The sequence below is a fragment of the Corynebacterium antarcticum genome (assembly GCF_016595285.2).
In the GTDB taxonomy this organism is placed as follows: Bacteria; Actinomycetota; Actinomycetes; order Mycobacteriales; family Mycobacteriaceae; genus Corynebacterium; species Corynebacterium antarcticum.
In genome coordinates this window covers 692,059-807,401 of record NZ_JAENIP020000001.1, presented here as the reverse complement: position 1 = coordinate 807,401, position 115,343 = coordinate 692,059, and the positions used below count along the sequence as shown (strand labels likewise).

Sequence of the window (115,343 nt, the reverse complement as noted above, 5' to 3'; positions counted from 1 at the left end):
CGGAGTTCCACCTCGCGCAGGTTGGTCACGCCGAACCCGGATTTCTCCAGGTACCAGGTGGACATGTCCGACCGGTCCGGCAGACGTACGGCGAGAGCCGTGGTGAACATCGCCCGCTGACGTTCCTCCTGGGAACCGTCGATGAGACTGCGTTCGGGTCGGATCTGCGCGGACACCTTGTGCATGGGGACCACGGGGATCTCCTGCTCGACCGCCGCGAAATGATCGTCGCCACAGGCCGGGCAGCTGTCGAAATCCTGTTCTGGGGTGAGGACCTCGACGTGGGAGCACGACGGGCACAGGCGCCATCGCTGGATCCGGTCACCGTTCGCGCCGAGATCCACGGCATCGATCAGGATCTTCATCCCCTCCGCGTAGAACGTGCTGCCCGGGGCGAGCTCCGTCAGAGCACTGGACAGGCCCCGGGAGTACGAGTGCTCCTGGCGTTCGATCTCCGCGGCGGAATCGGTGTGCCGCAGGAAACCGGAGACGCGCAGCTCGACCGAATCATCGAGAAGCGTGTAGTTCGGCAGCAGGCCGAAGCGCTCCAGTGCGGCGACCCAGGTGTCGCCGGTCAGTTGCGTCTGCTGCGCGCGCAGCAGTTTCTCCGCGGACACCGCCAGCGCATAGTCCGACCTGTCCTGGTCGGTCGCCCCCGCCGCCTCCGCGGCCAGACCCAGTTCGTGCAGCGATCCCTGCACGTCCCGCAGCTGCCGCCCGATCTCCTCGAGCTCCTTTTCCCACCGTTGGGATGCGGCGGCCACCGCGCCGGGAAGATCCCAGTCGATGAGTTCCCGGGTGACGTGTTCGTCGATGTTGCCCGAGCCCAGGGATTCGATGAACCGGTCCCGCACCTCGGTGATGAACGGGACCCCGGCGTCCAGTAGCTTCGCGTACAGCCCGTCATCCTGCCGGAACACGTCACGCGACCGCGACATGCCCACCAGCGCGGACCCGCCGGCGAGTGCGTCGAGCACCGCGGCGAGCAACTGCCGGCGCAGGATCTCCACGGCGGAGAGATACACCGCTGGAGGAACCACGTCACCGTCGATCACCGAGAGCGGCTCGTGGATCTTCGGCAGATGCTGGCCCCGGCCACGGACCACCGCGACCGCCAGCGAGTTACCCGTCAGTCGGCCCGCACGGCCGACCCGCTGCAGGTAGCTGGCCACGCTCACCGGCATCGAGGAGAGCATGACCGTCGACAGGTCACCGATGTCGATGCCCATCTCCAGGGTCGGGGTCGCCACGAGAACGTTCACCGCGTCCGGGCGGGGATCGCCACCGGATCCGCGGAACTCCGCCTCGATCGCCTGCCGCTTCTCCGATGGGATCAGGGAGGTGTGCTCGCGGGCGATGATGCTGCGCCGTTCCCCCGAGGTGTACAGGCGCCGGTAGTAGTTGGGCGCAATCTCCTCCACCTCCAGCACACCGGAGCAGTCCGGGGTCAGGCACCGGGCACCGGCAAGCTGGCGCTCCGTCGCCGGACCGACCGGAACCAGCGTGTGGCAGACCGTGCACCGCAGCGCCCGGCCATCGGCGCTGCGCCGGATCATGATGCGCTCGGTGGGCAGCGCGTAGGTACGGGCGTCACTACGCGTCGGCGTGGACGTCAGCGTGCCGTCGGTGACCAGGCTGTCCAGGAGCGCGACGCACAACCGTGCCGCCTGCTCCCGCGCCATGCCCAGCTGGCGCGCCGTCCACCTTGCGTACCAGCCGTGGGCACCGGCCACCGGATCAGTGCCGCCGTTCCACTTCTTCTGCTGGATCGGACCCCCCACCCTCGGGAACACCGGGCCCGTGCCGGGCGCGAAGGGCGGGAGTGCGGAAGTCACGCCCCGGCCCCGCGTGAGGTAGAACTCGGCACCGTCGTTGTAGCGGTAGTCGAGGAGCCACGGGTGCTCGATGCCGCCACGGCTCCGGATCCGCTCGACGATGCCGCGCGCCCACGCGAGCAGAGCATCGTCGGTGAGGCCACCGTCGTGCCCATCCAGATCCAGCATCTGCACCGAGTCGAGGGCGCGCCTGGCGGATCTGAGGAGATCGGGTGCCTCCACCTCGGCGGTCGCGACACCCGTGACCATGAGCGTCCGTCCCAGTTCGCTCCGCCGGCCGAACTCGAGCGCCACGTCGAAGCCGATACGCAGCGGCACGATCGGGCGGAGCCGGTCACTCAGGCGGGTCTTCGGGTCCCAGAACCCCTGCAGGTCACTGTCCCGTGCGAGATCCGGTGGAAGAAGCTGGAACCGGTCCGCCGCGGTATCCGCCCGCGCGAGGATCCGGTTCTGCAAGGCCGCGAGCGACACGGGCTCCGCGCCGAGTGCGGAGGCGATACCCGTGCGCAGTGAGAAGGCGTGGGACCTTGCCTCGACGAACCCGGCCCGGTGCGCGGCGTCCTGCACGGAGTCGGTGAAGATCAGCGTCTTCTTCTCCGCGTCATCCAGCCCCGGGAGCCCGAACAGGTTGGACACCGACACCGACAGCAGTGTCGCCACAGCGGAACCGATGTAGCGGATCGAATCCCTGGTGTCGCACGCCGGACAGACCTGATCCAGGGCGCGTTCATCGGCGTCCGCGTCAAGGTACGTCAGCACCGGGAACATCGACCCCTCATCGATGTCGCCGCGGTAGACGTCCTGGGTGGGATCGACGTCCCCGAAGCGGAGGAACTGGGCGTGCCGGGTGTCGAGCCAGAACAGCTGGCCGGCGGCGTCGGGTCCGCGTTGGACACCGTGGCGCGAATCGGCCGCGTCCGCCTCCTCCCCGGCGTAGATCAAAGGCCGGGTGCGGGCCCGCTTCTCGTCGCTGACGCTCGCCCCGCGGATGGAACCGGCGCTGAAGGTCGGCATCGTGGAACCGGGCTCGAGCTCCGTCATCCACCCCGAGCGGTAGCAGGCGCGACAGAAGATCGCAGGCAGCCAGTGCCGTTCGTCGGCCAGACCATGATCCGCATCCGAGTCATCCGACCAGCGGAACTCCGGAGCCGACATCGCGAGACGGTCGATCCGGGACAGCTCCCGGACCCACAGGTGGACATCGACTCCGGGGATCCTCGTTCCCAGCCGCCGGTCGGCGGCCAGGGTGGCACGGATCAGGGAGAGTTCAGCGACGAGGTGCACGATGAACGCGCGTGCGGCCGGATCGGGATCTTCGACGAGATTGAAGAACTCCGAGGTCAGTTGGTTGATGGTGCAGGGGGTCGACGTCAGCTCGAGGAGACGCAGCAGGAATCTGTTGCGCGGAACCCAGGCCAGTGCCTCCGAGTTGATGTCCCCGGGCACGGGGTTTTCCGGATCGAGGGAACTGAAGAACCGGGCGAACGCGGGGTGCAGCGCATCCTGGATGGTGCCCGAGGCATCGTGTCGGTCGAGGGTGTCCACGAGCTCCCGGATCTCCCTCTCGTGGCGCCACCACGACACCGGTGTGGTGTAGTCCTCCGCCGGTACCGAGGCGAAGTCACCGAGCGGTACCCGTGACTCCCGGACGATGGAATCAGGGGTGAACGGCACGCCGAACACCCGCTCCGCGAAGTCGAGCACCGGACCGGGATCGTCCTTCGATCCCATGGTCGCCGAGGTGGCGACGGGGCACACCGGTCCCAGCGGGCGCGGATCATCGATTCCGGCGAGTTCCTTCAGCTTCATTCCGAGTCGACGCAGCAGGATCGCCACATCGGTGCCCTGCGCACCGTCGTAGGTGTGGAACTCATCGAGCACCACGTAGCGCAGTGACGTGCACGAGGCGGCCCACATCGGATGGTCCCCGGGCCGGAGAAGGAGCTGGTCCAGCATCTTGTAGTTCGTCAGCAGGATGTCCGGCGGATTGCGCTGCATCTCGCTGCGCTCGCTGATCAACCCGTCCTCGGTGACCTCGCCGTGATTGCTGCGGTGCTCACCGGTGTAGATACCGGCGGTGAGTTCCGCGAGCCGCGGATCCCCGGTCAGCAGCTTAGCCAGACGGTTCGCCTGGTCACCCGCGAGCGCATTCATCGGGTAGAGGATCAACGCCTTGATTCCCGTGACCCCACGCCGGCGTTCCCGGATCGCGTGGTCGATCACCGGGTAGAGGAAGGCCTCGGTTTTACCGGAGCCCGTGCCCGTGACGACGAGCGTGGGGGAGGGGTCGGTGTCCCCGCCCGTGGCGGGATCGAGGGTGCGGAGCTTCTCGAACGCGGCGCGCTGGTGCGCGTAGGGCGTGAAGTGCGGCGGCAACCAGTCGAGACTGCGCGAATCGGTGTCCGTGGAGGCCCGGAACGGCATGCGGGTGCGCACGTACGGCCCGCGGAACATGGTGGATCCCGAGTCGGCGAGGAACTCGTCGAACGCCGCCTTCGCCCGTGGTTCCGAGAGCCCGAGGGTGGTGGTGAGGTATTCGCTCAGGCCCTCGATGATTCCGGTGACCGCGTGGGTGGGTAGGAGAGTGCTCATGGTCGGTCACTTTCCGCGGCGAAGCGTTCGTAGGCCGCGCGCATGTCTGCCTCCCCGTCGAGGATCCGGAACGGGTATTCGAAGGTGTAGGTCACCTTCGATTGGGGATGGGTCCACGTGCGTTGTTCCTCGGAGAGTTGCTGTCCCTCCTTGAGTTTGCGTTCCAGTTTCGCGACGTCACCGGCGACCTTCCGGCCGTTGCGGTCGAAGAGATCCTCCTGGTCATACTTCCGCATCACCGGGAACTGCGTGCGGTAGATCATGCACAATTCATCGGCGGTGATACCGAGGTCCAGGGCCACCAGAGCATCGATCTCCACCTGCAGCTGCCGACGTTCCTCGGCGATCCGCGCCGGTGATTCCAGAGTCCACGGCGTTCCCATGACCTCCTCCCACAGCTCCGCATAGGCCGATGTCAGGCAGTTGAGGCGAGCGGCTCGGGGGATGAGTCCTGGATAGGTGGCAAGGGGAAGTCGTTCGACCAGGGACGCAGAAATAAGGGTATTGACCACCGACCTGAGAGTAAAGTCGAAAAGGAGAGAAGATGCTGTAGCTGCAAATTGAATCAGTTCCCTGTATCTTTCTGGGCCTGCAGGGCCTGCGGAGTGGACGCCATTAACGTGGGCAGTTCCTGGTGGAATTACGGCAGGATAAAATGTACGAAAACCGGTTTTTGCCGCCATTGACCGCCATGCAACCCTGTAGTGGTCACGGATAAAGCTCCCTTCTGTCTCGGATAGTTTCCATGTTCCGTAAGCAAGATCGTATCGAGATCTACTGCCTGCCGGCTGGTATGCGGTTGCGGGTATAAAATTTGGCCCAATAGCTTCCAGATCAATCTCGGACCAATCTTTGTTGCTCTTCAAAGTTGGATTCGGTTGTTTGATCATCGGAGTCGAAATTCCCAGGTGTGGACCTTGGAGAATTACTTTTTCCCAGCTGTCGGGATGATCCCAGCCATTCTCAAAGTAGCCCTTTTTTCTGTCGATTGATTCGTGCCAGCCTCTGGAGTAGGAGAGTGAAAGGCTCCTTATCCTTGGGACAGTTGATAATTTCGTGAGAATCTCAGTGGCCTGGGAATTGACGGTATAGACCATCCTGGATTCTTCAATTGGGGTGGTGGGGTCTTCTAGGATCGAGTGCCATACCTCAAGCGTGTTTCTGGTGACTTCCTGGATCCGGTCGCTGTGTGGAACAGTGTTCCACTCGTTGTTGTCATTCTTGAAGCCGGGTACGGGGCCGGAGCCGTCATGGTTGAATGAGTTGATTGCGGTGCTGGGGTGGTACAGGCTTGTCAGATTTAAGAACTCTGGTGTGGCTTTTGGACTTCCATAGATGTGGACTCCGTAGGAGACATGATTGTCGATATCGAATAACTTCAATTCATTGTTGAACTGGAAATGTCGGCGGAGGCGAAGATACGCAGCTCGTCGGAAGGGGGCGGCTTTTGCCTCTGTGAAGTGGGACTCGGGGTGGATCAGAGTGATGATGCCCTGTGAACCGTTGTTGGACCAGGTGCGAGACATGAATCCTCGGTAGAGATCCGGCTGCTGGTTCTTCAACTCGGGGAAACAGGAGTGGTCTCCCAGAATGTTGGACGTGACGACGGTCTCTGAAACCGCAGTGGCAAAGGCCGTCAAGATCTCGGGTTTGTCGAGCGCCACTTCGGTGTGCAGCTTCTTCTGTGCCTGCGTCGGCTTGTGTGCGAGTACCCACCAGGGGTCGGAGTCCGCGAGAATGCCTTCGACGTCGACAGACGGGCGCACCCAAGGTGGGTTTCCGATCTGCAGGTCGAAACCACCCTCGGCAAAGACGGGCGCGAAGATGAGCTCCCAGTGGAAGAAAGCCTGCTGCAGGGCAAGGCGATCAACGACGCGAAGCCACGGGTGGGCCTTGAACACCTCGTCAATGGGTTTCGCGCTGTGGATAAGAAGATGGAGTTCTTCGGCCGCGTTGAGCTCATCCCACGTCGGGTTCTCACCCAGACGCGCCTGATTCTCTGTACCCCGTTTCTCCCTGATCGGTTGCCCCAGAATATCTGTGAGTGTCTTGAACCACTCGTCGAGGGTCGGTGGTTCAACGAGTTCCCCGCCCACTTGGGCGACCTCGCCTGCGACCGGCCAGAACTTCAGTGCGCACCAGGCGTCCATGACGAGCTTCAACCGTTGGAATGCGCCGTTCGCGTCAGCGAGACTCTTCTCGATCTCCGCGCGGCGGACGGACTTGTTCGTCGGTTCCTGCTCGAAACCCCACACGTCGATCCGGCGACGCACCTGATCCTCCGCGATACGCAGACGCTCGAGGGCGAACTCCCACAGCTCATCCACTCGCTTCGTCAGATCCTCCGCGGCGTCGATCTGCTTCTTCGTCAGTTTCACCCGCGTTGTCTTGGCCCAGTTCTTCAGAGCCTTGATCTCATCCGGCAGGTGCTTCTTCAAGTCCTTCGCTTCCGCGGCCGCACCCCAGCTCGGTGAAGGTAACAGGAACTGGTACACGTGCGCGCCCGGTTCGTCCACAGCGTCGGAATAAGGCTTCGGCGGGGAACTCAGATACGCCTTCGCCTCGACGAGCCGACGGGAATACACCGAGCGGCGCGCACCGATCAGCGAGTTGCCCTGGCGCAGGTGCAGGCCGAACCACGGGGCCTTCAGCCCGGCGGTCATCGTGTCCAGCCAGAGGGACACCTCGCCCAGCTCCACGGCGGTGTCGTTGAGGTCCACGCCGTAGACGTTGTGGAGGGCGATGTAGGCCTTGACCCGCTGGAGTTCCCGGGTCCGGTTCTCCGGGGGGATCTTCTCACCTAGTTCTTTCTGCCGCATCGCGATGTAGAGCTCCGCCAGCTGGCGGACGGCCTCCACCGCGAACGCGCCCGAGCCCATCGCCGGCTCGCAGACGGACAGCGTCAGCACGTCGGCCGCGCAGGTGATCCGCCCGGTTTCCTTGAGCTCCTCGAGCGCCTGGCCCACGGTGAATGAGGTGATCACGGGTGGGCTGTAGAACGAGGCGGAACGCTCACGGTCCCGGGATGACTGGCGGTACACGAACGAGCCCCGTCGGTGCCTGACGGGGGAGACCTCGCCGGTGTCCGGGTTCACCGCGGTGATGAAGTGTTCGGGTCGGTAGGTCTCCGGATCGGCGTCGGCGATGTGGGTGGGAACCACCCAGGTTCCCTTCTCCGCGTTGCCGTTCTTCGCCACCTCGTAGAGGTCGGTTTCGGCGATGAATCCGTGGAAACTCATCAGGCCCTCGTAGACCTGCCCGAGCTCCGTCACCCCGAGGGTGGCGTAGGAGACGAATCCCCGGTCCCTACCGGACTTCTCCGGGGTGAGCAGGAGATTCTCCAGCACCGCGCACATCGCGGAGTTCGAGAGTTTCACCTCGTCGATGTAGTGCGTCCGGTCAGGGGAGAAGAGATCGGCCTCGATGTTCTCGAAGCGCAGGCCCTCGTCCACCGATCCGAGGTCCGCACTCACCTCGTCCGGTGTGTGGCCGGTGTACACGAGATCGAACAGCACCTGGAGGCAGTCGTAGAGGTAGGTGCCCCGGCGGGCTTTCTCGGTGACCGGGGGATCGAGGATCTGCTGGCGCAGGCGGGTCAGGCCGTAGCCGTCCTCGTAGGCGTCATCGCCGACGGGGAGGATCTCCAGCTCGGGGGAGGCCTCGGCGAACAGCAGGAAGAGAATGCGGTACAGGTACCTGAGGCATTGCCTGGTCAGGACCGCGGGATCGACCAAGGTGAAGCCGGCGTCGATCTGGGAGTCGATACCCTGACGGCGGCGCCGTTCGAGGACATCGTTGGCGATGATCTCGATGGACCGGCGGATGGCCAGGCGCAGTGACTCCGAGACCTGCACCGAGTGTTCGCGGGACTGCTCGATCGTCTCCGCCCACCACGAGGTCCCGTCGGCCCTGTCGCGGATGTTCTCCGCGGCGACGGCGCACAATGCGCGCTGAACCTCACCACCTGTCGTGGTTTCGTTGCGCTCCATGACCAGCAGGATGTCCACCGCGAGGAACCTGCCGAGGTTCCAGGACTCCCGGTCGGCGAGAATCAGCCAGCGTCCCGACTGCACGACCACGAACCGGGGGTGGGGCTCCTCCCACGTGAAGATCTCGCCGACCAGCTGGGCGGCGCTCAGCGGCAGCGGCTTCGCGTCGCGGGTGAGCGGTGTGAGGGGGCCGACGGTGCGGATGTCCTCGACCGTGTCGATGGGCTGCGCCTGGAACAGGACCATGTTGTCGTCGACCAGGAACTCGCCGACGAGTTCACCGGTGGTGGTTTCCACCGGTGTCGGGACGGGATCGCCGTATCCCAGTGCCGCGCGGACATGCGCATAGGTCCGCAGCGCTTCCTCACGGTCCTGGAAGGTCTGTGTCTCTGGGTCGAAGTCGAGCGTCGCCAGTTCCGTCTGGAGGGTCCGGAAGGACGAGGTGAAGCGCTGCAGCGGATTGCCGTCCCCGTCGTCCTTCCATTCCCTGATCCGGTCGGTGACCCGCTTGCGGTAGGTCTGCTTCGTCTCATCGCTGGTGAGGTAGAACTCCGCGATGAACTCGTCGACGTTGACGATGGATGCGTAGTCGGCCATGGGGTATTCAGTTCTCCTCGGGAACGATGACGAGCAGGGGGCGGACGAAGGACTGGTCCGGACGCAGCTGGAGCGCCAGCGACTCCTCCTTGTCGATGCGGGCCTTCTGGCGGCGCCGCTCGGCGCTGGTGACGCTCTGTTCCGCCTCCTCCGACCAGCGGCGTGCGCGACGTTTCCAGCGCTCGATGATCCGTGCGGAGGTCTGTTCCGCCGAGAGACGGGCCTGCTGCAGGTTGCCGTCGGCACGCTGCACCGCGGCACTCACCGTGGCGGTCAGCTGATCCGCGTCGAACTCGACCGGTCCGGGATTCACGGCGTTCGGGCCCAATCCCAGCTGCGTCAACCGGGCTGCCAGGTCGGTCAGAACCTCGTCGAGCAGAGGGCCGACCTCGATGAAGGAACGGGTGATCACCTGACCGCGGTTGTTGGTGACGGTGCCCATGCACAGCACCGTCGGTCCGGTGACGTCACCGCGCACGACGGGAATCTCCTGGCGGTCCATCGAGGCGAGGGCTCTGTCGGCGGCCCACTCGGACACCGGGTGCAGTGGGGACAGGTAGTGGGCCTGCGGCCACGTGGTGTCGGAGAGCCCGTTGCGTGCCTGCTCGAGCTGCTGCTCGCCGAGCAGCTTCTTCGTCACGAGCTGGATCTGCTCGAGCACCCCGCGGGCTTTCACGTAGTCCTGCGGCAGGTACTCGAGCCGGCGGCGCAGATCGTCGGGTGGCGTCAGTTCGATGACACCGTTGCCGTGCACACGCCAACCGACACCGCCGCGGGCCAGGCTGTTGCCCGGTGAATTGTCGAAGGCCTCGAGAAGGGAATCCTCGAGGAAGTCGAGCTCCGACGCATAGAGCGTCGCGGCACGTTCGCTCCCCGCGCCGCTGACGTCCGCCGTCGTGTCTGCCTCGGTCGTCGTGGGGCAGAGGAACTCCTGGAACCAGTCATCGCAACCGGTGAGCACCTCGTCCGGTGTCTGGACGGCGTCGTCGAACTCGCGCCTGCGGGCGAGGACGTCCCGGATGACGTTCTCCTCCCGCTTCTCGGAGTGCTCACCCATCAGGGAGGCCACATCGCCCAGCGCCTCGTTTGCGTTGTACTCGCGGTCCATCAGCTTCGTCAGGACGTGGAGGTCGCCGGGGGACGCGTTTTCGGGCGTGTCCAGCAGCAGGGTGGTGATGACCGGGCTGATCCGCTGGTTGTAGCGGTCGATACGGCCGTTGCGCTGTTGGATCCGGATCAGGGACCACGGGATGTCGTAGTGGATGAGCTGATGGCACTGCAGGTGCAGGTTCACGCCCTCACTCGCCACATCACCGGTCACGAGGATCCGGAGCGGCGAGGACTCCTTCTTGAATTCCTCCACGAGCTGCTGCTGGCGTTCATCGTCGAGGGAGCCGTCCATCTGGGCGATCTGACCGGGCTTGAGTTTGAGTGCCCTGGTGAGTTCCTTCTCGAGCCAGGTGAGGGTGGCGACCCGCTCGGAGAAGATCACGACCCGCATGGATGACCTGTTGTTGACCCCGATCTTCTCCAGATAGTCGAGCAGCGCCCGGAACTTGTTTGACGTGCCGGCGTCGAGCTCGTCCGAGAGGGACCTGAGGCGGTCGAGTGCCTGTTTCTCCGCCCCGGTGGGGTTCTTCGTCAGCCGCTGCCCGATGGATTGCGCGAGGGCGGCCGGGGACGAGAGGAACGCCTTGATGAGGGTCCACGGGAAGAGATGATCGGTGCCGCACGGTGGGTTCGCACCCGTCCAGGTCTCCTTCAGCTCCCGAGCGACGGCGAGTTCCTGGGGCGAGGGATCGATGAGGATGTTGTTCGGTGCGGAGCGCTTCGCCCATTTGTCGCCGACGACGGCTGCGACCTCCGGGGAGTTGCGGTGGCGGCGGATGACCAGCCGGTCCACCGCGTCCGGTGAGATCTCGCCCGTGGGCCCCACGGAGGTGGGGTCCAGGAGACGGAGCAGCTCGGCGAAGGACTTGGGCTTTCCGTTGTGCGGGGTCGCCGAAGCGAGGATCAGCGCCTCCGTGTTCGGCGCGAGCAGTCGCGCGAGGTCGTTGTTCTTCGTCGCCGCGTTGGTGACGTTGTGTGCCTCGTCGAGGACCACCGCGTCCCAGCCGACCTTCTCCAGTTGTGCCCGGTATTTGGGCATCTTCAGGGTGTCGATGGAGATGATCGCCCGGTTGTAGTAAGTGAACGGGTTCCGGGTTGCCGGGAGTTTCTGCCGGACCCGCTGGATACCGACCGAGTCGAGGCGGACGAAGGGGAGCGCGAAGCGGGTCCACATCTCCTGCTGCATCTGTTCGAGTACGTGCCGTGGCGTGACGATCAGGATGCGGTCGCCGCGTCCCCGACGGACCAGCTCGGAGAGGATCATGCCGATCTCGATGGTCTTGCCGAGTCCGACGGCGTCGGCGATGAGGAGGCGGGGGCGCAGCGAATCGGTCTGCAGGGCCTTCTTCACCGCGGACAACTGGTAGTCCAGCGGGTCGGTGAGCATCTCGTTCGACACCGCCAGGGTGGTCTCGTAGAGCGGGACCGGGGTCTTGCGCAGAATCGATTCCAGCCACAGGCGGGAGTGCCGGTAGTTCGGTGAGCCGTCGGCCTTCAACGTGACTGAATCGGCGTCTAGGGGGTTGATCCGGTCCAGTTCCGTGTAGAAGGTCGCGGGGGTGTCGCGGACGAAGTCGCTGACTCCTCGTGCCCGGATCTTCATTCCGTTGACGGTGGGGAACACGGAGGTGATCAGCCATTCCTCGTCGCGGACCTCCACGATCCTGCCCGGGGCGAGTGCCCGGTGCAGTTCATCGGTGATGGTGGTGAGTCCGGATGAGCCGTCCGTCGTGGCCTGTGGCACGGATGAAACCTTCCCTGGGCGTTGTGTGACTCATTCAGCGTACTTAACGTGTGCAGGCAAAACACTGAATGGGGGAGGATGTTCCGACCTTAGTGGACATGAAGCGGCACCCCCTCGGGGGTGTCGCTGCCCTGATTCACCGCCGACGGTCAGCGTCGGAGCTCTGGTCGCTCTCCCGGTGGAGGTCGATGAGGAAGCCCGTCGCTCCGAGGGATACCTGCAGAATTCTTCGCTCCGGCGACCAGAGGCCGACCACGTGCCCGCTGAGGAGAGCGAGATCCGCGACCGCCCGCAGCCGCGCGGCATCATGCGTCCAACGGCATTCGGTGGTGTCGCGGAAGGCGAACGTCACCAGGTGCCCGGAGACCTCGAGGATCCGCGCGGGCTCCCAGTCGTCCGGGGCTGTGATCGTCACCGTGATCGTCCCGTCGGTGTTGCGGGGACGGTGATCGTCCGGTCCGAAGTCCGGTGCGGTGAAGGAGTTGATCTCCTTCTGGGCGGTGCGGTCGTTCATCGTGACTCCTCTGCTGATCGGTGCCAGGTGGACAGACGTGTCCTGTGGCAGGTGATCGGGAGGAGAGTGGTGTCTGACCGGCGACCATCGGGAAGGGCGACAGGGATGGTCACCTGTCACGCTTCTGGATGTATCTCAGCACTGCCGATGCGTGGTTGGAAGGGCCTGCTGGCGGCTTCTCAGGGGCGCGGCCCCTGAGTTCTCGGGGATCCGGGAGCCGCGCCGGTGCGCCTTTACTAGCCCTTCCTGCCGAGTGTCTCGGTGAAGCTGCGCATCATCTGCGGGTAGTCGTCGCGGTCGGTGTGCACCTCGATCATCACGAGCTTGTCGCGGTTTTGGGCGGCCTGAGCCAGGGCATCCTCGAGGGTCGCCAGGGTCGGGGCGTCGAGAACCAGGCAGTTGTCCTCGTTGCCGCCGAAGGCGCGGGGGATGTCCTGCCAGTTGTACGGGGTGATGTCGTTGTAGACCTCGTCGGCCCCGTGGATGGCACGTTCGATGGTGTAACCGGAGTTGTTCACCAGGATGATCAGCGGGTTGATGCCCTCGCGGAACATGGTTGCGATCTCCTGCACGGTCAGCTGGGCCGAGCCGTCGCCGACGAGGACGACCATGCGGCGGTCGGGATTCGCCATTCCGGCGCCCAGGGCCGCTGGGATGGAGTAGCCGATGGAGGCCCACAGTGACTGGCCGATGAAGCTGACGCCGAAGGGCAGTGGACTGTCGGCCATGCCGAAGAAACTGGTGCCCTGGTCCGCGATGACGAGGGAATCCTCGGGCAGCCACTCCGAGACCTTCGACCACAGCACATTCTGGGTCAGCGGCTCATCGGGATCCGGCTGGGGTTCCGCGGGGGTGTGGCGTGCCTTCAGCTGGTGGGGCGTGACCTCGACCTCGGCGAGGACACGGGCGAGCGCGTCGATCGCGTCGCCCATCTGGAGTGGTGCGAAGGTGCGGCCGCCGATGACGGACTGTGTCGGGGAGATGTCCAGGACCCGGTCGACTCCGAGGTTCATGGAGAATCCTGCCGTGGTGGAGTCGGTGAACTCCACGCCGATCGTGATCAGCCGCTCGGCGTTCTCAACCGCGTCTCTGGCCCGGGGGGCGGAGGCCGCGCCGAGGTAGATGCCGGCGAACCGGTCACTGCGCTCGTCGACGAGGGTCTTGCCCCAGGTGAGCGTGGCGTATGGGAGGTTGTTGGCGTTGATCATCCGGTCGAAGTTCCCGATGCAGCCGACGCGGTGGACCAGGAGGTCACCGAGCACGGTGGCGGAGTGGCCGTCCAGGAATTCGGTGGCGGCCCGCTCGAAGGCCTTGAGTGCGGCGCTGGAGGAGCGCCTGCGGGCGAGGTCGATCTCCAGGGGCTCGTCGGACGGATACACCTCGGCGGCGGCGACGTCGGGGGAGAGCACGAGGTATGCCGGACGGCGCTGGGCGAGCATCTCGGTGATCACGCGGTCGATCTCACTGGTGGCGTTGGATGGCGTGAGCCAGGACTGGGCGCAGTTCACGTGCCCGGCCATCTCGTAGAAGTGGGTGAACACACCGTCACCGAGGCTGTGGTGGATCTTCTTCCGGGAGGTGAGGATCTCCGTGACCGGTGCCCCGACGATGTGGAGGACCGGGACGTACTCGGCGTAGGAGCCGCCGGTGGCGTTGATGGCGGAGAGTTCACCCACCCCGAAGGTGGTGACCATCGCCGCGGCACCCTTGAGTCGGGCGTAGCCGTCGGCGCAGTATCCGGCGTTCAACTCGTTGCAGTTGCCGACCCACGTCAGGCGGTCGTGTGCGGTGACGGTGTCCAGGAACTTGAGGTTGAAGTCGCCGGGGACACCGAAGACGTGGTTGATCCCGATCTCCGCGATCCGGTCGAACAGGTAGTCCGAGACGGTGTAGTTGCTGCTGCCGGAATGGCTCATTGGTGCTCTCCATCTGAAAGAGGGTGTTTCGGGGTGATTCTCTGGCGGGGCGCCTGTGTTTTCGGATCCACACCGCTTCCGCGTATCCACTTAGGTGGTACGTATCACTTTCCCAGATTACGGGCAGTGCCCACATCCGGATGCCCGACCCGGAAGGGCGGGGGTCCCGGTTGCTCAGCCGCACCCCCGCGGGCCCCCGTTGCCCCGTGGGTGGGCTGGGAATTCGCTCACTCCGATTCCCACTGGGCGGGACCGTGTCTCATTCGCACAACCGTACGTTCCCCCGGGTGCGGACACCGCGGGAGGGCTGCCCCACCACGGGTGGTGGGGCACGCCGATCCCGGATCGCGGGGTCAGCTGGCGTAGCTGCAGGGGGTTCCGGCCCCCTCCTCGAGCCCGAACAGCCAGGCCCTGTCGCCGATGGTCACCTTAAGGATGTTGTACCGGTCCGACCACCGGGTCTCGGCACCGGATTCGAGCAGTACGAGGTCGGTGACGGCGCGGAGCCGCTCCGCGTCGTGGTTCCAGCGGCGGATCGTGGTGTCGCCGTGGGTGAAGGTGATGAAGTGCCCGTCCACGTCGCCGATGTCCGCGGGTACCCACTCGCTGTTGTTGGCGTGGCTCATCCGGATCCAGTGCACCGCGTGTCCGGTGCCGTAGTTCCGGCAACCGGAGGGCAGCGCTGTCGCACCGAGTTCCGGCAGGTAGTCCGGGGTACTGGTGATGTTCCGGTGTTCGGGATTGGTGTGCCCACTCATGTGAACTCCTGGGTTTGTCGCGTTCTTCCGCAGGACGGAATTGTCCTGTGGCGGATCTTCCTCCGGGGGCACCGTGCGCGATACGCGGTTGCCAGTCGACGAGCCGGGGGTCTCTTGCGTCGGACTTCTCGATCACATCCGAGAATACCAGCGGTGTGGTTTCCCGTCATCGGGTTTTTGGGGCCGGTCCGGTTACTCTCCGGCGGATTCGTTCGCTGCCGGCGGGTTGTCGGGGTACGTGCCCGCCGGCGGTCGGCGGACTGGTGCGTGTCCGACGGCGGAGCGGGTCCGGAACACGAGGTATGTAACATGGATCACATTCCTGGAGGTGGTGGTATCCGCAGTCGGGTGCCGCCCGCCGACGAGGAGAACACAGTGAGTCAACAGCATCAGCCCTGGACCGTCGAACTCGGGGAGCACGACGAGAAGATGGGCATCGAGGTTCTGGAACAGTCCGCGGGCAAGGTCGTCGCCCGGATCCCGATCGCCGGCAACCGGCAGTTCCGGGGCGTGCTCCACGGCGGAGCGATCATCGCTCTGGCGGAGGCCGTGGCCGATTGCGGTGCACTGATCCACGCCTCGTCCTTCGGCACGGGCGCCGTGGGGGTGGACATCAACGCCACCCACCATCGCACCGGGCTGAGCGGCTTCGCTACCGCCACCGCGACCGCCATCAAACTCGGACGGATGCTCGCGGGCTACGAGGTGGTGGTCAATGATGACGGGGAGCGGCTCTCCACGATCCGCGTGACCAACGCGATCATCGGGATGAGCACCTGACGGACACCGCGGAGGAGACCCCTTCCGGCTTCCCGGCAGCGGCCTCCCGTACGTGACGACGGTACTCAACCACCGCGCTGGAGGAGGGACGCCCGCCGGGCGCGGTGGTCGCCCCCTCCGGTCCACCGGCGTGCCCCGGGGCACGGTCGCCATTCACGCCGCCACCGTCCCGCCTCAGGTTCCGGACGTTCCCGCGGGGGAAAGTCGGCGCTCGGACGGCCGCCCGTACCGGTACGCGGGGTGCGGACACCGCCGTCGATCAGCGCCCGGACGAAGCCGATCCGGCGGTCCTACCCGCGTGTCACCGCGACCGCGGAACCGTGTAGGTGGTCACGACCTTCGCGAGGACCGAGTCATCGACCGAGGAATGCACGGTGGTGTCGGTGACGATCACGGTGCGACCCGCACGGACGATCCGGGCGGTCGCCACGGCGTCGCCCTCCCGCGTGTTCGACACCACGTTCACCGAGGACGAGACCGCCAGGGGGAACACGCCCGGCTCGACCTGCTGCATCGCCAACCAGGTTCCGGTGATGTCGGCGAGTCCGAAGAGCGCCGGAGCGGAGAACATGCCGGCGGGTTGGGTGATCGCCTTGTGCAGCGGCATACCCACGGTGACGTGTTCCCTGTCGCCGGACACCGGGTACAGCCTGAGTGTGACGGCTACGTCGTCGACCTCGGCGTAGAAGCGCTCCCATTGTTCGGTGAAGTTCATTTCAGCTCCAGTTCAGAGATGTCGGTGGACTGTCGGGTGAGCCAGTCGGGCTCGGCGACCATGAGGGATACGTCGGCGCCCTCCCGGGTCTCGACGTCGACGACGTAGCGGAGGCCAGCGGCCTCGCACTCGGAGACGGCGTCGAGGTCACCCTCGGGCACGGCGATGACGATGCGCCGGCATTCCGGGTGCGCGGCGAAAACCTCGCTGACACCCGTCCGCATCGACTCGGCCGTCCCGAACGGCAGCTCCATGTCGTCGCTGCCGTAGGGGTAGGTGTGGCGGAGTGGGGACCTGGAGATGTGTACCGCGCTCACTGTTCCCGCTCCCCCGAATCGCGGACGACCTGCCGGATGGCGATCTTGTCGACCTTCCCGGCGGAGTTGCGCGCGATCTGGTCGACCATGACCACCCGCTTCGGGAGCTTGTACCGGGCGAGGTGGTGTCCGCAGTGGTCGCGCACCTCCTCGAGCGAGAACTCGCGGTCCGACTCCGACTCGATGACGGCGACCACGATCTCGCCCCACTTCGGGTCGGGTTGCCCGACGACGGCACTTCCGCGGACGCCGTCGATCTCGGCGAGGACCCGTTCGACCTCCGCCGGGTACACGTTCTCGCCGCCGGTGATGATGAGGTCCTTCAGCCGGTCGACGATGTAGTAGTAGCCGTCCTCATCCCGGTGGCCGAGATCGCCCGAGTGGAACCAGCCCGCGGTGTAGGCCTTCTCGGTGATCTCGGGGTTGTTCCAGTACCCGGTGGCGACATTGGGGCCGCGGACCCACAGCTCACCGGTCTCACCGGCCTCCTTCACCTCTTCGCCGGTGTCGGGGTTGACCAGCTTGATCTCCGTGTAGGGCATCGGGATGCCGCAGGAACCGGCCTTCTGTTCGGTCATCCGGGGCGGGAGATAGGTGGCGAACGGGGCGGTCTCGGTCAGTCCCCAGGCCTGCTGCACGTTGACGCCCTTGGCCAGGTACCGGCGGATGAGAACCGGGGGAACCGGGGCGCCCGCGCAGATCGTCGCGCGCAGGGTCTTCAGCTCGGAACCCGCGAAGTCCGGATGGGAGTACATCGCGTCGAGCTGCGCGGGGACGAGGAACGCCGATCCGACCTGGTAGTCGTCGATGTCCCGCAACACCCGGGCGGGATCGAAGTGCCGGTGGATGAGAAGCCTGTTCCCGCGGACGAGCGCCCGGATGGCGAAGGAATTCAGCGCCCCGACGTGGAACAACGGCGCGGTGGCGAGCGTGGTGTCGCCCGGGCGTGAGTCGACCATCGTGTCGACGTTGATGGCGTTCCACCAGAGGTTGCCGAAGGTGAGCTGGGCACCCTTCGGGAGTCCCGTCGTGCCGGAGGTGAACAGCAGCAGCGCCAGATCCGCCATCGTCATCGGGCGCGGGCGGGCGACCATCGTCGTGTCGAGGTCGGTCAGCGCGCAGGACGTCCGCTTCCAGTAGATCGGTATGTCGCTGTCGGCCGCCGCATGCGGGTCATCGTCGACGATGAGCACGTGGTGCCGGTCGATGCCGTAGATGTGTTTCGCCATGTCGAGGTGGCTGCCCTCCACGACGATGGTGTGCGGGGTGCCCTGCAGCAGCAGCTGGGTGACCTCCGGCGCGGAGAGCCGGAAGTTGAAGGGCATGAAGGTGGCGCCGAGCCACCAGCTGGCCAGCATCGTCAGAACGAAGGACTCGGAGTTCATTCCCAGGAACGCCACGCGGTCGCCCTGCCTGACGCCGGCCTCATCGAGGTGCGCGGCCCATGTGCGGATCTCCTCGACCAGCTCCGCGTAGGTGGTGGACTCGTCCTCGTAGACAACCGCCACCTCGTCGGGCTGGTAGAGGGCGTGGCGGAGGATCTGGGAACAGGGGTTGACGTCGAGTTTCTCGGAACTGTGGTGGACTCCCGTGATCATCACAGGTCATCGCCTCCTGCTGAGTTTCTGAAGCCTCGGGCGGCGATTCCGCCGTCGGCGTTGATGATGGCGCCCGTGACCGCGCCGGCGTCGGTGGGTGACGCGAGCAGGACGTAGGGGCCGGTGAATCCCGCGGGATCCGTGGAGATGTCGTGGAGCGGGATGTAGGGGTTCGCGGATCCGGAGCGGCGTCCGATGGTGTCGGAGAAGCTCCGTGAGTCGAGGCCGATCGCCTTGGGGCCGCGGAGATCGGTCTGCATGCCGCCGACGGCGACGCCGTTGACCCGGACCTTGGGCGCCAGTTCGTGGGCGAACTGGAGCATGAGGCCCCGGTCGGCGAACTTGCTGGCCGTGTAGACCGGGCCGCCGCCGTCGGCGTAGAAGGACGCGTTGGACAGGGTCATCACGATCGAGCCGCGGGTCTTGACGAGCTCCCGCCAGGTCGCTTCGACGGTGAGGAGATAGCCCTTGACGTTGACGGCGAAGATCTCGTCGAACATGGCCGCGAGTTCCTCGCCGTCCAGGCGGGTGACTGAGCGCTGGTAGTCCCAGATCCCCGCGTTGGGGATGACCGTGTCGAGGCGCCCGAAGGCACCGAGGGTCTCATCGACCGCGGCGTGCAGGTCCGCCGCCGTCCGGACATCGGCGGCGAGCGGGAGTGCGGATCCGCCGTCGGCCTCGATGTCCGCGGCGACGGCGCGGGCCCTGTCCAGGTCGATGTCGAGGACCGCGACGTTGGAGCCCTCCCGGGCGAAGCGTGCGGCCAGTGCCGCCCCCAGCCCGGAGCCGGCGCCGGTGATCAGTGTCGTTCTGCCTGGTGTCATGGTGTCTCCTCTCTAGAAGAACGTGGAGATGTTCTTGCTCGGCAGCACGTTGATGTCGAGGAGGATCCGGCGGTCGAAGATCCGGAAGCCCTCGTCGGTCCGGCGCACCAGGTCCGTGCGCGTGCCGACGAAGATGTCGCGTTCGCGTTCCAGGCGGGTCCGCCACACCAGGAAGTTGGTCCGGACCTCGATGATGTCGGGTTCGTCTTCGCCGCTCGCGTGTCGGGCACTCAGGTTGGTGATGAGGTGCCGGGTCCGTGACGGCGGGTCCTCCGCCCAGGCCATTCCGGAGTCGAAGCGGCGGATGCGCCAGGCCAGGGAATCGTGGGTCTCGTCGTAGAATGCGGCCTCGTCCGGCCCGGCGATCGCGAGTGCCTGTTGGCGGCGGAGCCGGTTCGTCCGGGTGGGGGCCCAGTAGTAGAGGTCGGGGGCGAAGTGCTCGAGCCAGTCGACGTACCGCCCCTCGTCGAGGAGGTCCGCCTCGTCGTTGTAGAAGTTGACGAGTTCGTAGTGGAGGGCGTGGTCCACGCGCTCGCCGACGGTGATGTCTTCGCGTCGCAGGTAGTCGGTCATGGTGTTCTCCTTCTCCGCGTCCGGTCGGTCACCGGGCGAGTTTCTTGATGTTGATTCCCGGATCGGCGAGTTTCTCCGGGGCCGCGACGATGCCGCGGTCGATGATCCGCCGGGCCGCCCGGACGGCCATGCCGTTGTCGTAGGCGGCGCACCCGGCCATGGTCCCGTCCGGGTTCAGTCGGAACACGATGCCGGGGTTGCCGTCGGCGTCGGGTCGGACGACCGTGGTCCCCTCGGCGGCCATGGAGCCGACGCACTCGACGTGGACCCCGTAACGGTCGGTCCAGAACCAGCTCGCACCGTGCTCCGGCAGCGGACGGCCGAGAATCGACGCGGCGGCCGTCTGCGCCTCGAACACCGCGGATTCCCAGTGCTCGTGGCGACGCTCGAGGTGGCCGTCGGGGGTGCGCAGTCGGGCGCAGTCGCCCGCGGCCCAGATGCCGTACGCCGTCGTCCGTTGCGCGGAGTCGACCAGGATGCCGCCGTCGCAGTCGAGTTCGGCGGACTGGGCGAGGCGCTCTTCGGCGACGATGCCCACCGCGAGGAGCACGCAGTCGGCCTCGACGCTGTCGTGTCCGTCGATGTCGATGGTGAAGGCGCCGTCGTTACCGTGCACGGCGGTGGTCATTCCCTGCAGGTAGGTGACATCGTGCGCGGCGTGCAGGTCGTGGAGCCGGTGGGCGATCTCCGGGCCGACCGCGGGAACGAGCGCGATCGGGGCGGGATCGATGAGGGTCACCCGCGCCCCCAGGCTGAGTGCAGAGGACGCGACCTCGGCACCGATCAGGCCTGCGCCGATGATCGCCAGGTGGGTCCCGCGCTTCAGCTTCTGGCGCAGTGCCCGGGCGTCGTCGATGCTGCGCAGCACCAGGAGATCGGGGTTGTCGAAACCGGGGACGGGAAGCTGGCGGGGAAGGCCGCCGGTCGCGATGACGAGATCGTGGAAGGGGCGATCCCCGGAATCCTCCAGCACCAGCTTCCGGCCCTCCGGGTCGATGCGCACGACCGAGTCGCGGACCAGTTCGACGTCATTGTCCCCGTACCAGCTGCGGGCCGCGAGGAGCAGCTGTTCGGCGTTCTTCTCCCCGGTGAGCATCTCCTTGGACAGCGGCGGTCGGTCGTAGGGGTGGCCCTCGGGATCGATGATGGTGACCGGGCCGGTGTAGCCGTGGTTGCGGAGTTCACTGGCGACGGTGAAGCCGCCGACGCCGCCGCCGATCACGGTCACGGATTCGGGGTTCCGTGCCTGGGGGTCACTCATCGTCGTTCTCCTCCGCGGGGACGCCCGGGTAGAGCCAGATTTCGTCGTCCCGGATCTCCACCTTGTGAGTGTTGGTGTCCTCGACGGCGGGCATCGAGAGGACCTTGCCGGACTTCAGGCAGAACTTGCCGGCGTGCATGGGGCACTCGACCTCACGGCCTTCGATCCACCCGTCGGCGAGGGATGCGTCGGCGTGCGTGCAGATGTCGTCGAGTGCGTAGAATTCGTCCTCGTCGGTGTGGAAGACCGCGATACCGACCGGGTGACCGGAGGTCTCCGGCGGGACCACCAGGGCCTCTTCCTGATCGATGTCGTCGACTGTGCCGACTTTGATGGGTTCAGACATGTTCGGACCTTTCGGGAAAATGAGGGGCTGCTCGGGTCAGGCTTCGTGCCAGGCCGGGGTGGACATCAGTTCGCGCCAGCGGCGGTAGAGTCCCCGGCCGGCGGCGTCGGAGTAGAGCTCGGAGGTGGTTCCCGGGTATCCCGGTTCCTCCTTTTCGGTGCCGATGCCCATCTGGTAGTTCAGGGCGGTGTTCCCGACCATGAAGGCGTGGGCGTTGGCCTGGCACTCGGACCAGTTCTCCCCGTCGTCCTGCTCGAAGATCCCGGAGGGACCGAAGGTGCGGAGGTTGTAGAGCCGCTGTGCGCGACGGACGTCCTCGGGCATCGACTTGTCCAGGACCGTCCAGGACCAGACCTCCATCCGGTCGGGCCCCTTGGGGTGCCACACGCGGATCGAGCCGTTGACCGGGAGGTAGGAGAAGTTCGGGAACACGGTGGCGTGCCCGTTGGTCAGCGGTCCGGTGACCTGCTCCGGGGAGAGGCGCTCCCTGAGGAAGTCGTAGTCGTAGTACTCGTGGACCGGCTGGGCGTCGAACCGGTTCCTCGGGTGCACGGGGAAACCGGCGCCGTTCCCGTGGTCGTCGGTGTACTGACGCCCGGACCGCTGGGCGATCTCCTTCTTCGGCCCCTTGCCGGTGGGGGACATGACCATCAGCGCGGAGGCGTGGGACATGTTGACGTGGTACCAGTCGGTGGCGAACTGTTCGGCGGCGAGTTTCCAGTTGCCCTCGAGGACCCACTTCGTCACACCGCCGACGACACACGTGCCTTCCGGATCGCGGTCCATGAACGCGTCGATGTACCACTTCATGTCGCCGAGGGCGTCCTCGAGCGGTTCCGCGTCCGCGTCCCAGTTCGCGAAGATCAGTCCCTTGTAGCTTTCCACGCGGGGGGCGGTGACCAGGCCCCAGTCAGCGGGGTTGAAGGTGTCCGGGTACGAGTCCTGGGCGGGGACGTTGGACAGGTTTCCGTCCAGGTCGTAGGCCCACCCGTGGTAGGTGCAGGTGAAGTTCTTGGTCTTGCCCTGGTCCGCGCGGCAGACGCGGGCGCCGCGGTGGCGGCAGTTGTTGAGCAGGACCCGGTACTCGCGTTTCTTGTTCATGGTCGCGATGACGGGATCCTCGCCCATGTACGTCTGGAAGAAGTCACCGGGTTTCCGGAGCTGGTCCTCGTGGGCGATGAACAGCCAGCTCCGGGCGAAGATCCGGCGCATCTCCTGCTGGTAGACCTGCTGATCGGCGAAGATCCGGCGGTCGATCAGGCCACCGTCCGGGTCGACCATCCCGGAGACGTCGAGGGGTTGATCGAGGCCGGCGGGTCGGGACAGGGTCCCGCGGGGAAGTGGGCTGGTGGATGCAGACACGGTGAAGGTCTCATCTCCTCGTCTGTTCAGTGCGCCGGAACCGGTCGGGACTGGGGGTGAGTCTGGTGACGATCGGCCCCGGCAGGGGTGGGTGTTATATGACTCACATCTGGATGTGGCTACAGCTTGCCGACACAGTTGGCCGTGGGTCAGGTCCCGTTCCGCTGGATGGAACGACCTCGTCACCCGGATCGAACAGTGTTCGCCGGACGTCCGGCCGTTTCCTGTTCACGGGTCGGGGAAGTTCCTCGTCAGGAGGGTTTTGCACCGGTCATCTCCCGCCAGACGGTGTTCTGCTACGGGGGCCCCCGATTCCCAATTGTTTTTCGGTGCCAACGTTGTGTCGCGCAACGATCTCCTGTCGTCCCGCGCTCCCGAGAGCCTCCCCCTGGCGGATCGATCCACGCCGCGTACGCGCTGTGTTCGGGATAACCTTGCTCCACGTCGTCGCCCGATTTCCGTCGAAGGGGTGGGGTTCGGGTGGTACCCCCGCCGCTGTGCCGCATCGTGGAACGGTTCCCGACATGGTTGTGTGACGGCGAGCACAATAAGTGGCAATGGGTCGCCACGACCGCCAGGACGATGTTTCACCAGGAGAAGAACCGATGACGCCCACCAGCCCCCAGTCCGATCCCCGTAGCGCGGTGGACAAGGCATTCAGCCTGCTCCGGAGCTTCAGCGACAACGACTCACTCGGCGTCGGGGTCAGCGAACTGGCTCGCCGGGCCGACCTGCCCAAGTCCACGGCACACCGTCTGCTGAGCACACTGGTCGCGAACGGCGCTGTGGAACGGGCCGGTGAGGTCTACCGCCTCGGACCGCTCTGCTACGAACTGACGAGCGAACGCGGTTCACGGCACACCGAATTCATCAGTGAGGTGCTCACCCCCTTCCTCGCCGGACTCTTCGAGGAGACCCGCCAGACGGTCCATCTCGCGTTCCTCCAGGGGGACGAGGTGGTCTACGTCAACAAGCTCTTCTCCGCGCGGCGCGTCACCTCCCCGTCACGGATCGGAGGCAGGGCCCCGGCCTACTGCACGGGAGTGGGCAAGGCCCTGATGGCCTGGGACGAGATGCGGATCGAGGCCGCCATCAAGGGCGGGCTGCACCGGTGGACCCCCTACACGATCACGGACCCGGACGAGTTCCGCGAGGAGCTCGGGCAGGTCCGGCGCGACGGGGTCGCGTTCGACCGCCAGGAGATCCTCGTGGGACTGAGCTGTGTTGCCGCACCGATCTACGGCCGCTACAACCTGCCGGTGGCCGCCATGTCGGTGTCCGGCCCCGCCAGCCAGTTCGATCCCGGGGTGCACATTCCGGCCCTGAAACGGATCTGTGCCGCGGCCGGGAAGGCCGTTCTCTTCCACCAGATGCAGCAGGAGCAGATGGCGTCCTCCGCCTGATCCGGGTCCCCGGGCCCACCATGCGGGAGCGGGGAGCGGTCGCCCGCCGGGAACCGGTGTGCGCGCGAACCCTACGTTCTCCACCGGGAAACGGGGTGTGCCCCCGCCCTTTCATCGGGCGGGGGCACACCCCTCGGGCCGTGAACGGCGGGTCAGGCGGCGGAGTCGCTCAGATGCACCGCCACGTCGATGATCATGTCCTCCTGGCCACCGACGTAACCCCGGCGACCGACCTCGCGCAGGATCTCCGCGGTCGGGACGCCGTAGCGCTCACTCGCCCGCTCGGCGTGCAGCAGGAAGGAACTGTAGACACCCATCTGGCCCTGCACGATGGAGCTGCGGTCGATGGCGGGGAGCCGCGGGACCATCGGCTTGAGGACGTCCTCGGCGGCCGCCTGGATCTTCTCCACGTCCACGCCCGTCTCGATCCCGAGGACCGCGAAGGACGTGGCGACGACCTCGGTGGGGGAGTTCCCGGCACCGGCACCCAGTCCGGCGAGTGATCCGTCGATCTGGCGTGCCCCTGCGCGAACCGCGAGCACGGAGTTCGCCACCCCGAAGGACATGTTCTGGTGCCCGTGGAAACCGACCTGGGCCTCGTCCCCGATCTCATCGACGAGCGCCTTCACGCGGTCCCCGGCCTGCTCCATGATCAGGGCTCCCGCGGAATCGACGACATAGACGCACTGGCATCCCGCGTCCACCATGATCCTGGCCTGCGCGGCGAGTTCCGCGGGGCTGATCCGGTGGGAGAGCATCAGGAAGCCACCTGTCTCCAGCCCGAGTTCGCGGGCGGCCTGGAAATGCCGGACGGAGATGTCCGCCTCGGTGCAGTGCGTGGCGATGCGGACCATTCCGGCACCGCGTGCGTGGGCCTCCTTCAGGTCGGCCACCGTTCCGAGTCCGGGGAGCAGGAGAACCGCGATCTTCGCGTTCCGGGCCTCGTCCACGGCGACCTCGACGAGATCGAGATCGCTGGTGTGGGAGAACCCGTAGTTGAAGGACGAGCCACCGAGGCCGTCGCCGTGGGTGACCTCGATCATCTCGATGTTCGCGTCGTCCAGCGCACGCACGACCGCGCGCACCTGCTCCGGCGTGTACTGGTGGCGGACGGAGTGCGAACCGTCGCGGAGGGTCGTGTCGTTCAGTCTTATCCTGGTCATGTCGGTCCTCTTCTTCTCTGTCGGGGTCACCGGGCTGCGCTGACCGGTGCGGTGGCGGCGTCGTCCCGGCGGAGGAGGTCGACGTAGGTGTCGGCGGTCGCAACCGCCGCCGCCGTGATGATGTCGAGGTTTCCGGCGTACTCCGGCAGGTAGTCGGCGGCCCCCCGTACCTCGATGAGGACGGTCACCCGGCCCCATCCCCGCCAGTCGGCACGTGCGGTGTCGAACTGGGGTTCAGCCGTGAGGTGGTATCCGGGAACGTACTTCTGGACGTCGGCGACCATCTGCTGCACGGACTCACGGATCCGGTCCCGGAGCGGGCCGGGCTCCGCGGCCTCCGGGGGAAGGGCGCAGTAGACCGTGTTGCGCATGAGCATCGGCGGTTCCACCGGGTTGAGGATGAGGATCGACTTCGCGCGTTTCGCGCCGCCCACCTTCTCCAGGGCGGCCGAGGTCGTCGCCATGAACTCGTCGATGCTGGCGCGGGTTCCCGGTCCGGCGGACCTGGAGGAGATGGAGGCCACGATCTCCGCGTACTCGACGGGCACCACCCTCGAGACGGCGGCGACGATCGGGGTGGTCGCCTGCCCACCGCAGGTGATCATGTTGACGTTGTCCACCGTGCGCAGCGTGTCCATGTTCACGGACGGGCACAGGTGGGGGCCAACGGCGGCCGGGGTCAGGTCGATGGCCCGGATACCCGCCTCCCGGTACCGGTGCGCGTTCGCCCGGTGCGCGCCGGCGGAGGTCGCCTCGAAGACGATGTCCGGGAGCCGGTCACGGGAGAGCAGCCAGTCGACACCACCCGGTGACGCCTCGACGCCGAGTTTCTCTGCGCGGGCGAGACCGTCGGAGGTCGGATCCACGCCGATCATGTACACGGGTTCGATGTTGCGGGAGTTCTTCAGCAGCTTCATCAGCAGATCGGTCCCGATGTTCCCGGGGCCGACGATGGCTGCGGTGTATTTGTCGCTCATGTGGTTTCTTCCCTTTAGGTGAAGGAGGTGGTCAGGGTTCCGAGAGATCCGTAGTCGACCTCCACGACGGTGCCGGGGGCGATGGGGGCGGCGGCGCAGAAGCTGCCGGTGAGGATCAGGTCGCCACGCCGGAGCGTGACCCCCTGCCCGCCCAGGACGCCCGCGAGCCAGACCAGTGGCTCGAGAGGGTGCCCCATGACCGCGGCACCGGTGCCCTCGCCGGTCAGTTCGCCGTCCAGGCGCATCGCCGCGGTGACCGAGGGGAGCTGATCCACCGGGATGTCGACGGGAGAGTCACCGATGACGACCGCACCGCAGGACGCGTTGTCGGCGATGGTGTCCACGAGTCGGATGTCCCAGTCCCGGACCCGGGAATCGATGATCTCCACCGCGAGATACGTCTCATCGACGGCTGCGACGACATCGTCGAAGGTCGCGTCCGCGGACAGATCCGAGCCCAGCCGGAAACCGAGCTCCGGTTCGATCCGGGGGGCGATGAACCGGCCCGCGGCGATCGGCTCGCCGGCACGGTGGACCATCCCGTCGGTGAAGAACCCGAAGTCGGGGCTGTCGACACCGAGCTGCTGCTGCATGGCGATCGAGGTGAGCCCGATCTTCCTGCCCGCGATCCGCTGACCGGCGGCGGTGAACGCGGCCTCCGTCAGCTGCTGGATGCGGTAGGCGCCATCGACGTCGAGACCGTCGATCACGGTGCGGGGCGGGGCGACGGGCCGTCGGGTGCGGTAGGCGGCGGCGAGTTCATCGGCCATCCGCTGGTACTGATCTGTCATGGGGGAACGTGACTCCTGGTCGGGCTGGATTGGAGGGGAGGGTGGTGGTCAGGGGAACCGGGTCACCGGGCGGACATGATGCCGAAGCCGGCGATGAACTCCCGGATGGGGCGGTAGTACTCGTACGTCACCCGGTAGCCGCCGGTGGCCGCGTGGAGCGCGGAGAACGCCGCGACCCAGGAGCGGACCTCGTGGGAGGAGTGACCCGCCTCGGCGTCCATCTCATCGGCGGTGTACCGGTCGAACCGCTCCGGATCGGAGGCCGCGCAGGCGTCCATGAAGCCGCGGTCCCACTCGGGGTTTAGGTCGAGGATGTCGGCCTCGCCCTCGGCGAACTTCTTCGCGGTGTCGATGACCCGTTGCTGGCGCGCATTGCGTGCCTCCTCGGTGGGGTGACGCCCGGCGAGGAGGAGGGCGCGCTGTTCATCCGTGGCGGTGGCCCACTGCGGCACCGGCGGATCGTGGCTGAGTCCGCCGGACGCGATGAGCAGGATCCGCTCGTCGCGACCGGCAAGGAACTCGCCCACCGCCTGGCCCATTCTGCGGACCCGGCGCATCGGAACGAACGGCCTGGCGACACCGTTGACGTAGATCGGGATGGTCGGCTTGGCCGCGATGTCCTTCCAGAGCACCTCCAGCGGTTGGACGGCCCCGTGGTCGATCTCCATGCGGCGCGAGATGGCGATGTCGACGTCGCGGTCGATGACGAACTGCGCCATCTCCTCGCTGATGCCGGTCGGCACGTCGAGGGGACCGGCCTGGGAGTCGTAGTCACCGACCCCGAGGGCCTCGTAGCCGATGCAGTAGGGCGGCATCAGGTCGTAGAAGAACCCGTTGTAGTGGTCCGGGGCGAAGGTGACGACGAGCTCGGGATCGAACTCGTCGACCGCGGCACGGACCGTCGCGAAGGCCTCGTCGAGTTCCGCGGAGACATCGGCGGGTGCGTCGGCGATGCCGAGCAGAGGGCTGTGTGACATCGCCAGCAGCTGGATACTCATGTCGGTTCTCCTTGGTTGTCTGTTCAGGACGTCCGGTCGAGCAGGAAGTCGAGCTGGATCCTGTTGAACGTCTCGGTGTCCTCGTACTGGGGCCAGTGACCGCAGTTCTCCATCACGGCCAGCTGGCCGTTGGGGATGAGTTCCGAGATCCGGCGCCCCTCGTCGACCGGGCCGGAGGGATCCTTGGTGGTCCACAGGACGAGAGCGGGCGCCTGGATCTGGCGGAGATCGTCGTCAGAGAGCATGTTCCGGCGGCGGATCTCGGGGTTCTGGAGCGCCATGTTCATCTCACAGGCCATCTTCCAGTCGTCCTGCTCGAAGATCCGCTGCCGCGTCCGGATCAGGTCATCGGTCACCATCGTCGGGTCGGCCATCAGCCATTCGAGCCGCGCCTTGACCCGCTCCCAGCTGGGATCCTCCGCGGCCTCGGTGGACAGGGTGAGGAGACGTTCCATGACCTTCGGATTGGCCATCGTTCCGCCCATCGTGTTCAGGACGATCCGTTCCACGCGTTCCGGATGCTGCTGCGCCAGGCGGGCTGTGGTCCACCCGCCGAGCGATTCGCCGGAGAAGTGGGCCTTCTCGACGCCGAGCTCGTCCATGATCGCCAGAACCTGGCCGATGTAGTGTCTGATCTCCAGTGGGTGTTCCGGCTTGGTGCTGTACCCGTGGCCGATGAAGTCGATGGCGTAGACGTTGAAGTGCTCCGCGTGGGCCGCGAGGTTCCGGGCGTAGGCCTCGGCGTGGCCGGTGATCCCGTGGAGCATGAACAGGGTCGGCTTGTCCGGGGTTCCGGCGTGGAGGTAGCGCGTGCGGTAGCCGCCCGCCTCGATGTATCCCTGGTCGAACTCGACCTCGGCGAGATCGTCCCAGGTGCTGGTGTAACTACGGTGGGTCATCTTTATTCTCCTTGGAGCGTGGGGTGGTGAACGCCGTCGGGGCCCGGGGCCGGGGCTCGGTCGGTGCGTGCCGGGTGAGGGCCGGTATCACCGGTGGTAGAGCTGATCGTATGGTCCCCGGGAACGGCCCTCAGCCGGTGTTCCGCGGAGTGGAACACCGGCCGGGTGGCTGTCTCAGGCCTTGAAGACCGCGGTCTCCTGGAAACGCTCCTCCGGGGTCTCCCGGTGGGCCGTCTCCCTGGAGACGTAGATCGCGATCGAGCTGATGATGAAGAGCACGGTCGCGTAGATCGCGACCGGGGTGAGGTCCGCGTTCGTGCCCATGAGCCTGTTGGCGACGAGCGGGGCGGTGCCGGCGCCGAGAATGGCGGAGACCTGGAACGTGATGCCGGCTCCCGTGTAGCGGTGGGCGGGATCGAACTTCTCGGACAGGAAGGCGCCGATGGGGCCGTACTGGGCGGGCTGGACGACGCAGACCATCAGGATCATGCCGATCCACACGTTGGACGGGTCGCCTGTCTGGATCATCCGGAGGACGATCCAGAGCCCCACCACCGAGACCAGGCCACCGAGCAGCATGACGCGACGACGTCCGAACCGGTCGGAGAGCGCAGCGAGTCCCGGCATGACGAAGATCGCGACCACCGAGCCTATGGTCAGCATCATCAGCGCGTCTCCCCGGGAGATGGGGTCGGCGGAGTCGGCGCTCTGGCGGACGATGTAGGGGACCATGAAGGATGCCTGGAGGCCCTGGATGAACAGTCCCGCCATGCCGGCGAGGGGGCCGAGGACGAGTTCGCGGGGTGAATCCTGGAGCATCTTCACCAGCGGTACGCCGGTGTGCACGCGGCCTTCGCGCCGGGCGGCCTCGAACTCCGGTGACTCGGTCACCCGTGAACGGAGGTAGAGACCGAACATGACGATTCCCGCGGAGAACAGGAAGGGCACGCGCCAGCCCCAGTCGGTGACGAAGTACCGCTCGGGATTGGCGAAGTTGTCCCCGGAGATCTTGGAGAAGACCGCGAGAACGAGGGTGGAGAGCACGGCGCCCGCGGGGCCGCCCGCGATGGCGAGGGAGGCGCCGAAGCCCTTGTTGTTCCGCTTGGAGTGCTCCATCGCCATGAGCGTCGCGCCCGCCCACTCACCGCCGACGGCCAGCCCCTGCACCGTGCGCAGGGCGACGAGGATGATCGGTGCGGCGACCCCGATCTTGTCCGCGGAAGGCATGAGTCCGATGGTCACCGAGACGAGGCCCATGGTCAGCAGGGTGACGACGAGGACGTTCTTTCGTCCGTACTTGTCGCCGAAGTGGCCGAACGCCATCGAGCCGATGGGTCTGGAGATGTAGCCGATCAACAGGATGAGGAAGGAGAGGGTCGTGCCGAGCTCCGGGCTCAGTGAACCGAAGAACAGTTTCGGGAACACGAGGCCGGCTGCAGCGGCGTAGAGGAGGAAGTCGTAGTACTCGACGGTGCTGCCGAGGAAGCTGGAGAGAACGGCGCGCCGCCGCTCGCGGGGATCGGTGCTCTCCGGAACGACCGCGCTGGCCGTCGCGGCGAGAGCCGTCGGGTCGGTGCCCGCCGGGGTGGACTGTGTCATGGGTGCTCCAGATGAAGGTAGGGGACGTTGTGTGATCCAAGAGAAGCATCCGTGTCCAATGTGAGCTACAACTCGTTCCGGTGGGTGGTACGGCGTTTCATCAGGCGGAATGCCGGGTCACGGCCCCGACTCCGCGCTCACCGGTGGTGAATGCCTGAGGCGCCACCCGCGATGCGCGGATGGCGCCTCAGGTCGGAGGGAGCGTCCCGGCGGTCAGCTCGCCGACCACTCCACGGTCCGGGAGTAGTCCCGGACGTCGACCGGCAGCATCCGCCCGTAGTGGAACTCGAACCGCTGGCTCCGGTAGAACTCCCGGACCGGTTCCCCTCTCTCAGGTGGCGTGGGACGTCGACCCGAATCGCCGCGGTACCCGGCCGTCGCCGTGCGCCCGAACCAGTGCGCGTCGTAGATCTGCTGATCCGCCCACGTCTCCAGGAGCATGAGGTGATTCGGCAGCTCGACGTTCTCGTACCACGCATAGGTGAGGCAGCCGGGTTCCCGTCGGGTGTCGGAGATCTCCCTCGCGGTCAGGTCGCGCATCTCGGGCCCGGCCTCGTAGGCGCCCTGGATCACGATGTCCACCGGCCCACGGGCGGGCCACATCACCGCCGGATCGGGGCGTTCGGCAGGACGCCAGACGGCACCGTCCAGCGCATAGGGCACCCGCCGGTAGATCGCGGTCCCGGTGTCGGTGCAGCGGAGCAGATCATGCAGGACCGGATGGTCCGTGATCCCGCGGAGCAGATCGCCGTACCCGCGCTCGTCGGCGAACAGCAGCGCGAGTGCGTGCTCCTCCTCGCCGGCCGCGAGAGTCGAGTAGACCTCCGCCTGCTCCACCCGCCCGCGGAGCGCGCGGACCTCGTCGAGGAGACCGTCGGGAAGTGCGCCGAAGGTGTGGATGACGCGGATCATCGCTGTTCCCCGAAGTCGACGACCCAGTCGGGCCGCATGTGCTCCGGAGCTGGCGGGCGTCGACGCAGCACTCCCTCGATGAGGTATCCGCCGAGTTCATCGAACACGTCGAAGTAGCCGAACTCGGCGGCGTGTCCCCGCAGGGGGGACCCCATGCACAGACCGTGGCCCGCCCCGGTCATCGCCGCGACCGTGTCCCGCCACTCGTCCTCGTCCGTGGTCATCCAGCTGAACATGTGGTGTATTCCGGGGCCGCGGATGTCCGAGAACTCGCGGTTGTAGTGACTCGGTCCGTGCTTGCACTGGATGATCTCGAAACCGAAGTCCCCCGCCGAGCCCTGCGCGGTGAAGTAGCCGTGGTCGACCTTCTCACCGCGGTACCGGGGATCATCCAGCCGGCCGTGGCCCGTCTGCCAGGTTTTGCACTCGAATCTCGTGATCCCGAAGATGTCCCGGTACGCCTCGAGGCTCCCGAGGACATTGTCGACGATGACGCCGAAGTGGTGGATGCCCTGGAGTGGGGGAAGCACCCCGCTGGTGGGTTCCCGGTCGGTGGCGTCCGTCGCCGGTTCGGCTGCCCCGGTGACCATCTCCACGAGAAATCCACCGAGAGCGTCCCGCGTGTCGTAGAAGGTCCGTCTGGAGCCGTCGATGTCGGCACTGTAGACGGCCGGGATGCCGAGCCGGTCGAAGTGCCCGGCGACATCGTCGCCTCCGGTGGCGAGAACCCGGATGAAGCAGATGCCGGGTCCCTTGGTGAGCAGGTACTCGTTGAATGGCGATTCCCCGCCCGTGGGCTCGACGAGCTCGAAGGTCACGGGTCGGGAGGGGCCGCCCCCGGGGCCCGTCGCGGAGGGCGCGGGCCGGGTCGTCCCGATGGCGGCCCGCCAGGTCCCGGGGGTGGTCGAGGTCGTGCGTCCGTAGCTGACCGCGGACGAGGTCTGCCCCGCGTCGATGTGGGACACGTCCCAGTCGGTGATGCCGTGGATACGGCGGTAGCTGTCCATCGCGGCATCGAGGTCGGTGACGACGATGCCGACGCGGAGGAGGTTCGTTGTCTTCATGGTTCTCCTAGTAGAAGAGGCTCAGGTTCTTGATCAGGATGGTCGCCATGTCGAACCGGATCTCCCGTTCGAGGATGAGGAAGCCGCAGCGCGCGGACTCGTCGCGAACGATGATGTCCCGGCGCTCACCCGAGATGTGGTCCTGGTAGCGCTCCCCGCGGGAGCGGTAGATGTAGAAGTTCGACCGGACGTTGAAGTTGCCGTCCTCCCGCCCGTCCACCCGGACGTTCGTCACGAGATGGCGCGTGCGGGACGCGGGCTCCTCCGCCCAGGCTTTCTGCGTCTGCAGACGGAACACGCGTTGGCGGAGGTACTCCCAGTTCTCCTCGAAGTACACGGAGGTGCCCCGTGGGTAGAACTCGTGCTTCCGTTCCCGGAACACCCTGTTCTCCCGCACCGGCGCCCAGTAGTAGACGTCCGGGTGCATGGTCTCCAGCCAGGCGTCCCACTCCATGTTGTCGACGAGTTCGGCCTCGTCGTAGAGGAAACGGGTGATGGCCCGTTCGGTCTCCGCGGTGACGGGGATGCGTTCCGCCAGTGTCGGGTTCGGGCTGGTCACTTCTGCTCCTTCGGATCGGTGGCTGTGGGGCGTGCGGCGGTGCCGGCCATGGTCCGCTGACGGGATGCGGCCGCCGCCTCGGCGCGGACGATGTCGCGCATCGTCGCCGCCGTGGGACCTTCGTGATCGGGGTCGGGGATGCTGCTTCCGTCGACGCCCCGGGCCGTGGCGTCCGCCTTGCCCGCGGCTCCGGTCGGTGTGGCCTCCGCGCGCGTCGCCGCCGGGACCCGTGCGGCCGCGTCGGCGGCGTCGAGAGCCGCGTTCGCCTCGTCGATGCCGAACTCGGCCTCGGTGTTGTGCGCGTCGGCGCCCTCGGCCATGACCGCGGAGTAGTCGGCGTTCCTGATCTCGGGTTCGCCGCCCCGCATGGCCTTGAGCTCCTCCCAGCTGGCTCCGCCCATGAGATCCCGGTAGAACCCGTACATGTTGAGCGCGGCGTTGTCGGAGTAGACGTGGGCGGTGGAACCTCCCGGGTAGCCGTCCTCGTCCGCACTGACGGGAACCCCGCGCATGTTGTAGGTGAACCCGGTCTTCCGGGCCATCGCGCCCTGGAGAATGTGCTGCATCTCCTCCCAGTTCTCGGCGTCGTCCTGTTCGAACATGCCGCCGGGGGAGAAGGTGCGCATGACGTCGACACGGATCGCCTCCTTGACGGATTCCGGGGCATCCTTGGGAACGAACGCCCAGGACCAGATCTCCATCTCGTTCGGTCCGCGCGGATGGGTCACCCGGAACGTGTAGTTGCCCAGGAGCATGAAGTTCGGGAAGACGTTCATGTGTCCGCGGATCTCACGGAACTCGCCCAACCGTTCCTCGATGGCCCCGCGGACCGAGTTCTCCCATTCGATCAACGCGGGCGCGGTGTTCGGGATCTCCCTGCCGCGGCGGCCGAACCAGGCGCCGCCGTGGCCGTAGGGGCTGAAGAACTGGCGTCCGGTGGGGATCTTCTCGCGGCCCTTCTTCCGGTCGAAGGTGTCCGATCCGCTGGCCAGTGCCTCAACGGCCGAGACGTGGCTGATCTCCGAGTGCTGCATGTCGGAGGTCGGCTGCTCGACGTTGAACTTCCAGTTCGCGGGCAGCACCCATTTGTGGACCGCGATCGCCTCCATGCCTCCCTCGTAGCGGTCGAGGTACCCGTCCAGGTAGTACCTGGCGTTCCCGAGGTACTCCTCGAGCGGCGGGATGGTCTCGTCCCAGGAACCGAAGATGAATCCCTTGTAGTTCTCGATGCGGGGCACCTTGATCGCGCTGAGCTTGGACTTGTCGATACCCTGCGGATACGCGGTGTCCTCGTGCGGGATGTCGATGAGATTGCCGGCCAGATCGTAGGCCCAACCATGGAACGAGCACATGAAACCCTTGGACAGACCCCGGTCGGCACGGCAGATGCGCATGCCCCGGTGACGGCACTGGTTGAGGAAGGCGCTGACGCTGCCGTCCTTCTGCCGCACGACGACGACCGGGTCCTCGCCGATGTAGGCCTGCAGGTAGCTGCCCTTCTTCGGCAGCATGGAGTCGTGCGCGAGGAACACCCAGGTGCGTTGCCACACCTGTTCCAGTTCCTGCTGGTAGATGTCGTCGTCTACGAAAATCCTGCCGGAGACGTATCCTCCGACGGGATCGATGAGTGAATCAATGTCAGGCACGGCGTGCTCCTTGGGCTGTGGGGTGGGTCATGCTGTGTGCCCAATGTAGGGGCCGCCACACCGGGGCCGTGGATGTCGTTCCGGCTCGTGGAACGTCGGGCTCGTGGACGGCGTGACGCGTGCACGTGGAGACGTGTGTCCGGTCTCGCGCCAGCGGTTCTGCGCGAACAGCGTGGTGCCGGTTCCCGGTTCCCCGCGTGGTCGGGATCTCAGATTCCCGGTGTCACCGGCCCGGTTCCACCCACCCACGGTGCCGGTTGCTCTCCTGGGTCTGCGTGCTCGTCGGCTCTGTCCGACTCCGGTGACCGGGTCCCGCAGCTCGCGTGTGGGGAGAACCCTGGACCGGCCGTCGTCGACGCGGGGAACGACCCCTTGGTGGGGTCTGTCACCGCACGCTGTGATCGTGTGGTTGCGGGACGGCCCACCGGACGGTACCGGCCCCGGACCTGGCCCGTCGGATCCCGGGCTGCCGGTTCCGCACCGCCGGAGACACGGAAACGTCAGGCCAGCAGCGCGCCCGCGACGCCGGCGGCGATGACGACGAGTGTGATCGCGAGGCCGAAGAGGAAGGGCTTCACCCCGGCGGTTCTGATCGTGGCGACCGTCACACCCGTTCCCTGGGCGAACATCGCCGCGGCGAACATCCAGTGCTGGAAGGAGCCGACCCCGTCGATCAGTCCCTCCGGCAACGGCACGAGGGTGCGGACGGCGACGAGAACGATGAAGGCCGCGACGAACGCCGGAACGAGGGGAGGGAGCACCACCGAGGTGTCCCCGTCGGCGGCGGCCCGTGCCGCGTGCCGACGTTCGAGAGCCGCGATGATCATCATCATCGGGGCCAGCAGGAGGATACGGCCGAGTTTCACGGTGACCGCGATGGGGAGCACCGCCGCGCCCGCGATACCGCCGGCCGCGACCACCTGGCTGACCTCGTGGACGCTGATGCCGATGAAGATCCCCTCCTGCCGCGGATCCCACCCCGCCAGGTGACCGATGACGGGTGCCAGTGCGAGCAGGATCGTGCCGAGCAGCGCGATGACCGCGATCGCGGTGACGAACTCGTGTTCCTTCTTCTTCGTCAGGACCCCGTCGACCGCGCCGATGGCCGCCGCCCCGCAGATGGAGCAGCCGGCACCGATCAGGAGTGCCTGCTGACGACGTAGGCCGAATACAGGGGCGAGGAGCGCCGTCGCGGCGAATCCGAGAGTCACTGTGAGGACCGCGACGACCAGGACCGGCCACCCGAGGGCGAGGACGGTGGCGGCCGGGACACCGAGTCCGAGGAGCGCGACACCGACCTTGAGCACGGTCCGTGACGCGACGGCGACCCCGGGGAGCAGTCGCGGGGAGACGGGACGGACGTTGCCGACGACGCTGCCGAGAATGATCGCGACCAGCAGGAGCACGCTGATGCCCGTGGCCCGCTCGATGACCGCGTCCACCCCGAAGGACACGGCGGCTCCGATGAGACAGAACAACAGTCCGGGTACCGCGGCTCGGGTTTTATTCATGGGACAACCCTAGCGCTTCAGCTGCTGGAGCACAGCAGTTTCCTCACCCGTGGCGGGACGGCTGCGTCGCGGACTCAGGTGGCCCGTTCGAAGAGGCCACGGCCCCACCAGTCGTCATCGTCGACGAGGCCCGGGGGGCAGGCGAAGATCGCGGAGCTCTCGTACCGCACGAACTCGTTCATGTTGTCGTGGTGCGAGAGATTCGACTGGACGGCGATGAAATCGTCCCGTGGGGAGGCGACGAAGGCGATGAAGAACAGACCGGCATCGAGGTGCCCGTACTCGTCGACACCCCCGACGAAGTTGTAGCCGCGGCGCAGCATGCGGGCACCGTCATTCGCCGGGGCGCTGGCGAGACGCGAGTGGGCGTGGGCGGGTATGAGCGGGCCGTCCGTACCGTGCCATTCGTTGAAGGGCATCGGGTCCTCCTCGTGTTCCCGGCCGATGGGCGCTCCCTCGTCCTTCGTCCTGCCGAACACCTCCTCCTGTTCGCGGCGGGTCTGCCGGTCCCAGTTCTCCAGCAGCATGCGGATGCGCCGGGCACAGAGATACGATCCGCCGTCCATCCAGGAGCCGTCGTGGACCCAGACGTGTTCGTTGATGAGGTTGGTGTACTCGTTCTTCAGGTTCGCCGTACCGTCCTTGAATCCGAAGAGGTTGCGCGGGGTGCCCTGGGTGATCGACGTCGACGCCGTGCGTCCGAACCCGAGCTGCGCCCACTTGACCGTCACGAGCCCGCTGCCGGCCTTCGTCAGTACCCGGGCGGCGTGTACCGCGACCTGCGGATCATCCGCGCACGCCTGGATGCACAGATCCCCGCGGGAGATCTCCTCGTTGATCTGGTCGCCGGCGAAGTGGGGGAGGTCCTCCAGTTCCTCCGGCCGGGCCGCGGCGAGCCCGAAGCGGTCGTCGAACAGTGACGGGCCGAAACCGACGGTGACGGTGAGGCGCGCCGGGCGCAGCCCCACCGCCTCGCCCGTGTCGGTGGCGACGGCGTTCCGGTCCACTCCGACCGAACCGTCCGGTTCAGCCTCCAGGCCCTGGGACATCCGTCTGGCCATCACGGTCCATGTCCGCAGGAGATCGCGCAGTTCGTCGCGGCTGTCGGTCGCCACGTCGAGGGCGACGAAGTACATGCGTTCCTGTTGCGCGGTGGTGATACCGGACTGGTGCTCACCGTTGAAGGGTACGGTCTGTGAGTCCCCGTCACCTGCGGGTTCGCCGTCCCGGGGACCGAGGAACCTGTCGGCGCCGACGGCGCCGGCCGCACCGAGTCCCGCACCGATCCCGGCACCGGCGAGGAAACCACGCCGGGACAGCGGGCGTCCCCCGGTGTTCTTCCGGTCCTTGTTGTCTCCGCTCATCGTGCCACCACCTCCTGCACGGAACCGATCCGTGCGGTCAGTTCGTCGAGTGTGTCCGAGAGATCACGCCGCTGCCGGACGCCGACCCTGTCATAGGGGACGAACCCGTCCCCGTCCCGGAAGGTGTCGAGTCGCTCCTGCAGTTCCGAGTAGCCGGCATCGAGCTGGTCCGGCAGTTCCGGGGAGACCGGTTCGATGAGTGGCTCGAGGATCTCGACCGCCGCCCTCGACCCTTCGAGGGAAGCCTGGAAATCGGCGAGCTCCGTGTGGCTGTGCACGTCGATCTCGCCGTGGATCCCGGCGTCGGAGAGACGGTCGATCAGATCCTGTGCGTGGTCGGCGATGTCCACGGCCGTCATGCGGGAATCCGCCCGGACGGCCTCCGCGAGCGTGGCGATGTCATCCCGGAACCCGTCGGCGGTCTCCACTGCGTCGTCGGAGAGTTCCCCCTCCGGTCCCCACAGACCCTCCTCCAGCTCGTGCATGCCACCCCATGCGTCCCCCGGTTCGAGGTCCGTGCTCCGCGCGTCGACGGAGATACCCAGTCGCTCCGCCGTGCCGGACACCGCCGGTGCGATCCGCATGTACGGGGCGCGTGTCGCCAGAAACCGGCTTCGGGCGCGCTCGAGATCCCCGGCCCGGATGGCTTCCCGGAGCTCGCCGGCGGCCTCCGCGGACCTGTCGAGCTGCCCGGCGACGTAGTCGCGGTAGCGGGCGACCGCCTCCGCGGCGACGGGATCGGTGTCCTCCCGCGGCAGGGCGTCGCCGGTCACGGTGATGGTGGTCGATGTCGCGCCGGACCCGGAATCCGGTGCACAGCCCAGGAGATAGTCACCCGGGTCGGTGGCGCTCACGATGAGTTTGCGGGAGCTGTCCGGATCGATCCCGGTGACCTCTCCCACGGGGGTTCCGTCCGGCCCGGTGACGGTGAAGTCCGTTGGCTCGTCACCGTCGTTGCGGACCGTGAAAGTGAGTTCGCCGGTGGTCGCCTGAACCGCGTCCGCATTGATGCGGCAACTGCCGGGGCCCGCCGCGACGGTGAACATTCCCGGCGGTGGAGATGCGGCCTGTTCAGCGGCATCGTCACCCGAGCAGGCCGCGACCGACCACAGGACAGCGATCAGCAGGACCGCCGTCGGTCGGTTGGTTCGTCGATGCATGGGGACGTGGGCTTTCTCGATGGCGTGGGAACGGCAGAAGAAGTTCTACACCTGTCAGGTTACCCACACCTCATGTCCTCGCGTCGTCCGTGGGGTGGCCCTGTCTCGGTTCGGGTGGGTGTGGTGGTCATCGTCCGCTCACTTCGGTGGGTGGAGCCGCCGATACCGGAGCGGGGTGGCCGATACCCGGGGTGGGGTGAGTAGGCGGTGTCGACCGGATGATCCCGCGTAGCTGCGTGCGGAGGTTCTCCGTCCGGTGTACGGACCGGAGTCGGTGTGCACCCGCGCCACCCGTTCTCATCACCGCGGATTCCTGCGTCGCCGTGGTCGCCGGGTCTGTGGACACGTTTGCGGGCCAGCGTCCGTCGACGGATCCCGGTGTCCCGGGGCGCGGAAGCGGTGGACGACCGGAGGCTAGCTCACGCTGCCCGGTGTCGCCGGTTGCGGGTGGGGTGCGTCCGGTGGTCGGCCGGGCACCCGGTGGACCTGACGTGGAACTCCTCGGGGGAGGGGTGCCGGACTCTTCCGGGGTGTACGTGACCGCGGAGCAGAGACCTCGAGCCGATGCGCCGGTGTCCGCTGCATCGGTTCGAGGTCTCCGCGCCAGAGGTTTTCTGGTTGAGCGGGGGCGGGCACCCTGACGGTGGCCGCCCCGGATTCCTCCGTGCCGATCCGGGTCAGGAGGCGAAGGTGACCGGAACCTCGGCCACGTCCTTGAAGCCCTCGGAGTGGTCGCCGAAGACCTTGAGCACGCACTCGTCGGTGGTGCAGTCGATGCCTTCGCCGGTGGGGTTGACCGTGAGGGTGAAGGACGCGGTCCCGTCCTCGGCGATCTTCGCCGTGCCGCGCTCGTTCTGCAGCCAGGCCTGGCTCTCGACGTCGCCCATCTCGCCCGTGCAGACCGGGACGGGCGCGCCACCCGGGGTCTGCGCCGCACAGATGGCGCTGTAGTACCCGGCCTCCGGGTTCAGCCCGGTGACCTCGACGGTGAGGGTGTCACCGGCCTTGATCCCCTCGGCCTTGTCCACGGTGATCTTCACGTCCGGCGCTGCGGTTGCGGTCGAGGAGGTCGTGGGGGACAGCTCCGACTGCATCTCGGCGATCCCCTCGGAGACGGACTCACTCATCTCGGAGATGCTGGCGTCGACCTCGGACGGGTCGGTGGTCGATTCCGTCTCGGAGTTCGAGCAGGCGGCGAGGGGGGTGACGAGGATCAGGGATGCGGCGGCGAACGCGGCGGTTCGGGCGGTGAAGAGTCGGGACATGGGATGCCTTTCGTCGTTGGTGGGGACGGACTCCGGGGGACGGTGTCCGTCGGTGCCCGCGGAGCGGCACGGGTGCCGTCGGCGGGGCTCTGCCCGAATTCTATCGTCTACCGGACCGGCCGGTTTCCCGACGAGCACGGGCGATGCTCCGTCGATGGACCGCCCGGGGACAACAATGAACAGAAAGGTTCACAAATAATAGACCGAGCTGTATGGTTCCGGTATCGGATTCCCCACGGACGGGGACTCCGCGGCAACAGACACACCAGAAGAACCCACAGGAGGTTCCCATGCTCATCACCGGACTCATACTCGGCGCCGTACTCGGCGCGGTCATGCAGCGCGGGCGGTTCTGCGTGACGGGCATGCTCCGCGACATCTTCACCCGCAGCACGTGGCGCCCGTTCACCGCACTGCTCATCGTCATCTCCGTGCACGCCATCGGGCTGACGGCCCTCACTTCGGCCGGGATCATCACGCCCGAATACTCGCCCTTCGCGCCTGCCGCCGTCATCGTCGGCGCCTTCATCTTCGGTGTCAGCATCGTCCTCGCCGGCGGCTGTGCCTCGGGCACGTGGTACCGCGCGGGGGAGGGGTTGGTCGGTTCCTGGCTCGCCCTGGTCGGGTACGCGTTGTCCGCCGCCGCGATGAAGACCGGCCCGCTGAGCGGGGTCAACGCCTGGCTCAGGCAGTTCACGGTCGGCCAGACCACCGTGCCCGCCACCTTCGGGCTCTCCCCCTGGTGGTTCGCCATCGGCCTCGGGGTGCTGACCGCCTACCTCGCGGCGCGCTTCCTCCAGGCGGAGTTCTCCGGCCCGCGGCCGGTCTCCCTCGCCCAGCCGCTGCACCGCAGGCCGCTGCACGTGTACCTCGCCGCGGTGATCATCGGCGTCATCGGCGTCGTTGCCTGGCCGCTGTCCGCCGCCACCGGTCGCAACGACGGTCTCGGGATCACGACGCCGTCGAAGAACGTCGCCAATTACATTGTCACCGGAGACAGCTCCTTCCTCGACTGGGGCGCGCTCCTCGTCCTCGGGATCCTCGTCGGTGCGCTCATCGCGGCGAAGGTCTCCGGTGAGTTCCGCGTCCGTGTGCCCGACGCCCGGACCTCCTCACGTGCCGTGGTCGGCGGTATCGGGATGGGAGTCGGGGCCAGCTGGGCCGGTGGCTGCACCGTCGGCAACGGCATGGTCCAGACCTCTCTGTTCACCTACCAGGGCTGGGTCGCGCTCGCGTTCTTCGCCGTCGGCGTCGGCGTCGCCGCGAAGATCTGGCTGAAGCCCTCCGGGCGGAAGACGGCGGCCGGGACCTACAGCACCGACGAGAGCGTCGACGGGCGTGCCGCCCACCCGGAGACCGCCACCACGTCCATGGCCGCCCCCGCGTACGCCGTTGCTCCGGTCGCGCTGAAGGTCCGGGAGCAGCAGTCCGCCCCTGCGGGGCTCACCGAGGTCGCACCCGGGGAATTCGCCCTGGACACTCTCGGCGCCGTGTGCCCGTTCCCGCTGATCGAGGCGGTCTCGGCGATGGATGAGCTGCGCTCGGGTCAGACGCTGGTCATCGACTTCGACTGCACCCAGGCCACCGACGCGATTCCGCGCTGGGCCGCCGAGGCGGGGCACGAGGTGACCGAGTTCCGGGCCACCGGGGACGCCGGCTGGCGGATCAAGGTGCGGAAGGGTTGATCGCACCGCACCCGCCGCTCCGCCGGGCGGGTGCCCCGTGAATCCCCGAAAGATGAGGCGAGGCTCGCCTATTGTGTATTCTTGCACTCACAATGCAAGAAATCTGCGGTGAATCCAGCTCCGCAGCGCACACAGGAGACCAGCTATGGGCAAAGGCGTATCCGGTTCGATCATGAAGGCGATGGGGGCGAAGGACCACAGGGTCCGACTCATCGACAGAGAGTGGGTCACCGACAACTACCTCCGGCTCCGACTCCGGTCCGACACCCTGCTCAACCCCGAAGGGGAGAAGCCGGGTGCCTGGATCCGGGCCTGGTTCCCGGATCCGGACGGGGGAGCGAAGGAATTCCAGCGCGGCTACACCATCCGGGACGCCGATCCGGCCACCGGCGAGTTCACCCTCGAGTTCGTCCTCCACGAACCCGCCGGCCCCGCCTCCCACTGGGCCAGACACGCGGAAACCGGCGCGGAGATCAGCGCGATGCGGATGTCGGAGGAACCCTTCGTCCAGCTCGACCCGCAGCCACCCGGCTATCTGCTCCTCGGCGATTCCTCCGGCTACCCCGCGATCTGTGACATCGCCGCCGCGATCGACCCCTCGGTGCCCGTGGTCATCCGCCTGGAGAAGAACAGCGACCTAGACGAACAGCTCCCGCTTCCGGAGGGCGACAACATCACCGCGACCTGGGTCGACGCCCTCCCCGACGGACAGGCGCTCGTGCAGGCCATACGGGGCGGAGACTGGTCCGGCTGGTTCACCTGGCTCACCGCGGAATCCACCTCCGTCAGGCACGCCCGGACATATCTCCGACGGGAGTGCGGGGCGACGAAGGCGCTGCTCCACGCGCAGGGCTACTGGATCCGTGGGCGGGCAATGGGCGCCTACCGCGACACCGACGCACCGGAACAGCACGCATCACCCCACGACGCGGCCACGACACCCGCCACACCGACGCGGGGTGTGCTCGCCGGCGCGAAGACCGCCCTGGTTCTCGCCGGGATCGCCCAGGGGTGTCTGTCGGTGCTGCAGATCGTCCCGCTGATCCTGTTCGCCCACATCGCGCGGATGTTCCTGGACGGCGCGCCGGAGCAGGACTTCCTCCGGGCCGCGGTCACCGCCCTCGTGGTGATGGGTCTCAGCGGCCTGGGCACGGTGGGCCTGACCACGGCCCTCCACTTCTATGACGCGCACTTCGCCGCCGCCCTGCGCCTCAGGCTCATGGAGAAGGTGACGCGGTTGCCCCTCGGGTGGTTCAACCGGCGGGAATCGGCGGGCGTGCGGAAACTGATCGGCGGCGACGTCGCCGCCCTGCACCACCTCGTCACCCACGCCGTCCCGGAGGTCGTCGCGGCAGCGGTCACACCCGTTGCGGTTCTCATCTACCTCATGAGCGTGCAGTGGCGTCTCGGCCTCGTGCTGCTCATCCCCGTCGTGCTCTTCGTCGTGGTCATGTCGCGCATGATGACCCGCGACAGGGACCGGTTCCACACCTCCCAACGACTCGTCGCGGAGGCCAACGCCGTGGTGCAGACGCACCTCGAGACCCAACGGGAATCCCGCATCTTCGGCGACGACGCGATCGTCGACGTCGACGGCACCATGCGCGAGATCGACGATTTCGTCAGCACCTGGCAGCACGGCACCGCCCCGGCGAAGGTCACGATGGTCATGCTCAACCGCCCCGCCACCGTCATCGCCCTACTCTGCACCGCGGCATGGCTGTTCCTCCTCGTCGGCTGGATCGACCCGACGGACCTGGTTCCCTTCCTCATTCTCGGGACCTCCTTCGCGGGTCAGCTGCTCGCGGTCTCCCACAGCATCGGCGCCCTCCAGCAGGGCCTCAACGCGGTCGCCGGACTCGAGCTCCTGCTCGCCACGCCCACCCTCGCGGACCCCGCGGACCGCCCGGGGAGCCCCGGCCACGTCGTATTCAACCACGTCCGCTTCGGCTACGGACCCGGCCGGCCCGTCCTCCCGGATTTCTCGCTGACCCTCGAACCCGGAACGGTCACCGCCGTCGTCGGTGATTCGGGCGCCGGAAAATCCACCGTCGCCGCCCTGCTCGCCAGGCTGTGGGACGTCGACGGCGGATCCGTCAGCATCGACGGCCGCGACATCCGCGACCTCAGCCAGAAGGAGCTCTACGGCAGGGTGAGCGTGCTGCTGCAGGACGTGCAGCTGCTGCACACCAGCGTGGCGGAGAACATCGCGCTCGCGGCACCGGGTGCGGACCGGGACAGCATCATCGCCGCCGCCGAGGCGGTCGGCATCGCCGATTTCATCGACACGCTCCCGGACGGCTACGACACCGTCATCGACGGCAACCGCCTGTCCGGCGGGCAACGGCAACGGATCGGAGTGGCGCGGGCACTACTCGCCGACACCGACATCGTGGTGCTCGACGAGGCGACGGCCTCCGCCGACCCGGAGAGCGAATGGGCGATCCGCCGGGGACTCGACCGCCTTCTGGTCGGCAAGACCGTACTCATGATCGCCCACCGGTTGCACACCGTGACCGGCGCCGACCGGATCGTCGTCATGAGGGACGGACGCATCACCGAATCCGGTACCCACGACCAACTACTCGCCACCGACGGAACGTACGCCGATCTCTGGAAGGCAGGGAGCACACGATGATCGTCACCGACATCCGCCGCATCACCGGCGCCGCGGGAACCACCGCGTTCCGCCGCTTCACCGCACTGACCGTGCTGTCCTCCGGCCTGCAGGTCGCCGCCGTCGTCCTGCTCGTACCCCTGCTGCACCACCTCTTCGACCGGGACACCGCAGGCGCGGGTCCCTGGACCGCGGCGCTGATCGCGGTCACCGCCGCCATCTGGATGATCGAATGCAGCGCAGCCGGAACCGGCGTCGAGCTCGGACTGCACGCCATGCGGGCCGTGGGACGGCACGGGGTCCGGGCGATCCGGGACACCCCGCTCGAGGAGCTCACACCGGCACGGAAATCGGAACTGCGCTCCCTCATCGGCGGCGGCGGAATCGAACTGACCAGCATGGTTGTCCTGCTCATCACCCCGATCCTGACCGCGGTCTCCTTCACCTGCTTCCTCGCCGTCGCACTCCTGTTCATCGACTGGCGCCTCGCGCCGGTCACCGTCGCGGGGGCGGTGCTCCTTCTCGGCGCGGTACTGCTGTCCGAGAGGATCGAGCGCAGCGCCGACGACGCCTTCACCGGTGCCACCCTCGAACTCGACGAGCGGCTCGTCGAGTTCGCCGTCGCCCAACCGGCGCTGCGCACCGCGGGACGGGTGGAGCGCGGATCGACCCACGTCGACGACGCCGTCGTGGGCGGGGTCCGTGCGGTGCGCCGGCTCCTGCTGTGGCAGATCCCGGGACAGATGCTCACCAGCACCGCTCTGCAGCTCACTCTTCTGGGCTTCGGCGCCGCGACCTGGCTTGCGTACGACGACGGGCGACTGGACGGCGTCGAGGCGGCCGTGATGGTCATCGTCCTCATGCGCGTCATCGAACAGATCACGGCGGTGTCCATGCTCGCCAGCTCTCTCCACACCGTCGGTATGACGCTGCGCCAGCTCCGCGAACTCGTCGAGCGTCCCACGACCGTGCCCGGGCGACGCCCAGCCCCCGGGACACTCCGTGCCCGCGGAATCGGTGTCACCCGCCCGGACGGCACTGTCGCGCTGGCCGGGGTGGACCTGGATCTCGAACCCGGGACGACGACCGTCATCGTCGGGGCCTCCGGGGGCGGCAAATCCACGCTCCTCGACGTGCTGGCGGGTCTCGTCGAACCGGCGACCGGCACCGTATCGGTGGGGGAGCGGCCGGTCAGCGCCGCCGACCTGAGGGCCATGACCACGGCCGTGTTCCAGGACACCGTGTTGGGAAACACGACGATCCGGGACAACCTCCGGATCACCGGCCCGGAACTCGACGAGGTGATCAGTGCCGCCCAGCTGGATTCGGTGCCCGCCTCATCCGGTGACGGGCCCGACATGAGGGTCGGGGAATCGGGGAACCGGCTCTCCGGCGGTGAGCGTCAGCGGGTCGGCATCGCCCGGGCACTCGCCGCGCCCGGCGACCTGCTCGTCGTCGATGAGGCGACGGCCAACCTCGACGCCCTCAACGAGCGCGCCATCGTCTCGTCGCTCGCCCGGGTGAAGGGGAGGCGCACCACCGTCGTCGTCACCCACCGGCCCGCCGTACTGGAGATCGCCGACCGGGTGGTGGTCATGTCGGAGGGCCGGATCGTCGAGTCGGGGACCCGGGAGGAATTGAGCGCAGCGGGCGGGATCTTCGCCCGGATGGAGCGGCAGTGGCGGAAGGTCAGGGACTGGCGGGTGTGACCCGGGGCGGAAGATCGGTGCGGGTCGCCTTCCCGATGATCCACCGCAGCAGACCCTCGAGCGGGCCCCGCCTGAACCGCCACCGCCACAGGGAGGTCAACAGCAGCGCCGCGAGGGCAGTCACCGCGAAGCCGTCCGGGTCGAACCCGCTCCCGGTCTCCGGCAGGGGGGCGCCGTGGGAGGGGGCCCAGTGCCCGAACAACGCCATGAGGGAGAACCCCGTGAGCATCGTCGCGGTGAGCACGTGCGCGACATAGACCGTGAGCGCCATCGAACCCGTGGCACGCAACGGGTAGAGCAGCACCCCGACCCAGCGGACGCGGCACGCCAGCAGACAGAGCCCGACGGTCGCGACGGAGGCACCGACGCTGACCACCACATCCCCCAGACCACCGCTGTGCGGGGCCGCGGAGAGGAACAACTCCCGGGCGACCTCGTGATCGGGGTCGTGGAAGTCGAAGGGCGGTGAGTCGTGCCCGATGTCGAGCACGTCGAGGCGCCACCACCAGACACCCGCCCCCGCGACCACCGCCCCGGTCACCGCGGCGACCGTCCACGCCCGCGGCCCGGAATGGATGAGATGGCGGTGCAGCAGGATCCCGGTGATCCCGTAGAGCAGCCAGGCCGGGAGCGGATAACCGAGGGTGATCAGCACCGAATAGAAGCCCCCCAGTCGCAGCAGGGTGGTCACCGCCGCGCCCGCGAGGAACAGCACCGCCCACCAGATCAGGAGGGTCCGGGTCCGCCACCGCACGGCCGGGGCGAGCAGGATGATCTCGATACCGATGGCCATGAGCACCACGGCGATCACGGACTGCACGTACGTCAGCCCCAGCCCGATCGCGACAACGAGCATGCCCCGGACGTAGAGCCTGCTCCGCGAGGCGGCCAGCCGTTCACCTCCCGCCGCGGCCCCCGCGCTGCCCATGAAGCCCAGCGAGACACCGGCGAGCACCGCGAAGAGGGAGGACGGCAGGCCCGTCGCCAGCAGGTGCGCCGCATCACCGGCGGGAGAGTCCGCGGCCGCACCGATGTGGGCGAACATCATCCCGAAGATCGCGAGTGCCCGTGCGACGTCGATGCCCGCGACCCGCGACCCCGATCCGCCGCCCGGGACGGGGACAGACTGCGTCACGGCGCTGACCTGGGGCACGATGGTTCTCCTTCGATTGCTTCCCCTGCTTCGACGCAGCGGGTGGGCCGACGAAGTGGAACCTTACCAGCGCCTGAGAGTGTCCCTCAGTCCAGCTCGGGAACGGTGAGCTGCGCGGTCATGCCGATGGTCACCTCTTCCCCGGGCGCCACCGGAATGCCCGCGTGATCCGGGCCCAGGAGGGCGGGTTCGACGCACACGAAGCGCCGCCACTCGCCGTCACCCAGATCGCGCATGCCCGCGGCGTTTTCCGCGCCGGGATTCCAGACGATGATCGAGTCCGTGCCCCGTCCCGTCACGTCCACGGTCCGGGTGCCGTCGGTCAGGGTCGCGGTCAGGCCGGCGGGTGCGGTGATGATGGTGTCGTAGAGGCCGTCGAAGGAGATCGCGCCGTCGATGGTGCCGGTGTGGTCGGCGACGCGGTCGAGTGCCGGGGAGCCGTCGAGACCGGTCACCGTCACCTGATCGATGTCGTCGATCAGGTAGTAGGGGTGGAAGCCCAGCTGCAGCCGTCGGTCGGCGTCGGTGTCATTGCGGGCGGACAGTTCGACGAAGACGCCGTTCGTCGTCGGGTCCGCGCTGAACGACAGGTGCCAGCCGTCGTGGTCCAGCGTCGCGGCGAGACCCGTACCCGTTTCCCGGCAGTCCCACGCCATGCGCCGCGCGAACCCGTGGGCGGGTTCCTCCCCCAGAAACGTCCCGAACCACGGCGCGAGCAGCGGCACCCCGCCGCGGATCGGGGTGCCGACCCCGCAGCCGGTGGTGGAGCTGACGAAGAGCAGCTCACCGCCCGGGGTCTCCACCGACACGAGATGGGCGCCGGCGGGGTGTAGGGTCAGGCCGTTCGAGGTGATCAGATCATGTGCATCCATACCTCCCGAATGTAGTCCCCCGGGCACCGGTCCGGCCGGTAGTCTGGGTCCCTATGACGGTCACCACCACCAGCCGACGGTTCGGACACACCTTCCGCAGTCACACCCTCCCGGTCCCCTGGGATCCGGCGGACCCGGATAGGGGCACCCTCGACCTCTACGCCCGCGAGATCATCCCCGACGGCGGGGAGCGGCTTCCCGTCCTCATCTTCCTGCAGGGCGGGCCCGGAAACCCGGCGCCCCGGCCCACCGGAATCAGCGGCTGGATCGCGGAGGTCCTGAAGACCCACCGCCTCGTCCTCCTGGATCAGCGCGGCACGGGGCGCTCCGGGCGGATCGACGCGGCCTGCCCGCACATCGACGCCGCGGACCTCACCGAACGCCTCACGCTCCTGCGCGCGGACCTCATCGTCGAGGACTGCGAGCGGCTCCGCGAGTACCTCGGGGTGGAGCGGGTGGCGCTCTACGGACAGAGCTTCGGCGGCTTCTGCATCACCACGTACCTCTCCCGCCACCCCGAGCGCGTGGACACCGCGCTGCTCACCGGTGGGCTGCCGACGATCAGCCGGGGAATCGACGACGTCTACCGGGCGACCTACACGCAGCTCGCCCGCCGCCACCGGGAGTTCTACGCGCGTTTCGACGGGGTCGAGGACCGGATCCGTGAGGTCTGCCACCACCTGGACAACTCCGACGAACGGCTCCCCACCGGGGAACGCCTCAGCTCCCGCAGGCTCCGGCTCATCGGCACGGAGCTCGGCCGGGGCGCCGGATTCGACACCCTGTCCTACCTCTTCGAGCAGCCCTTCCACGAGGTGAAGGGGGAGAAGCGGCTGCGCCGGGACTTCCTCGACGATGTCGGCGCCCGCGTCAGCCTCGAGCGGCATCCGCTCTACGCCGTGATCCACGAGTCGATCTACGGCGGCACGGTCCCCGGTGCGACCGCGTGGTCCGCGCACCGCACGCGCACCGAGGTCGAGGGCTTCGCCGAGGACGCCGACCCCCGCGACCGCTCCGTGCCCTTCTACCTCACCGGCGAACACGTCTACCCCTGGCAGTTCGAGGAGGACCCGGCTCTGGTTCCGTTCCGGAAGGTCGCCGAGGATCTCGCGGCGAAGGACGACTGGTCCAGCCTCTACGACGCCGACGCGATCGCTTCGTCACCGGCCGTCGCCGCAGCGGCGATCTACGTCGACGACATCTACGTCCCGATGCAGCTGTCGCTGGAGACCGCGGAGGTCTACCGGGACCTCCGGCCCCACATCACCAACCGGTTCCAGCACGACGGCATCCACCACGACGGCGCCGGTATCCTCGGACGCCTCATCGAGCTGGTCCGTGACCACTGACAGAGGTTGTTCCGGAGCTTCCACGCGCTAGGGTGGAGGCACCCGGACACCGGGGACGATTCGGAGACGACAGACACCGTCACGGAGGACACACCACGTGAGTGACAAGGACCACCTGAACACCGGGGCATTCGACGGCACCGGCCACGGTGCCGACATCCCGGAAGAACTCGAGGGCCTGTTCGACGGCTTCCGTGTCGACGAGGAACACCTGCTCCACCTCGACCGGACTCCGCCCCAGGCCTACTCCTGACCGGGTAACACCGCGCCCGGGCCGGGATAGGAGTCCTGGGCCCCGTGCCCCGTGACCGCGTACGCGCCGACCCGCACCGCGTGCCGGGCGGCCGTCACGAGATCGTCGCCGGCGGCGAGCCGGGCCACGAACGCCCCGGCGAACGCGTCCCCCGCACCGGTCGTGTCCACCGGGGTGACCGACGGGCTCGGGATCCGCTGGCGCCGCCCGGGCGTCGCCACCAGTGCACCCTCCGCGCCGAGTGTCAGAATGACCGAGGCGAATCCCGCCTCCACGAGCGCCCGGGCGCAGGCGTCCGGACCGGCCGCGACCGCGGCATCACCGTCGAATCCCAGCTGCGTCAGTATCATTCCGGCCTCGTGCTCGTTCGCCATCAGCGGATCGGCCCGCAGCAGGGCCGCTCGGTCGACCTCCACGACGGGAGCGAGATTGACCACGACCCGTCCCGTGGCCGCCCGCACGGCGGCGAGAAAGCCGGACGCCGGTATCTCGCCCTGCAGCAGCACGATCCCCGCATCCGCCACCGTCCCCCGCCACCTGTCGACGAGATCCGCGTCCACGGCTGCGTTCGCGCCGGGAATGACCATGATCGAGTTCTCCCCGGTCTCATCCACGGTGATCACCGCGAGGCCGGTCGCGCCGGGAATCTCCTCCACGGCGGACAGATCCACACCGGAGGACCGGAGGACCGCTGTCGCCGGTGCCGCGTACGCGTCATCGCCCACGGCTCCGACGAACCGGACCTCCGTACCCTGCAGCGCGGCGGCGACCGCCTGATTCGCCCCCTTTCCCCCGGGGGAGATGCCGCCGCCCGACGCCATGACGGTCTCGCCGGGCCCCGGTCGCCGCGCGACGGTGACGGTGAGGTCTGCGTTGATCGATCCGACGACGGTGACGGAGAGTGGCTGCTCGTTCATGTGTTTCCTCGGGGCTCGGGAGCTGATCCGGATCAGGGGATTCCGGAGGGGGTTGAATCCTCAACCGTTGTGGACCATTGTGCCAGCGCGACGGCGCCTGGCCCGGGCAGGTCTCCCGGTGTCGGCCGCGGTGACCGGCCCGCCGGCCGCGTTTCCGTCAGCTCCCGGCCGGGTGGTGCAGCAGCGCGTGCAGGGCCTCGGCGTTCCCGACGGCGTCATCCACGGGATGGTGGGTGTGCGGCGTGCGGCGCAGCTTCTTCCACCGATGGGCGTCGTCGAAATCCCCGGTCTGTCCGGCGTGGAAATCCCCGATCCGGCGGGCGGAGAAACCGAAGGGGTTGTCCCGGCCGAGGCTGTCGAACAGCCACGCGATCCACATGAAGTCGAACGCCGGGTTGTCGCTGACGAGGGTCGGACGGGAGTCCGTACGGGCCGCGAGCCACCGCTCGAGCGACCGGGCTACCGGCAGCGGGTCGACGGCCGGCGCCGCCGGGTCGGGGACCGGTACCGGACCGTCGGTGGGCAGTGTTCCGACGAGAACGGCGTGGAAGGTGTCCCGGCGCCGATCGATCTCGGGGACGTCCCGGAAGTGCACCACCCCGAACTCCGTCATGACACCGGAGAAGGGGGTCGCCGAGGTGGCCTCGACATCGACGATGAAGTACCGGCTCATGCGCTCACCGACCCACGGGGACTACTTGTCCCGCCAGATCCTGAGTCCGGCGCGGATCAGCGGGATCTGCAGGGGCAGGCGGAGGTACGCGATGGCCTGCAGCCACGGTGCCTTGTTCCGGAAGTCCCACGCCATCTTCATGTTCCCGGGCCAGACCCCTGTCATCAGGACCGCGGTCGCCAGGCCCCCGAGACGCCGGGTCTTCGGGACCGCGAGCAGGAGAGCCGTGCCGAGCTCGAGGTAGCCCGAGCCGTAGGTCCAGGCCCGGCGGTCGCCGGGCAGTTGTGCGGGGACGAGCCTGTCGAATCCCTCCGGGCGGAGGAAATGCATGATTCCCGCGAAGCTGAACAGTGCGATCAGGAAACGTCTCATGGGCTCCGAGCCTACCTCCGGGACCGCTGCGCGGGGCCCGGTCGAGGCCCCGAAAGCTAGCGGACCTCGACGCGGTTCGAGATTCCGCCCAGTCCGGAGATCTCGATGGTGACGGTGTCTCCGTCCGCGAGCATCTCCCTGGGGGATCTGGCCCAGCCGACTCCCCCGGACGTCCCCGTCGCGATGACGTCGCCGGGGTGGAGATCGATGAAGGTGGTGATGAACCGCACCAGAGCCGCGGGGTCGAACACCAGCTCCCGGGTCAGGGCGTGCTGCTTCCGGACCCCGTTGACCCGGGTGACCAGCGTCGCCTCGCCGGGATCGAAGTCGTCCGTCGTGGTGAGCCACGGACCGAAGCCGGACGCGGACGCCAGGTTCTTCCCCTGCAGCCACTGGGCGGTCCGGTACTGCAGATCCCGCATGGTGAAGTCGTCGAACACCGCGTATCCGGCGATGGCGTCCTCCGCGGTCGCGGTGTCCGGGGCCCCGCCGAGTGGGACATGCCGGCCGATGACGACCGCGAGTTCACCCTCGAAGTCGAGGGCCCCGGCGTTCGCCGCCGGGACGGTGACCCGGTCGAAGGGCCCGGTCAGTGCATCGGCGAACTTGGCGAAGAGCGTCGGTACATCGGGAAGCTCATGGCCCATCTCCGTGATGTGGTCGGCGTAGTTCAGGCCGGTGCACAGGATCTTCCCGGGGCGCGGGATGACGGGGGCGATGTCCGCTCCGGTGATCTCCACCGGCTCGCCGGCCCGCCCGGACGCGAGGTCCCGCCAGTCGTCGTGCCGGAGCAGGTCGCCGACGTCGGTCACCCCGTCGACGGTGATCGGGTGAACGGAGAACACCGTGGAGGCGGCGTCGCCGGAGCGCAGCGCTCCGGTGAGGCTCGCCTCCGCGGTCCCGGGATCGGCGAGACGTCCCGGAAGGGTGTCACCGTCACTCGTGCGGAAGGTCAGCAGGTGCATGCGCTGATCGTATATCACCCGGGTCCGGGTGACGGGTGGTTCAAGGACGCGCCGGCCCCGGGGGCCACGCCCGCGCTGTCGCCGGTGACCGGATCACAACGGTGCCGGAACCTTGACCGTGTGGCTGCGGAGAACGGACGCGGCCGTGGTCGCCCAGGAGGCCGCGGCGACGAGGGCGACGATGATCAGGCACATGATGATCGCGGCGCTCCCGGAGTTCATGCCCGAGGTGACGGTGGGCACGCTGACCGCGGAGAGCACGAGCGCGGCGATCCACCACACCTTCGCCGCGGTGCCCCACAGATGGGCGCGGCGACGTAGATCCGAGCGGATCAGCCCGAGTTCGATGTCCGGGATCGCGTCGTCGTCGCGCCCGAGGATGTAGCTGTCCAGGAGGGGAAAGTCCCGCAGCGGTGGACAGTCGGAGGCGGTGAGCAGTTCGAACTCTGCCACCCGGTCACCGGGCCGCGACTTCAGCGTGGCCGTCCACGCCCGCCGCGCGGTTGTCCGTGCCCCGGCGAGACTGATGAGCGTCACGAGCGCGTGTGAGAGTCCGACCGCGAAGACCGCCACGGCGATGTATCCCGTCATCGGAGGACATCCCCGGGGCGGAGGAAGGCGTTGGCGCAGAAGAACAGGCACAGTGCGACGCTCGACAGCAGGCACCCGGTGTGGACACCGGGGCCGGAGCCGTCCGCGAGACCGTGGATGAGCAGCGCCAGGCCGATCCCCAGGGTGACGCAGCAGAGGAACGTCGCGATCACCCAGGAGGTCAACTGGCGCTGCGCCGTGGGCCGGAGGAGATGAGGCTCGGTCCCCGACGGCAGGCGCCAGAGGTTGAGGAACGTCGCCGCGGGACGGGACCTCCGGTGGTGCCCCGACGGTGCCCGCCGATGGGGTGCGGGCAGTGGCCGCTCATCTTCCGCGGGTGGTTCGGTGACTGTCCGTCGCTCCACCCGGGGCTCGGGTACCGGGGGGACGGGACGGTGCGGGACCTCGGGCGCGGACGCCCGGTGGGAGTGCACCTTCCGGCGGAACAACTCGGCGGGTTCCGCGTCCGCAGGGGCGGTGGCTGACGCCGATTCCCCGGAATGCGTCGGTGGCGGCCACGATGCGGCGACCGGGGCTCCGTGGCTGATCGCGATGAAGTCGGCGCCGGTGGGTACCCGGAAAGACTCGGTGTTCAGCCGGATGACGGGGGCGGGGGAGACGACGTCGTCATCGCTGCGGGCGTGCCGACCCCGGGGCGTCGTCATCTCGGCCGTCCTCTCTCATCGTCGTCGGGCGTCGACACCGGGCCGGTGCAGCGACCCGGACGTACTTCTTCTACAGGACACTATAAGACAGTCCCCATCGAAACGTTCACCCCGGGACGGGATCGTGTCCCGTCCCGGGGTGAACTGTGAACCGGCTGGTCAAAGCCCGTGTGTGGGGGGAGGGGTCAGGCCATTCCGGTGGCCGCGGCCATGTCCGACCTGATCCGCTCCAGGCGTGCTGCGGCGGCCGCACGGGGGATGGCGCAGTCGGGCCCCACCGGCATCACCACCTCGAGATAGCACTTGAGTTTCGGTTCGGTTCCGGAGGGTCGCACGATGACGCGGTCATCGTCCCGGGTGACCAGGAGCATGCCGTCGGTGGGAGGAAGACCCCGGTACCCGTCGAGGAGATCCGCGCATTCCACGACGGGCGAACCGGCGAGCTCCGCCGGGGGCGCCGAGCGCAGGGTCCGCATGCCCTCCGTGATGAGTGAGGTGTCCGCCACCCGGAAGGTCAGGGGTGCCGTGGCGTGCAGACCGTGCCGCCGGGCGAGGTCATCGAGCTCGTCCCGCAGGGACCGCCCGCCGGACTTCAGCCCGGCGGCCAACGAGCACATGGTCACCGCAGCCGTCACCCCGTCCTTGTCGCGGACATGCGTGGGGTCGCAGCAGTAGCCGATCGCCTCCTCGTAGCCGAAGATCATGTCCGGGGTCCGGGCGATCCACTTGAACCCGGTCAGTGTCGCCCTGTGCCGCAGGCCGTGGTGCTCCGCGATCCGGCCGAGCAGACGTCCCGAGACGATGGAGTTCGCCAGCACCGCATCCTCCCCGGGGCAACCGGTCTCCCGTCGGGAGGCGAGGAACTCGCCGAGCAGTGCGCCGATCTCATCGCCGGTGAGCTGACGCCACCCACCGGGCGCATCCGCGTCCGGGACGGCTGTGGAGCAGCGGTCGGCGTCCGGGTCGAGCGCGATGATGATGTCGGCGTCGATCTCCCGGGCCAGATCCATCGACAGGTCGAGGGCACCGGGCTCCTCCGGGTTCGGGAACGCGACGGTGGGGAAGTCCGGGTCCGGCTCGGCCTGGCCGGGGACGAGGTGCACGTCCGTGAACCCGGCCGCTTCCAGGGCCCGGGTGGCGGTGGACCCACCGACGCCGTGCATCGGGGTGAGCACCACCCGGAGATCCGAGCGGGCCCGACCCGTCGCCGGGAACGCCCGACCGATCTCCTCGGCACGGGCAAGGTAGGCGTCCAGGACATCGACGTGCTCGGCCTTCTCCCAGGCGAGCGCGATCTCGTCGGCGGGAGGCGCCGCGGCGATGGCCCCGGCGATCTCGGCGTCCGCGGGGCTGATCAGCTGGACACCCTCCGCGGGACCCCGGGCGACCCGACCACCCAGGTAGACCTTGTAGCCGTTGTCGTCGGGTGGGTTGTGGGACGCGGTGACCATGATTCCCGCGTCCGCGCCCAGATGGCGGACCGCGAACGCGGTGACCGGGGTGGGCAGCTGTGCGGGCAGGACCAGCGCCCGGCCGCCGGCCGCGGCGACCACACCGGCGGCGGCCTTCCGGAAGTCGGCGGAACCGTGGCGGGCGTCGCAGCCGATCACCACGGTGGGGGTGTCGTCGACCTGATCGTTCAGCCACGACATCAGTCCGTGGGTGGCGCGGGTGACCACGGCACGGTTCATCCGGGTCTCACCGGCGCCGACCCGGCCCCGCAGACCGGCGGTGCCGAACATCAGGGGTCCGGCGAAGCGGGACTCCAGCTCCGTCACGGCTGCGCGGTCCGCCGCGGAGTTCGCCGCCGAGTCGATGAGTTGGTTGAGTTCCTCCCGCGTCGCTGGATCGGGGTCGTGGGACGCCCAGTCGCGGGCACGGTCGATGATGGTCATGCAGATCACGCCTTTCTGGCGGAATGAGGGTGTTTCGTGTCAGTCGTCGAGTCCGTCGAGGACGGCGGCGGAGGAGGACAGCCCGAGTCGGGTGGCTCCGGCATCGACCATCGCCACGGCATCCCCGGCACTGCGGATGCCGCCGGAGGCCTTGACCCCGAGTCGGCCGCCGACGGTGTCGGCCATGAGCTTCACCGCGTGCACGCTGGCGCCGCCCGCCGGGTGGAATCCGGTGGAGGTCTTGACGAAGTCGGCACCGGCGGCCTCGGCGGCGCGGCAGGCCGCGACGATCTCGTCGTCGTCCAGTGCGGCGGACTCGATGATGACCTTCAGGACGACCGGTGCGGGGCAGGCCTCGCGGACGGCGCGGATCTCCGCCTCGAGCTCGTCGAAGCGCTTCTCCTTCGCCAGGGCGATGTTGATGACCATGTCGACCTCCCCGGCGCCGTCACTGACGGCGCGGGCGGCCTCGGCGGCCTTGATCCCGGGCTTGACCGCGCCGGAGGGGAACCCGACGACCGTGGCGACGTGCAGCCCTTCGGGTACCTCGACGGGTAGCTGTGACGGGGAGACGCAGACGGAGTAGCAGTTCAGCTCCGCGGCCTCGGTGACGAGATCCGCCACCTGGTCCGCGGTGGCCTCCGGCTTGAGCAGGGTGTGGTCGATGATGCGGGCGATGTCTGTGCGAGTGTGTGCGGTCATGTCTTCTCAGGTCTCCTTGGAAGGTCAGTTGATGCGGTCGAGGATGGCGGATTCGCGAGCCGGGACGTCGCTGCCCGCCGGTGCGAGACTGTATCCCCCGTTGAGGGACTCGATGGCCCGCTCGAAGCGCTCGGGGGTGTCGGTGTGCAGTGTGAACAGTTTCTGGCCGGCGGTGACCGCGTCCCCGGGTGCGGCGTGGATCTCGACGCCGGCCCCCGCCTGGACGCTGTCCTCCTTGCGGGCGCGCCCGGCGCCGAGACGCCAGCTGGCGACGCCGACGGGGAGCGCGTCGAGACGCTCCAGGACGCCGTCCCGGTCTGCCGTGACCACGTGGGTGTGGGCGGCCGTGGGCAGCTCGGCGTCCGGGTCACCGCCCTGGGCGCGGATCATCCTCCGCCAGGTGTCCATGGCCCGTCCGTCGGCGAGCGCCGCCTCGACGTCGGCGTCCCGGACCCCGGCGGCGTCGAGCATCTCCCGGGCGAGCTCCACGGTGAGCTCGACGACGTCAGCCGGTCCGCCACCGGCGAGTACCTCGAGGGATTCGCGCACCTCGAGGGCATTGCCCACGGTGCGGCCCAGGGGAGTGGACATGTCGGTGAGCAGGGCGCGGGTGTCGACGTCCGCGGCCCGGCCCAGGTCGACCATCGTCCGGGCGAGTTCGCGGGCGGTGTCCAGGTCCTTCATGAACGCGCCGTCGCCGACCTTGACGTCGAGGACCAGCGCCGAGGTCCCCTCCGCGATCTTCTTGCTCATGATGGAGCTGGCGATCAGCGGGATCGAGTCGACGGTGCCGGTGATGTCACGCAGGGCGTAGAGCTTGCGGTCGGCCGGGGCCAGCCCGGTTCCGGCGGCGCAGACGATGCACCCCGGATCGCGGAGGATCTCCATCATGCGTTCCGTGGAGATGTCCGCCTGCCATCCGGGGATCGACTCGAGCTTGTCGAGGGTGCCGCCGGTGTGGCCGAGCCCACGGCCCGACAGCTGCGGGACGGCGACGCCGAAGGAGGCGACGAGGGGCGCGAGCGGGAGCGTGATCTTGTCGCCCACGCCGCCCGTGGAGTGCTTGTCCGTCGTGGGCTTGCCCAGTCCGGAGAAGTCGAGGCGTTCGCCGGAGTCGATCATGGCCCGGGTCCACCGGCTGGTCTCCCCGGGGGACATCCCGTTGAGGAAGATCGCCATCGCGAGGGCGGCCATCTGCTCGTCCCCGGCGCCTCCGTTGGTGTACGCGTCGATGATCCAGTCGATCTCGGCTCCGCTGAGTTCACCTCCGTCCCGCTTGGTCCGGATGATGTCCACGGTGTCGAATGTCGTTGCCATGTCCTGCTCCTCCTACTGGCTGCGGATGCCGGGTACGGTGTGACCGGGATTAAATCCGCGAAACCCTTGTGTGGTGGTCCACAACCCGATTATCATAATGCGGTGAACAAATGTCAATAAAAAAGTTGCCAATTGTTCATGTGATCTCCGTTTCCGCCCCGAAGGACCCGACATGGCAGTCTCCGACGCAGAACTTCTCGACCATGCCCGCGCCGCGGCGCACAGCGCCTACGCCCCCTACTCGGACTTTCCGGTGGGCGCCGCGCTACTCCTCGAGGACGGTCGGATCGTCACCGGCTGCAACGTGGAGAACGCTTCCTACGGTCTGACGATCTGCGCCGAACGGACCGCCGCGGGCCGGATGATCGCCGAGCGTGAGGAAGCCCGGACAGCCGGGGAACGCCCGCGCATCATCGCCGCCGCGGTCGTCGGACTGAAGGCGGCCCCCTGTCATCCCTGCGGTGCGTGCCGGCAGGTGCTCGGGGAATTCAGCTGCGACCGGGTGATCGTCGAGGGGTCCTCCGGGGACCCGGTCAGCATCTCCTTCACCGACCTCCTGCCGCACGCCTTCGGGCCGGACGCCCTCTAGAGCCTCCCCGCACGACTCTCACCACCAATCGAACCGACCGATAGGAGCCCCCATGGACCGCTTCCAGGGACTGCTGGGCATAGCCGTCATCTTCGGCCTCGCCATACTCTTCTCCCGACACCGCTCCGCCATCAAGTGGCGCACTCTGGGGGTCGGCCTGCTCCTCCAGATCTCCTTCGCCCTCCTCGTCCTCAAGTGGGACGTCGGCTTCAACGCCCTGAAATCCGTCGCCCACGGACTCGAGAAACTCACCGATTTCACCAACGTGGGCACCCAGTTCGTGTTCGGTGGCCTGTTCGGCGGAGACAACGGTTTCGTCTTCGCGCTGAACGTCCTCCCCGTCATCATCGTTCTGGGCGCGATCATCGGCGCCCTCTACTACCTCCGGGTGATCCAGTACTTCGTCGACATCCTGGGCGGCGCGCTCAAGTGGCTGCTCGGCACCTCCAAGGTGGAGAGCGTCTTCGCCTCCACCGTGATCTTCCTCGGCCAGTCCGAGGCCCCGCTCGTGGTCGCGCCCTACCTCCCGAAACTGACCCGCAGTGAGCTCTTCGCCTGCATGACCGGTGGCTTCGCCTCGGTCGCCGGGTCCACCCTCATCGGATACTCGCTCCTCGGCGCGCCACTCGAGTACCTGCTGGCGGCCTCCCTGATGAACGCGCCGGGCTCCCTGATCGTCGCCAAGGCATTCATGCCCGAGACCGAGGAATCCGACCTCGACGCCAGCATCCGGGACGTCCGCGACACCGAGTCCAAGAACATCATCGACGCCATCGGTTCCGGGGCGATGGCGGGCGGCAAGATCGCTGTCGCCGTCGGCTGCCTGCTCATCGCCTTCATCGCCCTGATCACCATGCTCTCCGCGATGCTCGGCGGGATCGGCGGCTGGTTCGGCCAGGACAACTGGTCACTGGAGGCGGTGTTCGGCGTGCTCTTCGCGCCCGTCGCCTGGCTGATCGGCGTCCCCTGGTCGGAGGCCCTCGACGTGGGCAACTTCATCGGGCAGAAGACCGTGATCAACGAGTTCGTCGGATTCTCATCCTTCGGTCCGCAGATCGACTCTTTCTCCCCGAAGACCGTGATGATCACGACCTTCGCCCTCGCGGGCTTCGCGAACTTCAGCTCCATCGCCATCCAGATCGGCGCGATCGGCGGTCTCGTCCCCGAGCGCCGCGGCGAGGTCGCGAAGCTCGGCCCCTGGGCGCTGCTCGGTGGATTCACCGTGAACATGCTCAACGCCGCCATCGTCGGTGTTGTCGCGCTCTGACCGGAGCACGGGAGAAGGACCGGGGCCGAGAGATCGACTTCTCCGCCCCGGTCCTTCTCATTCATCCACTACCAGGGAAGGGAAAGCCCCGGAATGGTCAGTGGATGGGTCCTGAAGAAGTGCATTATGCCCGCGACGAACGCGACCAGCGCTCCGGCGCCGAGGATTGCGGTGCCGGACCCGCCACTGCTCCCGAAGGGATTCGGTGCGGGGTTGCCGGGCTCCGGTTCCTCGCCGTCATGTCCGTGATCGTGGTGGAAGACCTCGAAAGGGGCGTCGGCGTGGGCGTGGCTCTCATCCGGGTAGAACACCACGACGGGAATGTTGACAGTCGTGTTCGCGTCCGATTCCGGTGCAGTGAACGTGACCACGCCCGTCGCGGCGTCGATCTCGGCGTTCCGGGCCTTCCTGCTGAGCTTGAACCTCGCACCCTCGGGGGCGGGCAGGGTCTCGACCGCCTCTGTCGTGGTGTCGTCGAACGTCGGAGCCTCGGACACGGCCTTCTCGCCGGCGTGGGAGTGGGTCGTGGTGTAGTTGACGGTGTACTTTTTCGCGGTGCCGCCGTGGGGGTCGGCCACCACGAAGTACACCGCACCTTCATCGGTCGACGTGTCGGAGTAGGTCACCGTGACCGGCACGGAGATGACCTTGCCCGCGTCATCGTGGGTCGCGGTGTAGGTGACCGCACCGGTGGTGGCGTCGATTCTGGCACTCTGCGGGGCACCCTCCCCGAGCGTGAAGGTCGTGTTCTCCGGTGCTGGGGCATCGTCCAGCTGATCGGTGGTGGTGTCGTCGAACGTCGGCGCCGTGCTGGTGGTGTCCGCGCCGACCGTCGCCCGTGCCTCGCCGAAGAGCGGGTCATAGCGGTTGGTCAGTGCGTCGTCCGCGCCTTCCTCGGCGACGGCGACCGAGGTGGTGATCGGCGAGAGGAGGGTGAGTGCGAGGCCCGCTGCGCACAGTGAGCGGCGGCGACTGTCGGGGAAGGTGTTCACAGCGAAATACTTCCGTTCTTCTCGGTGGATGGGGAACGGAGTTGAGCCTACTAATGAAATACGTTTCCAACAAGGCTTTCGGGGAAGATTCCCGAATACTGTCAGACGGTGTCGTCGGACCCGGCCGGGCCCGCAGCATCCAGCACCCGCAGGGCGGTCGGCCGGTCGATGATCAGGTGGGTCGCGAGGCCCATATCCAGCGCGGTCGATATTGCGGTGGTCTTGGCCGCGCCACCGGCGATGAGCAGCCTGATCGGCCGGGACGCGAGCTCATCCAGCGTGATGCCCACCGTCCGGTCGTCGATGCTCGGCAGCGCGATCTCGCCGTCCGCGGTGAAGAACCGGGAGCAGGCGTCGCCCGCCGCGCGGTCGAGCAGCTGGTCCACCTCATCCTCCGAGAGGTACCCGAGATTCAGCAGGAGGGAGCCCCGGTGCACGTCGCCGACCGTGAACGTGACCAGATCGGTGTCCCGGCCGGCGGCGAGGATCCGGGAGATGTGCCGGTCCTGCTCCACGATGCGCTTCGTCTCCTCGGAATCGAAGATCACCGGCAGCGGCAGCGTCCGTGCCGTGGCGTTGAATGCGAGGCAGAAGGAGTTGATCGTCTCGAGGTCGAAGGTGGACCGCTCGGAGTGCGAGGTACCGCCCTTCAGCTGCACGATCTCGACCCCGCGTCGGTCCGTGTGCTCCAACTGCGCCGCGACGGAGTACATGGTGTCGCCCCAGGACACGCCGACCTTCATGTCGTCGGTGACGAGCTCCTGCAGCGCCGCTGCGCCGAGCTTGCCCAGCTCGCGGAGCAGATCGGCGTCGGTGTCCCGGGGCAGATGCGCCAGGCGGACATCGGCGAGCCCGAAGCGGGAGACGAGCTGCTTCGCCAGCGCGGAGTCGACCTCGCGGGGGTCGTGGATCTCGATGGTGACGAAACCGCGCTGCTTCCCCAGCTGAATGAGCTTCGCCACGGTGGGGCGTGACACCCCGAGTTCCGCGGCGACCTCGGCCTGGGACATGCCGCGCTCGAAGTACAGCTTCACCGCGGTCAGTGCCTGTTCGTCGCGTGCGTCCACGGGAGGCTCCTCGGGGTCAGGTCGGTATGCAGGGATCATGCTGCCTGTTCATCGTAACCGTCGGGTTTCCCCGTTCCGTACCCAGGTGGAGGCCAGCCTGACGGCGGTACCGCAGTCGACCGGCGGATGCGATCAGTGCCGGGCGGTCAGTTCCCGCAGCGCGTCGGCGAACGCCCGGATCTGCTCCGGGGTGTGCTCCGCGGAGACGGTGACCCTGAGGATCGCCGCACCGCGGGCGACGGTCGGCCACCGGATCGGGGGAACGAAGAAGCCGCGCTCCATCAGCTCCCGGGACATCTCCACGGCCCGACCCTCGTCACCGACCGGAACCGGGATGATCGGGCTCACCTGCCTTCGAACATCCAGCCGTCCGGCGCATTCACGGACGTTGGCGTGGAGCCGGGCCACGAGGTCAGATGTCCCGTCCAGCACATCGACCGCCGCGCGAACCCCGGCGACGGTGGCCGCGGAGGGGGCCGTGGAGTAGACGAAGCCGCGGGCCTGATTGCGCAGCAGCGTGCCCACCGTCGACGAGCACACCACGAAACCGCCCTCGCCCCCCAGGGCCTTGCTCGCGGTACCGACGAGGAGATCCGGGCGCGCCCCGTGGTGCTCGACACTGCCGCGTCCCGTCGCCCCCAGGGTGCCCACGCCGTGGGCGTCGTCGATCATCGTCCAGGCTCCGTGCCGTTCCGCGACCGCGACGAGACCCGGCAGATCCGCCAGATCCCCATCCATCGAGAACACCCCGTCGCTGACCACGAGGGAATACGGGGTCGCGCACTCACCGAGCAGGCGGTCCAGGGCGACGAGGTCTCCGTGCGGGAAAACCCGCACCATCGCCCGGGCCAACCGGCACCCGTCGATGATGCTCGCGTGATTCAGAGAATCGGAGTACACCGTCACGTCAGGCCCCGCGATCGTCTGCAGCACCGCCAGGTTCGCCTGGTAGCCCGTGGCGAGGAACACCGCGTCGTCGTGCCCGCCGCCGCCGAAGAAGTCCGCCAGGCGACGCTCGAGTCCCGAGTGCAGGTCAGTGGTGCCCGTGGTGAGTCGCGAACCACCGGATCCCGCACCGTAGGTCCCGAGCGCGGCACGGGCGGCCGCGGTCACCCCGGGGTGTGTGGCCAGCCCCAGGTAGTTGGACGAGGCGAACAGGATCAGGTCCCGGTCGTCGATGCGCGCGAGAGGTTCCTGCGGCCCCGTGAACTCCCGGAGGGTCCGGGACAGCCCCGCACCGGTCCAGGCGGCGTTCCGGTCCGCGGCGAGATCGTCGAGCGAGCTCACCTAGAAGCCCTCCACCAGCACGACCCGGTTCTCCAGCCAGTCGATGCACTCCGCGACCTCTGACGTCGGACCGTCGTACAGGAACACCCTGGTGCCCACCGGTGAGCCCGGCTCCTTCATCGCGGTGATCCGCGTATACGTGCCCCGGCAGGCGAGATAGCCGGTGGTGTAGTCCGGGTCGTCCGAGATGCAGACCTCGGCGATGATGTGCGGATGCGCCGTGACCTTGGTCGCCAGGGCGATCGCCTCCCGGTAGTGCAGCTTCTCCGCGGCACCGGTGTCCGCGGACGCGTGATCGAGGTTGCTCACCCGTACCCCGCGTGCGGGGTCGGGCTCAAGACGCACGCCCGTGCCGGCGTCGACGAGCATCGCCCCGCGTAACCCGGTGACCGTCGTCAGCAGCTCCCACACGGATTCCGGTCGGTCGACGCCCAGGCGTCGCAGCTCGGCGACCACGAAGTCGCGGGCCCGGGCCGGTGACTCGGCCGGGAACTCGCGGGTCTCCAGAACCGGGAGATGCTCCACCTCATCCCCATCGACCGCCCGTACGGTCACGGTGATCTCGTCGGGTGTCCCCTTCGGATGCGTCAACGCCCGGTGGGTGAGTGAATCGACACAGGTGGGCACCGACTCCGACCGGACGAGGCGTTCGGCGCCGGAGATGTGCTGCCCGTCGGAACTCGCGCGCATCTTCACGGAATACGTGGTCATGGCGTTATTGTACGGTGTTCATGCGTACGTCTGTGCGGATCGTCCCGTTCCGGTGTCCGTGACCGCGGATAGGCTGGCCCCATTGCCAGAACCGTCCACTGCGTTAGGTGCTGAACCATGATCCGTCCCAGCTTCGCCGTCATCGATTTCGAGACCACCGGTTTCCTCCCCTCGGACCGGGTGCTGGAGATCGGACTCGCGCTCACCGACGCCCACGGGCGCCTGCAGCGCACCTGGCAGACCCTCGTCCAGCCGAACCGGCATTTCGACAACACCGCCATCCACGGGATACGGCCCGCCGACGTCGCGGATGCACCCTGTTTCGCCGAGGTCGCCGCGGAGTTCGCGGCACTCATCGACGGCCGTGTCATCGTCGCCCACAACGCCGCCTTCGACACGAAGTTCCTGGTCCGGGAATTCGCTACCTGCGGCGTTGATCTCGACGACCCGAGGGACTGGTCCGTGTGCACGATGCGCACCGCGAAGTCCGTGCTGCCCGGTGCGCCGCAGAAACTCTCCGAGTGTCTCTCGACCATCGGTGCCGTCAACTGCAATCCCCACGCGGCACTCGCCGACGCCGTGGCCACCGCGGAACTCCTCGGGGATCTCCTCCGGAGGACCGACGTGGTCCGCAGCAGGACCCCGTTGTCCCTCACACCGGAGAACCACAGGACGCTCGCCGGCGTGCCCTCCCTGCCGCCCGTGGAACGCGGACACCGCAGCCTGAGTGCCGTCGACGGGCAGTGGCTCGACGCCCTCGCAGCCGGGCTGCCCGACACCGGCGACCGGGACGTCGACGACTACCTCAGGCTCCTGCGCGCGGCCATGGCGGACGGGAAACTGTGCACCTCCGAGATCCGGCAGCTGATCTGCCGCGCCGGGGAACTCGGCATCGACAGGGAGGAGGCGGGCGAGATCCACGGTCGCTTCGTCCGGCAGCTCGCTGTGGAGGCGTGGGCGGACGGCGTGGTCACCGACGCGGAACGCGAGGCCGTCACCACGGCGGCCCGTCAACTGGGCGTGGACGGCGCACTCGTCGAGGCCCTGTTGGCGAGACCGGTCGAGGGGGAGGGCTTCGAGCGCCTGCGGTTGAGCCCCGGGGACCGGGTCACCTTCACCGGGGAACTGGCGCTGCCCCGGGAGGACTGGGAGCAGCGCGCTCGTGCCGCCGGGCTCGATGTCGGCGGCGTCTGCCGTCGCAGTGTCCTGCTCGTCGCCGCGGATCCGGACACAGCGAGCCGGAAGGCCAGGCGGGCCCGGGAACTCGATGTCCCGATCGTGGAGGAGGCCACCTTCGCCCGGCTGCTCCGGGAGATGAACGAGGGACGGCCGGGCGAACGGGAACCGGAGACGGAGAAAGAGTCCGATGACGGTGCTCCGGAGGCACCCGCCGCTGACGTCGAAGATCCTCGCGACCTCACCCGACGGATCTTCCCCTGGCTGGACCAGGTTCTCGGCGGTGAGGGAGAACAGCGGGCCGTGGAACCCGACCAGATCACCGTCGCCTGGATGGACTGGGGCGGAACGCTGCCGCTCCACCAGCTGTCCCCGATGCTGAGTCCCCGGACCGTACCCGGGCAGGTGGCCGTCAAACCCGCGAACCTCGCCCGGCATCTCGCCCGGTACGCCGAACCGCTGGGGGAATCCCTGGCTAACCTGTCGTATGTGCGCGGAGTCGGGGCACGCTCCCTCCACCGGCTCGTCTACTCCCTCGTGCTCGCGGTCATCGACGACGCGGAGGAGGGGAAGACCTGCCCCGACCCCGCACCGGAACCCGACGAGAGCAGCCTCTACGACGCCGAGGACCCCGTCTACCTCGACGGGGACACCGCGCGCGAACCGGCGTCGACGGAACTGCAGCTGGTCGTCCGCTGGGCGGCACTGGCGGGGATGCTCCCGGAGCTCCCCGACACCGCCCCGGATCACATCCGTGCCGCTGCAGAGGAGCTGTCCGGACACCCGGAACTCGCAGCACCGGAAGTGACCGCGGTCCGGGCCGCGCTCGGCGCTGTCGAAGAAGCGCTGGCGGTTGACGAACGCCTGCCCCAGGTGTTCGCGCGTCGCGTGGTCGGTGGAGAGACCCTCGATGCGCTCGGCGAGAGCTTCGGGGTTACCCGCGAGCGTGTCCGACAGATCCAGCACCGGGTCACTTCGCTCATCGAGCAACCACCCGCCGACATGCTCACCGCAGTCACCGCGCTCGCCCACCGCTTCCTCCCCGCGACTCCACTCGCCGAGGTGGAGAACGAGGTACCCACCCTCGCGCAGCCCTGCCCCGTGACGGGAGGCCCGGCGATCCAGACCATCGCAGCCTTCGCCACCACCTGGGAACTATCGTCGGGGTGGATCGTGCGGCAGGGACTCGTTGAAGCGATCCGGCAGGCGGTGGTGGACACCGCCGACGAATACGGGGTGAGCACCGTCGCCGCGATCGCCCGGGAGACGGGCGTCGACGAGGCAACACTCACGGCATTCGCCGCAGACGCCAATCTGAACATCGGCATACCGGTCCGGGGGAAACTCTGCACCCGCTGCAGCAACTACGGCGACCGTGCCGTCGCACTGCTCGCCATCGCCGGGCAACCGCTCACCGCCGACACGGTCTTCGAGGCCTTCGGTACCGGGAACATCCGCTCCATGTCCAACGCACTATCCGCCGACCCCCGGATCGTGCGGGTCGGCAGGGACACCTGGGCGCTCACGGAATGGGGAATGGAGGAATTCCAGAGCCTCGCCCACTGGATAGCCGCACGCGTCGACGCAGACGGTAGCGCACCGCTGACGGAACTCATCGAGGGTGCCCAAGCCCTGGGTCTCGCGGAGACCTCGGTACGGACATACTGCACTAACGGTGAGTTCATCACCGTCGATGGAGTGGTGACGCGGAACGACGGCCCGGTCGAGAACACCGCCGATCCCGACGACGTCAGAGGCCTCTACCACCGGGGAACGGACCGGGAGCTGCTCGTGACAGTCACCGGTGATCATGTCCGAGGTTCGGGCAGTGGCGTCCCCCGAGGTGTTGCGGCGATGAAGGACGTGCCCTTCCTCGGCAAGGTCGCGATGCCGACACGCCTGGGCCGGGACCAGTTCATCGCGTGGAACCGTACGGGCGCGACGATAACCAGCATCCGGGATTTTCTCCTTGACCTGGACCTCATGGAAGGGCAGCGGATCTGGCTCGTATTCGCCGACGACGGCGGCTTCGACATCCGCCGCGCCACCGCGGTCCGGGAGGACCTGGACGGATGGGCCGGGCTGCTCAACAAACTTGGTCTCGACGAACGGGTCCCCGGAGACCTCGGCGAGGTTTCCGGAGGGGAGGCGCTGGCGATCATCAACACAGCGCTCGGGCTTTCCCCGGATGCCCCGCTACGTCGCACCGTGGCGATGTTCAACCACAGGCGGGAGGAGGACATCGCGGACGCGATCAGGGACCTCATCGCACGCGAGTGACAGAACTGGTGCCGGGTTAGGGGAGGCGGTGGGCACGGCGTATCCCGGAGAATGAGAAAAGGCGTCACTTCGTGGGCCTCAACTGGGGGAATGGCCCACGCATCGTGAGCGACGCTTCACTTAATTCTCAAGGTGCCGCCGTGGTCAAAGAACAACGGCACAGCATTGGCCAGGTCCGGTACTCGCATCTCCGGAAAGCATCACCAGGCAGTTGAACAGCATCTGCTGCAACACCCGGTACCTCACCGCCCGAACAGCCTCGGCACAGCCGCTAGCAGTTCCCGCGTGTAGTCGGCCTCCGGGGCACTCCAGATCTTCTCGACCGACCCCGCCTCGACGACGTCCCCGTGGTTGAGAACCAGGACGTCGGAGCACATCTGGCGGACGACGGAGAGGTCGTGGGAGACGAAGAACAGGGCCAGTCCGTAGTCGGCGACGAGGTTGCCCAGCAGGTTGAGTACCTGGGCGCGGACGGAGACGTCCAGGGCGCTGACCGCCTCATCGGCGAACAGGACATCCGGTTTCACGGACAGGGCGCGGGCGATGGAGATGCGTTGGCGTTGTCCGCCGGAGAACTCGTGCGGGAACCGGTCGACGGCGTCTTCGCCGATGCCGACCTCGCCGAGTACCTCGGCGACCCTGTTCCGCCGCTGCTCGCCGGAGACCCTGAGGCCGAGGAGCGGTTCCTCGACGATCGCGCCGATGCGCATGCGCGGATCGAGTGAACCCATGGGGTCCTGGAACACCACCTGTGCGCGTTCGGCATGGTTGACGGTCCCGGTGGTGGGGGAGTCCAGGCCCGCGAGAATCCGGAGGAGGGTGGACTTCCCGGAGCCGGAACCGCCGACGATCCCGAGGCGTTGTCCCCGCCGAAGTGCCAGGGTCACATCCCTGAGCGCCTCCGTACGGTGCCGGGGGCCGAGGAATCCGCGTCGTTTGCCGAGGTACGTCCGGGACACCCCGGTCGCCGACAGAACGACTTCACCGATGGAGGGCACGCCGGGCACCTTGTGGACGTGGCCGGGCCGGTAGTCACCGGTGGCGGCCGTTTCGACGGTGTAGAGGTGACCGTCCGGGTCGCGGGCGTCGAGGTCACTGGCCGCGAGCAGTCCCCTCGTGTAGTCGTGTTTCGGGTCGGTGAGGATCTGCTCCGTGGTGCCGCTCTCGACGAGGTTGCCGTCGCGCATGACCAGGATCCGCTCGCACACCCCGGACACCAGTGCCAGGTCGTGGGTGATGAACAGCAGGCCGGTGCCGCGTCGCTCGACGAGTTCGAGGATCAGCTCGACGATCTGCCGTTGGACGGTGACGTCGAGGGCGGTGGTCGGTTCGTCGCAGATCAGCAGGTCCGGATCGTTCGCGAGGGCCATCGCGATGAGGATGCGTTGGCGTTGCCCGCCGGAGAGCTGGTGCGGGTAGGCGCCGTAGATGCGTTCGGGGTCGGTGATGCGGACGTCGGCGAGCAGCTCGAGCGTCCTGTCGCGGGCGGCGTCGTCGGAGTCGACGGTGCCGTGGTGGGTCATCACCTCGGCGACCTGCGCGCCGACGGTCATCAGTGGGTTCAGGGCGGTCATGGGTTCCTGGAACACGATGGACACCCGTCTGCCGCGGAGTGCGCGCATCCGGCGGTCCGGGTAGTCGATGAGGTTCCCGGGTTCCCCGTCGAGCGCCATCTCACCGTGGGCGGAGAGTTTGTCGGGCAGCAGCCCCATCAACGAGAGCGCGGTGAGTGATTTCCCGGAGCCCGATTCGCCGATGAGCCCGACGCGTTCGCCGGAGTCGATCATGAAGGAGACCTGTCCGATGAGGGTCTCCCCGCGTCGCGTGTCGACGCCGAGATCGGTGACGGTGAGCAGGGTCATGGGCGTTTCCTCGTCTTCGGGTCGAACACGTCGCGGAGACCGTCGCCGAGCAGATTGAACCCGAGGACGGTACCGGCGATGGCGAGACCGGGCCAGAACGCGAGCATCGGGGCGGACCCCAGTGAGGCCTGCGCGGACTGGAGCATCCGGCCCCAGGACGGGTCGGGCGGCGGGGTGCCGAGACCCAGGAAGGACAGTGCGGCCTCGGCGAGGATCGCCAGGGCGAAGGACACCGAGGCCTGGACGATGAGCATTCCGGTGATGTTGGGCAGGACGTGCCGCCAGGCGATCGCGGGGCCGGAGCGTCCGGCCGTTCGGGCCGCGGCGATGAAGTCGCGGGACATCACCTGCAGCGTTCCGGCGCGGGTGACGCGGGCGAAGCCGGGGACGGTGGCGATGCCGATGGCGATCATCGCCGAGACCGTCGAGGCGCCGTAGATCGCGCCGGCGACGATGGCGAGCAGCAGCGCCGGGAAGGCGAGGAGGAGATCCGCCCCGCGGAGCACGAGCGTCTCCGCCCAGCCGCGGCGCATGCCCGCCAGGATCCCGAGCGGCGTGCCCACGAGGACGCCGATGCCGACGGCGACGAGCCCGACGAGCAGCGTGATGCGGGAGCCGGCCATGATCCGGGAGAACACGTCCCGCCCGTAGCGGTCGGTGCCCATCAGGTGTCGCAGCGAGGGGCCCTCGAGGCGGTCGGCCGGAATCGCGTGGATCGGGTCGTAGGGTGTCCAGATCAGGGAGATGAGTCCGGCCATCACGACGAGCGTGACGATGACGAGGCCTATGGTCCCGGCGGTCGGGAGCCTGCGCAGGGTGCGGGTGAGTCGATTCACGTCGGTCACCGTCCTGTCCGTGGGTCGAGGGCGAGTGCGATGAGGTCCACCACCATGTTCACCGCGAGCGTGACCAGGACCAGCACCATGACGATGGTCTGCACCGTCGTCAGGTCGCGGGTGCTCACCGCGTCGAGGAGCATGGAGCCGAGTCCCGGGAGAACGAAGACCTGCTCGATGACGACCGCGCCGATCACGAGTGACGCCAGCTGCACGCCGGTGACGGTGATGACGGGGAGGGCGGCGTTGCGCAGCCCGTGGCGCAGGAGCGCCTGCCAGGTGGACAGTCCCTTGGCACGGGCGGTGCGGATGAAGTCCTCGGAGAGGATCTCCAGGACCGCGGAGCGGACGTAGCGCGTCATGATCGCCCCCTGCACCGCGGCGAGCGCGCAGACGGGCATGACGAGCCGCTGGAGGAAAGCACCCACGCCCTGGTCCGGCGGCACCCAGCCGTTCGCCGGTGCCCACCCGAGGCGCACCGCGAACACGCTGACCAGCAGGATTCCGGCGAGGAAGCTGGGGATCGCGATGCCGACCTGGCTCAGTGCGGTGATCGCGATGCCGTCGGCCCGCCGGTGCCGCATCGCCACCCAGGTACCGACCGGGATCGCGGCGGCGAGCGCCAGCGCCATGGCGGACCCGACGAGGATGAGGCTGACCTGCAGCCGGTCGACCACCAGCGGGGAGATGTCCTGCCCGCTGGTCAGGGAGAGCCCGAAATCGCCGCGCAGCATCCCTCCGATCCAGGAGAGATATTGGGCGACCAGCGGCTGGTCCAGGCCGAGCGCCTCCCGCTTCGCGGTGATGAGCTCCGGGGTGGCGCTCACACCGAGGGCGACGGCGGCCGGGTCACCGGGAATGACGCGCATCAGCGCGAAGACCGCGACGGAGGCGACGAAGATCGTCGCCAGGTAGCGCAGGATGTGTCTGCCCAGGGTGATGAGCATCAGTCGCGCTCCTCTTCCACGCTGATCGTCGCGAGCTCCAGGGCGTCGTCGACGGCGTCGGCGTTGACACCTGTCACACCGGGCGCGGTGATGACGATGTTCGGGTAGTTGAACAGGGTGTCCGCGGCGGCCTGATCCATGATGGTGTCCACCGCGGCGCGCATTCCCGACACGTACTCCTCCGGGCTGCCGGCATCGGCCCGGGCGATGTCCTCGCGCACCGCCGGGGAATCGAACCCGAGGTAGTAGTCGGGGTCGCCGAACAGCGCCGGAACGTCGCGGGCCTCGATGTGCAGGATGATCGACATGTCGTAGTCGTGCTGCCTGAACACCTTCTGCAGCCACACGGCCGGGAATTCGGTGGCCTCGATCCGGGCGTCGAACCCGATGTCGCGGAGCTGGGAGACGATGATCTCGGACACCGCGGTGGCGTAGGGCCGTGACGGGACGGAGATGACGACGCGGTTGTTCGTTCCGTCGATCCCGGCCTCGGCGAGGAGCTGCCGCGCCTTCTCCGGGTCGTGGGGATATCTGTCGGACTTCTCGTACCAGGGGTCGGTCGGCGGCACAGGGGCCCCGCCGGTGTCGGTGCCGAAGCCGTCCCACGCGGTGTCGATGACGGCCTGGCGGTCGATGGCGTACATGACGGCGCGGCGGACGCGGATGTCGTCGAACGGGGCGCGCCGGTTGTTCATCGACAGCAGCACCTCGCCGTTGGTGGTGCCGACCTCGACGTTGTAGTGACCGTGCGCGGTGATCGTGTCGAGGAGTTCCGGGGACTGCATGGAGTAGACGGCGTCGACATCACCCGAGCGGAGCGCATTCGTCGCACCCACCGCGTCGGCGAAGTAGCGGATCGCCGCGGCGTCGTTCCTCGGTGCCTCCCCCCAGTAGTCGTCTCGGGCCGCGAAGGTGATCGACTGGCCGAGCGCGAAGTCGGTGACGGTGTACGGACCCGTGCCGACGGGGTCGGTTGCCAGTGCATCGACGCCGTCGGGGGTCATCATCGCCCCGACGAAGGTGCCCATGGCGAACAGCCACTGGTTCGACGGCGCGTTGAGCGTCACCTCGAGGGTGTGCGTGTCGACGACGCGGGTGTCCGCGACCGGGGACATCAGCTTCTTCAGCCCGTTGGTCCACGCGTCGGAGAGCACCCGGTCGATGGAGAACTTCGCGGTCTCGGCGGTGAAGGGTGACCCGTTGGCGAAGGTGACCCCGTCGCGCAGGTGGAACGTGTAGACGGTGCGGTCCTCGGAGACGTCCCAGTCCGTGGCGAGCCACGGGACGATGTGGCCGTCATCGTCGATGCGCACGAGTGTCTCGTAGATGTTCGACATCATCGCCTGGGGGATGGCCGCTCCACCGGTGGTGGTGAAGTCGAGGGTCGCCGGTGTCCCGGAGACCGCGACGACGACGGCGCCGCTGTCCGCGATCGCGGCGGTCTGGGTGGCGGTTGAACCGGCGGAACAGGCAGCGAGCGCGAGTGATGCCCCGGCCGCCGCCAGGGTCGTCGCTGCCCCGTGGCGAATCCGGTCGTTGAGATGGGTCGCATCCATGACGAACAGGGTAGCGCCACTACTCCGCATGGCCGGCATCACCCGTGCCGGTGGACAGGTATTTGTCAGGACGTCTCCCGGTGCGACAATGGTTTGGTGACTGACGTGGCCGCCGGATTCAGCGTGGTGTTCGGTGTCATCGCCGTCGGTGCCCTCATCGGGCGGACCGGGGTGCTGGGGGACGACGCGCTGCGGGTTCTCAACCGGTTCGTGTTCTTCGTCGCTCTGCCCGCCCTGGTATTCAGTCGCGTGGCGGTCGCCGACTGGGCCACGATCATCGCGCCGTCATCCGCCGTGATCGTCGCCTCCGCGCTCATCGTCGGAGTCGGGACATCCTGCGTCGCCCGCCTGATCCCCGGGACGTCTGCACCGGGGGCGGTCATCGCCGGATTGTCGTCCTCCTACTGCAACGCCGCGAATCTGGGCCTCCCACTGGCGGTCCACGTCCTCGGGGACGCCGGAGCCGTCGTTCCGCTGCTGCTCTTCCAGACCGGGTTCTACGGCCCACTCGCGCTGACGCTCCTCGAGTCGTTGACCGGAGGCCGGGGCCTGTCGCCCAGGGGTCTTGCCCGCACGGCACTGGCGAACCCCGTGGTCGTGGCGGCTCTCGCCGGGGGAGTGTCGAATGCCGTCGGGTGGCGGCCCGCAGGGCCCCTCGAGGGGGTCGTGTCGCTGCTCGCCGGTGCCGCGGTTCCGGTGGCCCTCGTCGCCTTCGGTATCTCGCTCGCAACGGTACGCATGCTGGATTCGACCGCCGTGTCCCGTCGGACGCTGGGAGTGGCGGTGGTGGGCAAGAACGTCGTGCATCCGGTCGTCGCCTGTCTTCTCGGCGTCGCGGTCGGTCTTGATGGGACGATGCTGCTCACCGTGATCGTTCTGGCGGCGCTGCCCACGGCGCAGAACGTGTTCGTCTACGCGGACAGATACGGCGTCACCACCGCACTGGCACGGGACGCCGCGGTGGTCTCCACCGTCGTGTCGGTGCCGGTGATCCTCACCGTGTCCGCCTTGCTCGGCCAGTGGTAGCACAAGTGATGGATGTATGTTCGGGGTTCGCATAACGCTGTGCGCTGCAGTGATGAACACCAGCCACGTCTGGGGGTGCCGGTCCTGGGGATTCGGCAAACAGCTAATGATATTTCTAATCTTGTTCCCGTTCCTTATCAGCCACCGACGAAGGCGTGATCCATGAAGTCGCCCGGACAATCCGGACCAGCACAGACCACCCCACCCGAACAGACCACCGAAGATAAAACCGGAAACGACGGTTTCTTCGGGTGGCTGAAGACGGATCCTTTCATCTTCTTCCTCTCCGGAGGAATCATCGTCGCGTTCGTCGCGGCCGCCGTCATCTTCGGGGAGAGTGCCCGCCGGACCCTCGAGGGGGTGGCCACGTGGCTGCTCACGGACCTCGGCTGGCTCTACATCGGCGGCGTGTCCATCTGTGTGGTGTTCCTGCTCGGGGTGTTCGTCTCCCACTTCGGCCGGATGCGTCTGGGCGATGACGACGATGAGCCCGAGCACTCGGTGCTCGCCTGGTTCGCGATGCTGTTCGCGGGCGGCGTCGGCGCGGTGCTCATGTTCTGGGGTGTGGCCGAGCCGCTGCACCACATGACCAACCCGCCGATGGCCGATGTCGAACCCGGTTCCCAGGAAGCCGCCGTCGAGGCGATGGCGTTCACCTTCTACCACTTCGGTGCGCACATGTGGGTCATCATGGCGCTCCCGGGGCTGGCGCTCGGCTACTTCATCTACAAGCGGAAGCTTCCCCCGCGCCTGAGTTCCGTGTTCGCCCCCGTCCTCGGCGCCCGGATCTATTCGTGGCCCGGGAAACTCATCGACGTCATGGCCATCGTCGGCACCGTCTTCGGTATCGCGGTCTCCGTCGGGCTGGGAACCCTCCAGATCAACGCCGGCATGAACATGCTGTGGGATGTCCCGATCATGGGGCCCGTCGAGTTGGGTATCATCGTTTTCATCACGCTGGTCGCCTCGATCTCCGTGGCCAGTGGACTGGAACGGGGCATCAAGGTGCTGTCCAACGCGAACATCGCGATGGCCGTCGTCCTGATGGTCTTCGTTCTCATCACCGGTCCGACGCTCACTCTGCTCCGCTCCACCGTCCAGGGCTTCGGCATCTACGTCGACAACGCCCCCGGCATGATGTTCTACACCGACGCGTTCGCCAACAACCCCGGCTGGCAGGGCTCCTGGACCGTGTTCTACTGGGCGTGGACGATCTGCTGGTCGCCGTTCGTCGGCATGTTCGTCGCCCGTATCTCCAAGGGCCGTACCGTCCGTGAGTTCATCGCCGGTGTGATCTGCCTGCCGGCGATCTTCTCGGTGATCTGGTTCGCGATCTTCGGTCGCGCCGGTTTCGAGATCGAGGCGATCGATCCGGGTGTCCTCGTCGGGCCAGTGGTCGAGGAGGGTAACACCGCGGCGGCACTGTTCACCTTCCTCGAGTACTACCCGGCGACCGGCATCGTCAGCATCTTCGCACTGGCGATCGTCGTGATCTTCTTCATCACCTCGATCGATTCGTCCGCGATGGTCACCGACATGTTCGCCACCGGTGAAGAGGATTCCTCACCCGTCTACTACCGGGTCATGTGGGCGTGCGCAATCGGTGCTGTGGCCGGTGCACTGCTCATCATGAGCCCCGACACCGGTATCGAGACCCTGCAGCAGGTCGTCATCATCGTCGCCCTCCCGTTCTTCATCATGCAGTTCGTGATGATGTACTCCCTGATGAAGGGCATGATCGACGACGCCGCCGCGAAACCGAAGTTGCGCACGAGGCAGTGGGACCAGACCGACTCCCCGGAGAAGCTCGCCGAGCAGGAGAACCGTCCCGCGCCCGGATACGACGCGGACGGGAACCCGCTGCCGCCGCTCGCCTACGAGTTCGACGATGACGGCAACATCGTCATCTCCGGAAACGTCGTCGTCGACGGAGAGCTCGACGTCAAGGGGGGAGAGGGAAAGGAATCCGACGAGTCTGAGCCCGCCAAGGACTCCTGACCCGGAGACGGATGCCCCACAACCTCAGAACACCGCCCCGACGCACACAGTGGGGGCGGTGTTTTCCTTCTGTGGAGCGGATCGAGCATTGGGGCGGGCTTTCGACTGAATCTGCCGCCGAGGGACGCTTCTGGAGCTGATTGAAGTCAGACGCACGGGCAGCATGGAGTATCCGTCTGTCAGTCAAGTTCTCTTATGGTCCAGGGTTTTCACCGAACCTCCGGTAGAGCACCGGACAACGGGATCGCGGCTCCCGGGTGGAGAAAGACCCCGGTCGGCGTCGGATCAGAGTCCGACGGTCGTCACCGTTCGGGCTATATTCTGTCGCGCTTAGTCACGGAGCCATGCCCATCATGGATCCGGGTTCGGGGATCACCGCCCTGTGGCAGGCCACCGCCGTCGCGCTTCGGTTCATCCTCTCGTCAGGGGGATAGGTGACGATTCGCGGCGGCAGCCACGACACCGGGATGTCACGGACACCCCGGTGCGGCCCGGCGACTACGGATAATCGCTGAGTCTTTGGACATGACGCTGAATGTATCCCGTCATTCCGATCGAGGAGATCCCGAACGATGACGTCGCCATAAGTGACGACGAATCGATGTCGGGGATGGGCAAGGTGGAGAAGCGGTACACCCGCGGCTGTCATCGACCTTCCTTGATCTCCTGCCCCCTGCCCCGCTTCAATTGGGGAAGGGACTCACCGTTGTGGTGTATCCGGCGGGGTTTTCCGTGCCCAGTCGCCGATCACCGGCGGTACCGTCAAAGGTGCGGGGCCGAGAATCTTCTCCAGATTCTCCGACCGTTCCACCTGTGACAACACCGATGCCGACTTCTTCCGGTCCTGCTTGCCACCAGCGGTCCCGGTCATCGGGACACCACCGGCCATCCCACCCCGGCCCATGCTCGTGCCCTGCGTGCCACCGGATGCCGATTGACCCACAGCACCAGCACTCGCCGGCGGGGTAGACACACCGGAGTGCGGCGTCATCCCACCACCGGAAACTCCACTCCCGCCGGCACGGCTCAACCCTGCGCCAGGCCGCGCACCCGACACGGCCGCCGACCGGTGGCCGGCGCCGCCTGTGCCTATGCCTGCAACGTTCCTACCCGAACCACCTGACGGTGCACCCGAGGTACTCCGAACGCCTCCGCTGACGCCACTGACTGTGCCGGGCACAAGGCCACCTCTGCCGGAGCCGACTCCGGAGCCCGTCCCGTCGCCACCGGCGCCGGTACCGGTACCAGTACCGGCGGCGGCACCGAGTGCGGCTGGACCGGTCACGAACACCCCACCACCAGCACCGGAACCGTGGCCTGAGATGCCGCCGGGTGCGGTCGCGCCTGTCACCGGCACGCCACCACCGCCACGACCAGTCACGGCGACTGGCCCGGAGGTTGGCGCCAGGGGGCCGCCACCTCCAACTCCGGCGGCTGAGGTGCCCAGCGAATCCGGGCTCGCCAGATCGGTGCCACCGGCCTGTGCGGAAGCGATCGTGCCTGCGGTGCCGCCGACAGCAGCCGTTCCTGTGCCACCGGTGATCGCCGGAGCGGTGTCACTGAAAACGGTCTGACTGCCACCGTCGCCGGCGTGCCCGCCGTGTCCATTGACCGCGGATTCCATCAGGTGGCTGATCGGCGGGACCGCGCTGGAAACCTCTGCGGGGAGACTACCGGAGAGGAACGACGACACCCAGGCTTTCTCCGCGATCTCGCGCTCCTCGGGGTCCTCGATCGATTCGATTTCCGCCTGGGCCGCCGCGATCTCCGACTGCGCCCAGGAGTTGATGGGGTTGAGTTGGGCGACACTGCGTTCCATGATTCGGGCGTTGCCGGAGAACACCCGTGTACTCGCAGCGACGGTCGAGATGGTCTGAGCGGCCTGTTCGAAGGACTCCCCTTCGGTCAGGTTCCTGATCTGTCCGGCGATCGACTCCAGCTCGTCGGCGATCTCTCCGGTCTGGGTCGCAGCTCGGCTCCACGTCTGTTCGGCCCGCTCCGCCGCTGCGGTGTTGGTCGTTGAGAACATCGCGGCCAGTGCCGCCAGAGAGTCGACACCGCCGTCGACGTGTGGGGGAGTGAAGGTGAAGGGACGGTAGTCCGCACCCGGTCGATCAGGAAACGGAATCGCATCGGATGTGACTTCGGGACCGGGTGCTCCGGTGACCAGTTGGATGCGGGTAACTCCGTCCATGGTCTCCAACGTCTGCACCGTTGAGTGCAACGCTTCTGCCAGCCATTCAGCCTGCGCGCGGCACACGGTGAGCACGTCTTCTGCAGAGCCAGCACCACCAGCCAATACCTGAGCATGTTGCCGGCCAAGGTCCTCCAGGCCGGGTGCCGAAGAATACTCACTGATACGTGGACCAAATGTAATCTGATTACTGGTCCTTTGAATCTTCTGTTGATTTTCTTGCAAAGAAACGACAATGCTATCTAGCTCTGGGACGTCGAAGCGAATTGACATTCTTTTCTCCTTTTGTCGGTCTTTTGTCATGATTTCAACCAGGCGAATCCATTGGTGAACTCGTATGTCTTGTCAAAATACTTCAGCGCTAGAGGGCAAGAATCTTGCCAGCTCCATGTAGTTGGTCCTGTAACGATAAGTCCCAGTCTTCCTCTTGGGGTATGCGTGCCGATGACGCATGAGCTCTGATCCTGAGGTGAGAAAGTGTAGAAGTATGCGTTTGGAACTTTTGATTCTCTTGCGTCCCGAATAAATAGACCTTCTTCGACAATAAAATCTCGACTGACATTGTCGGAATAAAAGCCTTGTGCAGTCACTTCGTCGATTTTCTCAATTAAACTAAGATCGCAACTAATTCCCTTTCCGGGTAGGTCATCGTCCAAGCCGTATGTGAACCGTTCGTAATCACTTGTGAACCCGATCCTGTTCATTATTTCGCTGGACAACTCAACACACGGATCAGGAAGGTTCTTTCCTGCTTCCAGGGGGTCGAAGACGATGGCGCTCCCGTCAGCGTTTGATGTCGCTGACGACAGATCTACTTCGGTGGTGTGCTCACCCGCACTGTCGTTTGAGTCGACGGTCGAGGGGGTTGCTCCCGCGTCGGTCGGTGGGTGAGGTGGACTCTGGCAGGCCGGAAGCGTCAGAGCTCCGCACGCCAGGAGCAGTCCGAGAAGTCTGGGGGCGTTCAATGGGGTCTTCACTTTCTCCATGACGGTGACACCATGAGCGGATTCGGTGGGGGTTTATCATGGTCAGACTCCCCGGACCCCGGACAGGTTCCCTGGGGCCGGGAATCTCGCGGAGTGGGGACGGGAGGAAGTCGGGTGTGCCGGAGCTCGCCGGTGCGCCCATGCGTCGTCGGGTAGGGCTGTCACCGTGGATGCCCGGTCGCTAGTCCGGTTTCGCGGTGTCTCCGGGACCGGTCGGCCCCAGGCGATTTCCGGTGGACATGCATCTGCGCCCGGCACGTCGGTGCCGGGCGCAGATGTTCTCGGAGCAATCTCCGACCTCTTCCGAGGGGTCGGTAATGCGGTGTTTTTCAGCCCTGTCCGGGCTGCGGGTCAGCTATCGGAGGCTCCACGGATGTCCGCCGCGTGCTGTTCAGCGAGTTCCCTCGCTTCGTCGAGTGCCTCCAGACGGGCTGAGGCTTCGGCGCGTTCGCGCTCGATGGCGTCGATACGCTGATCGAGAGCCTCGAGTGTCTCCTCCACATCGGATGCCTCAACCTCCGCTATGGCTTCGGGGTCGTGTGTGATCACAGCCTCCTCGAGGGCCTCGGAATCACGGTGCCCGCGTCGTAGTTCGGCCTCGAGCTGGTGCTCACCACCGACCGGGACAGCGCGGACAGGGCGGACGATGAGATCCGCCACGTAACCGATTCCGGCCGCGATGAGTGTCGGGACGACCCAACCGAGCTGCTGGGCGTGCATCGGTGCCCAGTCGATCAGCGGACGGGTGACCGATGCGCCCCAACCGAGGGAAATGGTGGTCATGAGGGCCGCCCAGATAACCGCAACCGCCAGGGAGAAGAGGAACGCGTAATGGAGTTTGCGGCGGAAGATCGGTTCGATGAGCGTCAGGAATACAAGGGTGATCGCCGCGGGGTACAGGAAACCGATGATCGGTGCCGCGATGGCGAGTACCGTCTCAAGTCCCATGGTCGACACCATGAGGGAAATCACCGCGAAGATGATCGCCCAGAGCCGGTATGAGATGCCGGGCATGATGCGGTGGAAGAACTCGCTCGTCGCACCGATGAGTCCTGCGGCGGTGGACAGGCACGCCAGAAAGACGATCAGTCCGAAGACGACCATGCCCGTGAAGCCCATCGTGGATTCCGCGGCATGGGAGAGGAGCGTCGCGCCGTCGTCGTAATTGCGGGCATCCGGCACCCGTTGACCGACGATCCCGAGCCCAACGTAGATGACACCGAGAAGTGCGCCGGCACCGACGGCCGCGGTTCCGACACCCCGGACGAGCGTCGGGCCGTTCGGCACCCCCTTGTAGCGCAGGGAGGACACGACCATGATTCCGAACGCCAGCGCGGCGAGAGAGTCCATCGTCAGGTAACCCTCGATGAGCCCGGCGGACAGCGGGTGGCTGGTGTATTTCTCGGTCGCTGGTCCTGGATTGCTCTGGAGCGTGAGAACGGAGAGTGCGACGAGGACGATGAGGAGGGTGAGCAGGATCGGGGTGAGGTATTTGCCGAGTTTGTCCACCAGCCCCGTCGGGTCGAATGCCAGCGCCAGAGAGAGCGCGAAGAATATCGCGGAGAACACCGCTGCCGCTGCGGTTGAATTGAGACCGGTGAGTGGTGTCACCGCGGTCGAGAAGCTCACGACGGCGGTACGGGGCAGTGCATAGAACGCGCCGATCGCCAGATAGACCAGGATCGGGAATATCAGCCCGAAGATCTTTCCGCCCCGCTGCGCGAGATCGTAGATATCGTCACCCGTGATGGCGACGGCGATGACGCTGAGCACCGGAAGCAGCACCCCGGCTGCGAGGAATCCGGTGATCGCGAGCGGAAACCCCGTGCCGGCTTCCACACCGAGCATGGGGGGGAAGATGAGGTTCCCGGCTCCGAAGAACATCGAGAACAGCATCAGTGTCGCCACTGCGATGGTGCCGGTGGCGCCTGCTGATCGGGTGGATGCTGGGGTGCTCATTGTTGCCTTTCACGCGGGTGCACCGGGCGGAAATGCGGGGCGCACGGAAACGGTCGATGTCCGCCCGGAAGTGAACAGAATCAGCCGGGCTTTCTTCACCCGAAAAACACTACTGTGTGTTTCCGAACAGACCGTAGCAGGTAGGGGGCCCTGAGTTGCAGCAGTGGTGAAGATCACGCCTGTGCGCAGGCGTTCGCCATCCGGTCCACGGCTTCGGTGAGTGTCTCCCGGGAACAGGCGAAGTTCAACCGGGCATGGCCCGAACCGCCCGGGCCGAAGGTCGTTCCGTCGTTGAGTGCGACGCGGGCGTGTTCGAGCAGCCATGGGGCGGGTTCGCCGGGGACTGTGGTGTCCCGGAAATCGAGCCACATCAGGTAGGTGGCCTCGGGGACAGTCGTCTTCAGGCCCGGGATCCGTGCCGGGAGTTCGGCCGCGAGCCAGTCCCGGTTCGACCGGAGGTGATCGAGTTCCTCACTCAGGAATGCCTGGTCCGCCAGGTAGCAGGCTTCAGTCGCCACGAGGCCCAGTGTCGAGTACCCGCTGCGCAGCAGGTGATTCAATCCGTTCCAGGTGGCGATGTCGTCCGAATTGGTGAAGATCATCTGCGCGCACTTCAACCCGGCGACGTTCCACGCCTTGGATGCGGCTGTCACCGTGATGCACGCTTTCGCCGCGGTCCCACTGACCGTGGCGGCCATCGTGTGGAGTCGGTCGTAGACGAGATGCGAGTGGATCTCGTCGACGATGATCCGCCCGTCGTGCCGCGCGGCGATCTCCGCCAGCCGGCGGAGGAAATCGGTGTCGAAGGTGTAGCCCAGGGGATTGTTCGGGCTGCAGAGGATCAGGGATCCCGCTCCGGCGGCGAACGCCCTCTCGATCTCGTCCGGGTCCAGTCCACCCTCGGCACCGACGTACACGAACTCGCGGTCCGTGATCACGGGAAGATCCAGGAACGGCGGATAACACGGAACCGGGATGATGATCGGAGATCCGGGACGGGTGAAGTGGATGATCGCCAGTTCCAGACCCCGGACCACGTCGGGGACGGCGAAGATCCCGTCCGGGTCGAGCTCCACCCCGTACCGGGACGCGTAGAACGAGACCATCGCGGAGCGCAGTGCCGTGGGCTCCGGGGGATAGCCGAATGCCTCCCGTCGGACAGCGTCGGCTATCGCCTGCTTCACTTCGGGACAGGTCCCGAAATCGGATTCCGCGATCCAGAGCGGGAGGACCTCATCCGGGTGGAGGGTCCATTTCTGCGTGCCACGTTCGCGGAGCTGATCCAGAGAAGGAAAATACATGACACCGAATCTAGTCCCGGACAGGTCGCGGGGCCGAAGGCCCCGGGCATGCCGCGGGATACTAGGATGAATGTGCATGCGACCGCCGGACCCCGGTGGGACGACCATCAGAACCCCGCGGAAGGTGTGGTGCAAGAAGTGACTACCAGGATCCGGCCCGCCGCCCGAATCGTTGCGGCGGCTCTCGCCGCGGTGACTCTCGCCGCCTGTTCGCGTGACGACGCCGACACGTCCGCTCCCGAACCGGAGACCACCAGCTCCGCCCCCGTCGTCGAGGAGAAGACGCCGTTCACCCCGAAACAGGTCGAGCCGGTCCTGGTCGACCAGGATCTCAACGACCCGGCCCACGACCCGGGACTGAACGTGGACTGGGAGATCATGTCGGTCAACTACGGAAACTACGGCGGTTCCGTCATCCACCTCCTCATCACCAACCGCAATGACGTGCCACTTCCAGCTGATGCGTTCACCGCTCCCACGCTGGCGATCTCCGACTACTCGGGCAATCTCACCCAGATCCAGCGGATGACCGAGGACCAGTATCCGGGTCTGGTCTCCGCGCTCGATCTCCCGCTCGGTCCCGGCGCCTCGACGAACCTCGCGTACGCGTTCCAGACCTCTTACGGAGCGCTGTACAACGCCGAATTCAAGATCGGCAACGTCATCTTCAAGGGATCACTGCCGCGCAACTGAGTCCCCCTCGACGCAGCCGTGCCCTGGGCCCCGGACACGTGACTCAGGGGCGCATACGCGCCGCCGTGAGCAGCGCCCGCGCCGGGATGGTCGCCTTCACCCGGGCCGGGACGGACACCCGGTGCCGCATGATCACGGACGCCGGCGTCACCGCCAGTCGGTCGGTCAGTTCCCGGTACAGGAGTGCCGCGGCGATCACCCCGGCACGCGCCCGGACCGGGAGCAGCGGAACAGTCTCCAGCGCGGCGTCGAGGTCCGCCCGGACATCGGCGATGACCTCGTCCCGCCGCCGGTCCGTCAGCGGGTCCCCGTCACCGAGGTAGCTGCGACCCAGCTCCGCGGTGTCCTCGTGGAGGTCCCGCAGGAAGTTGATCTTCTGGAACGCGGCCCCGAGCCGCCGGGCCCCGGTGGCGCACCGGTCCAGGTCACCCTCCGGCAGCCCGTGGCCGGCGGTGAAGATGCACAGGCACATCAGTCCGATGACCTCAGCTGAGCCGTAGATGTAGGCCGCGAGCTCAGCGTCGTCGTAGACGGGGGACGGGGACAGGTCGCGGCGCATCGAGGAGAAGAACGCGGTCATGTGCTCCGCGGTGATTCCCGTCCGCCGGGCGGTGCCGGCGAAGGCGTGCACCGGCGGGTTGGTGGAGAAGCCGCTGCCCAAAGCGCGCATCACCTGATACTCGAAGGCGTCGAGTTCCTCGCGCACCCCGGTGTCGGTGAGCCCGGCGTCGGACGCGGTGCCGTCGACTATCTCGTCCGCGATGCGCACGACGGCGTAGAGGTTCCTGATGTCGGTCCGGGTCCGGGCGTCGAGGAGTCGGCTGGCCAGGGAGAAGGAGGTGGAGTAGGTCTCCATGACGCGGCCCGCGGTGCTGGTGGCCATGGCGTCATAGTCGGCCATCGGGGTGCGCCGTTCAGACATGCAGGCTCTCCGCGATGTCGTCGAGAACCGCGGAGAACGCCCGCCGCGCCTCGGGGGAGGGCAGCGCACCGGTGTCGTCGAGGATCGTCCGTGCGTCCGCGAGATCGTCCTGCGCCCGTCTGATCACCTTGTCCACCGCGCCGCAGGAATGAAGGAGGTCCCGGACCCGCTGGAGACCGCCGGGACCGTCACCCGCGAGAATAGCCTCGAGGTCCGGACGGACCCCGGTATCCCTGGCCGCGGTCAGCAGGGGGGTCGCCCGGCCCAGCGCCAGATCGCCCGCGGCGCTCTTCCCGGTCCGCGAACTCGGTGAGAACACGGACTGTAGATCGTTGGCCAGCTGGAAAGCGGTTCCGGCGTGGCTCCCCATCTCCCGTAGCGCGGCGGTGTGTCCGTCGCGGCCGGCGAGCAGCGCACCGGCCATGAGCGGGGCGCCGAAGGAATAGGGAGAGGTTTTCATGCAGCTCGCCGTACGCACTGCGTCCGCATCCGCCTCGACGCCCGGCAGGGAGTAGTGGATGTCCAGGAACTCGCCCATCATCGACAGTCCCGCCGCGTCGGTGAGAAGCTGGATCAGGGCCACAGTCGTCGCGTCCCCGGCACCGGAATCCGCGATCAGCCGGATCGCCCCGGTCAGCGCCGCGGCTCCGGAGAGCACGGCGACCGACTCCCCGTAGTGCGCCGCGTCGGCGGAAGCGGTGGGACCGTCGAGACCGTAACAGATCTGCGCCCGGTTCCCGGCCGCGGTGTGCACCGTGGGTCGGCCGCGGCGCGTCTCGTCCGAGTCGAAGACGTCATCGAGGATGAGGAAGGCCCCGTGCAGGAGATCGAAGGCTGCAGCCACCGCGATGTCACAGTGCGGCGCCGGCCCCGCCGGGCGGTCCGCGGCGATGTGGACCAGAAGGGAACGGAGGTGTTTTCCGCCCGTGCAGATGTCCCTGGCGTCCCGGAGCGGTTCGGCGGCGTGGAGGTCCGTCTCGACGAACCGGCCGGAGACCTCGGTGAACGTGGAGCGGAGAAAGTCGACGGACCGCCCGCTGCGTTCCCGGAACATCGGGGCGGTGGTCGGGGGATTCATGTGTCCCATTGTCTCATGTGGCCCCGGACGGTGGTTAAGCTGGTCGCATGATCAACGGACGTGAGCTCGTGGTCCTGGCCGATGACGCGGGCAGGCCGACCGGAACAGCACCCAAGGCCACGGTGCACTCCACCGACACCCCGCTCCACCTCGCCTTTTCGTGTTACCTGATCGGCGGAGCGGGAGAGGTCCTGCTCACCCGACGGGCACTCGGGAAGAAGACGTGGCCCGGGGTGTGGACCAACACGATGTGCGGGCATCCGGGGCCGGACGAGGACACCGTCGACGCCCTGCTGCGGCGCGGTACCCAGGAACTCGGACTGAGCCCCAGAGACCTCACCGACGTCACCTGCGTGCTGCCCGACTTCCGGTACCGGGCCGTCGACTCCTCGGGCATCGTCGAGTACGAGATCTGCCCCGTGTACACGGCGCTCCTCGCCCCCGGCGCCCGGATCGATCCGCTTCCCGACGAGGTCGCTCAGACGGCGTGGATTGCACCGTCCCGGCTCGTCGCCGCCGTCCACGCCGCCCCGTTCGCGTTCAGCCCATGGATGGGCGAGCAGCTCGCCCACCCCGAACTGCGGGCGGAGCTCGGGATCAGCTGATCCCGGTCAACCGCGTGACCGCCGCGAGGGGGATGTCCAGCCAGCCGGGCCGGTTGTTGGCCTCGTAGGCCACCTCGTAGAGCGCCTTGTCGAGGCGGTAGGCCTCCAGCAGCGGGGTGTTCTCGGTGCCGTAGCCCTCGAGGAAGGCGTCGACGCAGTCCCGCGCCCACGCCGCCGGATCCTCCGGCCCCGGGGCATTCGAATCGCTCTGGGCGTGGAAGTGTGCGGCGTAGTCGAAGGAACGGATCACCCCGGCAAGATCCTTGAGCGGGCTGTCGGGCTGCCGACGTTCCTCGAGGGGACGGGCGGGTTCGCCCTCGAAGTCGATGAGCAGCCACCCGGCGTCGGTGCGCAGCACCTGGCCGAGGTGCAGATCCCCGTGGACCCGCTGCACCGGTGTCGTCGCCGTCGTGTCGAGCCCGTCATAGACGGAGTGCGCCGCATCCCGGTAGTCGCAGATCACCGGTACATCGCCGGCGAGCTCGGTGAGCCGCTCGGTGAGGTGGTCCCGGACCTCGTCGACTCCCGTTGTGGCGGACTCGAATGCGGAGGCGAGATCGCTGTGCACCCGCCGTACGGCCCGGCCCAGCTCCCTGGCCTCCTCGGCGAATGACCGGCCCTCGGCGGCGTGTTCCAGGGCGAGTTCCCAGCCGTCCGCGGCCCCCCGGGCGAAGTCCTGGACCATCGCTGTGGTGAACTCCCAGCCGTCCACGTCGATGGTGACCCAGCCGCGCAGGGGCGCGATGTTCGGGCAGCCGACCTCCGACAGCCCGGCGAGCAGTTCGACATCGGGGTTGACCCCGGGCTGCAGCTTCCGAAAGTACTTCACCATGAGCACATCCGTGGAACCGTCGCCGAACACGAGCGAGGTGTTGGACTGCTCCCCGGAGATCCGGCGCCCCCGGAGCCCCGTGGGCATCACGACCCCGGCCAGCTCACCCGGTTCCCGGACACCGTCGGCCCCGCCGTCGGTGTCCCCGCCCACGGCGTGGAGGGTGCCGCCGCCGGCCGGTCGGCCCTCGGCGATGGCCGCGCCGAGGGCCGTCGCGACCTCCGGGGTCCCCAGCACGTCGGGGAGTGCCTCGTCGGTGTCGTCGACGAGCATCTGGTACAGCCCGTCGGGGGTCCGCGCCACGAGCCACCGCCCACCGGCGGCCTCCGTGGTGGCGACGACTTCGACGGTGTCGATCGGGTGCGATTTCGCACCGTAGTAGCGGCTGGTGGACAGGGTGGCTGCCAGGGCGGCGGGGTTCACGTGGATACTCCTACTTGTTGTGACGGGAGGACAGATCGAACCAGAAGAAACCGTGCGGTGCCAGGGTGACCACCCAGTCGTGACCCTCCTCGACCGTGGGGAACTCCTCGCCCCCGGTGAGCTCCACCGGCACGGCACCGGCGAACTCGGACAGATCCAGGGACACGGCCTGTGGGCGGTTGGACAGGTTGTTCACGCACAGGATGACATCGTCGCCGTTCTCCCGCAGATAGCTGAGCACCGCCTGGTTGGCGGAGTCGACCTCCCGGTAGCCACCGATCCCGAAGGCGGGGTGCTGCTTCCGGCAGTTGATCAGTCGGCGGTTCCACTGCAGGAGGGAGTTCTCCTGCGCCAGCTGGCTCTCCACGTTGACGACGGAGTAGCCGTACTGCGCGTTCTGGATCGCAGGCAGGTAGAGCCGCTCCGGTGCCGCGGTGGAGAAACCACCGTTGCGGTCGTCGGACCACTGCATCGGGGTGCGCACTCCGTCGCGGTCGCCCAACCAGATGTTGTCACCCATGCCGATCTCGTCGCCGTAGTACAGCACCGGGGACCCCGGCAGGCTGAGCAGCATGCCCGTCAACAGTTCCAGCTGGTTGCGGTCACCGTCGAGGAGTGGCGCCAGACGGCGCCGGATACCGACGTTCGCCCGCATCCGTGGATCCTTCGCGAACTCCGCGTACATGTAGTCGCGTTCGTCGTCGGTGACCATCTCGAGCGTCAGCTCGTCGTGGTTGCGCAGGAAGATGCCCCACTGAGCGGTCTCCGGGATGTCCGGGGTCGCCGCGAGGATGTCACTGATCGGGGTGCGGGACTCCTGGCGGACCGACATGAAGATCCGGGGCATGAGCGGGAAGTGGAACGCCATGTGGCACTCGTCTCCGGACGTCTTCTCGCCGAAGTACTCGACGACGTCCTCGGGCCACTGGTTCGCCTCCGCGAGCAGCACCCGGCCCGGGTACTCCTCCTCCACGAGCGCACGGCACCGCTTGAGGAACTCGTGCGTCTCGGGCAGGTTCTCGCAGTTCGTGCCCTCCCGCTCGTAGAGGTAGGGCACCGCATCGAGACGGAATCCGTCGAGCCCGAGATCCAGCCAGAACCGGAGCACGTCGAGCATCGCCCCGCACACCTCCGGATTGTCGTAGTTCAGGTCCGGCTGGTGGCTGAAGAAGCGGTGCCAGTAGTACTGGCCGCGTTCCGCGTCCCACGTCCAGTTCGAGGTCTCGGTGTCGATGAAGATGATCCGCGTGTCGGAGTACTTCTGGTCGGAGTCGCTCCACACGTAGAAGTCGCCGTAGGGGCCCTCCGGGTCGCGCTTCGACTCGATGAACCAGGGGTGCTGGTCGCTGGTGTGGTTGAGCACGAGATCGGTGATGACGCGGATACCGCGGCGGTGCGCCTGGTCGATGAGCTCGACGAAGTCGTCGACCGTGCCGAACTCGGGGAGGACCTCCCGGAAGTTGCGGATGTCGTACCCGCCGTCCCGCAGGGGGGAATCGTAGAACGGCGGGAGCCAGAGGCAGTCCACGCCGAGCCACTGGAGGTAATCCAGCTTCTCCGTCAGACCCTTGAGATCGCCGGAGCCCGTGTTCGTCGAGTCGTTGAAGGCCCGGACGAGGACCTCGTAGAACACGGCCTGCTTGTACCACTCGGGTTCGGGTCGTTCATTGGGGGCGTCGCCCGGCGCCGGGGCCGGCGTATCGAAGTCGTCGGAGGTCGGTTCGACGACGTGACCCTCCGCGTCGATCTCCGGCTCGGGCGCCTCTTCGGTCGTGTGCAGTTTCAGGGGATCGTCAGCCATGCACACCAGACTAGAAAATCCTGTGCCCCCCGTGCAGAACCGGGGTCAGGGAAAGGCCCGACGGACATAGCCCAGAGGATCCGCAGCCGAGGCCGTCGCCCCCGTCGTGATGTCGAGGGTACGGCTGAAACGGTCCCCGTCGGCGTCGAACTCCCGCCATCCGGGCCGCTGCCCGGAGGCGAAGTCCAGCACCATCCGGTGCACCCGGTCGGCCACCGGTTGCAGGCGTCCCGCGGCGTCGTCCCCCAGCAGGGCGTCGACCCGCGCCGGCAGTGTGTCCAGGCAGTCGAACACCAGCGGGAGCTCGGCGCAGTGGAGCGCCCGCTGCTCCCCGTCGCCCGTGAACTGCAGCATCCACACCGGGCCGGGTGCGGTCTCCGCGATGGAGCTCACCCATCGCCGGATCGTCGAATCCCCGATCATCCGCCCCGCGACACGGTCCGGGTCGATCCTCCGGCAGGCGCCGATGTACGCGCCGGGGTCCATCGTCGCGCCCAGATTCCCGGCGAGCAGCCTGGCGAATTTCGCCCCCATGCCCCGGGCGTCGCACCAGGCGCCGACCGGCTCGAGATAGAACTCGTCCGCCGTGTGCGTCAGCAGGATGGGGACGTCGACCAGCTGTGAACCGTCGAACGGGCTGGGTCCGACCGCGGAATCCGTGATGTAACGGGCGCGGTAGCGGCGGTAGAGGGCGTCCCGCCGTTTCGGGGACAGGGACGTCAGTTTATCCCGGGCCGCGGAACCGCCGAGGAAGGGTAGGGCGCGGCGGCGCCGATCGAAGGACTGGCGCGGGTACCCGGGGGAGAGCGCGACGATCCGGCGGAAGGCTCCCCGGTAGTGGTCGCGGCGGGCCAGCCAGACGGCCATCCCGCCGCCCGCGGACTGCCCCATCAACGTCACGTTCGTCGGGTCACCGCCGAAGGACTCGATGTTGCGCTGGATCCACTCCAGCGCCATGACGGCGTCGTCGGTGCCCCGGTAGTGCGACGGGTCCTCGTCGTCGAAGTGCGCGAAACCCTCGAACGCCATCCGGTAGCCGATGGAGACGAACACCGCCCCGTCCCGGGCGAATGCCTGACCGCCGTACCAGGATCCGTCATGGTGCCCCGACTCGTAGCGGCCACCGTGGAGGAAGGCGATCACGGGCAGATCCGGCGGCGGTGACGCACCGTCCGCGGCCGCACGGACCGCGGACACCGGTGCACTGACCGTGAGTCCCACCTTGCGCGCCTTCGGGACCGTCGCATCGACCGTGACCCGTTCCCGCAAAGGCTCCGGTGAGTCGAAGGCGGACGGGAGCTGTGAGTAGGGCAGCGAATAAAATGTGACCGTGTCTCCGCCCCGCTGTCGTCCCGTACCTGAAGGGGAAACGATCACGCCGGTGGCGACCGCGTCAGGGGTCTGGATCTGCAGGGTCGGGGAGGAATCCATGATTCTCAGGCTAGCAATCCGGTAGACAGTCACCCCCAACGCCGTGCAGCTAGGATTGCTCCCCATGCACGCCGACTCCAGCAGCCATCCGCTCCTCGATCCGCCGACCCTCGAACACGGTCTGCCCCGGTTTGCCGACATCGACGATGACGTGCTCCGGGAAGCCTTCCCGGAGGCCCTGCGCAGACACCGCGATCAGATCCGTGAGATCGCTGACAACGTGGAGGAACCCACCTGGGAGAACACCGTCGAGGCGCTGGAGACCTCCGGACGGGAGCTGGCCCGCTGCACTGCCTGGCTGTTCAACATGCTCGGCACCGACTCGACGGAGAGTAGGCAGGCGATCGCCGGGGAGATCATCCCGGAGCTCTCCGCGCACAGCGACGCGCTGTACACCGACGCCGCCCTGCACGCGCGACTCGGGGCGGTCACCGCACCTGACGGCGACGCGGAGGGCGCGCGGCTCCACCGTCACCTGCTGCGCCGGTTCGCCCGCCGCGGCGCCGATCTCACCCCGGAGGAAGCCCAGCGGGAACTCGCGTCCATCAACGAGCGCCTGTCCGTGCTCTCCGACGCCTTCGGGAACAACCTGCTCGCCGACACCCGGGCACACGCGCTCCACGTCGCTGATGCGACGAAACTCGACGGGCTGTCCCCGGCCCGGATCAACGCCGCCCGCAGCGCCGCTGAAGCGGAGGGGAGGGACGGCTATCTCCTGACCCTCGAACTGCCCACGGTGCAGTCCGCGCTGACCGATCTCACCGACCCCGGGACCCGGGCCGCGCTCCACGAGGCCAGCCACCGCCGCGGAGCGGAGCGGAATCCGGAGGTGCTGGTGGAGATGGTGAAACTCAGGGCCCGCCACGCGGCGCTCCCCGGGTACGGTACACACGCCGACCACGTCATCGAGGAGGAGACCGTCGGAACCTCGGCCGCAGCCCGCCGGGTGATCACCGATCTCGCGCCGCCCGCCGCGGCGAACGCGGCGGCGGAGCACAAATTTCACGGCGCCGGAGCACGGACTTCTCGGTGAATTCGCCGACACCGAGGTCACCGGTGCGGACCGGCCCCACCGGGAAACGAAGCTGAAGGCCCGCGACTACGACCTCGGCGAGGAGGAGCTGCGCCGATACCTCCCGCTGGGTCGGGTGCTGCGAGACGGAGTCTTCGTCGCGGCGAAACATCTCTACGGCATCACCGTGACCGAACGCCCCGACCTTGACGCCCACCACCCGGACGCCGATGTCTGGGAGGTCCGTGACGCCGACGGAACGAGCCTCGGTCTGCTCATCACCGACTACTTCGCCAGACCCGGGAAGCGTGGTGGCGCGTGGATGACCAGCTTCACCGAACAGTCGAGACTGCTCGGGACCACTCCCGTCGTCGCCAACGTGATGTCGATCGTCCGCGCACCGACGGATCCGAACCGCTGCTCACCCTCGACGAGGTCACCACCGTTTCCACTCCCGCGCGACTGGGGCGAGTTTCCCTCGCAGCTCAATGAGAACTGGGTCTTCGACCCGGCGGTCCTCCGCAACTACGCACGTCACGTCGACACCGGTGAGGTGATTCCCTGGGCGTCTGCTCACCGAGGTCAGCGACGCCCGACAGTTCGGTCAGGGGTTCGCCGCCGGTGAGTATCTGGGCGCCGCGGTGATAGATCTCGCCTGGCACTCACTGACCCCGGAGAAGGCGGATGAGCTCGGTGACGGAGCCGATGACGTCGAGGAGTTCGAGACCCGTGCTCTGGAGGAGGTGGGGCTGACGGTGGAGCATCTCCGTCCCCGCTAGCGGTCGACCTACTTCAACCACGTCTTCGCCGGTGGTTACTCCGCCGGCTACTACCCCTGTCTCTGGGCCGAGGTCCTCGACGTGGACGGTTTCGACGACTTCATCGGGCAGGAGGCGGCGGGGGACGACTCATTCCCGGCGGCGGTCCGCGCAGCCGGGCGGAGGTTCTCGGATCTCGTCCTGTCCCGTGGTGGCGTCTCGTCCTGTCCCGTGGTGGCGCCGATGACTTCGGGGCCGCATTCGCCGTTTTCCGTGGAATTCGCAAAGATCCACTCCGCTTTTGGCTCTGAGTGGATCGCGAGAAGAGTATTTCACAAAAAGAAACAAAAATGACTTATGCTCCAATTTAATAACTTTAACCATTTAAAGAATGGATTATTTGTTATATTTTCAGGGCAGTTGGACTTCTACTAATGTATCGGGTAAAATGCAAAACGTTCCCGCTGTCCGCGTTGTCCGGTGAAAAAGTGTTTCCCCACCGTACAATCTCCAGGAAAAGAGTTTCCATGCGTTTTCGTCGCCTCACAGCCACTGCTATTGGCGTGGCTGTAATTGCTTCCACTGCTGTTGCCCCTGCTTCTGCCGCCATTGTCACGAAGACCGGTACCGCTTCTGATGGCAGAGCTGTCTGTGTCAAAGAGTTGACTGGCGTTGACTCGACATTATCCGGATTGATCATGATCTCTCGGCAACTCTCACTCAAGATCGTTGATCGGCCAATCGGAGATGCACGAACTCAGCAACTGCTAAGTGATCTGACTCGGCTGTCTTACCTATATCATCATAAGGAGGATACCTCATTCGTCGCCGAACGGAGGTATGAAAGGCAGCTGAAAGAAGCTGAAGAAAATATCTCCAATTTGGGTTTTTCTCCGGAATGGACACAGCTCATCGTTAAGTCCTATGTGCTGAATCCAAATATTTTCAGCGCAGCTAGAAATAACGCTGATAAGGCGCGGTACTTGGTTGATGAGAACGGAAAGTTGACCGATCTCCTATTCTTCAAGTGGTACGATGTGACGGATTATTCGGCTTTTGATGCTCTCTATGTTCTGGGCGATCAGGACACGATTTATACCAAGCTGCATAAATTGCTGGAATCGGAGGAATCATTCAATGAGTTTAAATCCAAGGGCTTGGATGAAGTGATTGATGATTTTGCTCTAGTGGGCACGGCGAAAGACAGGGAACTTTTCAATGAGATGTTCCCTGAATTCAGGGGTTATGTCAGTGACCTTCAGGGCCGTTCTTGGGCTGAAGTGGCTGCGGCTAAGGATCAACAACCGATTGACAGCTACGATTGGCAGTACAACCCGCAGGGAACCTGCAATCTCTGGTTGGATGGCAGCATAACCGCCGATGAGCTGAAGGATTACGTGGGTGACGCCGGTATGGTGTCTCTCAAGGATTCGCTTCCGTATCTGGTTCTGGGTGATGTGGAGCCGACCACCCCTGCGCCGACCACGGAATCGACCACCGCTGCGCCGACCACGGAATCGACCACCGCTGCGCCGACCACGGAATCGACCACCGCTGCGCCGACCACTGAATCGACCACCGCTGCGCCGACCACGGAATCGACCACCGCTGCGCCGACCACTGAATCGACCACCGCTGCGCCGACCACTGAATCGACGACCGCTGCGCCGACCACTAAGCCTGCTGCTGGTGTGAACGGCAGCTCCTTGAATACCGGGGGAAGTTCTGGTGGATCGAGTGCCGGATCCTCAGGAAAACTGAACGTAATGTCTGCCGCTGGTTCTTCTAGTGGTATCGGAATGATTGTTGGTCTATTAGGTGTGCTCGGTCTTCTCGGAGGATTCTTCGGCTGGTTGACTGGTGCTGTGAGTAGCGTATTTCCTAGCTTCTGCCTTCATGTAAAGGACCGCGCCTGACCTCCTTTAGGCCGTGTGAATACCCCGATAGTGCAGTGGATAACTCTACCGCTATCGGGGTATTCGTCGTATTGATTAGGGTCAGTGGTCAGGCTAATGAAAGCTCAGTGAAGCTTCTGCAGGGACTACCCTGTTGACGGTACACTCTCGGTATCATGGACATTCACGCGACGATCACCGGGATGCTCGACTGGATCGGGCAACGGCTCACCGGCGCGTCGTTGTGGATCCAGACGCCGTTGGTGATGGTTGCGGTGCTGCTGATCTGTGTCCCGCTGGCGGCGGTTCTGCTCAAGGTCGTCAACACCGCGGGGAACGCGTTGGAGCGGATCGCCGGGCGCGCCGACGGCAGAGTCGTACCGTCGCGGACCGTCCCGCGCCCGGAGCCTCAGGGCACCGCCGGGGTGCGCATCGTCTCCGTCTCCGAGCCCGTGGTTCCGGAGGACTAGACTGGTGGCAGGCAGCACCGCCGGACGGCGGACATGACGTTTCTACGAGAAAGCAGTGGCCGATATCCGCTATGAGTAACCAGGCACCGAAGAAGAAGCGCAACTACGGCCGTTCCCGTGTGAAGCTGGCCCTGGTGGCGCTCCTCCTGCTCGTGATCATCGGCTGGCTGGTCACCCTCATCTAGCCGTTCACGACACGAGGAAATGGAGGGACGGGCACGTGGTCATCCACGTACCCGCCCCTCTTCCACCGGGTTCAGCGCTTCGACGCCTCGGCCACGGCCCGGAACCACGGATTGTCGGGGAGATCCTCGATGAGGACCACATCCCCGGATCCGTCACAGAGCGGAACACACCAGTTCGGATAGAGCTCGTGTGTGGTGCCCGGCTGGTTCTGCGCTCGGACGTCCCCGACCATGTCGACCAGTGACGTGCACGCGAGCGCGGACGGGGTCCCGGCGATGTACCGGTGCATCCCTACGAGAAGCTCCCGGATCGGGCCACGGTCACCGCGGGCCGCGCCCTCGAAGCTGTGGCCCTCGACGGTGGTACCGGCGAAGCAACCGTGTTCCCGGATACGGGCGAGGACCTCGTTCTGCCACGCGAGATCCCCGCGGTCCTCCTCCTCCGGATCCGTGGTGAACAGGCCCAGCCGTTCCCGGAGCTGGATGTGCTCGCCCCGGAGCATCCCGGCGGTCGGGGGGAGATCGTGGGTGGTCACCGAGGTCAGTGCGAGCTCCCGGTAGCGGTCCTGACGGCGTGGCCCGGAGATCTCGGGGTCGTGCTCGAACCACAGGATCGAGGTGCCCATGATGCCGCGACCGCTCAGGACCTCCTGCACCCACGGTTCGAAGGTTCCCAGGTCCTCACCGATGACGACCGCCCCGGCCCGCTCGGCCTCGAGCGCGAGGATGCCGACGAGAGCCGCGTAGTCGTAGTGGACGTAGGTGCCGGTGGTCGGGGGCTGCATTCGTGGGATCCACCAGAGGCGGAACAGTCCGAGGACGTGATCGACCCGGATGCCTCCGGAGTGTCGCAGGACCGTGCGGAGCATGTCCCGCCAGGGGGCGTAGCCGCATTCGGCGAGCCGCTCCGGATGCCACGGCGGCTGCGACCAGTCCTGGCCCTGCTGGTTGTAGTCGTCCGGCGGTGCGCCGACGGATGCCGCCTGGACGAGAACGTCGGAGAGGTTCTCGGCGTCGGCGCCACCGGGGTGCACACCGACGGCGAGGTCGGCCATCACGCCGATGGACATACCCGCGTCCGTGGCGGCCTTCTGCGCTGATCGGAGCTGGTCGTCACAGATCCACTGGAGCCACCGGTAGAAGCCCGCGGCCTCCTCGACGGTGCGTTCCCGGGCGGCGTCGACGCCCGGGACCGTGCCTCCGGCGGCGAGAACCTCGAGTTCGCGGCGGGCGCACCAGGTGGCGAAGTCGTCGAGACCCCGGCCCTCCTTCTCCAGGTAGGTGGTGAATGCCTCCGCCCGGGACGGTGTCATCGGCAGCTCGTAGATCTCCCGCAGCGCCGAGAGCTTCGCCGCGTAGATCGGGTTCCGGTTGATCTCGTCCGGGGAGGTGTTGCAGGTCTTGAGTTTCGCTGCCGTGTCCTCGACACGGACCCGGTCGGTGGGGGAGAGGAGCCCGTATTCCTCGATGTCCTCGACGCGGATGTACAGCGGATTGGTGAACCGGCGCGTCGTCGGCAGGTAGGGGGAATCCTCCACCGGGGGGAACGGTTCCGCTGCGTGGAGGGGGTTGATGAGGAGGAAGTCGGCGCCCGCGTTCTCCGCCAGCGTGCGTCCGAGGTCGCGGAGGTCGCCGAAGTCTCCGATGCCCCAGCTGTCCCGGGATCTCGTCGAGTAGAGCTGCGCCATGACGCCCGCGACGGGGGTGCGCAGGTAGCGGTCGGAGGTGCTGAGTCGGGCCGGGGTGACTACGAGCCGGCAGGAGCCGCTGACTCCGCCGGTGGATTCCATGGACAGCGTGTGCCATCCGAGGGGGAGGTCGGTGGGTACCGCGAAGCTGGCTTCCCCCCAGGTGACACCGTCGATGGTGCGGGCCTCGACGAAGTTGTCCACCTGCTGCGGTGTGACGGTGCCCCCGTCCTCGAGGGTGATGGTCACGGTGACCGGCTCCCCGTCGTGCACGTGGACGGTGAACTCGTGGGGTTGTTCCGCGACCGTCACGACGCAGGGCGGGAGCGGGCGGGTGAACCGCGAGTCCAGATGGGCCTGACGCGCGGCGGCGAGGGACTCGGCGGTGGGTTCGCCCCCACCGCGGAGGATGTCCACCCCGAGTGCGGAGAGGGTCTTGGTCAGGGTGTCTTCCGATACCTCGACCAGTTCCCCTGCAGCGGTGTGGTAGCTGGTCGCCACCCCGTGGAGGTCTGCCAGGGACTTCAGCTCATTGATGTAGGTCACGGGCACCCATCTTGCCATCCCGCCGTGTCCGGCCGCACCCCTCACCCCGTGAGTGGACGCGCCCGAGCCGGAGGTGCCCGCCCTCCGGCGGGGCGGAGCGGGTAAATTCGTCGGGAGAGGCAATCAAATCGACGGCGGATTCCCGTCCACGGTTCTCAGCCGTGATTCGGGCGCACCGCTGCGGAAGGATCATCAGTGCAGGAATACTCAACCCCCGCGAAGTACGAGATCGGACCTGGTGAGACGTGTCTCACGGCGTTGATCGACCTGGTGAAGGTGCGTCCGTACGGGGTGATGTTCACCCGGCCGCAGAACTTCGAGTGGGTCAGTGTCACCGCCAGGGAGTTCCTGGACGAGGTCTACGAGGTGGCCAAGGGATTCATCGCGAACGGGGTGCAGCAGGGGGACCGCATCGCGCTGCTCAGTGACACCCGCTACGAGTGGGCGCTGCTGGACTTCGCCATCTGGGCGGCCGGAGCGGTCAGCGTCCCGATCTACGGCTCGTCGTCGCTGAGCCAGGTTCAGTGGATCATCGAGGACTCCGGGGCCGTGTTCGCCGTGACCGAGACCCGCGAGCACACCGAGCTGATGCGGCACCTGGAGCTCGGGCCGGACGGTTCGCCGTCCCTGAAGGGGTCGACCTCCCGGCTGCAGCGGATCCTGGAGATCAACGCCTCGGCGATCAACACCCTGAAGTTCGAGGGACGTCCGATCGAGGACTCGGCGGTCGAGGAGCGTATCGCCGCCACGAAGTCGGCGGATCTCGCGTCGCTCGTGTACACCTCGGGGACGACGGGGCGGCCCAAGGGCTGCCGGCTGACGCACCGCAACTGGCTGTCGGAGGCCCGTGCCCTGATGACGCATCCGGTGGGTGCGATCGCGGTGCCCGGAACCCGGGTCCTGACGTTCCTCCCGCTCGCGCACGTGTTCTCCCGTGCTGTGAGCCTCGCGATCACGATCTCGGGCGCCACCCAGTCGCACTGGTCCGATTTCTCGACGCTGTCGGTCGAGTTCCAGCGGGCGCGGCCGAACCTGATTCTCGGCGTTCCGCGAGTGTTCGAGAAGGTGCGCAACGGTGCCGCGGCGAACGCCCAGGACAACGGGCCCGTCCAGGGGGCGATGTTCCTCAAGGCGGAGAAGGTCGCACAGGACTACTCCAAGGCCCTGGACACGGAGGAGGGCCCCTCGCGGGCGCTGCGCCTGAAGCACAGGGCCTTCGACAAGCTCGTCTACTCGAAGATCCGTGAGGCCATGGGAGCGAGTGTGAAGTACTGCATCTCCGGTGGTTCGGCCATGACCCCGGATCTGGCGCACTTCTTCCGTGGCATCGGTGTGACGGTCTACGAGGGTTACGGCCTGACCGAGACCACCGCCGCCGTGGCGGTCAACTTCGAGGACAACGTCATCGGTTCGGTCGGCCGCCCGATCGGAGGTATGGCGGTCCGGGTGAATGAGGAGGGGGAGATCCTCGTCAAGGGCGAGATGGTCTTCGACGGCTACTGGCACAACGAGGAGGCCACCGAGGAATCCGTCGACGACGGCTGGTTCAACACGGGGGATCTGGGCGAGCTCCTGGATTCCGGGCACGTCGTGATCACGGGTCGCAAGAAGGATCTCATCGTCACCGCGAGCGGCAAGAACGTCTCTCCCGGCCCGATGGAGGACCGCCTGCGCAGCCACCCGCTGATCAGCCAGGCCCTGGTTGTCGGTGACGGCAAACCCTTCGTCGGCGTGCTCATCGCGCTGGACGAGGAGGCGTTCCGCCGCTGGAAGCTGACGCGGAACTTCCCGGAGTCGAAGTCGGTGGCCGACATGGTGACCGATCCGGTGCTCCGGGCCGAGATCCAGGACGCCATCAACGACTGCAACTCGACCGTGAGCCACGCCGAGGCGATCAAGAAGTTCTACATCCTGGACCGGGATCTGTCCGAGGAGGAGAACGAGCTGACGCCGACGATGAAGATCAAGCGCAACGTCGTGGCGCAGCGATTCAACGAGGAGATCCGCCAGCTGTACAAGCGCTAACACCGGCCGGTCGGGCCACACCCCCCGTAATCACACCCGCCACACCAGTAACATCGGTGTGGCGGGTGTGTCGTCGGCGGGGCACCCACACGAATCCGGAGAATGCGCTTAGAGTTCTGTAACCGGAGCACCCGCCACAGGTGGGGCCCGCAGATCATGACCGAAGCACCCGATTTTCCGGGCAGACCCACCGAGGAGCAGCCTTGCCACACTCTGACGCCCTGCTGCGCCACCGTGAGCTGACCCAGGAGGTCTACAACATCGGCGACGAGGTCGCGGAGTACATCGAGCACCTCGCACAGGCGATCGCGGACTACGACGAGGAACTCGTCGTCGACTGCCACGCGGAATTCGAGCTCATCATCGACGAGGCCCGCACGGACTCCAGGCGGACCGTCGCCGAGCTCATCGGACTCCGCCAGGCACTGACCTCCGGAATCCGTTCCGGATCCGTCAGCGTCCGCGGCGCCGTCGCCCGGACCCCCGTGGTCGAGCGGCCCGAACTCCTCGACGCCACCACCCTGACCACAATCCATCCGCTGTCCGGAACGCCGGTCATCGTCCGGGAACTCAGCGAATCACTGTGTTCCCGCACACGGGACGTCACCGCGCAGCTCGAGGACATCGTGGAATGGGTGCTCGACCAGACCGCCGTCGCCGCCGACGACCTCGACGCGGTCAGCCTGCCCCTGATGTTCGCCCACGCCCGGACTCTCGTCGTCGCCGCCGCCGACGGCTGGCTCACCACCGTCGCCCGTCAGCATCCCGCGTACTGCCGGACCATGCGCGGCAGCAACCCCCCGACGTTCCTGCTGGAGCGGGCCCGCGTCGACGCCGTCGTCGCCAGGGTCGCGCGCAAGCTCGCGCGTAACCGGGGTGCACACGGCGGTGGCTTCGCCTCGTGAGCGGAGCTTACCCGACGGTGCCCTTCGGGGTGTACGTCCACGTGCCCTTCTGCGCCAGCCGGTGCGGGTACTGCGACTTCAACACCTACACCCCCGGCGAACTCGGTACCGGGGCGGATCCGGAGAGCTACCTCGCCGCCCTCGACATCGAGCTCCGGCTCGCCGCGCGGCGGATGGACCGCGACGGGTTCCTCCGACCCGCGGAGACCGTCTTCGTCGGGGGCGGTACCCCGTCCATGCTGGGGGCCGACGGCCTGACCCGAATTCTGGACGGCGTCCGGACCCACATCGGCCTGACACCCGGCGCGGAGATCACCACCGAATCCAACCCGGAATCCACCTCGCCGGAGTTCTTCCACCGGTTGCGGGAGGCGGGATTCACCCGCGTCTCGCTGGGCATGCAGTCCGCGGCGGGCAACGTGCTCGCCGTCCTCGAACGCCGGCACACCCCCGGGCGCCCCGTCGCTGCGGCGCGCGAGGCCCGGGCGGCCGGATTCGAGCACGTCAACCTCGACATGATCTACGGCACCCCCACCGAGACCGACGATGATGTGCGCGCCACCCTCGACGCGATCCTGTCCGCCGAGGTCGACCACGTCTCCGCCTACTCGCTGATCGTCGAGGACGGCACCGCGATGGCCCGCAAGGTGAACAAGGGCCTGCTGCCCGCCCCCGACGAGGATGTGCTCGCCGACCGCTACCAGCTCATCGACGACGCCCTGCGTGGTGCCGGATTCGACTGGTACGAGGTCTCCAACTGGGCCCGCCCCGGCGGGGAATGCCGCCACAACATCGGCTACTGGCGCGACGGCGACTGGTGGGGCGCCGGCCCCGGCGCCCACTCCCACCTCGGTGGGGTCCGCTTCTTCAACGTCAAACACCCGCGGACCTACGCCGCGGCGTGCGCCCGCGGCGAGCTTCCGGTCAAGGACTCGGAGCAACTGTCCGACGCTGACCGGCACACCGAGAAGCTGATGCTCGGTCTCCGCCTCCACGACGGTGTCACCGAGACCGATCTGCGCCCCGGTTCCGAGCGGGTCGTCGCCGGGTACGTGGACTCCGGTCTGTTGTGCTGGATCGAGCGTGGGTACGGTGGGCGCAATCTCGCGCTCACCGACTCCGGAAGACTGCTCGCCGACGGCATCATCGCGGACATCCTCGTCGCCGAGGACTGAACCGCCCCGGAACCGCTCCGCGATCACTCGTGACGCAGTGCCTCGATGGGGTTGAGTCGGGCGGCGCGGGCGGCGGGGTAGAACCCGAAGAAACCGCCGATCGCGACGGAGAACCCCAGCGAGAACAGCACGCCCGCGACGGGCGGGAACACCAGCGTGCCCATCAGCTTCGCGCCCGTCACGCCGAGCGCCGTGCCGAGCAGCACCCCGATCACCCCGCCGATCAGGCAGATGATCATGGCCTCCACGAGGAACTGCAGCCGGATGTCGCGGTTCCTCGCGCCGAGAGCCTTGCGGATGCCGATCTCCCGGGTCCGTTCCGTGACGGTGACGAGCATGATGTTCATGACGCCGATGCCGCCGACGAGCAGGGAGATTCCGGCGATCACCGACAATCCGATGCTCAGGGAATCGATGACCTGACGGAAGGAGTCGATGTCCTTCTTCATGTCGGTGACCTTCGCCGTGAAGTCCGGGTCCGTCGTGTACTCGGCGGCCGCGAACTCCGACAGTTCCCGCCGGAACGACTCCTCGTCGGTCCCCGGAACGGGGCGCACCGACACCCTGGTCCATGCACCGGAGTCGCCGCCCAGCCGATCCTCCACCGACCACGGGACGTAGATCACCGGTGACTCACTTCCACCGTCGCCGAACAACCCGCCACCGGACGCTCTGCCGGTGACTCCGACGACCGTCAGCGAGATGATCCGACCGGTCGTGGTCTCGACGTCGACGGATTGTCCGGGTGCGCCGGCGGTGTCCCCGGCGAACAGTGCCGTGACGAGCTCCGGGGAGACCACCGCGACGGGTCGGGCGCCGGTGACGTCGTCGTCCGTGATGGAGCGGCCCGCGGTGACCCCGGTGGTCTTCATCGCGATGAAGTCGGGGTTCACCCCGTTGATCCGGGCACGCTTCGACGTCTCGGGGTGCCCGGTGGGACTGACGGTCCCGGAGTGCTCGGAGCCCTCACCGACCGGGATCCCGGCGAGCCGGCCGGGGAACCTCGTCCGCAGCCGGTCGAGGAGCTCGGGTGTGAGTTTCGACGCGGCTGGGACCGGGGTGGGGGAGAGCAGCGGATCACTCTCGTCGGCGGTACGCGACTCCACCTGCAGCGAGTAATCGTTCGCCCCGGAATCCGCGAGGCTCTTCACCAGCTGCGTCTTCAGTGAGGAACCGAGGGTCAGGACGATGATGACCGAGGTGATGCCGATGATCACGCCGAGGAGGGTGAGCAGCGCCCGCAGCTTGTTGCCGGCGATGCTGCCGACCGAGAGGCGGAGTGCTTCGTTGAAGTTCACTGGAGCAGGTCCCCCTCGGAGATGCGGCCGTCGCGCATGGTGACCACGCGGGTGGTCTCCGCGGCGAGCTCGGGATTGTGGGTGATGAACACGATGGTCTTGCCCCGGTTCCGGTTGAGATCGTGGAACATGTCCATGACCAGGCGCCCGGTGTGCGAGTCCAGGGCACCGGTCGGCTCGTCGGCGAGGATGAACTCCGGGTCGTTGGCCAGGGCGCGGGCGATCGCGACGCGCTGCTTCTGGCCGCCCGACAGTTCATTCGGGCGGTGGTCCATGCGCTGCCCCATGTCGACCATCTCTAGGAGTTCGGCGGCGCGGTCCGTGCGCTCCGCCCGCGGCACACCGGCGTACATCATCGGCATCTCGACGTTGCGCCGCGCGCTGATCCGGCCGATGAGGTTGAAGTTCTGGAAAACGAACCCGATCGCCCTGCTGCGGTGCTCCGACAGGGCATCGCTGTCCAGGCTCCGCGTGTCGACGCCCGCGAGGCTGTAGCTGCCCGACGTGGGCCGGTCGAGCAGCCCGATGATGTTCATCAGCGTCGACTTGCCCGAACCCGAGGCGCCCACCACAGAGACGAATTCGCCGTGCTCCACGGTGAAGTCACATCCCGGCAGAACCGTCAGTTCCCCCTCGGTACCGATGTTGTAGGTCTTGACGATGTCCCGCATCTCCACCAGCGGGCTCATGCCTCGTCCCCGAGCGTGACAGTGGCTCCCAGCAGCTCACGGCGGGTCGAACCCTGGCTGATCACCGTCTCGCCCTTCTTCAGCTCGCCACCGGTGACGGCGACGGTGACATCCCCCTCGGTGCCGGTCTCCACGCGACGCTCCTCCACGGTGCCCCTCGAACCCGGGCCCTCTGCTCCGGCGACGACGAGAACCGCCTTCGTGCCGTCGGCCCGCTCGAACACCGCCTCCCGCGGCACCGCCAGGCCGCCCTTGTCCGCGGCCAGCACGATCCGGACGCGGGCGCTGCCGCCGATCCGGAGATCCTTCGTGTCCCCGTCGATCGTGATCTCCACAGGGAAGGTCGGACGCTGCGCACCGGCGGACGGGGCGGCGCCCGCAGCGCCCGGCTGCTGCGCGGCGGGGCCACCGCCGGGCACACCGGCCACGGGAGACACCCGCGACACTTTTCCGCGGAACGTCTTCCCGCCGGTGGCGGCCGTGGTGAACGTGACCTCGGCGCCGGGCCTGAGGTCGGCGACGTCGATCTCCGGGACCTCGGTGTGCAGGATCATCCCGGAATCATCCGCGAGCGTGAGCACCGACCCTGCGACGGGGCGACCGACCTCCGACCCGACGTTCACCACCACGCCGGTGAACGGTGCCCGGATCTCACTCGCGTTGATGTCCCGCGTCAGGTGGTCGGTTCCCTGGCCCACTGACTCCCGTGCTGCCTGCGCGGCGCGGCGGGCCTGCTCCGCACCACTGGCCAGGGAATCCAGCTGCTGCCGGGCCGTCAACTTCGCCGACTCCACCGACACCGTGGCCTCCTTCTTCGCCTCGAAGGTCGCCGCGACCTGCCGCTGCGCCTCCGCCAGATCGCGGTCCACCGCCTTGAGCGCTGTCGTGTAGGCCTCCTGACGGTTGCTCAGCTCCTTCACCGAGTTCTGCAGCGCGGTGGCCGCCTCCACCGTGCCGATGTGGGTGGTCATCGACTGCTGCACCCCTTCGACGGAAGGCTCCGTCTGGAGGAGCGCAGCCGCGGAGGCGACCCCGGAACGTGCGAGATTGATCTCGCCGTTGAGCACCTGGTTGCGGGACTCCTCCAGGGCGCGCTGCTGCTCCACCAGTCGCGGATCCCGGCCGTCCGCGGCGTCGGCCTTCTTCGCCTCGAACGCGCGGATCGCATCCTCGTGCGCGGCCGTCGCCGTCCGGAGGGCCGCCTGCGCGGCGTTCACCTCGGGGTTCAGCGACTGATCCAGGCTCTCCCTGTACTGCCGGTGCCTCTGCTCCGCCTGTTCGACGGAATTGAGCTCCGAGGTCAGCGTCGTGGCCTGCTGCGACCTCTGGTTCGCCAGCTCCCGCTGCACGGAGGAAACGTCGACCGTCGCCAGCAGCTGCCCCTCCTCGACCCGGTCCCCGGTGGCCACCGACAGGGAGGTCAGCGGGCCGGTGAGCGCGGTGGTCACTGCCTCCGTCCGCGCGGCCGCCACCGTCGCACTGGTCTGCACCGCCCGGGTCACGTCCTCGACCTCCGCGGTCCGGTACTCGTGTGCCGCCAGTACGGTGCCGTCGCCACCTCCGGAGCATCCGGTGAGGGCCAGGCACAACGCGGCGGCCGCGCCGGTGAACAGGCGGCGTGGTCGGGTGAAGCGGAGGACGGTCGGTAGTGACATCGGGAACCAGGGCCTTTCGGTCTTTCGGATACTGCGACCCGCACAGGTCGGCTGCGAAGTCACGCTAGGGGACAATCCCGGGACAGACCCGGGAGGACCCTGGAGGAAACCTGTGGACCTCCACCGGGCCCTATACTGGGGAGAGAAGATCACACGGAGCGGACCGGTTGCGGAGAGGCCGGACACGTGGTCGGTAACACCACCGGGGAGAGGAGCGGACATGGCGGGATCCACCGACCAGCGGCGTGCCGAGGTCCTGCGCGCGATCGTCGCCGACTACATCGCCTCCCACGAACCCGTCGGATCCAAGGCACTGGTCGACCGCCATCGGCTCGGAGTCAGCTCCGCCACCATCCGCAACGACATGGCCGTCCTCGAATCGGAGGGCTACATCGTCCAGCAGCACGCCAGCTCCGGGCGGATCCCCACCGAGAAGGGCTACCGGCTCTTCGTCGATTCCCTCCACGAGGTCAAGCCGCTCTCCCCGGTCGAGCGGCGGGCGATACGGAGTTTTCTCGAGGACGGGGTGGACCTAGAGGACGTCCTGCGCCGCGGCGTACAGCTGCTCAGTCAGCTGACCAGGCAGGCCGCCGTGGCGCAGCTGCCGACGCTGAATGTCTCCCGCGTCCGGCACTGCGAGGTCGTGCAGCTGAACCCGTCCCGAATCCTGCTGGTCCTGATCACCGACACGGGCCGGGTCGACCAGCGCAACGTCGACACCGACATCGAGCTCACCGCCGACCAGGTGGCCCGGCTCCGGGACGTCCTCAACCAGGCGCTGGTGGGCAAGACACTGAATGACGCGTCGGTCTCGATGGCGGACCTCGCGGCGAACGCTCCGGCCGACATCCGGACAGCCGTGATCCGCGCCTCCACCACGCTCATCGAGACCCTCGTCGAGGCACCCAGTGAGCGGATGGTTCTCGCGGGTGCGTCCAACCTCTCCCGCGTGACCGGCGATTTCCCCGCCGGGCTTCCCACGGTCCTCGATGCTCTGGAGGAGCAGGTCGTCGTGCTCCGCCTGCTGTCCGGCGTGACGGCGCAGGGTGCGGTGCACGTGAGCATCGGTGAGGAGAGCCAGGAGGATCAGCTCCGTGGTGCCTCCATCGTCAGCACCGGCTACGGCGCGACCGGAGCCACCTTCGGGGGAATGGGAGTCGTCGGGCCCACCTACATGGATTACCCGGGCACCATCGCCAAGGTCCAGGCCGTCGCCCGCTACGTCTCCCGGGTGCTCGGCGGCAACTAGCCGCGGAAACCCGCCACGGCAGACTCCTCGCCACCATCACCGTCACCGGACTCGACGACCCTCAAGCCGTCCCCCATCCCGCACTTCGCCCGCGGGGGAGCGGACACGGTACCCGACATGCGGTGGACCCGGATCGGACCCGGGCCCCGGAGAATCAGCGCACCCGCGGCTTCTTGTCCGGGGTCGCCTTCCTTCCCTTCCGGGCCCGGATGTCGTCCGTCGCGAACTGGACCCACACCGACCAGCAGATGAGCAGCACCAGGAGCAGGGCGGTCCACGCGGTGAGCCCGGACAGCGCGAACAGCAGGGCCAGGACCATCAGCGCGAGCGAGACGTAGAAGTGTCGGGCGTCGTGCATGTCAGTTACCTCCGTGTTGTGGGGTCGGGACGACGTGAGCCCGGACTGTGTCCGTATTCACATCGTGGACACGATTGTAGCGGCGCCCCCGGAGCCGGGTCGGGGACGGTTTCCGCCGCTCCGGCGGCGGGAAACGGTACGGACACCGTGAACCCCGCACCCGCTTGGGCGAAGTGCCGGACGCTCACTACTATGGATGGAATGCGGGGATGAACCCCGTTCCCGAACACGCACCCAAGACCCTCATTCCGACCCGGATGTGGTCGGTGACAGAAGGAAGTATCAGACAACGTGGCTCGTGACTACTACGGCATTCTGGGCGTCGACCGTTCCGCATCGGACTCGGAGATCAAGAAGGCCTACCGCAAACTCGCCCGCAAATACCACCCGGACGTGAATCCGGGTGAGGAGGCCGCGGAGAAGTTCCGGGAAGTGTCCCTCGCCTACGAGATCCTGACGGACCCGGAGAAGCGGCGCATCGTCGACCTCGGCGGCGACCCCGCCGAGCAGGGCGGTGGCGGCGGATACGGAGGCGGCTTCGGTGGCGGCGGCTTCGGCGACATCTTCGACGCCTTCTTCGGCGGGGGCGGGACCGGCCGTGGGCCCCGCTCCCGCGTCCAGCCCGGCGCCGACGCCCTGCTGCGGACCTCGATCACGCTCGAGGAGGCTTTCGTCGGCGTCCGCAAGGACATCACGGTCGACACCGCCGTCCTCTGTGAGGAGTGCTCCGGATCCGGCTCCGAATCGGGAGCCAAGCCCGTGCCGTGCCAGACCTGCTCCGGCACCGGTGAATTGCAGGAGATGCAGCGCAGCTTCCTCGGAAACGTGATGACCTCCCGCCCCTGTCCGAACTGCCAGGGCACCGGCGACGTCATCCAGGACCCCTGCAACCGGTGCCACGGGGAGGGCCGCCGCCGGGCGCGCCGCGACCTCGTGGTCACCGTGCCCGCCGGTATCGACGACGGCATGCGCATCCGGATGGCCGGACAGGGCGAGGTCGGCCCCGGTGGTGGTCCCGCCGGCGACCTCTACGTCGAGATCTCCGTGCAGCGCCACCCCGTGTTCAGCCGGGACGGTGACGATCTCCATCTCACCGTCCGGGTGCCCATGGTCGACGCCGCCCTCGGGACGGAGGTCCGCACGGAAACCCTCACCGGTGAGTCACTGACCATCACCCTGCCCGCCGGTTCCCAGCCCGGTGACCGGATCCGGATCGCCGGCTCCGGCATGCCGCGGCTGCGCGCCGAGGGCGCCGGCGATCTCGTCGCGCACCTCGATGTCTTCGTGCCCCGTGAGCTCGATGACCGGTCCCGGGCCCTCCTCGAGAAGCTCCGCGACCACCGGGACGATTCGGCCGAGGTCAACCGCGAAGGTGACGGGCAGGAGACCCTGTTCAGTCGGCTCCGCAACCGGTTCCGGCGATGACCCTCCCCGTGTTCCTCGCCGACCTCGACGCGGTGCTCGCCGGTACGGATCCGGCGCCGTTGCCCGGCCCGGGTCAGACCGTCACCGTCACCGGCCCCGAGGCCCGGCACGCCGTCAGCGTGCGGCGTCTCGGCGAGGGCGATGAACTGGTCCTCGCCGACGGTCGTGGACACGCCGTTCGGTGCACCGTGCGGGAGACCGCGGGCCGGGACACCATGATCCTCACCGTCGATGCGACACTCGCGGCCACGGCGCGTGATCCCCGGGTCACCGTCGTCCAGGCGATCCCGAAATCCGACCGTGCCGAGTTGGCCGTCGATCTCGCGTGCCAGGGTGGCGCGGACGCCATCATCCCGTGGCAGGCCGAGCGCTGCATAGCCCGCTGGACCGGGCCGAAACGCGACAAGGCACTCGGCAAGTGGCGGGCCGCCGCGGTCGCCGCGGCGAAGCAGTCCCGGCGTACCGACGTCCCGCGGATCCCGGCCCTCGCCGACGGCGGTGACGTCGAGGAACTCATCCGGGACACCGTCGCGGGCGGCGGCGAAGCCGTCCTGCTGCACGAGGAGTCTGCGGTCGCCTTCGCCACCGTCAACTGGGCGGACGCCGGTGAGGTGGTTCTCGTCATCGGGCCCGAGGGCGGCATCTCCCCGGCGGAGGTGACGCGCTTCACCGCCGCGGGTGCCCGGGCCGTCCGGCTGGGGCCCGAGGTCCTGCGCACCGCGACCGCGGCACTGTCAGCGCTCTCCGCGATCGGGGCGACCAGCTCCCGCTGGTAAGGTCCACCATGAGTCCACCGGTCACGGCACCGGACTCCCAGATCCCACCGAACATCTTCCCGAAAGTAGGCGAAGCCCCGCACGTGGCCATCTACAACACCGACCAGAGTGTCTCCGAGACCTTCGACATCGACCCGGCGCTCGTGCAGAGCGTGCTCGGTACCACCGACGGAAACCTGAAGACGCTGGAGAAGTACGTCGACTGCGACATCTTCGTCCGCGGGAACACGGTCACCCTGACCGGGCCGGCCCACGAGGTGTCCCGCGCCCGCCGGGTGCTCGACGAACTGCAGGCCACCGCCCGCCGGGGCGGGCACATCAGCCCCACGGCCGTGAAGCACGCCGTCAACCTCGTCACCAGTGAGGCTCCCCAGTCGGTCGCGAACGTCCTCGCCAGCGACATCATCGCCCGCCGCGGCAAGGTGATCCGGGCGAAGTCGCTGGGCCAGAAGGAGTACGTCGACGCGATCGACGAGAACACCATCGTCTTCGGTCTCGGCCCCGCCGGTTCCGGCAAGACCTACCTGGCCATGGCCAAGGCGGTGCAGGCGCTGCAGACCAAACAGGTCAGCCGCATCATCCTCACCCGGCCCGCGGTCGAGGCGGGGGAGAAGCTCGGCTTCCTGCCGGGCACCCTCAACGAGAAGATCGACCCCTACCTGCGACCGCTGCACGACGCCCTGCGCGACATGGTGGAACCGGAGGTGATCCCGAAGCTCATGGAGGCCGGTGTCATCGAGGTCGCGCCGCTGGCCTACATGCGCGGGCGCACCCTCAATGACGCCTTCGTCATTCTCGACGAGGCGCAGAACACCACCCCGGCGCAGATGAAGATGTTCCTCACCCGACTCGGATTCGGGTCGAAGATGGTCGTCACCGGCGACATCACCCAGGTGGACCTGCCCGGCGGCCAGCGGTCGGGGCTCCGGTTGGTGCGCCACATCCTCCGCGGTGTGGAGGGCGTGCACTTCTCCGAGCTGACCAGCGAGGACGTCGTGAGGCACCAGCTGGTCGCCCGTATCGTCGACGCCTACGACGACTGGGAGAACCAGGAGACGAAGGGACGGTCGTCCTGATGGGCACCGAGGTTTTCAATGAGGCCGCCTACGGCGACGTGAACGAGGAGATGCTCATCGACGTCTGCGGCTACGCACTGTCCCGCATGGACGTGCACCCGCAGGCGGAGTGCTCCCTGCACATCGTCGACCCCGACGTCATCGCCGAACTCCACGAACGCTGGCTGGATCTGCCTGGTCCGACCGATGTGATGAGCTTCCCGATGGACGAACTCACACCCGGTTCCGGGCGTCCCGACGCCGCGGAGCCGGGCCCCGCGATGCTCGGGGACATCGTGCTGTGTCCCGAGTTCGCGGAGGGACAGGCGGCTCGCGCGGGGCACAGCCTCGACCACGAGCTCTCCCTGCTCACCGTCCACGGGGTGCTGCACCTGCTCGGCTACGATCACGTCGAGGCCGACGAGGAGCGGGAGATGTTCGCGCTGCAGAACGAGATCCTGGCCGACTGGTACGACGACCTGCAGTCGCGCGGCGTCCGGTACCAGCCCAAGCCCTCGGGACCGGGGGCGTTCCCGACCGCGTCGGACCGGGAGGCCCTCGACCATCTGAACGCGGACGGAACGATCCCCGTGATCGCCGAGCCGGACACGACGGAGAAGAACTGACCGTGAACCCAGTCATGCTGGCGCTCGGGGCGGCTGCCGCCCTGGTCACCTCGGGCGCTCTCGGATCAGTCGAATCGGCTGTGTCGTCGATCTCCCGCGCGCGCGTCGAGGAACTCGTCAAGGATGAACGCCCCGGAGCGGTGAAGCTGCTCCAGGTCGTGGACCGACGGGCCGACCACATAAACCTCCTCGTGCTCCTCCGGACCCTCCTGGAGTCCACCGCGGCGGTGTGCACCGGTGCACTCGCGTTCGAGCTGATCTCCTCCCGGGGCTGGGCGCTGGCGACGGCGATCGCTGTCCTCACCCTGGTCACCTACGTCGTGGTCGGGGTCTACTCCCGCACCATCGGCCGCCAGAACCCGTACACGGTGTCCCTCAAGTCGGCCCTCGTGCTCTCCGTGCTGGCGCACCTGCTCGGGCCGGTGACCAAGGTGCTGATCTGGTTCGGCAACATCCTCGCCCCCGGGGCGGGATTCCGCGACGGCCCGTTCAACACGGAGGTCGAACTCCGCGAGATGGTCGACATCGCCCAGGAACACGGCATCGTCGAGATCGGCGAGCGCCGCATGATCCAGTCGGTGTTCGATCTCGCGTCGACCACGGCCCGCAGCGTCATGGTGCCCCGGCCGGAGATGATCTGGATCGAATCGGACAAGACCGCCGGTCAGGCGACCGCGCTCTGCGTGCGCTCCGGGCTCTCCCGGATCCCGGTGGTCGGGGAGAACGTCGACGACATCGTCGGTGTCGTCTACCTCAAGGATCTCGTCCAGAGGACGTACTCGTCGAGCGACAACGGCCGGAGCGTCAGCGTCGAGGACGTCATGCGCCCGGTGACGTTCGTCCCGGACTCGAAGAACCTCGACGATCTGCTCCGGGAGATGCAGCTCAACCGGATCCACATCGCGCTGCTCGTCGACGAGTACGGAGGTATCGCGGGGCTGATCTCCATCGAGGACATTCTCGAGGAGATCGTCGGTGAGATCGCCGACGAGTACGACTCCGGGGAGGTGGCGCCGATCGAGCGGCTCGCGCCGGGACGCTACCGCGTCGTCTCGCGGCTCACCCTCGAGGATCTCACCGATCTCGTGGACGAGGACCTCGACATCGAGCTGGAGTTCGGCGAGGACATCACCGATCAGGTGGAGACCGTCAGCGGGCTCATCGCCTACGACCTGGGGCGGGTCCCGCTGCCCGGTGCCTCGGTGCGCACCTGCGGCCTGGAGCTCACCGCCGAGGGCGGCCGGGACCGGCGGGGCCGGATGCGGGTCAAGTCCGTCATCGTGACGGTCCTCGATCCGGAGACCGGCAGCGCCGACGTCCGCTGAGCGGACTCCGCGGTCACGGCGCACCCACGGGGTACGATGGGAGATCATCCGGGACCGACCGCCCCAAGTACGGGGAGGCCGGGCCCATGAGCATCACCCACCGACAATCCGGGGCCGTCCGGCTCCGTGGAGGACTAGAACAACGTTGACTTCATTCACCGACACCCCCGAGGGGTTCCGCTCCGGTTTCGTCAGCTTCGTGGGGCGGCCCAACACGGGCAAGTCGACCCTGACGAACGCACTGGTCGGCGAGAAGATCGCCATCACCGCCAACCAGCCGGAGACCACGCGCCACCCGATCCGCGGCATCGTTCACCGTCCCGACGCCCAGATCATCGTCGTGGACACCCCGGGGCTCCACCGGCCGCGGACCCTGCTCGGGGAGCGGCTGAACGAGATGGTCAAGGAGACCTACTCGGACGTCGACGTCATCGGCATCACCGTGCCGGCGGACGAGAAGATCGGCCCCGGTGACCGGTGGATCCTGGACGCGGTGAAGAAGGTCGCCCCGAAGACAACGATCGTCGGGATCGTGACCAAGGTGGACAAGGTCTCCCGGGATTCCGTCGCCGTTCAGCTGATGGCCCTGCACGAGATGCTCGGCGGTGACTGCGAGGTCGTCCCGGTCTCCGCGCAGTCCGGTGAACAACTCGATGTCCTCGTCGATGTCCTGACCGGCGTGCTGCCGGAGGGGCCGAAGTTCTACCCGGACGGCCACGTCACCGACGACGACCGGAACACCCGCATGTCGGAACTGATCCGGGAGGCCGCGCTCGCCGGCCTGAAGGACGAACTGCCGCACTCGGTCGCCGTCGAGATCGACGAGGTCCTGCCCAACGAGGAGCGCCCCGACGTCCTCGACATCCACGCGGTCCTCTACGTGGAACGTCCCGGTCAGAAGGACATCATCATCGGCAAGGACGGCCGTCGCCTGGGGCGGATCATCCACAACTCCCGCAAGGAGATCATCGAGCTGATCGGCCAGAACATCTACCTCGATCTGCGGATCAAGGTTCTGAAGAACTGGCAGTCGGATCCGAAGGCGCTCGGCCGCCTCGGTTTCTAGGATGCGCGCACCGAGCTTCCGCGACCGGGCGCTCGTGGTGCGGACCCACGACTTCGGGGAGGCCGACCGCGTCGTCGTCCTCCTGACCCGCGGACACGGCCTGGTGCGCTGTGTCGCGAAGGGGGTGCGGCGCACCAGATCCCGGTTCGGGTCCCGCCTTCAGCCCTTCGTCGAGCTCGACGTGCAGCTGTACCCGGGGCGGAACCTGCACAGCATCACCGGTGCGGACACCGTGGCCTACCACGGTTCCGGGCTCATCGAGGACTACACCCGCTACACCTGCGCGTGTGCGGTCCTCGAATCCGCGGAACGCCTCGCCGTCGCCGAGTTCGGCGATGACCCGTGGCTCTTCGACGCCAGCGCCGCGGCACTGGCCCGGCTGCGCACGGTCGTCGATCCCACGGCCGAGCTCGACTCCTTTCTGCTCCGGGCGATGGGTCACGCGGGTTGGGCGCCGAGCCTGTTCGACTGCGCGCAGTGCGGACGACCCGGACCGCACCACGCCTTCCACCCCGCGGCCGGGGGAGCGGTGTGCGGGATGTGCCGGCCCCCGGGGGCCGCGACCCCCGATGAGGCGGTGCTCCGGCTCATGTGGTGGCTCGCCCACGAATCGTGGGCGGCTGTGGAGGACGCGCGTGCGGCCTCCGAGAACGCCGGGGACGGGATGTTCACCGACTTCGCGGGCCAGGCGCATCAGCTCGTGCGCGCGCACCTCCACTGGCACCTGGAACACCGCGTGCGGTCCCTGGATCTGCTCGATCAGGGCTGACCCCGGGTGAGTGGCCGGGGTGGTTTTCCGCGACGGGGGCGGGTGGCACAATGGAGCGGTGACTGTGAACACCACTCCGCCCGACATCCCCGCCGAGTTCCTCCCCAGGCACATAGCACTGGTGATGGACGGCAACGGCCGCTGGGCCACGGAACGGGGAATGAAGCGTACCGAGGGCCACCGCAGGGGAGAGGCCGTACTCCTAGACGTCGTGGACGCCTGCATCGCCCTCGGCGTCCCGTATCTGTCCGCCTACGCGTTCTCCACGGAGAACTGGCGACGTTCCACCGATGAGGTCCGCTTCCTCATGGGGTTCAACCGCGATGTACTGCGTCGGCAGCGGGACGGTCTGCACGCCAAGGGGGTGCGTGTCCGGTGGGTCGGACGGCGTCCGCGGCTGTGGCGCTCGGTGATCCGCGAGCTGGAGGCCGCCGAGGAACTGACGAAGGACAACACGACCATGACGCTGGCGATGTGCGTCAACTACGGCGGTCGCGCGGAGATCATCGACGCCGCCCGGCAGATCGCCGCGGAAGCCGCGGCCGGTAGACTCCGCCCCGACCAGATCACCGAGGCGACGTTCCCGGACTTCCTCGACGAGCCGGACATGCCGGACGTGGACCTCTTCCTCCGCCCGTCGGGGGAGAAGCGCACATCGAACTTCCTGCTCTGGCAGTCCGCCTACGCAGAAATGGTCTACCAGGACAAGCTCTTCCCCGACTTCACCCCGCAGGATCTCTACGACGCGGTGGTCGAGTACGCCCACCGGGACCGACGGTTCGGAGGTGTCAGATAGATGACGGAGCACACCGGGAAAACGGTGGTCGGGGAACCTACCCGCGCACAGATCAGACGGTGGCAGCGTTACCTCGCCAATGAACGGGCGGAGGCCGCGGTCTACCGCGAGCTCGCCCTGCACAAGACCGGCGAGGAGCGAGACATCCTCCTCTCCCTGGCGGACGCCGAGGCGCGGCACGAGGAACACTGGCGCACGCTGCTGGGCAATCACGTCGGCATGCCGCGGCGCCCCGACTACTCCACCCTCCTGATGGGTTTCCTCGCCCGCCGCTTCGGCAGCGTGTTCACCCTCGCCCTCATGCAGTCCGCCGAGCAGCGCACCCCGTACCTCGACGACGAGGACGCCACGGACCAGATGACCGCCGACGAGTGCATCCACGCCGAGGTCGTGCGGGGCCTTGCCGCCCGCGGAAGGGAACAGATCTCCGGTAATTTCCGGGCCGCCGTGTTCGGGATGAACGACGGCCTGGTCAGCAACCTCGCGCTCGTCCTCGGCGTCGTGGGGGCCGTGACGAGCAACGGCGTGATCGTGATGACCGGGTTGACGGGCCTGCTCGCCGGGGCACTGTCCATGGCGGCCGGAGAGTACATCTCGGTGTCCTCGCAGCGGGACCTCCTCGAGGCCTCGACCGCCGATCCGATGGCCTCCGCGCAGCTGCCGCAGCTGGACGTGAACGCCAATGAACTCGAGCTGGTCTACCGTGCGCGCGGCATGAGCGGCGGGGAGGCGAAGGCGAAGGCCGCGGCGGTCTTCGCCGGTATCCGGGCGAACCGCCCCGTGGAACGGGAGGCGATCTCCACGGTGCCGGTCGGTGCCGCGCCCACCGATCCGGAGGTCGTGGGGTCCGGGACGTCCGCCGCGGTGCACAGTTTCCTGTTCTTCGCCTCCGGCGCCCTGATCCCGTGCGTGCCGTTCTTCTTCGGGCTGTCCACCCTGACGGCCGCGGTGATCTCCTGCGTTCTCGTCGGGATCGCCCTGCTGTGCACCGGTTCCATCGTCGGCCTGCTTTCCGGGATGCCCCCCATCCGGAAGGCTCTGGTCCAGCTCGGGGTCGGTCTCGGTGCCGCGGCGGTCACCTTCGGCCTCGGCAACGTGATCGGCGTCGTGGTTTGAGCTGACCGACGCCGTCTCCCGGCCCCGTCAGTTGTCCGTGCCGGTGCTCCGTCCGGCACGGCAGTCGGCGCACACGCCGAACACCTCGGCTGTGTGGCCGGTGAGCTGGAAATCGTTGCGGCGGGACTCCTCCAGCGCCCATTTCTCCACCGGTCCGCCCTCGATCTCGATCGTGTGACCGCACTCGGTGCAGACGAGGTGGTGATGGTGAGCCTCTGTGTCGCAGTGCCGGTAGAGGGACTCACCGGTCGCCATGTGCAGGACATCGACCGCGTGGATGTCCGCGAGCGACTGCAGGGTCCGGTAGACCGTGGTCAGACCGACCTTGTGGTTCCGTTCGCCGAGCTCGCGGTGGATCGTCTTCGCGGACGCGAAGGTGTCCAGATCGCGGAGCACCTCGACCACGGCGGCGCGCTGGCGGGTACTGCGGACACCCAGCTTCGGGATTGTCGAGTCCTGATTACCGGACATGTTCGGGGTCCTTCCTGCAGGGTGCATGATCAGCTGCCCCTGATTCAGGGGGTGCCTGGAGCCCCCTGTCGCCGGACCGTACGGCGGTGGGACAGTCTCTTTCCCACATGATAGCGCGTCAACGTCAACCGCTACCCCGTACCTGCCGTCGTCCCACGGGGTGGACCGCAGGGGAAAACCCCGGGCCGAACCTGAGCTCCGGATCCCGCGGGTTAGACTGGTCCCGGACTGGTGCGACGGGGGGAGACCCCTTCTCCGGTGCGCTCCGGTACCCACGGAGCCGCCGGGGAACGTGAAACCCCGGCGCCGCCGTC

Annotated in this window: 94 protein-coding genes, 1 pseudogene and 1 riboswitch (1 of these 96 running past the window's edge); of the genes and pseudogenes, 33 read left to right on the top strand and 62 right to left on the bottom strand. The window is 67.4% G+C overall.

Going from position 1 to position 115,343, the window contains the following annotated elements:
* From JIM95_RS03520 to JIM95_RS03495, 6 genes are all read right to left on the bottom strand, one after another.
* Positions 1-4,427, bottom strand: partial view of a DEAD/DEAH box helicase gene (locus JIM95_RS03520; RefSeq protein ID WP_200260681.1) — the 5' portion only. It extends 1,906 nt beyond the left edge of the window; 4,427 of the gene's 6,333 nt are visible here — the first part of the coding sequence; the start codon lies at positions 4,425-4,427; the stop codon falls past the left edge of the window.
* Positions 4,424-9,013: a DNA methyltransferase gene (locus tag JIM95_RS03515; protein ID WP_200260684.1), complete on the bottom strand. Its 4,590-nt coding sequence runs from the start codon at positions 9,011-9,013 to the stop codon at positions 4,424-4,426. The genes JIM95_RS03520 and JIM95_RS03515 overlap by 4 nt, the downstream gene beginning before the upstream one ends.
* A 7-nt stretch (positions 9,014-9,020) precedes the next feature.
* A complete protein-coding gene (locus tag JIM95_RS03510) occupies positions 9,021-11,867 on the bottom strand; it encodes a DEAD/DEAH box helicase (protein ID WP_248702937.1) in 2,847 nt (948 codons plus the stop codon).
* Positions 11,868-12,003: 136 nt separating this feature from the next.
* The gene (locus JIM95_RS03505) at positions 12,004-12,381 is read right to left on the bottom strand and encodes a hypothetical protein (RefSeq protein ID WP_200260687.1); all 378 of its coding nucleotides are present in this window, start codon (positions 12,379-12,381) and stop codon (positions 12,004-12,006) included.
* A gap of 236 nt (positions 12,382-12,617) precedes the next feature.
* Positions 12,618-14,297, bottom strand: a complete 1,680-nt coding sequence (locus tag JIM95_RS03500) for an alpha-keto acid decarboxylase family protein (RefSeq protein WP_200260690.1) — start codon at positions 14,295-14,297, stop codon at positions 12,618-12,620.
* A gap of 353 nt (positions 14,298-14,650) precedes the next feature.
* On the bottom strand, positions 14,651-15,055 hold the full coding sequence (locus tag JIM95_RS03495; RefSeq protein WP_200260693.1) for a hypothetical protein: 405 nt from the start codon (positions 15,053-15,055) through the stop codon (positions 14,651-14,653).
* A 16-nt stretch (positions 15,056-15,071) separates the two neighbouring features.
* A riboswitch (SAM riboswitch) is annotated at positions 15,072-15,189 on the bottom strand.
* A 295-nt stretch (positions 15,190-15,484) separates the two neighbouring features.
* Here JIM95_RS03495 and JIM95_RS03490 point away from each other — a divergent pair.
* Positions 15,485-15,835 (top strand): PaaI family thioesterase, encoded by a 351-nt coding sequence (locus tag JIM95_RS03490; RefSeq protein ID WP_234034780.1) that lies wholly within the window; start codon positions 15,485-15,487, stop codon positions 15,833-15,835.
* 301 nt (positions 15,836-16,136) lie between these two features.
* On the opposite strand, the gene JIM95_RS03485 is transcribed toward JIM95_RS03490, so the two are convergent.
* The 8 genes from JIM95_RS03485 to JIM95_RS03450 are packed head-to-tail and all read right to left on the bottom strand — an operon-like array spanning position 16,137 to position 22,831.
* Positions 16,137-16,550 carry a PaaI family thioesterase gene (locus tag JIM95_RS03485; protein ID WP_200260698.1) on the bottom strand — a complete coding sequence of 138 codons (414 nt, stop codon included), beginning with the start codon at positions 16,548-16,550 and terminating at the stop codon, positions 16,137-16,139.
* Positions 16,547-16,867 (bottom strand): hypothetical protein, encoded by a 321-nt coding sequence (locus tag JIM95_RS03480; RefSeq protein ID WP_248231916.1) that lies wholly within the window; start codon positions 16,865-16,867, stop codon positions 16,547-16,549. The genes JIM95_RS03485 and JIM95_RS03480 overlap by 4 nt, the downstream gene beginning before the upstream one ends.
* A complete protein-coding gene (locus JIM95_RS03475) occupies positions 16,864-18,465 on the bottom strand; it encodes a class I adenylate-forming enzyme family protein (protein ID WP_234034760.1) in 1,602 nt (533 codons plus the stop codon). Before JIM95_RS03475 ends, JIM95_RS03480 begins: the two co-directional genes overlap by 4 nt.
* The gene (locus tag JIM95_RS03470; protein WP_200260704.1) at positions 18,465-19,289 is read right to left on the bottom strand and encodes an SDR family NAD(P)-dependent oxidoreductase; all 825 of its coding nucleotides are present in this window, start codon (positions 19,287-19,289) and stop codon (positions 18,465-18,467) included. Before JIM95_RS03470 ends, JIM95_RS03475 begins: the two co-directional genes overlap by 1 nt.
* A gap of 12 nt (positions 19,290-19,301) precedes the next feature.
* A complete protein-coding gene (locus tag JIM95_RS03465) occupies positions 19,302-19,862 on the bottom strand; it encodes an aromatic-ring-hydroxylating dioxygenase subunit beta (protein WP_200260707.1) in 561 nt (186 codons plus the stop codon).
* A 28-nt stretch (positions 19,863-19,890) separates the two neighbouring features.
* Positions 19,891-21,123, bottom strand: a complete 1,233-nt coding sequence (locus JIM95_RS03460) for an NAD(P)/FAD-dependent oxidoreductase (protein ID WP_200260710.1) — start codon at positions 21,121-21,123, stop codon at positions 19,891-19,893.
* Entirely contained in the window at positions 21,116-21,469 is a 354-nt protein-coding gene (locus tag JIM95_RS03455; protein ID WP_200260713.1) for a non-heme iron oxygenase ferredoxin subunit, read from the bottom strand. Before JIM95_RS03455 ends, JIM95_RS03460 begins: the two co-directional genes overlap by 8 nt.
* 36 nt (positions 21,470-21,505) lie before the next feature.
* On the bottom strand, positions 21,506-22,831 hold the full coding sequence (locus JIM95_RS03450; RefSeq protein ID WP_200260716.1) for an aromatic ring-hydroxylating dioxygenase subunit alpha: 1,326 nt from the start codon (positions 22,829-22,831) through the stop codon (positions 21,506-21,508).
* 605 nt (positions 22,832-23,436) lie between these two features.
* Here JIM95_RS03450 and JIM95_RS03445 point away from each other — a divergent pair.
* A complete protein-coding gene (locus tag JIM95_RS03445) occupies positions 23,437-24,234 on the top strand; it encodes an IclR family transcriptional regulator (RefSeq protein WP_200260719.1) in 798 nt (265 codons plus the stop codon).
* 152 nt (positions 24,235-24,386) lie between these two features.
* On the opposite strand, the gene dmpG is transcribed toward JIM95_RS03445, so the two are convergent.
* The 14 genes from dmpG to JIM95_RS03375 all read right to left on the bottom strand — a co-directional run bounded on the left by dmpG (position 24,387) and on the right by JIM95_RS03375 (position 40,142).
* On the bottom strand, positions 24,387-25,397 hold the full coding sequence (gene dmpG, locus JIM95_RS03440; RefSeq protein ID WP_200260723.1) for a 4-hydroxy-2-oxovalerate aldolase: 1,011 nt from the start codon (positions 25,395-25,397) through the stop codon (positions 24,387-24,389).
* A 26-nt stretch (positions 25,398-25,423) separates the two neighbouring features.
* The gene (locus JIM95_RS03435) at positions 25,424-26,374 is read right to left on the bottom strand and encodes an acetaldehyde dehydrogenase (acetylating) (protein WP_200260726.1); all 951 of its coding nucleotides are present in this window, start codon (positions 26,372-26,374) and stop codon (positions 25,424-25,426) included.
* A gap of 14 nt (positions 26,375-26,388) precedes the next feature.
* The gene (locus JIM95_RS03430) at positions 26,389-27,165 is read right to left on the bottom strand and encodes a 2-keto-4-pentenoate hydratase (protein WP_200260729.1); all 777 of its coding nucleotides are present in this window, start codon (positions 27,163-27,165) and stop codon (positions 26,389-26,391) included.
* 62 nt (positions 27,166-27,227) lie between these two features.
* Positions 27,228-28,163 (bottom strand): 3-carboxyethylcatechol 2,3-dioxygenase, encoded by a 936-nt coding sequence (locus JIM95_RS03425; RefSeq protein WP_200260732.1) that lies wholly within the window; start codon positions 28,161-28,163, stop codon positions 27,228-27,230.
* A 23-nt stretch (positions 28,164-28,186) separates the two neighbouring features.
* Positions 28,187-29,062, bottom strand: a complete 876-nt coding sequence (locus JIM95_RS03420; protein WP_200260735.1) for an alpha/beta fold hydrolase — start codon at positions 29,060-29,062, stop codon at positions 28,187-28,189.
* Positions 29,063-29,236: 174 nt separating this feature from the next.
* Positions 29,237-30,661: an MFS transporter gene (locus JIM95_RS03415; RefSeq protein ID WP_200260738.1), complete on the bottom strand. Its 1,425-nt coding sequence runs from the start codon at positions 30,659-30,661 to the stop codon at positions 29,237-29,239.
* A 213-nt stretch (positions 30,662-30,874) separates the two neighbouring features.
* Positions 30,875-31,573, bottom strand: a complete 699-nt coding sequence (locus JIM95_RS03410) for a putative quinol monooxygenase (RefSeq protein ID WP_200260740.1) — start codon at positions 31,571-31,573, stop codon at positions 30,875-30,877.
* Positions 31,570-32,637 carry a VOC family protein gene (locus JIM95_RS03405; RefSeq protein ID WP_200260742.1) on the bottom strand — a complete coding sequence of 356 codons (1,068 nt, stop codon included), beginning with the start codon at positions 32,635-32,637 and terminating at the stop codon, positions 31,570-31,572. Before JIM95_RS03405 ends, JIM95_RS03410 begins: the two co-directional genes overlap by 4 nt.
* A 7-nt stretch (positions 32,638-32,644) precedes the next feature.
* Positions 32,645-33,196 carry an aromatic-ring-hydroxylating dioxygenase subunit beta gene (locus JIM95_RS03400; protein ID WP_200260744.1) on the bottom strand — a complete coding sequence of 184 codons (552 nt, stop codon included), beginning with the start codon at positions 33,194-33,196 and terminating at the stop codon, positions 32,645-32,647.
* A complete protein-coding gene (locus JIM95_RS03395; RefSeq protein ID WP_200260747.1) occupies positions 33,193-34,842 on the bottom strand; it encodes an aromatic ring-hydroxylating oxygenase subunit alpha in 1,650 nt (549 codons plus the stop codon). The genes JIM95_RS03400 and JIM95_RS03395 overlap by 4 nt, the downstream gene beginning before the upstream one ends.
* Positions 34,843-35,342: 500 nt before the next feature.
* A complete protein-coding gene (locus JIM95_RS03390) occupies positions 35,343-36,353 on the bottom strand; it encodes a YeiH family protein (protein WP_200260750.1) in 1,011 nt (336 codons plus the stop codon).
* A 74-nt stretch (positions 36,354-36,427) separates the two neighbouring features.
* Complete coding sequence (efeB, locus tag JIM95_RS03385; protein WP_200260753.1) at positions 36,428-37,717, bottom strand: iron uptake transporter deferrochelatase/peroxidase subunit; 1,290 nt, start codon at positions 37,715-37,717, stop codon at positions 36,428-36,430.
* Positions 37,714-38,877 (bottom strand): EfeM/EfeO family lipoprotein, encoded by a 1,164-nt coding sequence (locus JIM95_RS03380; protein WP_200260756.1) that lies wholly within the window; start codon positions 38,875-38,877, stop codon positions 37,714-37,716. Before JIM95_RS03380 ends, efeB begins: the two co-directional genes overlap by 4 nt.
* Positions 38,878-39,554: 677 nt before the next feature.
* Positions 39,555-40,142: a neocarzinostatin apoprotein domain-containing protein gene (locus JIM95_RS03375; protein ID WP_200260759.1), complete on the bottom strand. Its 588-nt coding sequence runs from the start codon at positions 40,140-40,142 to the stop codon at positions 39,555-39,557.
* 290 nt (positions 40,143-40,432) lie between these two features.
* Between JIM95_RS03375 and JIM95_RS03370 the strand changes: the two genes are divergently transcribed.
* From JIM95_RS03370 to JIM95_RS03360, 3 genes are all read left to right on the top strand, one after another.
* A complete protein-coding gene (locus JIM95_RS03370; protein ID WP_200260762.1) occupies positions 40,433-41,827 on the top strand; it encodes a YeeE/YedE thiosulfate transporter family protein in 1,395 nt (464 codons plus the stop codon).
* A 145-nt stretch (positions 41,828-41,972) separates the two neighbouring features.
* Complete coding sequence (locus tag JIM95_RS03365) at positions 41,973-44,465, top strand: ABC transporter ATP-binding protein/permease (protein WP_200260765.1); 2,493 nt, start codon at positions 41,973-41,975, stop codon at positions 44,463-44,465.
* On the top strand, positions 44,462-46,153 hold the full coding sequence (locus JIM95_RS03360) for an ATP-binding cassette domain-containing protein (RefSeq protein ID WP_200260768.1): 1,692 nt from the start codon (positions 44,462-44,464) through the stop codon (positions 46,151-46,153). The genes JIM95_RS03365 and JIM95_RS03360 overlap by 4 nt, the downstream gene beginning before the upstream one ends.
* Here the strand turns inward: JIM95_RS03360 and JIM95_RS03355 are convergent.
* The gene (locus JIM95_RS03355; RefSeq protein ID WP_200260772.1) at positions 46,134-47,306 is read right to left on the bottom strand and encodes a DUF418 domain-containing protein; all 1,173 of its coding nucleotides are present in this window, start codon (positions 47,304-47,306) and stop codon (positions 46,134-46,136) included. The two genes, JIM95_RS03360 and JIM95_RS03355, sit on opposite strands and share 20 nt — an antisense overlap.
* An 86-nt stretch (positions 47,307-47,392) precedes the next feature.
* A complete protein-coding gene (locus JIM95_RS03350; RefSeq protein ID WP_200260775.1) occupies positions 47,393-48,178 on the bottom strand; it encodes an aldose epimerase family protein in 786 nt (261 codons plus the stop codon).
* A gap of 53 nt (positions 48,179-48,231) precedes the next feature.
* Between JIM95_RS03350 and JIM95_RS03345 the strand changes: the two genes are divergently transcribed.
* Together JIM95_RS03345 and JIM95_RS03340 are read left to right on the top strand one after the other, a co-directional pair.
* Complete coding sequence (locus JIM95_RS03345; RefSeq protein ID WP_200260778.1) at positions 48,232-49,527, top strand: alpha/beta fold hydrolase; 1,296 nt, start codon at positions 48,232-48,234, stop codon at positions 49,525-49,527.
* 97 nt (positions 49,528-49,624) lie between these two features.
* Positions 49,625-49,780, top strand: coding sequence for a hypothetical protein (locus tag JIM95_RS03340; RefSeq protein ID WP_200260782.1), 156 nt, complete (start codon positions 49,625-49,627; stop codon positions 49,778-49,780).
* On the opposite strand, the gene JIM95_RS03335 is transcribed toward JIM95_RS03340, so the two are convergent.
* The 9 genes from JIM95_RS03335 to JIM95_RS03295 all read right to left on the bottom strand — a co-directional run bounded on the left by JIM95_RS03335 (position 49,771) and on the right by JIM95_RS03295 (position 57,877).
* The gene (locus JIM95_RS03335) at positions 49,771-50,697 is read right to left on the bottom strand and encodes a ribokinase (protein ID WP_200260785.1); all 927 of its coding nucleotides are present in this window, start codon (positions 50,695-50,697) and stop codon (positions 49,771-49,773) included. The genes JIM95_RS03340 and JIM95_RS03335 overlap by 10 nt on opposite strands.
* A 157-nt stretch (positions 50,698-50,854) precedes the next feature.
* On the bottom strand, positions 50,855-51,370 hold the full coding sequence (locus JIM95_RS03330; RefSeq protein WP_200260788.1) for a hypothetical protein: 516 nt from the start codon (positions 51,368-51,370) through the stop codon (positions 50,855-50,857).
* A gap of 21 nt (positions 51,371-51,391) precedes the next feature.
* Complete coding sequence (locus tag JIM95_RS03325) at positions 51,392-51,742, bottom strand: DoxX family protein (RefSeq protein WP_200260791.1); 351 nt, start codon at positions 51,740-51,742, stop codon at positions 51,392-51,394.
* Between the two features lie 56 nt (positions 51,743-51,798).
* Positions 51,799-52,707: a fumarylacetoacetate hydrolase family protein gene (locus JIM95_RS03320; RefSeq protein ID WP_200260794.1), complete on the bottom strand. Its 909-nt coding sequence runs from the start codon at positions 52,705-52,707 to the stop codon at positions 51,799-51,801.
* Positions 52,708-52,800: 93 nt separating this feature from the next.
* On the bottom strand, positions 52,801-53,298 hold the full coding sequence (locus tag JIM95_RS03315) for a hypothetical protein (protein ID WP_200260797.1): 498 nt from the start codon (positions 53,296-53,298) through the stop codon (positions 52,801-52,803).
* Complete coding sequence (locus tag JIM95_RS03310) at positions 53,295-53,963, bottom strand: hypothetical protein (protein ID WP_200260799.1); 669 nt, start codon at positions 53,961-53,963, stop codon at positions 53,295-53,297. The genes JIM95_RS03315 and JIM95_RS03310 overlap by 4 nt, the downstream gene beginning before the upstream one ends.
* 185 nt (positions 53,964-54,148) lie before the next feature.
* Entirely contained in the window at positions 54,149-55,858 is a 1,710-nt protein-coding gene (locus tag JIM95_RS03305) for a phospho-sugar mutase (RefSeq protein ID WP_200260802.1), read from the bottom strand.
* Between the two features lie 39 nt (positions 55,859-55,897).
* Entirely contained in the window at positions 55,898-56,560 is a 663-nt protein-coding gene (deoC, locus tag JIM95_RS03300) for a deoxyribose-phosphate aldolase (protein WP_200260805.1), read from the bottom strand.
* Between the two features lie 24 nt (positions 56,561-56,584).
* Positions 56,585-57,877 carry a thymidine phosphorylase gene (locus tag JIM95_RS03295; protein ID WP_200260808.1) on the bottom strand — a complete coding sequence of 431 codons (1,293 nt, stop codon included), beginning with the start codon at positions 57,875-57,877 and terminating at the stop codon, positions 56,585-56,587.
* A gap of 172 nt (positions 57,878-58,049) precedes the next feature.
* On the opposite strand from JIM95_RS03295, the gene JIM95_RS03290 reads away from it, so the two are divergent.
* Complete coding sequence (locus JIM95_RS03290; protein WP_200260811.1) at positions 58,050-58,466, top strand: cytidine deaminase; 417 nt, start codon at positions 58,050-58,052, stop codon at positions 58,464-58,466.
* 52 nt (positions 58,467-58,518) lie between these two features.
* Positions 58,519-59,733, top strand: a complete 1,215-nt coding sequence (locus JIM95_RS03285; RefSeq protein ID WP_200260814.1) for a NupC/NupG family nucleoside CNT transporter — start codon at positions 58,519-58,521, stop codon at positions 59,731-59,733.
* Between the two features lie 68 nt (positions 59,734-59,801).
* Here JIM95_RS03285 and JIM95_RS03280 read toward each other — a convergent pair whose 3' ends face one another.
* The 4 genes from JIM95_RS03280 to JIM95_RS03265 form a co-directional block, all read right to left on the bottom strand.
* Positions 59,802-60,725, bottom strand: coding sequence for a YPDG domain-containing protein (locus JIM95_RS03280; protein ID WP_200260817.1), 924 nt, complete (start codon positions 60,723-60,725; stop codon positions 59,802-59,804).
* Positions 60,726-60,826: 101 nt separating this feature from the next.
* Positions 60,827-61,792 carry a sugar-binding transcriptional regulator gene (locus JIM95_RS03275; RefSeq protein WP_267165005.1) on the bottom strand — a complete coding sequence of 322 codons (966 nt, stop codon included), beginning with the start codon at positions 61,790-61,792 and terminating at the stop codon, positions 60,827-60,829.
* 132 nt (positions 61,793-61,924) lie between these two features.
* A complete protein-coding gene (locus JIM95_RS03270; protein WP_248702936.1) occupies positions 61,925-63,079 on the bottom strand; it encodes an aminotransferase class I/II-fold pyridoxal phosphate-dependent enzyme in 1,155 nt (384 codons plus the stop codon).
* A complete protein-coding gene (locus JIM95_RS03265) occupies positions 63,080-63,790 on the bottom strand; it encodes a 6-carboxyhexanoate--CoA ligase (RefSeq protein WP_234034761.1) in 711 nt (236 codons plus the stop codon).
* Between the two features lie 117 nt (positions 63,791-63,907).
* Between JIM95_RS03265 and JIM95_RS03260 the strand changes: the two genes are divergently transcribed.
* On the top strand, positions 63,908-67,246 hold the full coding sequence (locus tag JIM95_RS03260; RefSeq protein WP_200260823.1) for an exonuclease domain-containing protein: 3,339 nt from the start codon (positions 63,908-63,910) through the stop codon (positions 67,244-67,246).
* Positions 67,247-67,488: 242 nt separating this feature from the next.
* Here the strand turns inward: JIM95_RS03260 and JIM95_RS03255 are convergent, their stop codons facing one another.
* The 4 genes from JIM95_RS03255 to JIM95_RS03240 all read right to left on the bottom strand — a co-directional run bounded on the left by JIM95_RS03255 (position 67,489) and on the right by JIM95_RS03240 (position 72,447).
* Complete coding sequence (locus tag JIM95_RS03255) at positions 67,489-69,108, bottom strand: dipeptide ABC transporter ATP-binding protein (RefSeq protein WP_200260825.1); 1,620 nt, start codon at positions 69,106-69,108, stop codon at positions 67,489-67,491.
* Complete coding sequence (locus JIM95_RS03250; RefSeq protein ID WP_200261084.1) at positions 69,105-69,866, bottom strand: ABC transporter permease; 762 nt, start codon at positions 69,864-69,866, stop codon at positions 69,105-69,107. The genes JIM95_RS03255 and JIM95_RS03250 overlap by 4 nt, the downstream gene beginning before the upstream one ends.
* 83 nt (positions 69,867-69,949) lie before the next feature.
* Positions 69,950-70,891: an ABC transporter permease gene (locus JIM95_RS03245; RefSeq protein WP_200260828.1), complete on the bottom strand. Its 942-nt coding sequence runs from the start codon at positions 70,889-70,891 to the stop codon at positions 69,950-69,952.
* Positions 70,891-72,447 (bottom strand): ABC transporter substrate-binding protein, encoded by a 1,557-nt coding sequence (locus JIM95_RS03240; protein ID WP_200260831.1) that lies wholly within the window; start codon positions 72,445-72,447, stop codon positions 70,891-70,893. The genes JIM95_RS03245 and JIM95_RS03240 overlap by 1 nt, the downstream gene beginning before the upstream one ends.
* 96 nt (positions 72,448-72,543) lie before the next feature.
* On the opposite strand from JIM95_RS03240, the gene JIM95_RS03235 reads away from it, so the two are divergent.
* Complete coding sequence (locus tag JIM95_RS03235) at positions 72,544-73,473, top strand: AEC family transporter (RefSeq protein ID WP_200260834.1); 930 nt, start codon at positions 72,544-72,546, stop codon at positions 73,471-73,473.
* Positions 73,474-73,635: 162 nt separating this feature from the next.
* Positions 73,636-75,471, top strand: coding sequence for a BCCT family transporter (locus JIM95_RS03230; protein ID WP_200260837.1), 1,836 nt, complete (start codon positions 73,636-73,638; stop codon positions 75,469-75,471).
* A gap of 700 nt (positions 75,472-76,171) precedes the next feature.
* On the opposite strand, the gene JIM95_RS03225 is transcribed toward JIM95_RS03230, so the two are convergent.
* From JIM95_RS03225 to JIM95_RS03210, 4 genes are all read right to left on the bottom strand, one after another.
* On the bottom strand, positions 76,172-77,938 hold the full coding sequence (locus tag JIM95_RS03225; protein WP_200260840.1) for a hypothetical protein: 1,767 nt from the start codon (positions 77,936-77,938) through the stop codon (positions 76,172-76,174).
* 26 nt (positions 77,939-77,964) lie between these two features.
* A complete protein-coding gene (locus JIM95_RS03220; RefSeq protein WP_200260842.1) occupies positions 77,965-78,651 on the bottom strand; it encodes a hypothetical protein in 687 nt (228 codons plus the stop codon).
* A 351-nt stretch (positions 78,652-79,002) separates the two neighbouring features.
* Complete coding sequence (gene brnQ, locus JIM95_RS03215) at positions 79,003-80,610, bottom strand: branched-chain amino acid transport system II carrier protein (protein WP_200260845.1); 1,608 nt, start codon at positions 80,608-80,610, stop codon at positions 79,003-79,005.
* 173 nt (positions 80,611-80,783) lie between these two features.
* Positions 80,784-81,911 (bottom strand): MalY/PatB family protein, encoded by a 1,128-nt coding sequence (locus JIM95_RS03210; protein ID WP_200260848.1) that lies wholly within the window; start codon positions 81,909-81,911, stop codon positions 80,784-80,786.
* Between the two features lie 138 nt (positions 81,912-82,049).
* Here JIM95_RS03210 and JIM95_RS03205 point away from each other — a divergent pair, with 138 nt between their 5' ends.
* The gene (locus JIM95_RS03205) at positions 82,050-82,604 is read left to right on the top strand and encodes a hypothetical protein (RefSeq protein WP_234034763.1); all 555 of its coding nucleotides are present in this window, start codon (positions 82,050-82,052) and stop codon (positions 82,602-82,604) included.
* Positions 82,605-82,647: 43 nt separating this feature from the next.
* Here the strand turns inward: JIM95_RS03205 and JIM95_RS03200 are convergent, their stop codons facing one another.
* Together JIM95_RS03200 and JIM95_RS03195 are read right to left on the bottom strand one after the other, a co-directional pair.
* Positions 82,648-83,526, bottom strand: a complete 879-nt coding sequence (locus JIM95_RS03200; protein ID WP_234034764.1) for a phytoene/squalene synthase family protein — start codon at positions 83,524-83,526, stop codon at positions 82,648-82,650.
* Entirely contained in the window at positions 83,519-84,604 is a 1,086-nt protein-coding gene (locus JIM95_RS03195) for a polyprenyl synthetase family protein (RefSeq protein ID WP_200260851.1), read from the bottom strand. Before JIM95_RS03195 ends, JIM95_RS03200 begins: the two co-directional genes overlap by 8 nt.
* Before the next feature lie 47 nt (positions 84,605-84,651).
* Between JIM95_RS03195 and idi the strand changes: the two genes are divergently transcribed.
* Positions 84,652-85,209 carry an isopentenyl-diphosphate Delta-isomerase gene (gene idi, locus JIM95_RS03190; RefSeq protein WP_200260854.1) on the top strand — a complete coding sequence of 186 codons (558 nt, stop codon included), beginning with the start codon at positions 84,652-84,654 and terminating at the stop codon, positions 85,207-85,209.
* Here idi and JIM95_RS03185 read toward each other — a convergent pair.
* The 3 genes from JIM95_RS03185 to JIM95_RS03175 are packed head-to-tail and all read right to left on the bottom strand — an operon-like array spanning position 85,202 to position 89,696.
* Positions 85,202-86,464 (bottom strand): phosphotransferase, encoded by a 1,263-nt coding sequence (locus JIM95_RS03185; RefSeq protein ID WP_248702935.1) that lies wholly within the window; start codon positions 86,462-86,464, stop codon positions 85,202-85,204. The genes idi and JIM95_RS03185 overlap by 8 nt on opposite strands.
* Positions 86,465-86,474: 10 nt before the next feature.
* On the bottom strand, positions 86,475-88,265 hold the full coding sequence (gene treS, locus JIM95_RS03180) for a maltose alpha-D-glucosyltransferase (protein WP_200260857.1): 1,791 nt from the start codon (positions 88,263-88,265) through the stop codon (positions 86,475-86,477).
* Positions 88,266-88,310: 45 nt separating this feature from the next.
* Entirely contained in the window at positions 88,311-89,696 is a 1,386-nt protein-coding gene (locus tag JIM95_RS03175; protein WP_200260860.1) for a carboxylesterase family protein, read from the bottom strand.
* 64 nt (positions 89,697-89,760) lie between these two features.
* Here JIM95_RS03175 and JIM95_RS11340 point away from each other — a divergent pair, with 64 nt between their 5' ends.
* The 6 genes and pseudogenes from JIM95_RS11340 (at position 89,761) to JIM95_RS03150 (ending at position 93,831) form a co-directional block, all read left to right on the top strand.
* Positions 89,761-90,729, top strand: coding sequence for a gluzincin family metallopeptidase (locus JIM95_RS11340; RefSeq protein WP_200260863.1), 969 nt, complete (start codon positions 89,761-89,763; stop codon positions 90,727-90,729).
* Positions 90,653-91,333, top strand: a complete 681-nt coding sequence (locus JIM95_RS11335; RefSeq protein WP_200261096.1) for a M3 family metallopeptidase — start codon at positions 90,653-90,655, stop codon at positions 91,331-91,333. Before JIM95_RS11340 ends, JIM95_RS11335 begins: the two co-directional genes overlap by 77 nt.
* A gap of 16 nt (positions 91,334-91,349) precedes the next feature.
* Complete coding sequence (locus JIM95_RS03165; RefSeq protein ID WP_200260866.1) at positions 91,350-91,487, top strand: hypothetical protein; 138 nt, start codon at positions 91,350-91,352, stop codon at positions 91,485-91,487.
* 66 nt (positions 91,488-91,553) lie between these two features.
* Positions 91,554-91,820 (top strand): annotated as a pseudogene (locus tag JIM95_RS03160) (hypothetical protein); the annotation flags it as partial.
* 173 nt (positions 91,821-91,993) lie between these two features.
* Positions 91,994-93,382: a hypothetical protein gene (locus tag JIM95_RS03155; RefSeq protein ID WP_200260869.1), complete on the top strand. Its 1,389-nt coding sequence runs from the start codon at positions 91,994-91,996 to the stop codon at positions 93,380-93,382.
* A 155-nt stretch (positions 93,383-93,537) separates the two neighbouring features.
* Positions 93,538-93,831, top strand: a complete 294-nt coding sequence (locus JIM95_RS03150; protein WP_200260873.1) for a hypothetical protein — start codon at positions 93,538-93,540, stop codon at positions 93,829-93,831.
* A gap of 256 nt (positions 93,832-94,087) precedes the next feature.
* On the opposite strand, the gene malQ is transcribed toward JIM95_RS03150, so the two are convergent.
* On the bottom strand, positions 94,088-96,250 hold the full coding sequence (gene malQ, locus JIM95_RS03145) for a 4-alpha-glucanotransferase (RefSeq protein ID WP_248702934.1): 2,163 nt from the start codon (positions 96,248-96,250) through the stop codon (positions 94,088-94,090).
* A gap of 195 nt (positions 96,251-96,445) precedes the next feature.
* Between malQ and JIM95_RS03140 the strand changes: the two genes are divergently transcribed.
* The 3 genes from JIM95_RS03140 to hemW all read left to right on the top strand — a co-directional run bounded on the left by JIM95_RS03140 (position 96,446) and on the right by hemW (position 100,355).
* The gene (locus tag JIM95_RS03140) at positions 96,446-98,275 is read left to right on the top strand and encodes an AMP-dependent synthetase/ligase (protein WP_200260880.1); all 1,830 of its coding nucleotides are present in this window, start codon (positions 96,446-96,448) and stop codon (positions 98,273-98,275) included.
* A 203-nt stretch (positions 98,276-98,478) separates the two neighbouring features.
* On the top strand, positions 98,479-99,180 hold the full coding sequence (locus tag JIM95_RS03135) for a hypothetical protein (protein ID WP_200260883.1): 702 nt from the start codon (positions 98,479-98,481) through the stop codon (positions 99,178-99,180).
* Positions 99,177-100,355 carry a radical SAM family heme chaperone HemW gene (gene hemW, locus JIM95_RS03130; RefSeq protein ID WP_248702933.1) on the top strand — a complete coding sequence of 393 codons (1,179 nt, stop codon included), beginning with the start codon at positions 99,177-99,179 and terminating at the stop codon, positions 100,353-100,355. Before JIM95_RS03135 ends, hemW begins: the two co-directional genes overlap by 4 nt.
* Positions 100,356-100,378: 23 nt before the next feature.
* Here hemW and JIM95_RS03125 read toward each other — a convergent pair whose 3' ends face one another.
* The 3 genes from JIM95_RS03125 to JIM95_RS03115 are packed head-to-tail and all read right to left on the bottom strand — an operon-like array spanning position 100,379 to position 103,997.
* The gene (locus JIM95_RS03125; RefSeq protein WP_200260886.1) at positions 100,379-101,653 is read right to left on the bottom strand and encodes an ABC transporter permease; all 1,275 of its coding nucleotides are present in this window, start codon (positions 101,651-101,653) and stop codon (positions 100,379-100,381) included.
* Positions 101,650-102,342 (bottom strand): ABC transporter ATP-binding protein, encoded by a 693-nt coding sequence (locus tag JIM95_RS03120; RefSeq protein WP_234034765.1) that lies wholly within the window; start codon positions 102,340-102,342, stop codon positions 101,650-101,652. The genes JIM95_RS03125 and JIM95_RS03120 overlap by 4 nt, the downstream gene beginning before the upstream one ends.
* A complete protein-coding gene (locus JIM95_RS03115) occupies positions 102,339-103,997 on the bottom strand; it encodes an efflux RND transporter periplasmic adaptor subunit (RefSeq protein WP_200260889.1) in 1,659 nt (552 codons plus the stop codon). Before JIM95_RS03115 ends, JIM95_RS03120 begins: the two co-directional genes overlap by 4 nt.
* Before the next feature lie 220 nt (positions 103,998-104,217).
* Here JIM95_RS03115 and hrcA point away from each other — a divergent pair, with 220 nt between their 5' ends.
* Positions 104,218-105,246 carry a heat-inducible transcriptional repressor HrcA gene (hrcA, locus tag JIM95_RS03110; protein WP_200260892.1) on the top strand — a complete coding sequence of 343 codons (1,029 nt, stop codon included), beginning with the start codon at positions 104,218-104,220 and terminating at the stop codon, positions 105,244-105,246.
* A 154-nt stretch (positions 105,247-105,400) separates the two neighbouring features.
* Here hrcA and JIM95_RS03105 read toward each other — a convergent pair whose 3' ends face one another.
* Positions 105,401-105,604 (bottom strand): hypothetical protein, encoded by a 204-nt coding sequence (locus tag JIM95_RS03105; RefSeq protein WP_200260895.1) that lies wholly within the window; start codon positions 105,602-105,604, stop codon positions 105,401-105,403.
* 291 nt (positions 105,605-105,895) lie between these two features.
* Here JIM95_RS03105 and dnaJ point away from each other — a divergent pair, with 291 nt between their 5' ends.
* The 9 genes from dnaJ (at position 105,896) to JIM95_RS03060 (ending at position 114,558) form a co-directional block, all read left to right on the top strand.
* Positions 105,896-107,029, top strand: coding sequence for a molecular chaperone DnaJ (dnaJ, locus tag JIM95_RS03100; protein ID WP_200260898.1), 1,134 nt, complete (start codon positions 105,896-105,898; stop codon positions 107,027-107,029).
* The gene (locus tag JIM95_RS03095) at positions 107,026-107,805 is read left to right on the top strand and encodes a 16S rRNA (uracil(1498)-N(3))-methyltransferase (protein WP_200260901.1); all 780 of its coding nucleotides are present in this window, start codon (positions 107,026-107,028) and stop codon (positions 107,803-107,805) included. Before dnaJ ends, JIM95_RS03095 begins: the two co-directional genes overlap by 4 nt.
* Before the next feature lie 8 nt (positions 107,806-107,813).
* Positions 107,814-108,881, top strand: coding sequence for a PhoH family protein (locus tag JIM95_RS03090; protein WP_200260904.1), 1,068 nt, complete (start codon positions 107,814-107,816; stop codon positions 108,879-108,881).
* Entirely contained in the window at positions 108,881-109,486 is a 606-nt protein-coding gene (ybeY, locus tag JIM95_RS03085; protein ID WP_200260907.1) for an rRNA maturation RNase YbeY, read from the top strand. The genes JIM95_RS03090 and ybeY overlap by 1 nt, the downstream gene beginning before the upstream one ends.
* A 2-nt stretch (positions 109,487-109,488) precedes the next feature.
* The gene (locus JIM95_RS03080; RefSeq protein WP_248112582.1) at positions 109,489-110,811 is read left to right on the top strand and encodes a hemolysin family protein; all 1,323 of its coding nucleotides are present in this window, start codon (positions 109,489-109,491) and stop codon (positions 110,809-110,811) included.
* 145 nt (positions 110,812-110,956) lie between these two features.
* Positions 110,957-111,877: a GTPase Era gene (gene era / locus JIM95_RS03075; protein WP_200260909.1), complete on the top strand. Its 921-nt coding sequence runs from the start codon at positions 110,957-110,959 to the stop codon at positions 111,875-111,877.
* 1 nt (position 111,878) lies between these two features.
* Positions 111,879-112,646, top strand: coding sequence for a DNA repair protein RecO (gene recO, locus JIM95_RS03070; protein ID WP_200260912.1), 768 nt, complete (start codon positions 111,879-111,881; stop codon positions 112,644-112,646).
* Between the two features lie 64 nt (positions 112,647-112,710).
* Complete coding sequence (locus JIM95_RS03065; RefSeq protein WP_248702940.1) at positions 112,711-113,442, top strand: isoprenyl transferase; 732 nt, start codon at positions 112,711-112,713, stop codon at positions 113,440-113,442.
* Positions 113,443-114,558, top strand: a complete 1,116-nt coding sequence (locus tag JIM95_RS03060) for a VIT1/CCC1 transporter family protein (RefSeq protein ID WP_200260917.1) — start codon at positions 113,443-113,445, stop codon at positions 114,556-114,558.
* Positions 114,559-114,585: 27 nt separating this feature from the next.
* Here the strand turns inward: JIM95_RS03060 and JIM95_RS03055 are convergent, their stop codons facing one another.
* Positions 114,586-115,029 (bottom strand): Fur family transcriptional regulator, encoded by a 444-nt coding sequence (locus JIM95_RS03055; RefSeq protein WP_200260920.1) that lies wholly within the window; start codon positions 115,027-115,029, stop codon positions 114,586-114,588.
* Positions 115,030-115,343: the final 314 nt, after the last annotated feature.

Bases quoted from the DNA above. Each gene is read 5' to 3' on its own strand.
- JIM95_RS03265 (WP_234034761.1), bottom strand. From the start codon at position 63,790: ATGACCACGTATTCCGTGAAGATGCGCGCGAGTTCCGACGGGCAGCAC.
- JIM95_RS03490 (WP_234034780.1), top strand. From the start codon at position 15,485: ATGGGCATCGAGGTTCTGGAACAGTCCGCGGGCAAGGTCGTCGCCCGG.
- JIM95_RS03505 (WP_200260687.1), bottom strand. From the start codon at position 12,381: ATGAACGACCGCACCGCCCAGAAGGAGATCAACTCCTTCACCGCACCG.
- JIM95_RS03460 (WP_200260710.1), bottom strand. From the start codon at position 21,123: ATGAGTGACCCCCAGGCACGGAACCCCGAATCCGTGACCGTGATCGGC.
- JIM95_RS03410 (WP_200260740.1), bottom strand. From the start codon at position 31,573: ATGATCCGCGTCATCCACACCTTCGGCGCACTTCCCGACGGTCTCCTC.
- JIM95_RS03475 (WP_234034760.1), bottom strand. From the start codon at position 18,465: ATGATCACGGGAGTCCACCACAGTTCCGAGAAACTCGACGTCAACCCC.
- JIM95_RS03455 (WP_200260713.1), bottom strand. From the start codon at position 21,469: ATGTCTGAACCCATCAAAGTCGGCACAGTCGACGACATCGATCAGGAA.
- JIM95_RS03515 (WP_200260684.1), bottom strand. From the start codon at position 9,013: ATGGCCGACTACGCATCCATCGTCAACGTCGACGAGTTCATCGCGGAG.
- JIM95_RS03325 (WP_200260791.1), bottom strand. From the start codon at position 51,742: ATGAGACGTTTCCTGATCGCACTGTTCAGCTTCGCGGGAATCATGCAT.
- JIM95_RS03370 (WP_200260762.1), top strand. From the start codon at position 40,433: ATGCTCATCACCGGACTCATACTCGGCGCCGTACTCGGCGCGGTCATG.
- JIM95_RS03495 (WP_200260693.1), bottom strand. From the start codon at position 15,055: ATGAGTGGGCACACCAATCCCGAACACCGGAACATCACCAGTACCCCG.
- JIM95_RS03425 (WP_200260732.1), bottom strand. From the start codon at position 28,163: ATGAGTATCCAGCTGCTGGCGATGTCACACAGCCCTCTGCTCGGCATC.
- JIM95_RS03230 (WP_200260837.1), top strand. From the start codon at position 73,636: ATGAAGTCGCCCGGACAATCCGGACCAGCACAGACCACCCCACCCGAA.
- ybeY (WP_200260907.1), top strand. From the start codon at position 108,881: ATGGGCACCGAGGTTTTCAATGAGGCCGCCTACGGCGACGTGAACGAG.
- JIM95_RS03330 (WP_200260788.1), bottom strand. From the start codon at position 51,370: ATGAGCCGGTACTTCATCGTCGATGTCGAGGCCACCTCGGCGACCCCC.
- JIM95_RS03290 (WP_200260811.1), top strand. From the start codon at position 58,050: ATGGCAGTCTCCGACGCAGAACTTCTCGACCATGCCCGCGCCGCGGCG.
- JIM95_RS03055 (WP_200260920.1), bottom strand. From the start codon at position 115,029: ATGTCCGGTAATCAGGACTCGACAATCCCGAAGCTGGGTGTCCGCAGT.
- dmpG (WP_200260723.1), bottom strand. From the start codon at position 25,397: ATGACCAGGATAAGACTGAACGACACGACCCTCCGCGACGGTTCGCAC.
- JIM95_RS03245 (WP_200260828.1), bottom strand. From the start codon at position 70,891: ATGCTCATCACCCTGGGCAGACACATCCTGCGCTACCTGGCGACGATC.
- JIM95_RS03315 (WP_200260797.1), bottom strand. From the start codon at position 53,298: ATGACGGGATACATCGCCGTGGCGGTCTTCGCGGTCGGACTCTCACAC.
- JIM95_RS03405 (WP_200260742.1), bottom strand. From the start codon at position 32,637: ATGAAGACAACGAACCTCCTCCGCGTCGGCATCGTCGTCACCGACCTC.
- JIM95_RS03155 (WP_200260869.1), top strand. From the start codon at position 91,994: ATGCGTTTTCGTCGCCTCACAGCCACTGCTATTGGCGTGGCTGTAATT.
- brnQ (WP_200260845.1), bottom strand. From the start codon at position 80,610: ATGAGCACCCCAGCATCCACCCGATCAGCAGGCGCCACCGGCACCATC.
- JIM95_RS03305 (WP_200260802.1), bottom strand. From the start codon at position 55,858: ATGACCATCATCGACCGTGCCCGCGACTGGGCGTCCCACGACCCCGAT.
- JIM95_RS03320 (WP_200260794.1), bottom strand. From the start codon at position 52,707: ATGCACCTGCTGACCTTCCGCACGAGTGACGGTGACACCCTTCCGGGA.
- JIM95_RS03105 (WP_200260895.1), bottom strand. From the start codon at position 105,604: ATGCACGACGCCCGACACTTCTACGTCTCGCTCGCGCTGATGGTCCTG.
- JIM95_RS03060 (WP_200260917.1), top strand. From the start codon at position 113,443: ATGACGGAGCACACCGGGAAAACGGTGGTCGGGGAACCTACCCGCGCA.
- JIM95_RS03195 (WP_200260851.1), bottom strand. From the start codon at position 84,604: ATGAATCCCCCGACCACCGCCCCGATGTTCCGGGAACGCAGCGGGCGG.
- JIM95_RS03465 (WP_200260707.1), bottom strand. From the start codon at position 19,862: ATGACCGACTACCTGCGACGCGAAGACATCACCGTCGGCGAGCGCGTG.
- JIM95_RS03430 (WP_200260729.1), bottom strand. From the start codon at position 27,165: ATGACAGATCAGTACCAGCGGATGGCCGATGAACTCGCCGCCGCCTAC.
- JIM95_RS03260 (WP_200260823.1), top strand. From the start codon at position 63,908: ATGATCCGTCCCAGCTTCGCCGTCATCGATTTCGAGACCACCGGTTTC.
- JIM95_RS03095 (WP_200260901.1), top strand. From the start codon at position 107,026: ATGACCCTCCCCGTGTTCCTCGCCGACCTCGACGCGGTGCTCGCCGGT.
- JIM95_RS03210 (WP_200260848.1), bottom strand. From the start codon at position 81,911: ATGTATTTTCCTTCTCTGGATCAGCTCCGCGAACGTGGCACGCAGAAA.
- deoC (WP_200260805.1), bottom strand. From the start codon at position 56,560: ATGACCGCACACACTCGCACAGACATCGCCCGCATCATCGACCACACC.
- JIM95_RS03415 (WP_200260738.1), bottom strand. From the start codon at position 30,661: ATGACACAGTCCACCCCGGCGGGCACCGACCCGACGGCTCTCGCCGCG.
- JIM95_RS11340 (WP_200260863.1), top strand. From the start codon at position 89,761: ATGCACGCCGACTCCAGCAGCCATCCGCTCCTCGATCCGCCGACCCTC.
- efeB (WP_200260753.1), bottom strand. From the start codon at position 37,717: ATGAGCGGAGACAACAAGGACCGGAAGAACACCGGGGGACGCCCGCTG.
- JIM95_RS03115 (WP_200260889.1), bottom strand. From the start codon at position 103,997: ATGTCACTACCGACCGTCCTCCGCTTCACCCGACCACGCCGCCTGTTC.
- recO (WP_200260912.1), top strand. From the start codon at position 111,879: ATGCGCGCACCGAGCTTCCGCGACCGGGCGCTCGTGGTGCGGACCCAC.
- JIM95_RS03380 (WP_200260756.1), bottom strand. From the start codon at position 38,877: ATGCATCGACGAACCAACCGACCGACGGCGGTCCTGCTGATCGCTGTC.
- JIM95_RS03175 (WP_200260860.1), bottom strand. From the start codon at position 89,696: ATGGATTCCTCCCCGACCCTGCAGATCCAGACCCCTGACGCGGTCGCC.
- JIM95_RS03500 (WP_200260690.1), bottom strand. From the start codon at position 14,297: ATGAGCCATTCCGGCAGCAGCAACTACACCGTCTCGGACTACCTGTTC.
- JIM95_RS03220 (WP_200260842.1), bottom strand. From the start codon at position 78,651: ATGGAGAAAGTGAAGACCCCATTGAACGCCCCCAGACTTCTCGGACTG.
- idi (WP_200260854.1), top strand. From the start codon at position 84,652: ATGATCAACGGACGTGAGCTCGTGGTCCTGGCCGATGACGCGGGCAGG.
- JIM95_RS03240 (WP_200260831.1), bottom strand. From the start codon at position 72,447: ATGGATGCGACCCATCTCAACGACCGGATTCGCCACGGGGCAGCGACG.
- JIM95_RS03120 (WP_234034765.1), bottom strand. From the start codon at position 102,342: ATGAGCCCGCTGGTGGAGATGCGGGACATCGTCAAGACCTACAACATC.
- treS (WP_200260857.1), bottom strand. From the start codon at position 88,265: ATGGCTGACGATCCCCTGAAACTGCACACGACCGAAGAGGCGCCCGAG.
- JIM95_RS03255 (WP_200260825.1), bottom strand. From the start codon at position 69,108: ATGACCCTGCTCACCGTCACCGATCTCGGCGTCGACACGCGACGCGGG.
- JIM95_RS03295 (WP_200260808.1), bottom strand. From the start codon at position 57,877: ATGGCAACGACATTCGACACCGTGGACATCATCCGGACCAAGCGGGAC.
- JIM95_RS03335 (WP_200260785.1), bottom strand. From the start codon at position 50,697: ATGAACGAGCAGCCACTCTCCGTCACCGTCGTCGGATCGATCAACGCA.
- JIM95_RS03310 (WP_200260799.1), bottom strand. From the start codon at position 53,963: ATGACGACGCCCCGGGGTCGGCACGCCCGCAGCGATGACGACGTCGTC.
- JIM95_RS03390 (WP_200260750.1), bottom strand. From the start codon at position 36,353: ATGAATAAAACCCGAGCCGCGGTACCCGGACTGTTGTTCTGTCTCATC.
- JIM95_RS03365 (WP_200260765.1), top strand. From the start codon at position 41,973: ATGGGCAAAGGCGTATCCGGTTCGATCATGAAGGCGATGGGGGCGAAG.
- JIM95_RS03420 (WP_200260735.1), bottom strand. From the start codon at position 29,062: ATGACCCACCGTAGTTACACCAGCACCTGGGACGATCTCGCCGAGGTC.
- JIM95_RS03090 (WP_200260904.1), top strand. From the start codon at position 107,814: ATGAGTCCACCGGTCACGGCACCGGACTCCCAGATCCCACCGAACATC.
- JIM95_RS03375 (WP_200260759.1), bottom strand. From the start codon at position 40,142: ATGTCCCGACTCTTCACCGCCCGAACCGCCGCGTTCGCCGCCGCATCC.
- JIM95_RS03250 (WP_200261084.1), bottom strand. From the start codon at position 69,866: ATGGCCGGACTCATCTCCCTGATCTGGACACCCTACGACCCGATCCAC.
- JIM95_RS03285 (WP_200260814.1), top strand. From the start codon at position 58,519: ATGGACCGCTTCCAGGGACTGCTGGGCATAGCCGTCATCTTCGGCCTC.
- JIM95_RS03445 (WP_200260719.1), top strand. From the start codon at position 23,437: ATGACGCCCACCAGCCCCCAGTCCGATCCCCGTAGCGCGGTGGACAAG.
- JIM95_RS03345 (WP_200260778.1), top strand. From the start codon at position 48,232: ATGACGGTCACCACCACCAGCCGACGGTTCGGACACACCTTCCGCAGT.
- JIM95_RS03360 (WP_200260768.1), top strand. From the start codon at position 44,462: ATGATCGTCACCGACATCCGCCGCATCACCGGCGCCGCGGGAACCACC.
- JIM95_RS03350 (WP_200260775.1), bottom strand. From the start codon at position 48,178: ATGGATGCACATGATCTGATCACCTCGAACGGCCTGACCCTACACCCC.
- JIM95_RS03470 (WP_200260704.1), bottom strand. From the start codon at position 19,289: ATGACACCAGGCAGAACGACACTGATCACCGGCGCCGGCTCCGGGCTG.
- JIM95_RS03485 (WP_200260698.1), bottom strand. From the start codon at position 16,550: ATGAACTTCACCGAACAATGGGAGCGCTTCTACGCCGAGGTCGACGAC.
- JIM95_RS03225 (WP_200260840.1), bottom strand. From the start codon at position 77,938: ATGTCAATTCGCTTCGACGTCCCAGAGCTAGATAGCATTGTCGTTTCT.
- hrcA (WP_200260892.1), top strand. From the start codon at position 104,218: ATGGCGGGATCCACCGACCAGCGGCGTGCCGAGGTCCTGCGCGCGATC.
- JIM95_RS03435 (WP_200260726.1), bottom strand. From the start codon at position 26,374: ATGAGCGACAAATACACCGCAGCCATCGTCGGCCCCGGGAACATCGGG.
- JIM95_RS03150 (WP_200260873.1), top strand. From the start codon at position 93,538: ATGGACATTCACGCGACGATCACCGGGATGCTCGACTGGATCGGGCAA.
- JIM95_RS03200 (WP_234034764.1), bottom strand. From the start codon at position 83,526: ATGTCTGAACGGCGCACCCCGATGGCCGACTATGACGCCATGGCCACC.